The 115343-nt window shown below is 41.9% G+C and carries 112 protein-coding genes and 2 other annotated features (2 of these 114 running past the window's edge); of the genes, 87 read left to right on the forward strand and 25 right to left on the reverse strand.

Annotated elements, in window-relative coordinates; all coding sequences use genetic code 11:
• Both leuS and K1I44_RS02500 read left to right on the forward strand, forming a co-directional pair.
• On the forward strand, positions 1–2108 hold the 3' portion of the coding sequence (gene leuS, locus K1I44_RS02495; RefSeq protein ID WP_219985162.1) for a leucine--tRNA ligase. The gene continues 310 nt to the left of window position 1, outside the view; the window shows 2108 of its 2418 coding nt (coding positions 311–2418); its start codon lies off the left edge, out of view; it ends in the stop codon at positions 2106–2108.
• A 60-nt stretch (positions 2109–2168) separates the two neighbouring features.
• Complete coding sequence (locus K1I44_RS02500; RefSeq protein WP_003398411.1) at positions 2169–2465, forward strand: rhodanese-like domain-containing protein; 297 nt, start codon at positions 2169–2171, stop codon at positions 2463–2465.
• A gap of 32 nt (positions 2466–2497) precedes the next feature.
• On the opposite strand, the gene K1I44_RS02505 is transcribed toward K1I44_RS02500, so the two are convergent.
• The gene (locus K1I44_RS02505) at positions 2498–3763 is read right to left on the reverse strand and encodes a BaiN/RdsA family NAD(P)/FAD-dependent oxidoreductase (RefSeq protein WP_219985163.1); all 1266 of its coding nucleotides are present in this window, start codon (positions 3761–3763) and stop codon (positions 2498–2500) included.
• A 100-nt stretch (positions 3764–3863) separates the two neighbouring features.
• Between K1I44_RS02505 and K1I44_RS02510 the strand changes: the two genes are divergently transcribed.
• Entirely contained in the window at positions 3864–5489 is a 1626-nt protein-coding gene (locus tag K1I44_RS02510; protein WP_219985164.1) for a putative polysaccharide biosynthesis protein, read from the forward strand.
• 14 nt (positions 5490–5503) lie between these two features.
• Here K1I44_RS02510 and K1I44_RS02515 read toward each other — a convergent pair whose 3' ends face one another.
• Positions 5504–5806 carry a hypothetical protein gene (locus K1I44_RS02515; protein WP_219985165.1) on the reverse strand — a complete coding sequence of 101 codons (303 nt, stop codon included), beginning with the start codon at positions 5804–5806 and terminating at the stop codon, positions 5504–5506.
• Positions 5807–5912: 106 nt separating this feature from the next.
• On the opposite strand from K1I44_RS02515, the gene K1I44_RS02520 reads away from it, so the two are divergent.
• Entirely contained in the window at positions 5913–6635 is a 723-nt protein-coding gene (locus tag K1I44_RS02520; RefSeq protein WP_219985166.1) for a pseudouridine synthase, read from the forward strand.
• A gap of 35 nt (positions 6636–6670) precedes the next feature.
• On the opposite strand, the gene K1I44_RS02525 is transcribed toward K1I44_RS02520, so the two are convergent.
• On the reverse strand, positions 6671–6892 hold the full coding sequence (locus K1I44_RS02525) for a DeoR family transcriptional regulator (RefSeq protein ID WP_003398403.1): 222 nt from the start codon (positions 6890–6892) through the stop codon (positions 6671–6673).
• A 173-nt stretch (positions 6893–7065) separates the two neighbouring features.
• Here K1I44_RS02525 and pepV point away from each other — a divergent pair, with 173 nt between their 5' ends.
• The 8 genes from pepV to K1I44_RS02565 all read left to right on the forward strand — a co-directional run bounded on the left by pepV (position 7066) and on the right by K1I44_RS02565 (position 15519).
• Complete coding sequence (gene pepV, locus K1I44_RS02530; RefSeq protein ID WP_219985167.1) at positions 7066–8466, forward strand: dipeptidase PepV; 1401 nt, start codon at positions 7066–7068, stop codon at positions 8464–8466.
• A gap of 84 nt (positions 8467–8550) precedes the next feature.
• Positions 8551–9702, forward strand: coding sequence for an MFS transporter (locus K1I44_RS02535; protein WP_370627950.1), 1152 nt, complete (start codon positions 8551–8553; stop codon positions 9700–9702).
• A 33-nt stretch (positions 9703–9735) separates the two neighbouring features.
• Entirely contained in the window at positions 9736–10269 is a 534-nt protein-coding gene (gene thpR, locus K1I44_RS02540; protein WP_042894815.1) for an RNA 2',3'-cyclic phosphodiesterase, read from the forward strand.
• Positions 10270–10287: 18 nt separating this feature from the next.
• On the forward strand, positions 10288–10668 hold the full coding sequence (locus tag K1I44_RS02545; RefSeq protein WP_219985169.1) for a CidA/LrgA family protein: 381 nt from the start codon (positions 10288–10290) through the stop codon (positions 10666–10668).
• On the forward strand, positions 10665–11336 hold the full coding sequence (locus K1I44_RS02550; protein WP_219985170.1) for an LrgB family protein: 672 nt from the start codon (positions 10665–10667) through the stop codon (positions 11334–11336). The genes K1I44_RS02545 and K1I44_RS02550 overlap by 4 nt, the downstream gene beginning before the upstream one ends.
• 35 nt (positions 11337–11371) lie before the next feature.
• On the forward strand, positions 11372–12316 hold the full coding sequence (locus K1I44_RS02555; protein WP_219985171.1) for an NERD domain-containing protein: 945 nt from the start codon (positions 11372–11374) through the stop codon (positions 12314–12316).
• 221 nt (positions 12317–12537) lie between these two features.
• Entirely contained in the window at positions 12538–14661 is a 2124-nt protein-coding gene (gene pulA, locus K1I44_RS02560; protein ID WP_219985172.1) for a type I pullulanase, read from the forward strand.
• 81 nt (positions 14662–14742) lie between these two features.
• Positions 14743–15519 carry a phosphotransferase family protein gene (locus K1I44_RS02565; RefSeq protein WP_003398391.1) on the forward strand — a complete coding sequence of 259 codons (777 nt, stop codon included), beginning with the start codon at positions 14743–14745 and terminating at the stop codon, positions 15517–15519.
• Here K1I44_RS02565 and K1I44_RS02570 read toward each other — a convergent pair.
• Complete coding sequence (locus K1I44_RS02570) at positions 15511–15780, reverse strand: YtzH-like family protein (RefSeq protein ID WP_219985173.1); 270 nt, start codon at positions 15778–15780, stop codon at positions 15511–15513. The two genes, K1I44_RS02565 and K1I44_RS02570, sit on opposite strands and share 9 nt — an antisense overlap.
• A 72-nt stretch (positions 15781–15852) precedes the next feature.
• Here K1I44_RS02570 and trmB point away from each other — a divergent pair, with 72 nt between their 5' ends.
• On the forward strand, positions 15853–16503 hold the full coding sequence (gene trmB / locus K1I44_RS02575; RefSeq protein ID WP_219985174.1) for a tRNA (guanosine(46)-N7)-methyltransferase TrmB: 651 nt from the start codon (positions 15853–15855) through the stop codon (positions 16501–16503).
• Positions 16504–16583: 80 nt separating this feature from the next.
• Positions 16584–17423, forward strand: a complete 840-nt coding sequence (locus tag K1I44_RS02580) for a YtnP family quorum-quenching lactonase (RefSeq protein ID WP_219985175.1) — start codon at positions 16584–16586, stop codon at positions 17421–17423.
• A 24-nt stretch (positions 17424–17447) separates the two neighbouring features.
• Here the strand turns inward: K1I44_RS02580 and K1I44_RS02585 are convergent, their stop codons facing one another.
• On the reverse strand, positions 17448–17747 hold the full coding sequence (locus K1I44_RS02585; protein WP_241762337.1) for a PepSY domain-containing protein: 300 nt from the start codon (positions 17745–17747) through the stop codon (positions 17448–17450).
• Between the two features lie 100 nt (positions 17748–17847).
• On the opposite strand from K1I44_RS02585, the gene K1I44_RS02590 reads away from it, so the two are divergent.
• From K1I44_RS02590 to murC, 8 genes are all read left to right on the forward strand, one after another.
• A complete protein-coding gene (locus K1I44_RS02590; RefSeq protein ID WP_483297867.1) occupies positions 17848–18918 on the forward strand; it encodes a M42 family metallopeptidase in 1071 nt (356 codons plus the stop codon).
• 12 nt (positions 18919–18930) lie between these two features.
• Complete coding sequence (locus tag K1I44_RS02595; protein WP_003398384.1) at positions 18931–19455, forward strand: DUF84 family protein; 525 nt, start codon at positions 18931–18933, stop codon at positions 19453–19455.
• Entirely contained in the window at positions 19452–19781 is a 330-nt protein-coding gene (locus K1I44_RS02600; protein ID WP_003398383.1) for a thioredoxin family protein, read from the forward strand. The genes K1I44_RS02595 and K1I44_RS02600 overlap by 4 nt, the downstream gene beginning before the upstream one ends.
• Positions 19774–20580 carry a DUF1444 domain-containing protein gene (locus K1I44_RS02605; protein ID WP_003398382.1) on the forward strand — a complete coding sequence of 269 codons (807 nt, stop codon included), beginning with the start codon at positions 19774–19776 and terminating at the stop codon, positions 20578–20580. The genes K1I44_RS02600 and K1I44_RS02605 overlap by 8 nt, the downstream gene beginning before the upstream one ends.
• Positions 20577–21182 (forward strand): YtpR family tRNA-binding protein, encoded by a 606-nt coding sequence (gene ytpR / locus K1I44_RS02610; RefSeq protein WP_219985176.1) that lies wholly within the window; start codon positions 20577–20579, stop codon positions 21180–21182. Before K1I44_RS02605 ends, ytpR begins: the two co-directional genes overlap by 4 nt.
• A 71-nt stretch (positions 21183–21253) precedes the next feature.
• Entirely contained in the window at positions 21254–23323 is a 2070-nt protein-coding gene (locus K1I44_RS02615; RefSeq protein ID WP_219985177.1) for a DNA translocase FtsK, read from the forward strand.
• A 71-nt stretch (positions 23324–23394) separates the two neighbouring features.
• Positions 23395–24504, forward strand: a complete 1110-nt coding sequence (locus K1I44_RS02620) for a nicotinate phosphoribosyltransferase (protein ID WP_003398378.1) — start codon at positions 23395–23397, stop codon at positions 24502–24504.
• A gap of 161 nt (positions 24505–24665) precedes the next feature.
• Positions 24666–25967: a UDP-N-acetylmuramate--L-alanine ligase gene (murC, locus tag K1I44_RS02625; RefSeq protein ID WP_003398377.1), complete on the forward strand. Its 1302-nt coding sequence runs from the start codon at positions 24666–24668 to the stop codon at positions 25965–25967.
• Between the two features lie 12 nt (positions 25968–25979).
• Here murC and ytxJ read toward each other — a convergent pair whose 3' ends face one another.
• The 3 genes from ytxJ to K1I44_RS02640 are packed head-to-tail and all read right to left on the reverse strand — an operon-like array spanning position 25980 to position 27036.
• Positions 25980–26309 (reverse strand): bacillithiol system redox-active protein YtxJ, encoded by a 330-nt coding sequence (ytxJ, locus tag K1I44_RS02630; RefSeq protein WP_003398376.1) that lies wholly within the window; start codon positions 26307–26309, stop codon positions 25980–25982.
• Positions 26296–26631, reverse strand: a complete 336-nt coding sequence (locus tag K1I44_RS02635) for a YtxH domain-containing protein (RefSeq protein WP_219985178.1) — start codon at positions 26629–26631, stop codon at positions 26296–26298. Before K1I44_RS02635 ends, ytxJ begins: the two co-directional genes overlap by 14 nt.
• 12 nt (positions 26632–26643) lie before the next feature.
• Entirely contained in the window at positions 26644–27036 is a 393-nt protein-coding gene (locus tag K1I44_RS02640; RefSeq protein ID WP_003398374.1) for a DUF948 domain-containing protein, read from the reverse strand.
• 131 nt (positions 27037–27167) lie between these two features.
• Between K1I44_RS02640 and K1I44_RS02645 the strand changes: the two genes are divergently transcribed.
• Positions 27168–28283, forward strand: a complete 1116-nt coding sequence (locus tag K1I44_RS02645; protein WP_003398373.1) for an aminopeptidase — start codon at positions 27168–27170, stop codon at positions 28281–28283.
• Positions 28284–28332: 49 nt separating this feature from the next.
• On the opposite strand, the gene K1I44_RS02650 is transcribed toward K1I44_RS02645, so the two are convergent.
• The gene (locus K1I44_RS02650; protein ID WP_219985179.1) at positions 28333–30483 is read right to left on the reverse strand and encodes a cell division protein FtsA; all 2151 of its coding nucleotides are present in this window, start codon (positions 30481–30483) and stop codon (positions 28333–28335) included.
• A gap of 150 nt (positions 30484–30633) precedes the next feature.
• Here K1I44_RS02650 and K1I44_RS02655 point away from each other — a divergent pair, with 150 nt between their 5' ends.
• Both K1I44_RS02655 and ccpA read left to right on the forward strand, forming a co-directional pair.
• On the forward strand, positions 30634–31716 hold the full coding sequence (locus K1I44_RS02655; RefSeq protein ID WP_003398371.1) for a bifunctional 3-deoxy-7-phosphoheptulonate synthase/chorismate mutase: 1083 nt from the start codon (positions 30634–30636) through the stop codon (positions 31714–31716).
• A 156-nt stretch (positions 31717–31872) separates the two neighbouring features.
• Positions 31873–32871 (forward strand): catabolite control protein A, encoded by a 999-nt coding sequence (gene ccpA, locus K1I44_RS02660; protein ID WP_003398369.1) that lies wholly within the window; start codon positions 31873–31875, stop codon positions 32869–32871.
• A gap of 72 nt (positions 32872–32943) precedes the next feature.
• Here the strand turns inward: ccpA and K1I44_RS02665 are convergent, their stop codons facing one another.
• The 3 genes from K1I44_RS02665 to K1I44_RS02675 are packed head-to-tail and all read right to left on the reverse strand — an operon-like array spanning position 32944 to position 35409.
• On the reverse strand, positions 32944–34116 hold the full coding sequence (locus K1I44_RS02665) for an acetoin utilization protein AcuC (RefSeq protein WP_219985180.1): 1173 nt from the start codon (positions 34114–34116) through the stop codon (positions 32944–32946).
• Positions 34113–34757 carry an acetoin utilization AcuB family protein gene (locus tag K1I44_RS02670; protein ID WP_003398367.1) on the reverse strand — a complete coding sequence of 215 codons (645 nt, stop codon included), beginning with the start codon at positions 34755–34757 and terminating at the stop codon, positions 34113–34115. The genes K1I44_RS02665 and K1I44_RS02670 overlap by 4 nt, the downstream gene beginning before the upstream one ends.
• 19 nt (positions 34758–34776) lie before the next feature.
• On the reverse strand, positions 34777–35409 hold the full coding sequence (locus K1I44_RS02675; RefSeq protein WP_219985181.1) for a GNAT family N-acetyltransferase: 633 nt from the start codon (positions 35407–35409) through the stop codon (positions 34777–34779).
• A 167-nt stretch (positions 35410–35576) separates the two neighbouring features.
• Here K1I44_RS02675 and acsA point away from each other — a divergent pair, with 167 nt between their 5' ends.
• Complete coding sequence (gene acsA / locus K1I44_RS02680; RefSeq protein ID WP_035045327.1) at positions 35577–37295, forward strand: acetate--CoA ligase; 1719 nt, start codon at positions 35577–35579, stop codon at positions 37293–37295.
• Positions 37296–37324: 29 nt separating this feature from the next.
• On the opposite strand, the gene K1I44_RS02685 is transcribed toward acsA, so the two are convergent.
• A complete protein-coding gene (locus K1I44_RS02685) occupies positions 37325–40111 on the reverse strand; it encodes a transglycosylase domain-containing protein (RefSeq protein ID WP_219985182.1) in 2787 nt (928 codons plus the stop codon).
• Between the two features lie 138 nt (positions 40112–40249).
• Positions 40250–40474: a binding site (T-box leader), on the forward strand.
• Positions 40475–40526: 52 nt separating this feature from the next.
• On the opposite strand from K1I44_RS02685, the gene tyrS reads away from it, so the two are divergent.
• Entirely contained in the window at positions 40527–41786 is a 1260-nt protein-coding gene (gene tyrS / locus K1I44_RS02690) for a tyrosine--tRNA ligase (RefSeq protein WP_003398031.1), read from the forward strand.
• 35 nt (positions 41787–41821) lie between these two features.
• Here tyrS and rpsD read toward each other — a convergent pair whose 3' ends face one another.
• Positions 41822–42424 (reverse strand): 30S ribosomal protein S4, encoded by a 603-nt coding sequence (gene rpsD / locus K1I44_RS02695; RefSeq protein WP_003398030.1) that lies wholly within the window; start codon positions 42422–42424, stop codon positions 41822–41824.
• Positions 42425–42805: 381 nt separating this feature from the next.
• On the opposite strand from rpsD, the gene K1I44_RS02700 reads away from it, so the two are divergent.
• Positions 42806–44650, forward strand: a complete 1845-nt coding sequence (locus tag K1I44_RS02700) for a sensor domain-containing diguanylate cyclase (protein WP_255573174.1) — start codon at positions 42806–42808, stop codon at positions 44648–44650.
• Between the two features lie 30 nt (positions 44651–44680).
• Here K1I44_RS02700 and K1I44_RS02705 read toward each other — a convergent pair whose 3' ends face one another.
• Together K1I44_RS02705 and hisJ are read right to left on the reverse strand one after the other, a co-directional pair.
• On the reverse strand, positions 44681–45166 hold the full coding sequence (locus K1I44_RS02705) for a GAF domain-containing protein (protein ID WP_003398026.1): 486 nt from the start codon (positions 45164–45166) through the stop codon (positions 44681–44683).
• A gap of 5 nt (positions 45167–45171) precedes the next feature.
• Positions 45172–45969 carry a histidinol-phosphatase HisJ gene (gene hisJ / locus K1I44_RS02710; RefSeq protein WP_219985184.1) on the reverse strand — a complete coding sequence of 266 codons (798 nt, stop codon included), beginning with the start codon at positions 45967–45969 and terminating at the stop codon, positions 45172–45174.
• A gap of 165 nt (positions 45970–46134) precedes the next feature.
• Between hisJ and ezrA the strand changes: the two genes are divergently transcribed.
• Positions 46135–47826 (forward strand): septation ring formation regulator EzrA, encoded by a 1692-nt coding sequence (ezrA, locus tag K1I44_RS02715; RefSeq protein WP_219985185.1) that lies wholly within the window; start codon positions 46135–46137, stop codon positions 47824–47826.
• 23 nt (positions 47827–47849) lie between these two features.
• On the opposite strand, the gene brnQ is transcribed toward ezrA, so the two are convergent.
• The gene (brnQ, locus tag K1I44_RS02720; RefSeq protein WP_219985186.1) at positions 47850–49178 is read right to left on the reverse strand and encodes a branched-chain amino acid transport system II carrier protein; all 1329 of its coding nucleotides are present in this window, start codon (positions 49176–49178) and stop codon (positions 47850–47852) included.
• Between the two features lie 177 nt (positions 49179–49355).
• Here brnQ and K1I44_RS02725 point away from each other — a divergent pair, with 177 nt between their 5' ends.
• The 11 genes from K1I44_RS02725 (at position 49356) to K1I44_RS02775 (ending at position 61772) form a co-directional block, all read left to right on the forward strand.
• Positions 49356–50507: a cysteine desulfurase family protein gene (locus tag K1I44_RS02725; RefSeq protein WP_219985187.1), complete on the forward strand. Its 1152-nt coding sequence runs from the start codon at positions 49356–49358 to the stop codon at positions 50505–50507.
• Positions 50504–51697, forward strand: a complete 1194-nt coding sequence (thiI, locus tag K1I44_RS02730; RefSeq protein WP_003398021.1) for a tRNA uracil 4-sulfurtransferase ThiI — start codon at positions 50504–50506, stop codon at positions 51695–51697. The genes K1I44_RS02725 and thiI overlap by 4 nt, the downstream gene beginning before the upstream one ends.
• A 61-nt stretch (positions 51698–51758) precedes the next feature.
• The gene (locus K1I44_RS02735; protein ID WP_003398020.1) at positions 51759–51950 is read left to right on the forward strand and encodes an alpha/beta-type small acid-soluble spore protein; all 192 of its coding nucleotides are present in this window, start codon (positions 51759–51761) and stop codon (positions 51948–51950) included.
• A gap of 134 nt (positions 51951–52084) precedes the next feature.
• The gene (gene mbcS, locus K1I44_RS02740) at positions 52085–53659 is read left to right on the forward strand and encodes an acyl-CoA synthetase MbcS (protein ID WP_219985188.1); all 1575 of its coding nucleotides are present in this window, start codon (positions 52085–52087) and stop codon (positions 53657–53659) included.
• Between the two features lie 223 nt (positions 53660–53882).
• Positions 53883–54653 (forward strand): ABC transporter ATP-binding protein, encoded by a 771-nt coding sequence (locus tag K1I44_RS02745; protein WP_003398018.1) that lies wholly within the window; start codon positions 53883–53885, stop codon positions 54651–54653.
• Positions 54654–54665: 12 nt separating this feature from the next.
• A complete protein-coding gene (locus tag K1I44_RS02750; protein WP_003398016.1) occupies positions 54666–56576 on the forward strand; it encodes an AMP-binding protein in 1911 nt (636 codons plus the stop codon).
• Entirely contained in the window at positions 56577–57461 is an 885-nt protein-coding gene (locus K1I44_RS02755) for a branched-chain amino acid ABC transporter permease (RefSeq protein ID WP_003398014.1), read from the forward strand.
• Positions 57462–57467: 6 nt separating this feature from the next.
• Complete coding sequence (locus K1I44_RS02760) at positions 57468–58535, forward strand: branched-chain amino acid ABC transporter permease (RefSeq protein ID WP_003398013.1); 1068 nt, start codon at positions 57468–57470, stop codon at positions 58533–58535.
• 57 nt (positions 58536–58592) lie between these two features.
• Positions 58593–59792 (forward strand): ABC transporter substrate-binding protein, encoded by a 1200-nt coding sequence (locus K1I44_RS02765; RefSeq protein ID WP_003398012.1) that lies wholly within the window; start codon positions 58593–58595, stop codon positions 59790–59792.
• A gap of 61 nt (positions 59793–59853) precedes the next feature.
• Complete coding sequence (locus K1I44_RS02770) at positions 59854–60642, forward strand: ABC transporter ATP-binding protein (protein ID WP_003398011.1); 789 nt, start codon at positions 59854–59856, stop codon at positions 60640–60642.
• Complete coding sequence (locus K1I44_RS02775) at positions 60642–61772, forward strand: phenylacetate--CoA ligase family protein (protein WP_219985189.1); 1131 nt, start codon at positions 60642–60644, stop codon at positions 61770–61772. The genes K1I44_RS02770 and K1I44_RS02775 overlap by 1 nt, the downstream gene beginning before the upstream one ends.
• A 24-nt stretch (positions 61773–61796) precedes the next feature.
• Here K1I44_RS02775 and K1I44_RS02780 read toward each other — a convergent pair whose 3' ends face one another.
• Positions 61797–62600 (reverse strand): NAD kinase, encoded by an 804-nt coding sequence (locus tag K1I44_RS02780; protein WP_003398008.1) that lies wholly within the window; start codon positions 62598–62600, stop codon positions 61797–61799.
• Positions 62601–62725: 125 nt separating this feature from the next.
• On the opposite strand from K1I44_RS02780, the gene K1I44_RS02785 reads away from it, so the two are divergent.
• The 5 genes from K1I44_RS02785 to K1I44_RS02805 all read left to right on the forward strand — a co-directional run bounded on the left by K1I44_RS02785 (position 62726) and on the right by K1I44_RS02805 (position 66799).
• Positions 62726–63337, forward strand: a complete 612-nt coding sequence (locus K1I44_RS02785) for a DUF2953 domain-containing protein (RefSeq protein WP_219985190.1) — start codon at positions 62726–62728, stop codon at positions 63335–63337.
• Between the two features lie 38 nt (positions 63338–63375).
• On the forward strand, positions 63376–63804 hold the full coding sequence (ytfJ, locus tag K1I44_RS02790; RefSeq protein ID WP_003398006.1) for a GerW family sporulation protein: 429 nt from the start codon (positions 63376–63378) through the stop codon (positions 63802–63804).
• 77 nt (positions 63805–63881) lie between these two features.
• Positions 63882–64388: a thiol peroxidase gene (gene tpx / locus K1I44_RS02795; protein WP_003398004.1), complete on the forward strand. Its 507-nt coding sequence runs from the start codon at positions 63882–63884 to the stop codon at positions 64386–64388.
• A gap of 85 nt (positions 64389–64473) precedes the next feature.
• On the forward strand, positions 64474–65448 hold the full coding sequence (locus K1I44_RS02800) for a class I SAM-dependent methyltransferase (protein ID WP_370627954.1): 975 nt from the start codon (positions 64474–64476) through the stop codon (positions 65446–65448).
• Between the two features lie 157 nt (positions 65449–65605).
• Positions 65606–66799 (forward strand): acetate kinase, encoded by a 1194-nt coding sequence (locus tag K1I44_RS02805; protein ID WP_219985192.1) that lies wholly within the window; start codon positions 65606–65608, stop codon positions 66797–66799.
• Between the two features lie 34 nt (positions 66800–66833).
• Here the strand turns inward: K1I44_RS02805 and K1I44_RS02810 are convergent, their stop codons facing one another.
• On the reverse strand, positions 66834–67148 hold the full coding sequence (locus tag K1I44_RS02810) for a hypothetical protein (RefSeq protein WP_003398000.1): 315 nt from the start codon (positions 67146–67148) through the stop codon (positions 66834–66836).
• Between the two features lie 146 nt (positions 67149–67294).
• Here K1I44_RS02810 and K1I44_RS02815 point away from each other — a divergent pair, with 146 nt between their 5' ends.
• The gene (locus K1I44_RS02815) at positions 67295–68503 is read left to right on the forward strand and encodes an argininosuccinate synthase (protein WP_003397999.1); all 1209 of its coding nucleotides are present in this window, start codon (positions 67295–67297) and stop codon (positions 68501–68503) included.
• Positions 68500–69876: an argininosuccinate lyase gene (argH, locus tag K1I44_RS02820; RefSeq protein ID WP_171334777.1), complete on the forward strand. Its 1377-nt coding sequence runs from the start codon at positions 68500–68502 to the stop codon at positions 69874–69876. The genes K1I44_RS02815 and argH overlap by 4 nt, the downstream gene beginning before the upstream one ends.
• A gap of 12 nt (positions 69877–69888) precedes the next feature.
• Here the strand turns inward: argH and K1I44_RS02825 are convergent, their stop codons facing one another.
• A complete protein-coding gene (locus K1I44_RS02825; protein WP_091702377.1) occupies positions 69889–70341 on the reverse strand; it encodes a universal stress protein in 453 nt (150 codons plus the stop codon).
• Between the two features lie 107 nt (positions 70342–70448).
• Between K1I44_RS02825 and K1I44_RS15310 the strand changes: the two genes are divergently transcribed.
• Together K1I44_RS15310 and K1I44_RS02830 are read left to right on the forward strand one after the other, a co-directional pair.
• On the forward strand, positions 70449–70577 hold the full coding sequence (locus K1I44_RS15310) for a hypothetical protein (RefSeq protein WP_255573176.1): 129 nt from the start codon (positions 70449–70451) through the stop codon (positions 70575–70577).
• Positions 70578–70677: 100 nt separating this feature from the next.
• Positions 70678–71439 carry an SDR family oxidoreductase gene (locus K1I44_RS02830; protein WP_003397994.1) on the forward strand — a complete coding sequence of 254 codons (762 nt, stop codon included), beginning with the start codon at positions 70678–70680 and terminating at the stop codon, positions 71437–71439.
• Between the two features lie 17 nt (positions 71440–71456).
• On the opposite strand, the gene K1I44_RS02835 is transcribed toward K1I44_RS02830, so the two are convergent.
• A complete protein-coding gene (locus K1I44_RS02835) occupies positions 71457–72551 on the reverse strand; it encodes a M24 family metallopeptidase (protein WP_219985251.1) in 1095 nt (364 codons plus the stop codon).
• A gap of 105 nt (positions 72552–72656) precedes the next feature.
• Between K1I44_RS02835 and K1I44_RS02840 the strand changes: the two genes are divergently transcribed.
• Positions 72657–73334 carry a metal-dependent hydrolase gene (locus tag K1I44_RS02840; protein ID WP_219985193.1) on the forward strand — a complete coding sequence of 226 codons (678 nt, stop codon included), beginning with the start codon at positions 72657–72659 and terminating at the stop codon, positions 73332–73334.
• Positions 73335–73407: 73 nt separating this feature from the next.
• A complete protein-coding gene (locus tag K1I44_RS02845; protein WP_003397990.1) occupies positions 73408–74718 on the forward strand; it encodes a CBS domain-containing protein in 1311 nt (436 codons plus the stop codon).
• A gap of 15 nt (positions 74719–74733) precedes the next feature.
• Here K1I44_RS02845 and K1I44_RS02850 read toward each other — a convergent pair whose 3' ends face one another.
• A complete protein-coding gene (locus K1I44_RS02850) occupies positions 74734–75033 on the reverse strand; it encodes a YtpI family protein (protein WP_003397988.1) in 300 nt (99 codons plus the stop codon).
• Positions 75034–75132: 99 nt separating this feature from the next.
• On the opposite strand from K1I44_RS02850, the gene K1I44_RS02855 reads away from it, so the two are divergent.
• The gene (locus tag K1I44_RS02855) at positions 75133–76080 is read left to right on the forward strand and encodes a DHH family phosphoesterase (RefSeq protein WP_171334779.1); all 948 of its coding nucleotides are present in this window, start codon (positions 75133–75135) and stop codon (positions 76078–76080) included.
• A gap of 7 nt (positions 76081–76087) precedes the next feature.
• On the opposite strand, the gene ytrI is transcribed toward K1I44_RS02855, so the two are convergent.
• Positions 76088–76588, reverse strand: a complete 501-nt coding sequence (gene ytrI, locus K1I44_RS02860) for a sporulation membrane protein YtrI (protein WP_171334780.1) — start codon at positions 76586–76588, stop codon at positions 76088–76090.
• Positions 76585–76923, reverse strand: a complete 339-nt coding sequence (gene ytrH, locus K1I44_RS02865; protein WP_003397984.1) for a sporulation membrane protein YtrH — start codon at positions 76921–76923, stop codon at positions 76585–76587. Before ytrH ends, ytrI begins: the two co-directional genes overlap by 4 nt.
• A gap of 113 nt (positions 76924–77036) precedes the next feature.
• Between ytrH and dnaE the strand changes: the two genes are divergently transcribed.
• The 8 genes from dnaE (at position 77037) to K1I44_RS02905 (ending at position 87484) form a co-directional block, all read left to right on the forward strand.
• A complete protein-coding gene (dnaE, locus tag K1I44_RS02870) occupies positions 77037–80258 on the forward strand; it encodes a DNA polymerase III subunit alpha (protein ID WP_219985194.1) in 3222 nt (1073 codons plus the stop codon).
• Positions 80259–80348: 90 nt separating this feature from the next.
• The gene (gene ystJ / locus K1I44_RS02875; RefSeq protein ID WP_219985195.1) at positions 80349–81602 is read left to right on the forward strand and encodes an NADP-dependent malic enzyme; all 1254 of its coding nucleotides are present in this window, start codon (positions 80349–80351) and stop codon (positions 81600–81602) included.
• Positions 81589–82191, forward strand: a complete 603-nt coding sequence (locus tag K1I44_RS02880; protein ID WP_219985196.1) for a FadR/GntR family transcriptional regulator — start codon at positions 81589–81591, stop codon at positions 82189–82191. The genes ystJ and K1I44_RS02880 overlap by 14 nt, the downstream gene beginning before the upstream one ends.
• A 69-nt stretch (positions 82192–82260) precedes the next feature.
• Positions 82261–83133: an acetyl-CoA carboxylase, carboxyltransferase subunit beta gene (accD, locus tag K1I44_RS02885; protein ID WP_003397973.1), complete on the forward strand. Its 873-nt coding sequence runs from the start codon at positions 82261–82263 to the stop codon at positions 83131–83133.
• Positions 83118–84095: an acetyl-CoA carboxylase carboxyl transferase subunit alpha gene (accA, locus tag K1I44_RS02890; protein ID WP_003397972.1), complete on the forward strand. Its 978-nt coding sequence runs from the start codon at positions 83118–83120 to the stop codon at positions 84093–84095. Before accD ends, accA begins: the two co-directional genes overlap by 16 nt.
• 181 nt (positions 84096–84276) lie before the next feature.
• Positions 84277–85236 carry a 6-phosphofructokinase gene (gene pfkA, locus K1I44_RS02895; protein WP_003397971.1) on the forward strand — a complete coding sequence of 320 codons (960 nt, stop codon included), beginning with the start codon at positions 84277–84279 and terminating at the stop codon, positions 85234–85236.
• 48 nt (positions 85237–85284) lie between these two features.
• Complete coding sequence (gene pyk / locus K1I44_RS02900) at positions 85285–87045, forward strand: pyruvate kinase (RefSeq protein WP_003397970.1); 1761 nt, start codon at positions 85285–85287, stop codon at positions 87043–87045.
• A 46-nt stretch (positions 87046–87091) separates the two neighbouring features.
• Complete coding sequence (locus K1I44_RS02905; RefSeq protein WP_219985197.1) at positions 87092–87484, forward strand: FxsA family protein; 393 nt, start codon at positions 87092–87094, stop codon at positions 87482–87484.
• A gap of 20 nt (positions 87485–87504) precedes the next feature.
• Here K1I44_RS02905 and ytvI read toward each other — a convergent pair whose 3' ends face one another.
• Positions 87505–88623, reverse strand: a complete 1119-nt coding sequence (gene ytvI / locus K1I44_RS02910) for a sporulation integral membrane protein YtvI (RefSeq protein ID WP_219985198.1) — start codon at positions 88621–88623, stop codon at positions 87505–87507.
• 86 nt (positions 88624–88709) lie between these two features.
• On the opposite strand from ytvI, the gene K1I44_RS02915 reads away from it, so the two are divergent.
• From K1I44_RS02915 to K1I44_RS03045, 27 genes are all read left to right on the forward strand, one after another.
• Positions 88710–89165 (forward strand): DUF441 domain-containing protein, encoded by a 456-nt coding sequence (locus K1I44_RS02915; protein WP_003397860.1) that lies wholly within the window; start codon positions 88710–88712, stop codon positions 89163–89165.
• A gap of 260 nt (positions 89166–89425) precedes the next feature.
• On the forward strand, positions 89426–90544 hold the full coding sequence (gene citZ / locus K1I44_RS02920) for a citrate synthase (RefSeq protein ID WP_219985199.1): 1119 nt from the start codon (positions 89426–89428) through the stop codon (positions 90542–90544).
• Between the two features lie 70 nt (positions 90545–90614).
• A complete protein-coding gene (gene icd, locus K1I44_RS02925) occupies positions 90615–91889 on the forward strand; it encodes an NADP-dependent isocitrate dehydrogenase (protein ID WP_370627951.1) in 1275 nt (424 codons plus the stop codon).
• A gap of 22 nt (positions 91890–91911) precedes the next feature.
• Positions 91912–92850 carry a malate dehydrogenase gene (gene mdh, locus K1I44_RS02930; RefSeq protein WP_219985200.1) on the forward strand — a complete coding sequence of 313 codons (939 nt, stop codon included), beginning with the start codon at positions 91912–91914 and terminating at the stop codon, positions 92848–92850.
• Positions 92851–92909: 59 nt separating this feature from the next.
• A complete protein-coding gene (locus tag K1I44_RS02935) occupies positions 92910–93374 on the forward strand; it encodes a MaoC/PaaZ C-terminal domain-containing protein (protein ID WP_003397856.1) in 465 nt (154 codons plus the stop codon).
• 89 nt (positions 93375–93463) lie between these two features.
• Positions 93464–94180: a response regulator transcription factor gene (locus K1I44_RS02940; RefSeq protein ID WP_003397854.1), complete on the forward strand. Its 717-nt coding sequence runs from the start codon at positions 93464–93466 to the stop codon at positions 94178–94180.
• Positions 94173–95936, forward strand: a complete 1764-nt coding sequence (pnpS, locus tag K1I44_RS02945) for a two-component system histidine kinase PnpS (RefSeq protein ID WP_219985201.1) — start codon at positions 94173–94175, stop codon at positions 95934–95936. Before K1I44_RS02940 ends, pnpS begins: the two co-directional genes overlap by 8 nt.
• 194 nt (positions 95937–96130) lie before the next feature.
• Entirely contained in the window at positions 96131–98758 is a 2628-nt protein-coding gene (polA, locus tag K1I44_RS02950) for a DNA polymerase I (RefSeq protein WP_003397852.1), read from the forward strand.
• A gap of 17 nt (positions 98759–98775) precedes the next feature.
• Positions 98776–99597: a DNA-formamidopyrimidine glycosylase gene (mutM, locus tag K1I44_RS02955; RefSeq protein WP_003397851.1), complete on the forward strand. Its 822-nt coding sequence runs from the start codon at positions 98776–98778 to the stop codon at positions 99595–99597.
• A gap of 67 nt (positions 99598–99664) precedes the next feature.
• Positions 99665–100288: a sporulation membrane protein YtaF gene (gene ytaF, locus K1I44_RS02960; RefSeq protein WP_003397849.1), complete on the forward strand. Its 624-nt coding sequence runs from the start codon at positions 99665–99667 to the stop codon at positions 100286–100288.
• A 12-nt stretch (positions 100289–100300) separates the two neighbouring features.
• Complete coding sequence (gene coaE / locus K1I44_RS02965) at positions 100301–100903, forward strand: dephospho-CoA kinase (RefSeq protein ID WP_003397848.1); 603 nt, start codon at positions 100301–100303, stop codon at positions 100901–100903.
• Positions 100904–101010: 107 nt separating this feature from the next.
• Positions 101011–102039, forward strand: coding sequence for a glyceraldehyde-3-phosphate dehydrogenase (locus tag K1I44_RS02970; protein WP_219985202.1), 1029 nt, complete (start codon positions 101011–101013; stop codon positions 102037–102039).
• A 242-nt stretch (positions 102040–102281) separates the two neighbouring features.
• Positions 102282–102656, forward strand: coding sequence for an adenosylmethionine decarboxylase (gene speD / locus K1I44_RS02975; protein WP_003397846.1), 375 nt, complete (start codon positions 102282–102284; stop codon positions 102654–102656).
• A gap of 74 nt (positions 102657–102730) precedes the next feature.
• Positions 102731–103123 (forward strand): cytosolic protein, encoded by a 393-nt coding sequence (locus tag K1I44_RS02980; RefSeq protein WP_219985203.1) that lies wholly within the window; start codon positions 102731–102733, stop codon positions 103121–103123.
• A gap of 61 nt (positions 103124–103184) precedes the next feature.
• Positions 103185–103655, forward strand: a complete 471-nt coding sequence (nrdR, locus tag K1I44_RS02985; RefSeq protein WP_009361824.1) for a transcriptional regulator NrdR — start codon at positions 103185–103187, stop codon at positions 103653–103655.
• 33 nt (positions 103656–103688) lie between these two features.
• Entirely contained in the window at positions 103689–105086 is a 1398-nt protein-coding gene (locus K1I44_RS02990; RefSeq protein ID WP_219985204.1) for a replication initiation and membrane attachment family protein, read from the forward strand.
• A gap of 10 nt (positions 105087–105096) precedes the next feature.
• Positions 105097–106029 (forward strand): primosomal protein DnaI, encoded by a 933-nt coding sequence (dnaI, locus tag K1I44_RS02995; protein WP_219985205.1) that lies wholly within the window; start codon positions 105097–105099, stop codon positions 106027–106029.
• Positions 106030–106090: 61 nt separating this feature from the next.
• Positions 106091–106945 carry a putative sporulation protein YtxC gene (gene ytxC / locus K1I44_RS03000; RefSeq protein ID WP_219985206.1) on the forward strand — a complete coding sequence of 285 codons (855 nt, stop codon included), beginning with the start codon at positions 106091–106093 and terminating at the stop codon, positions 106943–106945.
• Positions 106946–107239: 294 nt separating this feature from the next.
• Positions 107240–109171, forward strand: a complete 1932-nt coding sequence (thrS, locus tag K1I44_RS03005; protein ID WP_219985207.1) for a threonine--tRNA ligase — start codon at positions 107240–107242, stop codon at positions 109169–109171.
• A 118-nt stretch (positions 109172–109289) separates the two neighbouring features.
• Positions 109290–109413 (forward strand) — a sequence feature (ribosomal protein L20 leader region).
• A gap of 26 nt (positions 109414–109439) precedes the next feature.
• Complete coding sequence (gene infC / locus K1I44_RS03010) at positions 109440–109982, forward strand: translation initiation factor IF-3 (RefSeq protein WP_004889092.1); 543 nt, start codon at positions 109440–109442, stop codon at positions 109980–109982.
• Positions 109983–110001: 19 nt separating this feature from the next.
• On the forward strand, positions 110002–110202 hold the full coding sequence (gene rpmI / locus K1I44_RS03015) for a 50S ribosomal protein L35 (protein WP_003397838.1): 201 nt from the start codon (positions 110002–110004) through the stop codon (positions 110200–110202).
• 18 nt (positions 110203–110220) lie between these two features.
• Positions 110221–110580, forward strand: coding sequence for a 50S ribosomal protein L20 (gene rplT, locus K1I44_RS03020; RefSeq protein WP_219985208.1), 360 nt, complete (start codon positions 110221–110223; stop codon positions 110578–110580).
• Positions 110581–110641: 61 nt separating this feature from the next.
• The gene (locus K1I44_RS03025; RefSeq protein ID WP_219985209.1) at positions 110642–111130 is read left to right on the forward strand and encodes a dUTP diphosphatase; all 489 of its coding nucleotides are present in this window, start codon (positions 110642–110644) and stop codon (positions 111128–111130) included.
• A 55-nt stretch (positions 111131–111185) separates the two neighbouring features.
• Positions 111186–112271 carry a M42 family metallopeptidase gene (locus tag K1I44_RS03030; protein WP_219985210.1) on the forward strand — a complete coding sequence of 362 codons (1086 nt, stop codon included), beginning with the start codon at positions 111186–111188 and terminating at the stop codon, positions 112269–112271.
• A gap of 125 nt (positions 112272–112396) precedes the next feature.
• A complete protein-coding gene (locus tag K1I44_RS03035) occupies positions 112397–113485 on the forward strand; it encodes a GntR family transcriptional regulator (protein WP_041637944.1) in 1089 nt (362 codons plus the stop codon).
• Between the two features lie 96 nt (positions 113486–113581).
• Positions 113582–114268 (forward strand): L-ribulose-5-phosphate 4-epimerase, encoded by a 687-nt coding sequence (gene araD / locus K1I44_RS03040; protein WP_041637946.1) that lies wholly within the window; start codon positions 113582–113584, stop codon positions 114266–114268.
• Between the two features lie 15 nt (positions 114269–114283).
• Positions 114284–115343, forward strand: partial view of a ribulokinase gene (locus K1I44_RS03045; protein WP_219985211.1) — the 5' portion only. The gene runs 635 nt beyond the window's last position; only the first 1060 of its 1695 coding nucleotides appear in the window; the start codon lies at positions 114284–114286; its stop codon lies off the right edge, out of view.

A 115343-nucleotide genomic window follows, 5' to 3' on the forward strand; every position in this document is an offset into this window, starting at 1 on the left:
TTAACAACTTCCGCCGTCAAATTAAATCGCTCGGTTTTTCATATGACTGGGATCGCGAAGTGAACACGACCGATCCGAACTATTACAAATGGACACAATGGATTTTCTTAAAGTTGTATGAAAAAGGATTAGCGTATATGGATGAAGTGCCGGTCAACTGGTGTCCTGCACTAGGGACGGTGCTTGCGAATGAAGAAGTCATTGATGGTAAAAGTGAGCGCGGTGGTCACCCGGTCATTCGTAAGCCGATGAAACAATGGATGCTTCGCATTACGGCATATGCTGATCGCTTGCTTGAAGACTTAGAGGAGCTTGATTGGCCGGAAAGCATTAAAGAAATGCAACGAAACTGGATCGGTCGCTCGGAAGGAGCAAACATTCATTTCCAAGTTGATGGACATGATGAAACGTTTACGGTGTTTACAACACGTCCTGATACGTTATTCGGCGCAACTTATGCGGTGCTCGCCCCTGAACATCCGCTCGTTGAAAAAATTACAACACCGGAACAAAAAGAAGCTGTCGAAGCTTATTTAAAACAAATTCAAAGCAAAAGCGACCTTGAGCGCACAGATTTGGCGAAAGAAAAAACAGGTGTATTTACGGGAGCGTATGCGATCAATCCAGCTAATGGTGAAAAATTGCCAATTTGGATTGCAGATTATGTGTTAATGAGCTACGGCACGGGGGCAATTATGGCGGTGCCAGCGCATGATGAGCGCGATTATGAGTTCGCGAAAAAATTCAATTTGCCGATCAAACAAGTCGTTGCTGGTGGCGATATTTCGAAAGAAGCGTACACAGGTGACGGGGAACACGTGAACTCTGATTTCTTAAACGGGTTAAATAAAGAAGAAGCGACGAAAAAAATGATTGAATGGCTAGAAGCAAACGGAAAAGGTGAGAAAAAAGTATCGTATCGCCTCCGCGATTGGCTGTTTAGCCGCCAACGTTATTGGGGCGAACCGATTCCGATCATCCATTGGGAAGACGGTACGATGACACCAGTGCCAGAAGAAGAATTGCCGCTTGTGTTGCCGAAAACAGATGAAATTAAACCATCAGGAACAGGTGAATCACCGCTCGCGAACATCGAAGAATGGGTGAACGTCGTTGACCCGAAAACAGGCAAGAAAGGTCGTCGCGAAACGAATACGATGCCACAGTGGGCAGGAAGTTGTTGGTATTATTTACGTTACATCGATCCACATAACGATAAGCAATTAGCTGATCCTGAAAAGCTTGAAAAATGGTTGCCGGTCGACATTTACATCGGCGGCGCAGAACATGCGGTGTTGCACTTATTGTATGCACGTTTTTGGCATAAATTTTTATACGATATCGGCGTTGTGCCAACGAAAGAGCCATTCCAAAAGCTATTTAACCAAGGAATGATTCTTGGGGAAAATAATGAAAAAATGAGTAAGTCGAAAGGAAATGTCGTCAACCCAGATGATATCGTTGAAAGTCATGGCGCCGATACGTTGCGTTTATACGAAATGTTTATGGGACCGCTAGAAGCATCGATCGCATGGTCGACAAAAGGACTTGACGGTGCACGTCGCTTCTTAGATCGCGTATGGCGTCTATTTGTTGAAGAAGATGGTCGATTAAATCCGAAAATCGTTGACAATCCAGAAACAGATACGCTTGAACGTGTATATCATCAAACGGTGAAAAAAGTAACAGAAGATTACGAAGCGCTTCGTTTCAATACCGCCATTTCACAATTAATGGTGTTCATTAACGAAGCATATAAAGCGACTGTATTACCTAAAGTATACATGGAAGGATTCGTAAAGCTGTTATCGCCAGTTTGTCCGCACATTGCTGAAGAGTTGTGGGAAAAACTAGGTCATAGCAACACGATTGCTTACGAAGCTTGGCCAGCATACGATGAAGCAAAATTAGTTGAAGATGAAGTCGAAATCGTCATTCAAGTGAATGGAAAAGTACGTACAAAACTACATGTGCCAGCTGATGCAACGAAAGAACAACTGGAGCAATTAGCAATGGAAGACGAAAAAATTAAAGAACAAATTGAAGGAAAAACAGTGCGTAAAGTCATTGCAGTACCAGGTAAACTAGTCAACATCGTTGCCAATTAACGAAGAAAACCCTCCCACACATGCGGTGGGAGGCGTTCTTTAAAAGAAAGGGAGAGATGGATGAAAGAAATGACAGCGGCGCAATTAAAGCAAATGATCGAAGCCGGTGAGCGAATTCAGGTTATTGACGTGCGTGAAGATGAAGAAGTCGCTTTTGGAATGATTCCGTCGGCGATTCATATAAAAATGGGGGATATCCCTCATCGAATGAACGAATTAGATAAAAATGAAACGTATATGATTATTTGCCGTTCAGGTGTTCGGAGTGAACATGTTTGTACGTATTTAGAGGCGCACGGTTACAACGTATGCAACATTGTTGATGGGATGCTCGGCTGGGACGGAGAAGTTGTGTAAAGATAAAACAATAAGATCGCTTCATGGCGATCTTATTGTTTTGCATATATGGCAGCGTGCATTCCAGCGAGTCGTCCGGTGACGAGTGCGGCGGTAATATTGTAGCCGCCTGTATAACCGTGAATGTCTAAAATTTCTCCGCAAAAATAAAGACCTTTCATTAACTTCGATGCCATTTCCTTCGGATGCACTTCTTTCACTGACACTCCACCCCCTGTGACGAACGCTTTTTCAAGCGGCAACGTGCCATGAACGGAAAAAGAAAACGTCTTGCATATCGTGACGAATGCGCGAACTTTGTCGTGCCCTAACGTACTCGCGGTCGTTTGCGGGTCGATCGCTACTCGTTCAAGTAAAAATAATATATATCGCTCAGGAAGAGGGAGAAGTGCCTTTACAATATTTTTTATCGTTTTTTTCGGTTCTTCTTTTATGGCACGTACAATGCGTTGAAATAACGCTTCTTCTTTATCATCTGGCAAGGCATCGATCGTCATTATAACGGACGGTTGCTTTTTTAATTGTTTGACGACAAATTGGCTACAACGTAGTGCTGCTGGTCCTGAAACCCCAAAATGTGTAAAAATCATATCCATACGATGTGTCACGATTCGTTTCCCTTTTGCGTTTAATACGCTTAACGCGACGTCACGCAACGATAGCCCTTGTAACGTTCGCTCTTGAATAAATGGCTCATGAGAAATAATTGGTACTTCGGTTGGGAACAGTTCTGTAATCGTATGTCCAGCTTTTTCGGCCCACGCGTAACCGTCACCTGTGGAACCTGTATGAGGCACAGACTTTCCACCGACGGCAACGACGACAGCCTTTGCGCGAATGATTTCTTCTGTTTCAAGTTTCACCCCGTACACTGCGCCATCTTTATATTCAATGTCCTTCACACGTGTGTGAACGCGAATATGTACACCTAAGCGTTTTAACTCACGAAGAAGAGCTTGTACGACAGATTGAGCGCTATCGCTGATGGGGAACATGCGACCGTGGTCTTCTTCTTTCAACGGAACACCGAGCCGTTCAAAAAAACGGATAATATCCTCATTATTAAATACCGAAAAGGCACGATATAAAAAACGACCGTTTCCTGGGATATGTTGAATGAGTTCATCCACCGGCCGTCGATTTGTGACATTACATCGTCCACCGCCCGAAATGGCTAATTTTCGACCAAGCTTATCCCCTTTATCAAGGAGAAGTACACGTCCCCCTTGTTCGCCGGCGGCAATGGCAGCCATTAACCCTGACGGCCCTCCACCGATCACTACGACATCATATATCATGACTTTCACGTCCTTTCTGTTAAAATTATAATGATTTTATGAAAAAGAAAAAAGTGTGCTAAAATAAGTGAAGCAATGAATCCGTTAAGGAAGGGATAATATGTCGTCATCAAAATTGTTGCGCGGGACGTTTATTTTAACTGGGGGTGTATTTTTATCCCGCATTTTAGGACTTATATACGTCTTCCCATTTTACCAACTCGTTGGTAAACAAGGGGGGGCACTTTATTCATACGGCTACGTTCCATATACGTTGTTTATTAGCATTGCCACAATGGGTGTGCCGCTGGCGGTATCAAAGTTTGTGTCGAAATACAATGCACTTGGGGAATATGCGATCGGGCGAAAATTGTTTCGTTCAGGCGTTACGTTAATGGCGATTACCGGATTTCTCGCTTGGCTCATTTTATATATGAGCGCACCGTTGTTAGCGCCATTTGTCGTCAATGATGATGGACACGGCAACTCCATTGCTGATGTTACTTCCGTGATTCGTGCCGTTAGTTTTGCTTTATTGCTCGTGCCGATGATGAGCTTAATTCGTGGATTTTTTCAAGGGCATGAATCAATGGGGCCAACAGCGTTGTCGCAAGTTGTTGAGCAACTTGTGCGCATCGTCTTTTTGCTTTTAGGGAGCTACATCGTGTTGCGTATTTTCGGGGGCTCGCTAACAACAGCTGTTCAAGTGGCAACGTTTGCAGCATTTGTCGGAGCGGTTGGTGGACTAGCTGTGTTATTGATGTATTGGTTCAAGCGTAAAACATTTTTAGATGAGCTATTAAAACAAGATCGCGGCACCATTGATATGTCATTAAAAGACATGTATAAAGAATTGATTGCTTACGCTGCTCCCTTTGCGTTTGTTGGTCTAGCTATGCCGCTATATCAACTGATTGATCAATTTACGTTTAACAAGGCGATGGCGAGCATTGGGCTTGGAGCCATATCGGAAGATGCATACGGCATTTTCAACGTATGGGCGCAAAAACTCGTCATTATTCCGGTTACGTTAGCTACATCGTTTAGCTTAACGCTTATTCCGACGATTACGAAAGCGTACGTGCAAGGGGAGAAGAAACAGTTACGAAAATATTTAAACGATACGTTTCAAGTCGTCATGTTTATTACGTTGCCTGCTGTTATCGGTATGGCACTTTTGTCTGAATACGTATATGCTGCTTTTTATAGTTATGATCCACTCGGAACAGAAGTGTTGCGCGCATATGCACCGACAGCTATTTTCTTTGCATTATTTTCTGTTACGGCTGCCATTTTACAAGGAATCAATAAACAAAAATTTACCGTTATTAGTTTATGTATTGGGTTGTTGTTCAAATTGCTTTTTAACTATATGTTTATCGTTTCTTTTGAAACGGTGGGAGCTATTTTGGCAACGACGATTGGATACGCTTTATCGGTCGGGATAAATTTATGGATCATTCAACGTTACACAAATTATCGTTATCATTTCGTCGCTAAGCGCATATTGTTTATGGGAATTTTAACAGCGATCATGTGTGCTGTCGTTTGGCCGATTGTAAAACTGATTGATCGTTTCTTTCATTACAACGGCAGCATGGTTCAATCGGTCGCGATCGTTGCGTTCGGTGGATTCATTGGAGCGGCTGTTTATTTTTATTTAAGTGAGCGTTCAAACTTGTTGTATATGTTATTTGGAAACAGGTTTTCATTTTTGCGAAAAAAAGAAAAGAAGGCTGTATCGTAGCCTTCTTCTTTCTATTAGAAATCGCTGCTAAACGGGAATCCAAGCTGACGCTCAACGCGTTGAAGGCGTCGATTTAAATTGTTAATTTGTTGTTGTTGTCGCTCGGTGATGCGTTCAAGACGGTCGACGCGACGCTCAAGAGAGCCGCTTGGAAATCCAGGTGTTCCAGGGAATCCCGGTGTTCCAGGAAATCCAGGTGTTCCAGGGAATCCCGGTGTTCCAGGAAATCCAGGTGTTCCAGGGAATCCCGGTATAAACGGAGTGCCTCCGTAATAAGGCATACCAGGCATTTGCTGTTGTTGTTGGCGTTCATCCATTCGGAAAACTCCTTTCGCTTTGATCGTTACGTAGGCAGTATATGTGACAATTGCCATACGTGTATGGACGGATGCCTAAAAACGAAAAACATTTGGAGGGATTTTAGTGTTACGAATCGATAAACTGTTGGCAAATATGGGATACGGAACGAGAAAGGAAGTGAAAAAGCTATTAAAAGCAGGCGTCGTTAAAGTCGATGGGATGACGGTAAAAGATGCGAAAACGCACGTCGCTCCTAAGGAACAAGTTGTTACCGTATGGGGGGAAGAAGTCGAGTATAAGCCGTTTATTTATCTCATGATGAACAAACCGAAAGGGGTTATTTCAGCAACGGAGGATGCGGTCGAAGAGACAGTTGTTGATTTGCTAGAAGAGGAAGATCGCATATTTGATCCATTTCCTGTTGGACGGTTAGATAAAGATACAGAGGGGCTATTGCTGTTAACAAATGATGGTCAGCTTGCTCATCAACTATTGTCACCGAAAAAACATGTTCCGAAAACGTATGAGGCGATCATTGATGGAGAAGTAACAGAAGAAGATGTTGTTGCCTTCCAGCGCGGTGTCGTGCTCGACGACGGGTATGAAACGAAACCAGCAAAACTTGTTATCGTTCGCTCCGGTTTACGTTCTGACGTGCAAATTACAATTACAGAAGGGAAGTTTCATCAAATTAAACGAATGTTCCAAGCGGTTGGCAAGCGAGTCGTTTACTTAAAGCGGGTTCAAATGGGACCGTTGCCGCTCGATGAAACGTTAGAGCCTGGGGAATATCGTGAGTTGACGGATGAAGAAATCGCTTTATTAAAGGGAGAGAACAAAAAATAGGAACCTGCTAGGAGGTTCCGTCTATATGCATGCTGTTATGATGACATCTTGACTCTTTTTTTAGTTGTTGTCCATTTACCTTTGCTAGGGCTGTGAATTAAGTCGTTGTATGCTAACACGTTTAAATCCCGCTGAATCGTTCGTGGGGTAATGCCGAATTCGTCCACGAGCTCTTGCGTTGTCACTGTTCCTCTCTCGCTAATGAACATGTAGACGGACTTAATACGGGTTAGCATGCGATCGGTAGATGGTTTCAAATGATCACTCCCTATCGTCACATCATTCGCATGGTACAACAAAGATGAAAAACTAGATGTCTCATTATTTATTTTACACGAAAACATAAGAAAAATGCTATAAATTTGCTGAATTTTACACAATATTAACACAATTAGTACCATATTTTTCTGTGGAAAGGATGAATGTAGCAATGAATGTGAACTGGATGGAAGAAGTAAAAAAGCGAGAGTCAGCGCTTTTGAAAGATTTGCAAACATTTTTGCGCATTCCAAGTGTGCGAAATGAACAGACAGCTACACAAGAGGCACCATTAGGAAAAGAGGTGTATGAAGCACTTTGTTACATGCTAAAGCGTGGTGAAGAAGAAGGGTTTGTCACAAAAAACGTTGACGGACTAGCTGGTCATTTGGAAATGGGCAATGGTGAAGAGATTGTAGGGATATTATGTCATGTGGATGTTGTTCCCCCTGGCGACGGTTGGACGTTCGATCCGTTCGGGGGAACGATTGTAGATGGAAAAATTTATGCCCGAGGTGCACTCGATGATAAAGGTCCGACGATCGCTGCCTTTTATGCGATGAAAATTGTCAAAGAGCTCGGTTTACCGTTAGCTAAGCGCGTACGAATGATTATCGGAACAGATGAAGAGAGCGATTGGCAATGTGTTGAACGTTATTTTCAAACGGAGCAAATGCCAACGCTCGGTTTTGCACCTGATGCAGACTTTCCGATTATTTATGCTGAAAAAGGGATCGCCGATTTCGATCTGATTCAACAGCCAACAAACGAGCGAAGTGAATGTATTCTTCTTTCGTTCCATGCCGGGCGCCGATACAATATGGTACCGGATTTCGCTGAAGCGGCTTTGCGGTTAACAGATGGGGGAGCGATGAAAGAACGTTTTCTCGCATTTTTACAAACACATGCTATTGACGGTGAAGCACATAGCGACGGGGAGACGTTCACTTTGCGCGTTCGTGGCGTTTCGGCTCACGGAATGGAACCGAACAATGGTGTAAATGCTGGGTTATGGCTTGTGAAATTTTTGGAAAACGAACAACTTGATCCGCAAGCCAACGCGTTTGTTCGATTTGTTTCCCAATATTTTCATGAAGATACGCGCGGAAGACGATTAGGGGTTGCACATACAAACGAGGAACTTGGTGATTTGACGATAAACGTCGGTGTTCTTTCATATACGAATGAACATGGTGGAAAGATCGGCATCAACTTGCGCTACCCTGTGACGAATGACATCGTGCATACGAAAAAAATGATTGAGCAAGTCGCTGAGCGTCATGCGTTTGCACTGACGGATTTTTCGAATTCTGCACCTCATTATGTAGCAAAAGATCATCCGCTCGTTCAAACGTTGCAACGCGTCTATGAAGAGCAGACGGGTGAACGAGCGTCACTACTTGCCATTGGCGGTGGGACATATGCTCGTTCGTTACAAGCTGGGGTAGCATTCGGCCCGTTATTTCCGAATCGTCCGGATGTGGCGCACCAAAAGGATGAGCATATGTTTATTGACGATTTGTTAAAAGCAACGGCCATTTATGCTCAAGCGATTTATGAGCTAGCAAAATGACAGTTTCCAAAAATATGTTATAATGAAAAGTGCCGTCGATCGTGACGGTACTTTTCGTTATTTTATTTGATATGGGGGATGTTTGTGTATACACGTATTTTTCGAGCATTTTATTTTTTACAGTTTTTTAGTTTTGGTTCGCTCTTTCCGTTGCTATCTGTATATTTAAAAGATGAAGTCGGTTTGTCTGGGACAGAAATTGGGATGATTATGTCCATTAGCCCGATCGTCATGATTTTTACTCAGCCTATTTGGGGGATGGCGAGTGATTATACGCGTAAGCCGGTTCAAGTATTAATGATATCTTTATTAGGGACCGCTTTATTCGGGCTGATGTATTCACTCGCTTACTCTTACGTATCGTTGCTTGTTATTGCTGCGCTGCTTGCAGTTATGCAAAGTGGCATCGTGCCTCTGTCTGATAGTATTACCCTTCATTATGTACAAAAGGCAAATGAGCGATATGGATCGATTCGGCTCTGGGGGGCGCTTGGGTTTGCGTCGGCTGTTCCTGTCGCTGGACAAGTGGCTGAGTGGTTTCACCTCCGTTTTATTTTTTATATTTTCGTGACGTTGCTCATCATTTCAAGTGCATTAGCATGGAAATTACCGAGAGAGCAGGCAAATGCGAAAGTGAATATTCGTGAGGGAATGAAGGAACTTATTCGCATTCCGCCGTTTCTTTTATTTTTATTGACAACGTTTCTCGTTTTTGGACCGATTTATGCGAACAATTTTTATTTCGGTATTTTCATTACAGATTTAGGAGGAACGCTTGCAGGAGTGGGGATTGCATTTTTATTGGCGGCAGGTAGTGAGGCGCCGTTTATGAAATTTGCTGACGGTGTCGTTCGGAAATTCGGGATGATGAACGTGTTATTAGTCGCAACCGCTTTATCTTGTGCTCGTTGGTTATTTTACTTTTTTGAGCCTCCGTTAATGGTCGTTTATGCGACAACGATTGTGCAAGGAGCGTCTGTTGGTTTATTTATTCCAGCAGCGTTGCAATACGTTCGCGATGTGACACCTGAACATGTGCGCACAACGGCTGTATCGCTTTATGCTACAGTTGGAAATGGAATTGGAAGCTGGTTTTGCACGTTTGTAGGAGGATATATTTTAGAGCGTTGGACGATCGAGCATGTATATTTATTTTTTGGGTTGTTGACGTTTGGAGGAATGGTTATTTTCGCCTGGCAGTCAAAAAAGGCGTTGCATAAAGTATCGGAAATTTGATAAAATTTAGAAAATTAAAGGTAGGGGAGATGAATGCATTATTTTTTGGCGATCGCTTTGCCAGATGAAGTGAAGCGGCGGTTACATGCCTTCGTTTCTGAGTGGGAAGTGCCATTTCGTCTGTTCGTTCATGAGGCGGATTATCATATGACGCTCGCGTTTTTAGGGCATGTCACGGAAGTCGAACGAAAACAAATTGCCCAACTAATGCCCGAGGCGGTAAAGAAACATCGAGCTTTTCCATTGCAACTAAGTGAAGTTTATTCATTTGGTTCTCGCGTTTTATGGTATGGGGTGAAAGAGGAACCTCGTTTGTTTTCACTCCGTCAAGACGTGTATGATGTTTGTCAGCGTATTGGCTTTTCGCTAGATAGCCGGCCATTTACGCCTCATATTACACTTGCGAAAAAATGGAGTGGATCACTTCCGCTTTCGCTTGAGCTATATCCACGAAAAATGGATGAGGAGGACATTTCCTTTTTTGTTCGTGATGTTGTATTGTATGAAACGCATATGGATAAAAATCCGAAATATAAGCCGATTATGCGCTTTCCTCTTTCACCATAAATAAGAGGAGGGGAAGAGATGGGGATTACGGTCATTCAAATCGGGGGATTGTATGCATTGTATATCGTCGGTTCATTCATTCAGCGACTGCTTCACGTTCCAATTCCAGGAAGTGTGATAGGAATGTTGCTATTGTTTTTTCTTTTAATGACAGGGATTGTGAGAGAAAAGTGGGTTGCGCGTGGCGCAAATATGCTTTTATCTCACTTAACCCTTTTGTTTATTCCGGCAACAGTTGGTGTCATGGATTATGTTGAGCTTTTTTCTGGAAAGGGGATATGGTCTGTCGTCATCGTTGTCATTAGCACAACTATAGTTATGTTTTTTGTTGGTTTGATTGGACAGTGGGCACAAACACGCGAACAAAAGCGGCAAATGCGTGAGGTGAAGGGAGCATGATTGGAATCAGTTTGCTCGTCTTGACGATTTTTGTCTATATGGCTATGCGCAAATTGTATGCCCGCTTTTATTTTCCATTGCTCGTGCCGATTGCTACAAGTACAGTCGTGATGATCGTTACGTTATCGATTTTTCGTATCTCATATGAGCAATATATGACTGGAGGAAAATGGCTCGTTCATTTGCTCGGTCCTGCAGTCGTCGCTTTAGCTTTGCCGCTCTACCAACATCGCCGTACGTTAAAACAGTTTTTATGGCCGTTGTTATGCAGTACATTTTTTGGCACAATGATCGGGATGGGGAGCGGCCTATTATTGGCTCGCCTTTTTCATTTACCGGAACAGGTTGTTCGTTCGATCATTCCGAAATCAGTTACATCGCCTGTAGCAATGGATATTGCGAAGTTGATTGATGGCATACCAACGCTTGCGGCAGTATATGTAATGATCGCTGGAATTTTTGGCGCGATGTTTGGCCCTAGCCTTTTTCGTATGTTTCGCATAACAACAGCATTAGGTATAGGGAGTGGGCTTGGCGCGGCTTCGCACGGGATTGGTACGGCAAAAGCGCTTGAAATCGGAAAAAAAGAGGCTGCCATTAGTTCTGTTGCGATGACGCTAAGTGCAATTTTCGCCTCTCTTCTTTGCCCGTTGTTGCTTTTGTTGTAGAATGAAAGTAACCATTTGATGCTGGAGGTTCGATTGTGGGACAGCTCATTAAGCTTCAAGATTATATTTCGCGCTACGAGCTAGATATTTACCATTATCCGAGCGAGTTTATTCGCTTGAAAAAAAAGCAATGGGAACGAATGAAACAAGCATGGGAGGCGGGGCAACTCGCTCCGAAAGTACAGTCATCTGAGTCGTGGAAATGGCTTGAGGAAGAACCGTCGCTTTTTGATAAAATGAAACAAATATGGAGAAGGAAGAAAATAGAAGAAGGGGAGAACGATCAGCCGAAGGAAGAAGACGACTTTGCTTTTTCGGTTACGTCAGAGCCCCGGACGATAGAAGAGTTAAAAATATTATTTTTAGAGAAGTTATTTCAACTGCAAATTCGTTGGGCAAGTTCGACATTGACAGAAGAGTCCATTATTCATCCGAAATATTATCATGATGTATATTTAAAATATTTTTTACAACGGTTTCCTGACACATATTTATGTATGTATAAACCTGTATTTTTATTAAAAAAAGCACCGGTTGAGTTAAATACGATTCTCATTAGCCCAACAACGACGTGGTGCATTGCGTTTACAGAGGAACAAAGCAACAACATTATTGTCGGTTCGGCAGATCGGTTTTGGACGGAGATGGTTGGCGGGATAGAACGAAAAATCGTCAATCCAATGACTTCGCTCGATCGAACGGAAAAAGTTGTCCAAACTATTTATAAACGATGTTCCGTTGATATGCCGATTAAGAAAGTGTTAATTAATCGCGAAGGGTATATTGATTATCGTTATGCTCCGAACGATCTAGAAATCATTGATCGCCGCCATTATGACGCATGGTTTATGTCGCTCAGACAGTTGACGATGCCGCTAAAGCATGTACAGCTCAAGGCTGCTCAATCGTTGCTAACATATTGTGATGCGCGCTATTATGATCCGCTTATAGTAGAAGAGATGGAAGAGGCTGACGAGTAAAGTTCAGCCTCTTTTTCAAATATGTCGCCAATTGTTGCAACGAATCATACGAATAACATAAATACTTTTTTGTCCTTTTTGCATAATAAGTAAGTAACCGGATGGTAAAAGTGGAAACGGAACACTACATGATATACATGAATGCATCATTTCTCCCTCCCTGTTTTTTTATTATAATTCATAAAATAGCGGATTGAAAAATCGGAAGTTGGTGACCGGTCATGCTCCCAAAACAACAGTCGTTTGAAGCTTATTTAGATGAATTGACAATGATTACTATTTTATTTCCGTGCCATGTTGATCAAAAACGTGTGCCGATATTTTTTTTATGCGATGATAAAAAAACAGCATATCGCTTAACGATTCGTTCAAGTGAGAAGCATCATTCATTTATAAAATATGAGTGTCTCGTTCCTTTTATCGTTGAATTAGGAAAGCGATATGTCGTTTACACGGAAGAAGGGTGGCAAGCTCCATTGCAAGTAGGAGCTGTGATGCGCACGAAAGCGTTTGATGATTTGTATGCATATGACGGAAATGATCTTGGTGCAACGTACGATCCGGAAAAAACAACGTTTAAAGTATGGGCACCAACGGCGACAGACGTACTATTAAAGCTTATTCATCCAACGACGAAAGAAGAAACGACTTATGTCATGACGCGAGAAAAAAAAGGATTATGGACATATACCGTTTATGATGATGTTGAACGCTTTTTGTACACGTATATGACGTATGTGAACTTTATTTGGCGTGAGGCTGTTGATCCTTATGCAAAGTCCGTTTCCGTGAACGGAGCATATGGCGTTGTTGTGGATCTTACAAAGACAAACATACCGAAACCGTCAATGTCTCCGTTTATTTCGATGACGGATGCAATCATTTATGAAATGCATATACGCGATTTCACAATTCATCATGAAAGCGGAGTGAGACAAAAAGGAAAATATGTTGGGTTAACGGAGCGCGGAACAACAGGCCCAAACGGAACATTGACGGGACTTTCATATATTAAGCAGCTTGGTGTGACGCACGTTCAACTTATGCCTGTGCAAGATTTTGAAGGAGTTGATGAACTTCAGCCGCTTAAGATGTACAATTGGGGATATAATACAGTGCATTACAATGCTCCAGAAGGAAGCTATGCGACTGATCCGGATGATCCGTATGCGCGTATCATCGAGTTAAAACGAGCCATTCGTGCTTTCCAACAGGAAGGCATTCGCGTCATTTTAGATGTTGTATATAACCACGTATACGTTCGCGAAACATCATCGTTTGAACATCTTGTTCCCGGATATTATTTTCGCTATGAACGAAATGGCTATCCATCAAACGGAACGGGAGTAGGAAACGATTTAGCTTCCGAAAGGAAAATGGTCAAAAAGTTCATTATTGACTCGGTAACATATTGGTTAAAAGAATACGGTGTCGACGGATTTCGTTTTGATCTCATGGGCATTTTAGATATAGATACGATGAATGATGTGCGGCGAGCCATTGATGAGATCGATCCAACTGTTATCATTTTAGGGGAAGGATGGGATTTAGCAACACCGTTACCATCCGAAAAAAAGACGACAATCGCTAACGCAAAACATACACCGCGCATCGCATACTTCAACGATCGTTTTCGCGACTACGTCAAGGGAAGCACGTTCGACATTCATGAGCGAGGCTTCGCTTTAGGAGATTGTTCATATAAAGAAGCCGTGATCGGAGCGATTCGTGGAAGCATCCACCTCTTTTTCTCCCCGAGGCAAAGTGTGAATTATGTCGAATGTCATGATAACCATACGTTATGGGACAAAATGGCCGTTGCAAACGCTCATGAAAGTGAATATATTCGACGGAAGCGTCAAAAGCTAGCGACAGCTATCGTTTTATTATCGCAAGGTATTCCGTTTTTGCATAGCGGTCAAGAGTTTTATCGGACGAAAAAAGGGGTGGAAAATAGCTACAACGCCCCTGATGAAGTGAACCAAGTAGATTGGAATGAGAAGAGCAGATGGGAAGAAGATGTGCGAGAAATAATGAAACTCATTGAGCTTCGGAAAAAGCATGGTGCGTTCCGGTTTTTAACCGCTGATCAAGTTCGGCGTCACATGAAATTTTATGACACGCATCCGTCCGTCATTGCTTATCAGCTTGTTGATGTTGGCGTGTATGGCCCATGGAAGCAAATTGTTGTCGTTTATCATAACGAAGAGAAAAAGGCGATGTTACCGCTAGCAGATGGAAAATGGAAAGTAATGTTTAGTTCGGAAAAGGAATGGTTAGGGAATGTTTATGAACGGTTTGTTGAAATAAATGGAATTGGTACGTGGGTATTAATTCAATGTTGACGGAGGAACGATAGGAAAGATAAAATCTAGTAAGATGACAATCGTTATTTTTATTTTGACTAAGTCGAAAGGTGAGCTCACTTGGAACAGTTACTAGGTAAGGAGTGGGAAATCTCCCCCGCAGGCGGTGCGACAGGGGATGCATATATTGCGGAGCATGATGGGAAGAAGCTGTTTTTGAAGCGTAATTCTTCCCCATTTTTGGCTGTTTTGTCAGCAGAAGGAATCGTCCCAAAACTAGTATGGACGAAACGAATGGAAAATGGAGATGTGATTACAGCACAACAGTTTTTACATGCGCGGGAATTAAAACCGCACGATATGACGAGCAAACAAGTTGCTCAATTGCTTCGAAAAATTCATCGTTCAAAAGAACTGTTAGCGATGATGGAGCGACTCGGCAAGAAGCCTTTGTTGCCGAATCGTCTGTTAGAAAAAATAAAGGAAAACAGATGCGATGAGCTGAAAGAACATCCGATCGTAACGGAAGCTATTGCATTTTTAGAGCGTCATGTAGATGATGTGCGCTATGCAGATTATGTCGTTTGTCATTGTGATATGAACCATAACAATTGGCTATTGACAGAAGACAATCAGCTTTATTTGATCGACTGGGATAGCGCGATGATTGCTGATCCTGCAATTGATATTGGCATGTTATTGTACGCTTACATTCCACGAGAGCAATGGGAAAGCTGGTTAGAAGAGTACGGTTTAGCGTTCGATGAACAACTGCAGTTGCGTATGAAATGGTATACGGTTGCTCAAACGATTGCGCTGCTCGTGTGGCATAAGGGGAGAAATAACGAAAAGGAAATGCAACGTTTGCTGCATTTCCTTGAACATTTGTTACGTTAATTGATCCATCCACTCGGCGAGCTGTTGTTCATGCAGGTCGATGTGTGAAGATAGGTCAGTTGCATTTTTTCCGCCTTGACTATATGTGTAAATATGAGACAACGTTTGTTTCATTTCAGAATGAACAGCATTGTTTGCCATGAGTGATTTGGCAAGGCGCTCAATTTGTTCGCATTCCGCTACTGTTCCTGAACGATCAAGCTGGTGTTCGGACAAAATGTCTTTTAGTACGGTTAACTGATGTTCATGATTAATGGCCATGTTCATCCCCCTATTCGCTTATTAATATGGCCATTTTTATCTTTTTGTATGCAAAGAAACGGAGGATGAAACGTGCGTTTACGGAATAAGCCTTGGGCAAAAGAAAAAATTGCTGCATATCCACAATATATCATTCCACAACCTGAACAATATAAAGGTCGGTGGCACGAATTATTTTCAAACGACCGTCCGATTCATATTGAAATTGGGACAGGAAAAGGTCGTTTTATTACGGAAATGGCAAAAATGCATCCACACATTAACTATATCGGTATTGAGCTATATGAGAGCGTCATCGTATGTGCGCTTGATAAACTCATCGATCATGATTTACCGAATTTGCGTTTATTAAATGTGAACGCGAAAGAGTTAACGAACATTTTTGCCAAAGGGGAAGTTGAACGTATTTATTTAAACTTTTCTGATCCGTGGCCAAAAAAGCGACACGAAAAGCGCCGCTTAACTTATCGTACATTTTTAGAGCTATATGAAAACATTTTAGTGGATGAAGGGGAAATTCACTTCAAAACGGATAATCGTGGGCTGTTTGAATATTCCCTTGTTAGTTTTTCGCAATACGGCTTAGTCCTTCAGTACGTCAGCCTCGATCTTCATCGAAGCGGCTTCGAAGGAAATGTGATGACAGAATATGAACAAAAGTTTTCTGAAAAAGGAAATCCTATTTATCGTTGTGAAGCGAAGTATCGAAAACCTATGTCGTAAATCGGGCATAGGTTTTTCTCTTTTCTGAATATTTTTGTAATGTTAAAATGGAGAATGAAAGAGGATAAGGGGGAAAAGTGATGGAGAAATTAACGATCGGTCAAGCAAAGATGACGTGGCTGAATGGGGGAATTACGCATTTAGATGGGGGAGCGATGTTTGGCGTTGTGCCAAAACCGCTTTGGGTAAAAAAATATCCATGTAACGAACATAACCAAATTCCGCTTCGCACCGACCCGATTTTATTACAGGTAGGTGGGAAACATATACTCATCGAGTCAGGGATTGGACGAGGGAAGCTAACGGAAAAGCAAAAGCGTAATTTTGGTGTAACAGAAGAATCTGCTTTAGAGGAACAGTTAGCCCTCCTTTCTTTAAAACCGGAGGATATTGATCTTGTGTTAATGACACATTTGCATTTTGATCATGCGAGCGGCTTAACAAAATGGGAGGGAGACACGCTCGTCCCGATGTTTCCGCGCGCCCGCATCATCACATCAGCAGTAGAATGGGCCGAGATGAAAGAGCCAAATATTCGCTCGCGTAATACGTATTGGAAAGAAAATTGGGAAGCCATTGTTGACCAAGTTGATACGTTCGCAGAACAGTTAGAAGTTGTTCCAGGTGTTACGATGGTTCATACAGGCGGCCACAGCGATGGACATGCGATTATTATCATTACATCTGAAGGAGAGACAGCTATTCATCTCGGCGATTTAATGCCGACACATGCGCATCAAAATCCACTTTGGGTTATGGCATATGATGATTATCCGATGACATCCATTTTCGCTAAACAAAAATGGATAGCTTACGGAGTTGAAAACAGAGCATGGTTTACATTTTATCACGACGCGTACTACCGAGCTGTTCGTTGGAACGATGAGTTTCAAATCGTTGAATCGCTTAAACGTCAGTAAAACCCAAGCTGCTTTGCTTGGGTTTTACAGTTTTTTTGCTTCAATAATCGTTCCGGTTTTTGCATCAATGAGGCATTCATATGCACCAGTAGGACGGGTAATTCCGCCGCGATAAATGTTGTAGCGAAGGCCATTTTTTTCAACTGTCTCAACGGTCGTTTGAATCCATGATCCAGTAATCTCACCTGTTTGTTGAAACGCCTGTTTCGCTTTTTGAAGCGCTTGCTCAGATGAAATCAATCGGTTATGTTGCCACTCATTCCATATGTATGCTGCCGCTGCACCGACAACGATACCAGTTAGAAACGTTTTTATACGCATCATACATTCCTCCATTTTTCTTTTAGTATACCGAATTGTGCGAGTGGAAACTACATGTAAAATTCGCTACAATGACAAATAGCGAGCAAAGAAAGGGGAAAACATGATGGATTTGCAATTGTTTCAAACGTTAACCGAATTGCCAGGAGCGCCGGGAAATGAACATGCGGTGCGCGCTTTCATGCGTGAACAATTACAAAAATATGCTGATGATATTGTGCAAGATCGTCTCGGAAGCATTTTTGGTGTGAAGCGCGGCAAAGGAAATGGACCAGTAGTGATGGTTGCTGGACATATGGATGAAGTTGGTTTTATGGTCACCGCCATCACTGAACAAGGAATGATTCGCTTTCAGCCGCTTGGCGGTTGGTGGAGTCAAGTATTGCTAGCTCAGCGTGTGCACATTATAGCGGATCACGGACCAATTGTTGGTGTGATCGGCTCGATCCCGCTTCATTTGCTTGACGAAGAGCAAAGGAAAAAGCCGATGGATATAAAACATATGCTTATTGATGTTGGAGCGGATGATCGTGCTGATGCGGAGCGCATGGGCATTCGTCCAGGACAACAAATTGTGCCGATTTGTCCGTTTACACCGATGGCGAACGGAAAAAAAGTGATGGCGAAAGCGTGGGACAATCGTTACGGTTGTGGTTTAGCCATTGAGTTATTAAAAGAGTTAAAAGATGAAACGTTGCCGAATGTACTATATTCTGGAGCGACTGTTCAAGAGGAAGTAGGTCTCCGTGGGGCGCAAACGGCAGCAACAATGATCCAACCAGATATTTTCTTCGCACTAGATGCAAGCCCAGCAAACGATATGACAGGGGACGAAAAAGAGTTTGGGCATCTTGGTAAAGGCGCGCTTGTCCGCATTTATGATCGCACGATGATTACACATCGCGGCATGCGAGAGTTTATTTTAGATACAGCGGAAACGCACCGTATCCCTTATCAATATTTCGTTTCACCAGGCGGTGGGACGGATGCAGGAAGAGTGCATATGGCTAATAGCGGCGTCCCTTCAGCTGTCATTGGCGTTTGTGCCCGTTATATTCATACGCACGCTTCCATCGTTCATATAGATGATTACGAAGCGGCCAAACAGCTATTAGTCGCTCTTGTCAAACAATGTGATCGCGCGACAGTAGATGCGATTCGTCACAATGCTTAAGGGGAATGTGAGATGAAAGTTGCCGTTGGAACGAAAAACAGTACGAAAGTGAAGGCGGTACAAGCTGTATTTCACGAGATGCATCATACGATCATCGCGAGTGATGTGCAACCGAGCGTGTCAAAGCAACCTTTCTCCGATGAAGAAACGTTGCAAGGAGCGATCGAGCGTGCGACATTAGCTGTTCGTGAACAACAAGCGCATATCGGGATTGGTTTAGAAGGTGGCGTATTTATTGCACAAGATGAGACGATTTGGTTATGCAACTGGGGCGCGCTCGTTGACCGAGATGGAGTCGTCGTTGTCGCAGGAGGGGCGCGCATTCCGTTGCCTGATGAAATCGGGATTCAATTGAAGCATGGAAAAGAATTGGCTGAAGTTATAGATGAATATGCAAATCGTCGCGATGTCCGTTCTAATGAAGGGGCGATTGGCATTTTGACAAACGGAACGCTCGATCGAACAAATATGTATACACATATTGTTCAAATGTTAAAAGGGCAATATGAGCATAAGAAAGGGTGGATAAATAGATGAAAATGATTGAAAGCATCGAGCAATACAATGAAGTCATTCAGCGTGGAAAAGTGATTATGATGTTTACGGCTGATTGGTGCCCAGATTGTCAAGTAATAAAACCAATTTTACCAGAAATTGAAGCGCAGTTTTCAGACTATACGTTTTATGCTGTTGATCGCGATCAGTTGCTCGATTTGTTTACGGAGCATAACGTATTTGGCATCCCGAGTTTTATTGCATATGAAAATGGGCGAGAACGTGGACGGTTTGTGAGCAAAGATCGGAAAACAAAAGAAGAAATTGTAGCGTTTATTCAACAAAGTTTAGGTGGGCGCAATGAATAGTCGGCAAATAAGCGACCATATTCAACAGCGGCTATCCCATTATCCATGGGATTTTCGATGGGATCGGAAAAAAGATACGCTCCGAATTGAACATCGGGAAACGAAAAAAGGAGTGACGATCTCCTTGCCACCAATTATCGCAAAATGGGAAATTGAGAAAGAGCGTGCCATTGACGAAGTCGTTTATTACGTCGAGCAAACATTAACTGCATTACATGATCATTCGTCGTTACATGGAAAAGAAAAGCATATATATCCAGTCATTCGTTCTACCTCATTCCCGACAAAGACGAACGAAGGAACGATGTTTATTTATGACGAACATACGGCAGAAACGCGCATTTATTACGCTCTCGATTTAGGGACGACGTATCGGCTAATTGATGAACGTTTAGTCGAATCGGAACGATGGGATGTGCAACAATTAAAAGAAGTCGCGCGCTTTAACGTTCGCTCATTGCCGACGACGGTGAAAGAAGATCGTGTCGCCGGCAATACGTTTTACTTTTTGAACACAAACGATGGATATGATGCAAGTCGTATATTAAACGATGCTTTTTTGAAAAAGTTTGCTGAAAAAATAAAAGGAACGATGTTACTCGCTGTTCCTCATCAAGATGTACTCATTATTGCTGACATTGAAAATGAAATCGGCTATGATGTACTTGCGCAGTTGACAATGAGTTTTTTCGCGAGCGGCAGAGTGCCGATCACTGCGCTTTCGTTTTTATACGAAGAGGGACAACTTCAACCCATTTTTATTCTTGGAAAAAATCGTCGAAAGGATGAGAAACAATGAATGTATTTTACAATCGTGAAGGGATTGGCGATACGTTGCTTATTACGTTGAAAGCTGTTGATCCACAAGCACGTGCTTTTGAGAAAAAGGGAGATGTTGTGCGCATTTTTAATGAGCAGACAGGGGAAACGGTCGGCTACAATATTTTTCAAGCATCTACATACGGTGCATTTGAAGGAAATGGCGTCGTTGAATTAACAGAACAAGTGATTGCAACAATTAACGATATATTGAAAAAAAATGGCGTAAATGAACAAGTAACAGCTGATTTATCGCCAAAATTTGTCGTCGGTTATGTAAAAGAAAAAGAGAAACATCCGAATGCTGATAAACTAAGCGTTTGTCAAGTAGATGTTGGAAACGAAACGTTACAAATTGTATGTGGGGCTCCGAACGTAGCCGCAGGACAAAAAGTGGTTGTAGCAAAAGTCGGAGCGGTTATGCCAAGCGGCCTCGTCATTCAAGAAGCGGAATTGCGAGGAGTGAAGTCGTACGGAATGATTTGTTCTGCGCGCGAACTAGACTTACTGAACGCTCCGCAAGAGAAAGGCATCCTCGTTTTAAGTGATGAATATGAAGTAGGGCAACCATTTTTCAGCTGACTTCCGTTGCGGCAGTCAGCTTTTTTTGTGGTAAAATAAAACCGAATGCACAAAGAAAGAGTGAGAATAAAATGGGCTTGTTAAAGGCATTACTTCGCTATTTATTCGGGGGGGATGATGAGACGAAAGAAAACCGTAAACATCCTCCGTTTATGCCGATGAACGAACATAAAGAAATTGAAGCAAAGGTCGTTTACGAATATCCGAAAGGAAAGTTTCGTTTTCCATTAATTCCAGATGAACCAAAGGAAAGCACGTATGAACAAAAACAACCATCGCCACAAATCGTTTCGTTTGAACAAAAAACGTACCGCATAGAACGTACGCGCAACGAATCGCATGCATTTCGCCCAACCGATGTTCCGTCTCCTGTATTTGGTTATAGACGAATAGAACGTGTCGAACGAAAAAACGAAAATGAGGGAGTAGTCGAATTTGAACTTCCAGCTGTTGACGAAGTCGAAAAAGGGGAACGGGTGCATCTACAAGTAAGCGAATGTCCGAAGGAAGAGACGAACGATATGATACGACTAGAAAAACATGTACAGCAAGAGCAAAAACCGGACATACAAGAAGAAATCGAGCATGTTAATGAAAAAGATGAAGAAATGCCAGGGCAACAGCACAAAGAAGAACGGGTACGTCAGCGAAGCGGTGTACCGTATAACGTGATGATGTTGAAACAAGATCGAGAAAAGTGGAAGGAGCGGAAAGAAAAGCAAGCGTACGTATTTCCGTCGCTGTCGTTGTTACAACTTCCACTCATTCGCCACGAAGACGATGAGACATGGCTAAAAGAACAAGCTGAGCGTCTCAATGAAACGTTTAAAAATTTTAATGTTGGAGCAACAGTTGTTCACGTGACGCAAGGTCCGACGGTTACCCGTTTTGAAGTCCAGCCAGAACTTGGTGTAAAAGTGAATAAAGTTACGAATTTAGCGGACGATATTAAATTAAATTTAGCAGCTGTTGACATTCGTATTGAAGCACCTATTCCGGGGAAAAACACGATTGGGATCGAAGTGCCTAATCGCTCTAGCCGTCCGGTTTTCATTCGTGAAGTGTTACAAAGCGAAGCGTTTCAACAGTCAACCTCTCCATTGACGGTTGCGTTAGGATTAGATATTTCAGGTAAACCGATCGTAACCGATTTAAAAAAGATGCCACACGGATTAATTGCCGGTGCAACTGGATCAGGAAAAAGCGTATGTATGAATGCGATGTTAGTCAGCTTGTTGTATAAAGCGACGCCACGTGATGTCAAGCTGCTCCTTATTGACCCGAAAATGGTCGAGCTTGCGCCATACAATCATATTCCACACTTAGTCAGCCCCGTTATTACAGATGCAAAGGCAGCAACAGCAGCGTTAAAATGGGCTGTATGTGAAATGGAGAGAAGATATGAGTTGTTTGCACATACAGGTGTGCGTGACATCGTTCGTTATAATGAGTTAGTGCGAAAAGCACAAAAGTTAGAACAACATTTACCTTATATCGTTATTGTCATTGATGAATTAGCAGATTTAATGATGGTTGCGCCAGCTGATGTCGAGGAGGCAATTTGTCGCATCGCACAAAAAGCGCGAGCGTGTGGTATCCATTTGCTTGTTGCTACACAAAGACCATCTGTTGATGTCATTACCGGACTAATTAAGGCGAATATTCCAACGCGCATCGCCTTTTCCGTATCGTCACAAATTGATTCGCGCACGATTATCGATATGAATGGAGCAGAAAAATTACTCGGTCGCGGCGATATGTTATTTTTAGAAAATGGAACAGCGAAACCGATTCGTTTACAAGGCAATTTTGTGTCTGATGAGGAAATCGAGCGCGTCGTGTCCCATGTGCGTCAGCAAATGGAGCCGTCGTATTTATTTCAACATGATGAGCTGTTGCAACAACATACACAAGCTGATGAAGATGATGAACTGTTTTATGAAGCGTGTGAGTTTGTCGTTCAACAAGGTGGTGCCTCCACATCGAGCTTACAACGTCGTTTTCGTATTGGGTACAACCGAGCGGCTCGTTTAATTGAAATGATGGAGCAGCGCGGAATTGTATCGGCACCAAAAGGAAGCAAGCCGCGCGATGTGTTAATTAATGAACAAGATCTTGAACAACTACAAGACACGATTTAGATAGAGTAGTCGTGGAATAGAAAACATGCTATGCTAAATACGTGAAAACGATGGCTGAAGGGGAAAGCAAAATGAAAGAAATTGAATTGAAATTACAAGGGAAAATTAAACGGCTAACAAATAAAACGTTTAAATTTGATGAGCGTGTGCGAGATGGTTGGTTTTCAGCCGTATATTTTTTGAAGACGCGTGAAATCGTGAAAGAGTTTCGTCCGAATAACATTGTTACGATGCAATTTTTTCAAAAGGAACATGCTGTGTTATGCGGGACAGATGAAGTCATTGCATTGTTACATACGTTTGCTGATGAGCCAGAAAAATTAGAAATTTATTCGTTAAAAGACGGCGATAAAATTAGCCCATTTGAAACGGTATTGACTATTACAGGTCCATATCAAAATTTCGGATATTTAGAAGGAATTATTGATGGTATTTTAGCTCGTCGCACATCTGTGGCAACGAACGTATATAACGTTGTAAAAGCGGCAGCATTATCCGGCGTGCAAAAACCGATCATTTTTATGGGAGATCGTGATGATCACTTTATGATGCAAGCAGGTGATGGGTATGCTGCTTTTATTGGCGGCTCAACTGCCCAAGCGACGCATGCGATGAACGAATGGTGGGGAAAACAAGGAATGGGAACGATGCCGCATGCGCTCATTCAATTGTTTGATGGCGATGTCGTTGCCGCGGCAAAGGCGTACCATGCGAAATATCCAGATGATGATTTAATTGTTCTCGTTGACTATAACAATGACTGTATTACAGACGCGTTAAAAGTGGCTCGCGAATTTGGGGATAAGTTAAAGGCTGTCCGCGTTGATACGTCACGAACGATGATCGATCAATACTTTATTCGCCATCCAGAAGTGCTTGGAACATTTGATCCGCGCGGTGTCAACCCACCACTTATTTTTGCTTTGCGTGAGGCGCTTGATCGTGAAGGATTTGAGCATGTAAAAATTGTTGTAAGCGGTGGATTTAATGAGCAGCGCATTATTGAGTTTGAAAAACAAGGTGTGCCGGTCGATATGTACGGAGTGGGGAGCAGCTTGTTAAAAGTACATATCGGTTTTACTGGCGATAACGTGTTATTAAATGGAAAGCATCAAGCGAAAGCCGGCCGACGCTATCGGCCGAATCCGCGCCTTGAAAAAGTTGAGTATACACCTCAGTAACGCGGAAAAACTGATAGAAGAACGTCTCTTCTATCAGTTTTTCTTATCATCGCAGTGAAACGATGGTATAATGAACGTTGTTACATAAGATGAAAAGAGCAAAACGAAATTTGTGTCATATACTGTTATATAGATCAACGATAGTTGGTGGAGGTTTTTTTATGACTATTTACCATTTTGTCGGCATTAAAGGAACTGGAATGAGTGCACTTGCTCAAGTGTTACACGATATGAAATGTGTCGTACAAGGTTCAGACTACGATAAACGATTTTTTACGCAAGAAGCTTTAGAAAAGAGAGGAATCCCTATCTTCCCGTTCAGCGCCGAAAATATTCAAAAAAATATGATCGTGATTGCAGGTAACGCATTTCCAGATACTCATGAAGAAATTGTGGCGGCGCGCGAGCTCGGTGTACCGGTTGTTCGTTATCATCAGTTTTTAGGTGAGTTTTTGAAAAAATTCACGAGTGTCGCTGTCACAGGTGCTCATGGAAAAACATCAACGACAGGGTTGCTTGCTCATGTTATGCAAGGAGCACAGCCAACGTCATATTTGATCGGAGATGGTTCTGGAAAAGGTCAGGAAGGAAGTAAATATTTTGTGTTTGAAGCGTGTGAATATCGTCGTCACTTTCTAGCTTATTCTCCCGATTATGCCATTATGACGAACATTGATTTTGACCATCCTGATTACTTTGCTAATATTGAAGATGTATTCTCAGCATTTCAACAAATGGCATGGCAAGTAAGAAAAGGGATCATTGCTTGCGGAGATGATGAGTATTTACAAAAAATTCAAGCTAAAGTACCTGTCGTTTTTTATGGTTTCGGAGAAGATAATGATTTTCAAGCGCGCAATATTGTGAAGACGCCGGAAGGAACATCGTTTGACGTGTTTGTACGCCATACATTTTTCGCGTCTTTTCATATTCCGCGATATGGCGATCATAATGTACTCAATGCGCTTGCGGTCATTGCGCTTTGCCATTATGAAGGAATCGATGTTAACATTATTCAAGAACGCTTAACGAATTTCCCTGGTGTGAAACGCCGTTTTAATGAGAAGCTGTTTGGCTCTCAAGTGCTTATTGACGATTATGCTCATCATCCGACAGAAATACGGGCAACAATTGAGGCAGCAAGGCAAAAATATCCGGAGCGCGAAGTTGTTGCGATTTTCCAACCGCATACGTATACGAGAACACAAACATTTTTACAACAGTTTGCGGAAAGTTTATCGCTAGCTGACGCCGTATATTTGTGCGATATTTTCGGATCGGCGCGGGAGCATCAAGGGAAATTATCGATCGAAGATTTGCGTGCAAGAATTGACGGAGCAAAGCTTTTGCATGAAGAACAAGTCGATATGTTGAAAAAACATCATGATGCTGTGCTCATTTTTATGGGAGCGGGCGATATTCAAAAGTTTCAAGAGAAATACGAGCAATCGGTTCACGTATAAGTAAAAAAGCAACTATGATGCGCTCATAGTTGCTTTTTTCATCTCCTCATACGTGACGTTCCAATGTGAAGCGTGCCATTGTGCACCTTGTTCGGTGATCCATAGCACTTGAGGAGATTCGTGTCTCACATGAAACGTTTGTGCAATATGTTGCGACAACGGGCGAGCGTGCTGCACATGTAAGTAATATGCATGAATATGTGGGAAGTCATGTGTAAATTGCTCAAACTCTTTCCATGCCCGATGGCTAATTGGACATGTAAGACTATGTTTCATAAATAAAAATGGTCGCTGTGACAAACAGATTTGTTCAAACTGTTCGATTGTTTCAATTTTCTCCATGTGTATCATTTCCTTTATTCAAACGTTTTTCTACATCATGAACAGCTTGTTCCGTTTCCTTTAACAACTGTTCGACGTCCGATTGCTCGGCATCCGATGACGGGAGTGGAATGGAAATGGATGAGAACGGTTTTTGCTCCTCTTGATCTACGTTGCTTGATTCGTTTTTTATTTCAGATAAATCATGTAATATTTGTTTCCCTCGAACAGCGGATTCATTCAATAGTTGTTTTCCTTTTTCGCTCGACAAAAATAATGCAGTTGCAGCACCAGCAATGCCGCCAACAATAGCACCGAGTAGAAAAGAATGATTTTTTGACATACAAACTCCTCCTTATTTTCGTTTTCCTTTCCATTTCGTCCATAGCTCAATGAGTGTTTGCCCCCATTGAATCGCCTGTGTAATTTTTTTTTCATTTGTTGCTAACGTTTTACATATTGAATCGTTAAATGATTGAACGGTTACACCTACTTGTTTGACCGCATCAAATACACTTTGCAAGCTTTCAGCTTTTTTATGCACATCATCTGCGAGCGCGTTCGTCTTATGTAGTAATTGTGCCGTTTCTTTCCCGATTTCATGCATTTGTTTTTCGACTTCCTCAACGGTTTTTGCCACGTGTTGTAACGTTGTTTGCAAAGTTTTCAATGTTTGAACGACATAAATGACTAAAATAAGAAAGGCGATCGCGATGAGCGCAACGCTACTGTATAAAACGATATCCATTGTAAAGAACTCCTTTCTGTCTATCTTACTTTCCATTCGACAAAAAGAGAAAAAATCCTGCAAAAAACTCCAAATTTTTTGTGGATCGGTTACAATATACATGTACATATGATGGAATGGAGGAATACAAAATGAAAGACCCGCGTATTGAAAAGTTAGCAAAAAATTTAATCCATTACTCGCTCCGTTTACAAAAAGGTGAAAAAGTATTAATTGAAAACTTCGGTTTACAGCGGGAGCTTGTCATCGCTCTTGTGCGCGAGGCGTATGCTGTAGGCGCTTACCCGTTTGTGTCGTTAAAAGACCATCAAGTTGATCGCGCACTTTTGCTCGGTGCACAAGAAGAGCAGTTTAACATGATGGCTGAATTTGAAGCAAATGTTATGAAACAAATGGATGCCTACATCGGTTTACGTGCGGGCGATAACATCAATGAGTTTGCTGATGTGCCAGCTGACAAAATGAAAATTCACGGAAAAACAATTATGCAAAAAGTGCACCGTGACATTCGCGTGCCGAAAACGAAATGGGTCGTGCTCCGTTACCCTAATCCGTCGATGGCGCAGCTTGCGAAAATGAGCACGGAGGCGTTTGAAGATTTTTATTTCAATGTATGTAACTTAGACTACGGAAAAATGGATAGAGCGATGGACGCGCTCGTTGAACTGATGGATAAAACTGACGAAGTGCGCATTACAGGGCCGGGTACAGATTTAACGTTCTCAATCAAAGATATTCCTGCTGTAAAATGTTCGGGTCAGATGAACATTCCAGATGGGGAAGTGTATACTGCTCCTGTACGTGATTCGGTAAATGGTACAATTACATTTAATACACCATCGCCTTACCAAGGATTTACGTTTGAGAACGTGAAATTAACGTTTAAAGATGGGAAAATTATTGAAGCAACCGCTAATGATACAGAGCGCATTAACCAAATTTTCGATACCGATGAAGGAGCGCGCTATATTGGCGAATTCGCGATCGGAGTCAATCCGTACATTCAACATCCGATGCAAGATATTTTGTTCGATGAAAAAATTGATGGAAGTTTTCACTTTACACCAGGTCAATGTTATGATGAAGCATACAACGGCAACCATTCCAACATTCATTGGGATATGGTTATGATTCAACGTCCAGAATATGGTGGCGGTGAAATTTACTTTGACGGCGTACTCATTCGTAAAGACGGTCGATTTGTTATCCCACAATTAGAGCCGTTAAATCCAGAAAACTTAAAATAAAAGAAAAAGCAACTATGGCGCGTTCATAGTTGCTTTTTTTACAATCCGCTTAGTTTTTCTTATCCCAAACAATTTCGAGTTGATCTCCTGGTGCGAGCGGTTCATAAAATGTTGTCGGTTCGCCGTTTTTAAGCAATGTAAACGTTGTTGAAGCCCCGTGAGGAATAGCGACTTCGACATATTGAAATATATCTTGAAAAATGAAAGGTTCCATTTTTTGTTCATAGAATTGAAGTACGTCTCCATGTTGGACCGTATCGTTGTCGCTAAGCTCAACACCGTTACGATAAAACGTGCCGATTTGTTTCGTTAACGTCAATGTTTCCCCATGAAATATAATTGGCATGGAATAATACAGTTTCAGCTGTTTTGCTTCGGCAATTTGAGCAATCGTTCGCTCGCTTTGTTTATGAACAACGATCGTGTCTCCGTCTTCAAATGTGGCATAGCGTTGGCATTCGATTCCATTCCGATATATCGTTCCACCCCATTCAGGAAACGTGATTTTTTTTCCGTTCAATATGAATGTAAACGGTTCGAGTTGTTCGATAAGATGCTCGTTTTTTGTCGCTTGTAAAAGTTGTTCAATCGTTTCAGGCATATGAACGACAATATCATCTCGGTCGCATAAAACGGTATCGAGAGAAACATGTTGTCCATTTCGTAATATAACGGGCTCAATCGTATATCGTTGTCCGTTAATTGTCACTTGTTTTGTCGGCAATGATTCAAGTAAGTCACGAAGGTGAACGGTCGCTTGTTTGCCGTCTCGTCCTTTTTCAACAACGATGTCGTCCCCGTTTGTAATCGGTGTATCAAATGTGGCTCGTTCACCATTTTTCGTTATGAGCGGTGGTTCGCCGTGCGTCCCTGGTATAGTAATCGTTTGCCCGTTTAACGTCACAACGCAAGCGAGGCCGGGTTTTCCATACAGTTTATGTAATTGAATGCCGACTGCTAATAGCGCATCGCCAATCGTCAGTTGTTTCATATCAAATAGGCGAATAGGCTGACCATTTACATGAACTGTTACGTATTGAATAGGCGTTTGCTTTGCAGCAATTGCAATTCCAATCGGAGTGACGAGTTCTGGTCGATGTTTCATCTCCTCACGGTCAATATGTAATTTTTGGATGGCATCAATACCGCGAATAGCGACGCGATTTTCGGGGAGATGAAGCTTTTGAGCGAGCCGTTTTGGCAGTTCAGGCGTTAAGCTTCCTCCTCCAACGAGCATGACTGCTTTTGGTGGTTGATGATTGTTTAACCGCAAAATTTCTTTGCTGATCGCATCAGCGAGGCGATCAATTGCATCTGAAATCGTTGTAATCATTTGTTCTCGTGGTACTTCCGTTTCAAAACCGAGAATGTCTGTAATCGTTATCGTTTCTTTTGTATGCAAGTCACGTTTCGCTTGTTCAGCAAGGGGAAAATCAAGTAAATACGCATCTGAAATGGCTTCTGTAATTTCATCTCCAGCCATCGGTACCATTCCGTAGGCGATGACTGTACCGAGATCGGTAATGGCGATATCAGATGTTCCTGCCCCGATATCGACGAGCGCTATATTTAATCGTCTCATAGTTGGAGGAATAAGTACGTTCAATGCAGCAATCGGTTCAAGTGTTAGCGCCTCCATTTCCAAATGGGCGCGATGTAGCGCGGCAAGAAGCGACTCAACGACAAGTTTCGGTAAAAATGTGGCGATGACTTCAACGCTCGCTTCCTCCCCTTGTTGATCAATTAAGTTGCCGATTTCTTCTCCGTCGATTTCGTATCGTGTGACGGAATAACCGACACAATAATAATGATGACTTTTTTCGATAGATGATTTTTCGGCCAACGTCGTTTGTGCTTGTTGAACAGCAGCAAGTTCTAGGTACGCTACATCCTCGTGTGTTAAAAGAGGCTTTCCTTTTATTGAAATAGTAATTTTTCCTTTTTCTGTTTTTAATGAGCGTCCTGCAGCTGCAACACATACACGGGTAAGAGGTCCGTGTCGTTCCTCTAATATTTTTTTTATATCGATAATGACTTTGGCAACTGCGAGCACATCGTGAATTTGCCCGTCAAGCATTGCCCGTTCTTCATGTTCTTTAATGACCATGTCCTCAACTTGATATTGCCCGTCTGTTTCCTTTAAAATAATGCCAACTACTGAACGCGTGCCAATGTCTAGTGCAAAAATCAAGGTTCTCACCTTCTTTTTCGAAAATTAAAAAATTCTTTATCGCTTAAACGCGTTTTATAAATAAAGGGGTGACAACTTTATCCACTTCGTTTATAATAATCTCTAATTATATAGAAATGTACCACATTTTTTAGCTTATATAAAGAAAGGATGAGATGAATGAGCAACGAACGATTAGATGAGCTGAGAGCGAAGGTTGATGAGCTAAATTTGCAGTTGTTAAAGTTAATTAATGAACGTGGGCGTCTCGTGCAAGAAATTGGGAAAATTAAAGACGCACAAGGGACGTATTTTTATGACCCTGTTCGCGAACGAAAAATGTTAGATTTAATTTTAGAACATAATGATGGGCCATTTGATACAGCGACATTGAAACATATTTTTAAGGAGATTTTTAAAGCCGGTCTTGATTTGCAAGAAGACGATCATAAAAAAGCATTGCTCGTATCGCGAAAGAAGAAGCCAGAAAATACGATTGTCGACGTGAAAGGTGAAAAAATTGGTGATGGCAATCAATATTTTGTTATGGGACCGTGCGCGGTTGAAAGCTACGAACAAGTAGCGGAGGTAGCGCAAGCGATTAAACGACACGGGTTAAAATTGTTGCGCGGTGGAGCGTATAAGCCGCGTACGTCGCCGTACGATTTCCAAGGACTTGGAGTCGAAGGATTAAAAATTTTAAAACGGGTAGCGGACGAGTTCGATTTAGCGGTCATTAGTGAAATCGTCACACCTGCGGATATTGAAAAAGCGCTCGATTACATTGATGTTATTCAAATTGGAGCGCGCAATATGCAAAACTTTGAGTTGTTAAAAGCAGCTGGTCAAGTGAATAAGCCAGTATTGTTAAAACGGGGGTTAGCTGCTACGATCGAAGAGTTTATCCATGCGGCAGAGTACATTATGTCACAAGGAAATGGTCAAATCATTTTATGTGAACGCGGAATTCGCACGTACGAAAAAGCGACGAGAAATACGCTTGATATTTCAGCCGTACCGATTTTGAAAAAGGAAACGCATTTGCCTGTGTTTGTCGATGTGACACATTCAACAGGACGCCGTGATTTGCTTTTACCTTGTGCCAAAGCTGCGCTTGCGATCGGAGCTGATGGAGTGATGGCAGAAGTGCATCCAGATCCAGCCGTTGCCCTATCCGATTCAGCCCAACAAATGGATATTGATCAATTCAATGAGTTTATGGAGGAATTGAAGTCGTTCCAAAAACAATTTGTAAAAGCATAACGAAGAAAAGCTGGTGAAGTGTTCACCGGCTTTTTCTTATGAATTTACTTGTGAAAACGTTGCACTTAGGTAATCATTTATCGTATGATATTTTTACATAAAATTGCGATTCACGACAGTTTTCGATATATAGAGCGTAAAAAAGGAGTGTATGTGATGAATGTAACAATTTATGATGTAGCAAGGGAAGCAAATGTGTCTATGGCGACCGTTTCGCGTGTAGTTAACGGTAACCCGAACGTCAAGCCATCAACGAGAAAAAAAGTGTTAGAAGTCATTGAACGGCTTGGATATCGTCCAAACGCGGTAGCACGTGGATTGGCAAGCAAAAAGACGACGACGGTCGGCGTGATCATTCCTGATATTTCGAGTATTTTCTTTGCAGAAATGGCGCGCGGAATTGAAGATATTGCAACGATGTATAAATATAACATTATTTTGAGCAATTCTGATCAAAACAAGGAAAAAGAGTTGCATTTATTAAATACAATGCTTGCGAAACAAGTTGATGGCATTTTATTTATGGGTGGCGACGTAACGGAAGAGCATGTCGAGCAGTTTAAAAAATCGGATGTGCCGATTGTATTGGCGGCAACAATCGAACAAAATGAGATCATCCCGTCTGTCAACATTGACTACGAACAAGCGGCTTACGATGCTGTTCATATGCTTATTGAAAAAGGACATCAACGAATTGCATACGTGACAGGTCCGTTGAATGATCCGATTAACGGGTTAAAAAAATTAGCTGGTTATCGTCGTGCCTTAGAAGAAGCGAGTATTGCTTATGATGATGCGCTTGTTGTTGAAGGGGATTACACATATGACTCTGGCATCGAAGCGTATGACAAGTTAGCCGAACTTGCAGAGCGTCCAACAGCGATCTTTGTTGGAACAGATGAAATGGCTCTTGGGGTCATTCATGGTGCGCAAGATCGCGGCGTACGCATTCCTGATGAATTGGAAGTTGTTGGTTTTGATAATACACGTTTAGCAACAATGGTTCGTCCAAAGTTGACGACGGTTGTACAGCCGATGTACGATATTGGCGCTGTGGCGATGCGCTTATTAACGAAATATATGAATAAAGAACATGTTGACAATCATATCGTCGTGTTGCCGCATCGCATTGAATATCGCGATTCGACAAAATAGGCGGCGCGGCTAACTGTGCGTACGAACATAGAAAAGGGTGTTCGCTACTTTCGGAACACCCTTTTTATTTTGTTATAAGTTTAACCGTTGTTTATTGCTTCGGATTGGATGGAGTGCTTTCATGACAGTTTGGGCATTTTTTTCTGTAATTTCAGCCTTTCTCGGAATAGGTGGATATAAGTCTTCTGGATCGTCCCACTTGAGCGGTAAAGAAACGGGGGCATGCCGTTGCCAGCGAGCGACCCATTCCTCCGGTAAAGCTCCAGAAATATCGGATTGTTCTGTCATTTCAAGCCATAATAACGCCCATGCGCGTGGAACAACGCGCCAAATGTCATACCCTCCTCCTCCGACCGCAATCCAACGGCCGTTGCAATATTGATGAGCGATTTGATGCGCGATTTTTGGAATTTCACGATAAATGCGCATCGTTGCACACAAATGTGTTAATGGATCATAATAATGTGCGTCCACTCCGTTTTGAGTTAAGATGACGTCCGGACGGAAAAAGTCAGCAATTTCGATTAGCGCTTCTGTATATGCTGCTAACCACGACTCATCTTCTGTAAACGCATCAACGGGAATGTTGAAAGAGTAGCCATATCCTTTTCCTTGTCCTCGTTCATTAACATTTCCTGTACCAGGGAATAAATAACGTCCTGTTTCATGGATTGAAAACGTGCATACATTTGGGTCATCGTAAAACGTCCATTGCACCCCGTCGCCATGGTGGGCATCTGTATCCACATATAAAACACGCACACCGTACTTTTCTTGCATATATTTAATGGCGACAGAGCTATCATTGTAGATGCAAAAACCTGATGCTTTGCCACGAAATCCATGATGGAGCCCTCCCCCTAAACTGAGCGCATGCTCAGCCTTGCCGGAAAGTACGTAATCAACTGCTGTTAATGTTCCGCCAACAAGAAGAGCGCTCGCTTCATGCATATTTGGAAAAATGGGTGTATCTTCTGTACCTAATCCATAATTGAGGGCAACTTCTTCTGACAGTTGTCCTCTTCCTGCTTTTTTTACTGCTTCAATGTAATCGGTATCATGAACAAGTGCTAGCTCTTCGTCTGTTGCTAGACGTGGTGCTACAATTTGTGAATCATGAAGCGCGCCCAGCGTCTGTAATAAGTCGTACGTGAGTTTGACGCGCAGTTGGTTGAACGGATGGCGATCATGGAACTTGTATGTTTGGAATGCATCAGAATAAATAAATACGCTATTTTTACTCATGATGAAACCCCCGGCAAGTTCGGCCATAAAACGTCGTATCCTTGTGCCTTTAAATCATGAATAATCGCCATCGGGTTCATCGTTTGAATACGAAAAACAAGTACTTTATACATTTCATTTTGATCAGGATAGACGAGAACACTTGAAATATTGATGTTACGTTTTTGGAAAACAGAAGCGACTTCGCTTAACATTCCTGCCCGATTCGGCACTTTAATTTCGATTTGCGATCCAGGTTGGTGAGCCCCTGTCAGTTGCACAAGTGTGTACAACAAATCGCTTTCTGTAATGATGCCGACAAGTTTATTTTCTTTGACAATGGGCATGCAGCTAATGCGGTGTTCGTAAAACAAAGCCGCGACCTCTTCGACAAAATCAAGTGGATGTCCTGTAATGACGTTTGTTTTCATAATGGTGCTTAACGGTTTTTGCAAATCTTCGAGATGTTCGTTCGCGTGGAAAATAGACGGGCTTGCATCGCGTAAATCTCGGTCGGTAACGATGCCGATGACATGTTGTTCATCATCGACAATAGGTAAGTGACGAATGTTTTTTTGCTTGACGATATTTAGCGCATCACCAATTGTGTTTGACGGCTTTAATGCGATAACATCCGTTTTCATCATTTGTTCGACAATCATTTCCCCATCCCCTTTGTTTTTAATACATGAAGCGGTTCATAAAGCGTAATTGGTCAAATTTTTGAATAGATTGCTGATCGACGCGTTTTCCGATTCGGGCCATTAAACAATTAGCTGGATGTGAACAAATTTCTGGATCGTCCGTTGCGTACCAGACGAGTCCGCCTGCGTTCATCATTTTCTCCATTACTTTTCGATATTCCCATACGTTTAAACCCGTTCGTTTTAAATCCCAATGCCAATAGTATTCCGTTGTAATAATGATATAATCTTCCATCGCATCATCCATCATGGCAACTTTCAACAAATTTTTTCCGACACCGCAGCCTCGAAAGTCTAGGATAACTTCAATTGCACCAAGTTCGATTAAATTTTCCATCTTCCCTTGCGACCATCTTTCTAGCGGGTCAGGATATAAAAAAGTCACGTAGCCAACGATCGTATGACCGTGGCGAGCGATAATGATTCGTCCTTCTGGAAGGCCAGCAATTTCAATGAGCGCTTGATGTTGTTGATGCGGCTGACGAAATGCTGTTAAATCGTGATGAAATTCATAACTAGCTAGTTTTTCGGGAGAAATCGGCCCCTCAATAATTAACGTTCCTTTCGGTGTTTTTAACTGTTTTGCGTTATATGTTTTTTTATGCTCCATTGCCCCACCGCCTACTGAAATGATCTCATTTCAATTATACATAAAAAAATAAAAATTAAATCGTTTTCATAATAAACATAAATGAAAATTTTTTAAAAATTGAGAAATTGTTTATAGTATAATATAATACGAGTGTAAAGACTTCAAACAAGGGGGAGTTTGGGATGATTAAAGTGGAAACGCTACCAGTCATTCAAGGGGATTTTAATTTGAAAAACTATGAAGAAACGTATCAAACGTTTGACTGGTCAGAGGCAGAGAAAAACTTTTCTTGGTACGAAACAGGAAAAGTGAATATGGCGTATGAAGCAATTGATCGCCATGTAGGAACGTTTCGAAAAAACAAAGTCGCTCTTTACTATCGTGATGCGACAAGAGAAGAAAAGTACACGTTTAAAGAAATGAAAGAATATTCAAACAAAGTAGCTAACGTATTAAAAGAAGTGGCTGATGTTGAAAAAGGCGACCGTGTCTTTATTTTTATGCCTCGTTCACCAGAATTATATTTCTCTGTGCTCGGCGCTATTAAACTTGGTGCGATCGTTGGACCTCTTTTTGAAGCGTTCATGGAAGGGGCGGTACGTGATCGTTTAGAAGATAGTGAAGCGAAAGTGATCATTACAACGCCTGAACTGTTGCCGCGAGTGCCTGTCAATGAACTGCCGGCATTAAAATACGTATTTTTAGTCGGGGATGATGTGAAAGAAGAAGGCCCATTTTTTGATTTGAAAAAACGGATGAATGCCGCAAGCAAACATTTCGATATTGAGTGGGTCGGACGTGAGGACGGTCTCATTTTACATTATACATCTGGTTCAACAGGGAAACCAAAAGGTGTATTGCATGTGCATAACGCTATGATCCAGCATTATCAAACAGCAAAATGGGTGTTAGACTTAAAAGAGGACGATGTATATTGGTGCACAGCTGACCCAGGTTGGGTAACGGGAACATCATATGGTATTTTCGGTCCGTGGCTTTGCGGAGCATCAAACGTCATTGTAGGGGGACGATTTAACCCAGAAGCGTGGTACAAAACGATTGAAGACTATGGTGTGACAGTATGGTATAGTGCACCGACAGCATTCCGTATGTTGATGGGTGCTGGGGACGAGCTTGTGAAAAAATATGATTTGCGTTCACTTCGCCATATTTTAAGTGTTGGTGAACCGCTCAATCCAGAAGTTGTTCGCTGGGGAATGAAAGTGTTCAACCGTCGCATTCATGATACATGGTGGATGACAGAGACGGGAGGCCAGCTCATCTGCAACTATCCGTGTATGGAAATTAAACCGGGATCGATGGGCAAGCCGATTCCAGGGGTAAAAGCTGCGATTGTCGATGATCAAGGGAATGAGTTGCCGCCTTATCGCATGGGGAATTTGGCGATTAAAAAGGGTTGGCCGTCCATGATGCGCGCTATTTGGAACAATCCACAAAAATATGAGTCATATTTCTTGCCAGGTGATTGGTATGTATCTGGTGATTCTGCGTATATGGATGAGGACGGATATTTCTGGTTCCAAGGACGAATTGATGACGTAATTATGACAGCAGGAGAGCGTGTCGGTCCGTTTGAAGTAGAAAGCAAACTCGTTGAACATCCAGCTGTTGCAGAAGCAGGTGTCATCGGAAAACCGGATCCAGTGCGCGGTGAAATTATTAAAGCGTTTGTAGCTTTACGCGAGGGGTACGAGCCGTCAGAAGAATTAAAAGAAGATATTCGTAACTTTGTGAAAAAAGGCTTAGCAGCGCATGCTGCACCGCGTGAAATCGAGTTTCGTGACAAGTTGCCAAAAACGAGAAGTGGAAAAATTATGCGTCGCGTGTTGAAAGCTTGGGAGTTAAACTTGCCGACAGGCGATTTGTCAACAATGGAAGACTAATTAAAAAAATCGGGCTCGGCCCGATTTTTTTAATTAGTCGATGGCTGCTCTTCGGTCGGTATGTCTATCGGTTGTTCATTGGTTGATTGCTCGGGTAGTGTTGCAGGTAACATACGAACGATATTTGACGGATTTGATTCCAATCCAGCGATATCGACAGCAGTAACATAATATATTCCTTGTTTTAACGGTATGCTTTTTTGTTCTCCTGTACGTATTGTTGCGATGACTTGAAACGTAGCTGTTTCGGATGACGCGTAATATACTCGATAACCAATGACGTCTTGTTCGTGATGTTCGCTCCAGACGAGCGTTGCTCCTTTTTGTTGCACTGCAAGTGGATCTGGTTTTTTACCGTTTTCTTGAAGTGTTTTTGCTACAAATACATGTTTCCACTTGTCGTTTCGAGGAAGCAGTTGGCTCATATCTTTTATATGTTGAATTCCCCATTGTTCAAGCAATGAACCGTCAATCATTACGCCTTCTTTTGTAAATTCCCTCGGTGTTGATGGAAGCGCAACGTATCGTTCTCCGTTCAATTCGACGAAAGCCCCGCTCACTAAATACCGATCTTCTTGTTTCGGTACGAAAGCGGTATTGAATAAATCACTTTCTATAAGTCCGAATCGTTTGCACGTTTCTGACGGAAGCAATCCGGAAATGGCACAATATGAACGTTGTACAATGCCACCCGGCATGTGAAATCGCTCTTGTGGCGCAATCAGCTCTGGACGAATGTCGTATGCCCCGTTTATTAATTGCGCCCATAGTAGTAAGTTTCTTTGGGAATACGATAGTCCTTTATAACTTTTTTCGAGCGGCTTTGGTGTATCATATCCCATCCATATACCGAATGTAACATTCGGATTTGTTGCTACGAACCAAGCATCTTTCGTATTTTGGCTCGTTCCGGTTTTTCCTGCCCAGTCAGCTGAAAACTTTAGCTTACCGTTCAAAAAGGCGGCCGTGCCTGAGCGAATGACATCGCGCATCATATCAATTGTTAAGTAAGCTGTCTGCGGCGAAAATACTTCGACTTGTTTTGGTTCATGTTCATATATGACTTTGCCGTTTTTATCGACAATTTTTTCAATTAAATAGGCGTCAACGAACTTTCCGCCGTTTGCGAATGTCGCATATGCATTGACGTTTTCCTCTATCGTTACCCCTTTTGTCAAGCCGCCTAGCGCGAGCGCTAAATGGCTTGCGTCCCCGGTTGTTAAGCTTGTGAATCCCATTTTCTCTAAATATGAAATAGGGCGTTGGTCGATGATGCGTGCATACGTCCGAATAGCAGGGATGTTATATGATTTTTTGAGTGCATGGCGAACAGATGTTAAACCGTGCGTTTGACCATCTGCGTTTTTCGGACGATACGGCCCTTGCGGCGTCGACATTTCTACATCGATATCTGGAATAACAGACCCTGGCTGAACGATCCCCATTTCCATTGCTGGTGCATAAACAAGAAGGGGCTTCATCGTTGATCCGTTTGAGCGATATGCTTGTGTCGCATGATTTAGCTGCTCGCGTTTATAATCTCTTCCTCCAACAAAGCTAATGATGCGTCCCGTTTTGTTTTCGATGAGCATCGCACCGACTTCTACCGGTTGACGTACGGAAACGATTTGTCCTGTTTTTTCGTCTTTTTTTCGTACGAGTGTATCGCTTCCGAAGTAAGGATATTTTTCTACGATTGCTTGCATGCGCTCATATATATCTTTGTCGATCGTTGTGTAAATCGTGTAACCGTTTTGTCGTAATTGTTTTTCAGCCTTTTCTGCATATTCCCTATATAGTTGATCGTTCGAACGCACATCTTGCCGTTCATAGCCATCTTTTTTGGCTAGTAAATCAATAAAAATGTCTTTTGCACGACGCTCAATTTCAAACGTTAACCACGGGTATTTTTCTACTGGAGAAGGTAAGGAAGAAACAAAATCTTTCGTAATGTCATATGCAAGCGCTTCCTCATACTGCTCTTTTGAAATATACCCTGCTTTTTTCATGCGTGCTAACACCGTTTTCATACGATTTAAGGCTGGGGACAAGTCGCTTTTTAACTCCCCTTCACTCGTAAATGGTGTATATCGAAACGGGCTTTGTGGCAATCCTGCTAAAAATGCAGCTTGCGGCAATGTTAATTCTTTTGCATCAACACCGAAAACGCCTTTTGCGGCAGCTTGAACGCCAGCAATATTTCGTCCAGATGCGTTTCTTCCGAAAGGTACGACGTTCATGTATGCCTCTAAAATTTCATCTTTTGAAAAAAATTTCTCAAGCCGTAAAGCAAGTAATACTTCTTTTGCTTTTCGCTCAAATGATACTTCGCTTGTTAAAATTTGGTTTTTAACAAGCTGTTGTGTTAATGTACTCCCACCGCTACGTGTTGAGGAATTTGTTGCTTCTTGAAAAATGGCACGTATAATTGCTTTTGGTACAACCCCTTTATGCTCATAAAAATGTTCATCCTCTGTCGCGATAATCGCTTGAATGAAATAAGGGGACACTTCTGAAAGTTTAATTTCGTCTCGCTCTAAATCGGATCGAAAATAACCAAGATATTGATGATTGGCAAAATAAATATGTGTCGTTTCTTCGTAGTTATAAATATCTTTTTTCATTTCTTTGTAAGGAATCGGTTCGGCATCTTTCACAAGCGAAGCGAAATACCCGGCCCCGACACCAAAGGCAAAACTGAACGCACATAAGCTAGCAATAAATATAATTAAACATACGTTCCAAATGACTTCATATGTAATTGTGAAATGGCGCCATAGCTTTTGCCAAGAAAATCGGACTTGTTTTTCAGACATAGTGACCTCCCATCCGTATTGTATTTTCATTATTATATCATAATTTGTCTTTTCATATCGGTAAATGTCTAAATTTGTTTCAATATCTTGACAACGATGAATGTTTTATGATAAAAGAGGATATACCGACATGTAAATAATTGAGCGATGATCGGAATGAGTAGTGCTTATCTCCCTGCGACCAGAGAGCTAGTGGTTGGTGCGAACTAGCGCATAGATGAGCATGAATTACCTCCGGGAGCATCTTTTGCGAACGGCATGCGCCAAGTAGCAAAAGACGGTGTCGACCGTTATGGCAATGAAGTGAGAGAACATAGGCGTTCTCTAAGTAGGGTGGTACCGCGACATAAACTCGTCCCTTCATGTGAAGGACGAGTTTTTTTGTTGTGACTATAGACTAGAAAGGGTGATTGCAATGGATTTGCTCCAAGATTTACAATTTCGCGGTTTAATTAATCAAATGACGGATGAAGAAGGTCTGAAAGCATTGCTATCAGAAGAGCAAGTAAAAGTATATTGCGGTTTTGATCCGACGGCGGATAGTTTGCACATCGGTCATTTGCTTCCGATCTTAATGTTGCGTCGCTTTCAACAGGCGGGACACCAACCGATTGCGCTCGTCGGTGGAGCGACGGGGCTCATTGGGGATCCGAGTGGGAAAAAAGCGGAGCGAAAATTGAATGAAAAAGAGACAGTCGCTCATTACAGTGAACGAATTAAACAGCAGTTAAGTCGTTTTTTAGATTTTGAAAAAGAAAATAACCGAGCGATTATTGCGAATAACTACGAGTGGATCGGATCGCTCGATGTCATTACCTTTTTGCGTGACGTTGGAAAAAACTTCGGTATTAACTACATGCTTGCGAAAGAGTCTGTTCAATCACGATTGGAAACAGGAATTTCGTTTACAGAATTTAGCTATATGATTTTGCAAGCATACGATTTCTTAAAGTTATATGAAATGTATGGTTGTAAATTGCAAGTTGGTGGAAGTGACCAATGGGGGAATATTACAGCAGGGTTAGAGCTCATCCGAAAAACAGAAGAAGATGCCAAAGTATTTGGATTAACTGTCCCACTCGTAACGAAAGCGGATGGAACGAAGTTTGGGAAAACGGAAGGTGGAGCAGTATGGCTTGATGCTGATAAAACATCCCCATATGAATTTTACCAATTTTGGATTAATACAGATGACCGTGATGTCGTAAAATATTTGAAATACTTCACGTTTTTATCACATGAAGAAATTATCGAATTGGAAAAGCAAACAGCTGAAGCGCCAGAAAAACGGGCAGCGCAAAAAGCGTTAGCTGCTGAGATGACGCGTCTCGTTCACGGAGAAGAAGCGTTGCGACAGGCGATTAATATTTCTGAGGCGCTCTTTAGCGGGGAAGTAGCGAAATTAACAGCGAATGAAATTGAACAAGGGTTTAAAGATGTCCCATCGTATGTATGTCATGAACAGGAAGTGGCGCTTGTTGATTTGCTTGTCGCAAGCGGTATTTGTTCATCGAAGCGCCAAGCGCGTGAAGATGTAACGAATGGAGCCATTTACGTAAATGGTGAACGTGTGCAAGATGTGAATAAAGTCATGACAGACGCAAATCGCATTGAAGGTCGCTTTACAATTATTCGGCGCGGTAAGAAAAAATATTATTTAATTCGTTACGCATAAAAAATCCTCTCTGCTTCGGCAGAGAGGATTTTTTATTAACGAGAGTAGAACTCAACGATTAATGCTTCGTTAATTTCAGCAGGTAATTCAGAACGCTCTGGTAAGCGAGTGTAAGTACCTTCTAATTTGTCTGCATCAAGCGTTAAGTAGTCAGGTACGAAGTTGTTTACTTCAAGCGCTTCTTTAATAATTTGAAGGTTGCGAGATTTTTCGCGAACAGAAATTGTTTGACCTGGTTTCACGCGATAAGATGGGATATCCACACGGTTGCCGTCAACTAAAATGTGACCATGGTTTACTAATTGGCGAGCTTGACGGCGAGTGCGCGCAAAACCTAAACGGTAAACAAGGTTGTCTAAACGAGACTCAAGTAAAATCATGAAGTTTTCACCGTGCTTACCAGCCATTTTTCCTGCTTCTTCGAACGTTTTACGGAATTGACGTTCATTGACACCGTACATATGGCGAAGCTTTTGCTTCTCTTGAAGTTGCATGCCATATTCAGATAATTTTTTACGTTGTCCTGGACCATGTTGACCTGGTGGGTAAGGACGTTTTTGTAATTCTTTACCTGTGCCGCTTAATGAAATGCCAAGGCGGCGAGAAATTTTCCATGTTGGACCTGTATAACGAGCCATAAATGCTCCTCCTTTGTTTTTATTTTTGGTAAAATAAAAACAGTCGTGCCTCACTATTTATCGCCATTTTGTTTTCATGTATCCTCGCCCTAGCAGCTGAGAGTTACACGATACAGCCTCCAGTTAGAGACGAATGTTCTCTACGGGGAACAAAATGGACATACAAATGTGAGCACAAAGGCTGCAATATTTTACACAAAGGCTATTATAATTTTTTTTTACGTCTGAGTCAATCATTTTTGTATAGTCTTTATGGTAAGGATTATGGTATGATATAATCAATAGGTCCTCGGTTTTAGAAATATGACAGAAACTTTCATTTTTTTATTTATATGGTTCATACATATAAAGAGAGGAAGTATGTGCGGGTGAGTGGAGAAAATGAACGTTCAACAACGCGATCAATATGCCATATTTAAACAAAAGTTTTTTGACTGGTTTTTGACTGAAGAAGATTTTACAGATTTACCTCGCATCATTCAAGCGCTCATCACCTTATTGCAAAAAGAGTTTCATTTGTTAGATGTCACCTTTTACGTACTTAACCCGTTTAAACATGCTTTTGAGCCTGAAGTGACGACTGACTGTATGATTAAGCAGCGTCAGGAACATGCCTCGATTCCATTTGATAGTCATCTAAAAGAACAGTTTGATGACGTTATGATTATTGATGACGGAAGCGAGATTAAAACGGTGCAGTTCGGGGTGTATTTTTCAGAAGATTCATGCAGTCTCGTTCGTTTTCGAATACATGAGCGGGATATGTTACCAACATCGTTTATTAAACAAATGAAACACGATTTTTTAAAAGTGTTTGCCCGTATTCGTAAAGTGTCTGAAGTATTGAGTGAGGAAAAAAGATATGAACAGTTGCATCGAGCGGCAACAAAAATTCATGCCTCGATGAATATTGGTGATGTGCTTGAAGAAATTGTGAAAACGTTAAAGGACGTGTATCCGGCGTTTACGTGCCATCTATTTTTATCATACGATAGTACAACAGATCGCGATTTGCCGATCAAACTGCTTACGTTTGAAAACGAAGACGAGCATATGGGGGCGATGCAAGCATATGTTACTGGACATATTCAGCTCCATGATTCGCTCGTTCATAAACGATCCGTCATTTATGCACCCATTAAAGGAGCGCAAGGAATTTACGGGGTAATTGAGATGATCGCCCCAACGGTGATGGAGTTGCCAGAAAGGGAAATCCGCTTCATCTCCTTGCTGGCAAATACGGCCGGTAGCGCATTAGAAAATGCTAAGCTATACGAGCAGTCTAAACGGTTAATTGCCGATTTGCAACTCATTAACGAGACGATCCATCATTTGAATACGAATTTACGATTCCAAGACGCATTAAAGTTTATGATTGAGAAAATCAAAACGTCATTTGATGCGCAGGAAGTCGGTTTTATTCTTTTGCAAGAAAAAGAGCGAAAAGTACTCCCTGGAAGTACGCCGTTTTTCGAATCAAAGGAAGCGAGAATATATGTTGATTTCGTTTTCCGCCGTATTCAAAATGCTCGTGATACTTTATTTTTAGGAGATGTAAAAATTCATAGCGACCATACGAAGCGATTTCGTTCACTTATGGCTGTGCCGATGATGCGCGGCATGATGAAAGGTGTCGCCATTGTATTACATGAAGAGGCGTACCACTTTTCATTTGATATGTTTAAGTTGTTGCAGTCGCTCATTCATCATTCAACATTGGCGTTTACAAACGCGGCGTTGCGTGAAGAGCTAGAGCGTATGGTGATTACGGATCGGCTAACAAACTTATATGCGCGCCATTACTTAGATGAACGTATCCAACGCTCGATGGAAGAGGATGGTCTAGGCACATTTATTTTAATAGACATTGATAATTTCAAAAAAATAAATGATACGTATGGGCATCAAGTAGGCGATGAAATCATCATTCAAGTAGCAAATATTATTAAAGCGAACATCCGTCAAAACGACATCGGTGCTCGGTGGGGAGGGGAAGAACTCGCCATTTATTTGCCGAAGGTGTCGGTTCATGCAGGTTTATCGATTGCGAATCGGCTTGTGCAAAAAGTCCGAGAATTAACCGATCCACCTGTAACTATTTCGTGTGGAGTATCGTACTGGAAGAAAAATCGTGCCGACTCTGTCAAAGAGTTATTTAATCGTGCCGATGAGGCGTTATATACAGCGAAACGGACGGGGAAAAACCGAGTCGTTGTCCAAGAGTAATATAAAAGAGGCCGTGTTTATCGGCCTCTTTTATACGTCAAGATGGTGTACGAGCGTTTCGACAAACCGTTCTAAATACTGTTCGTCCATCTCATCGAAACGGCTTTTTATTGGGCTATCGATATCAAGCACTCCGATGACGCGACCATTTTTGATCATTGGAACAACAATTTCAGATTGAGATGCGGCATCGCATGCGATGTGCCCCGGAAATGCATGAACATCTGCGACGCGCACCGTTCTTTTCTCATTAGCTGCAGTTCCGCACACGCCTTTGCCGAACGGGATACGTACACACGCTGGGAGCCCTTGAAAAGGTCCGAGAACGAGTTCGTTTCCTTCTGCTACATAAAAACCGACCCAGTTGATGTCGTGTAAAAAGTAATTCAATAAAGCTGCAGCATTTGCTAAGTTAGCAATCACATTTTTTTCATCTGAAATTAAAGCTTGTAATTGCTCGATGACAAGCGCGTAATTTTCTTCTTTTGTCCCTGTGTATGCTTGTGTATGAAACATGTTTTTCACTCCTTATACATCAACATATGTTCAATCCCTTGATGAAGTCCAGCGACTGAATGGGCATCCGAGCCGTAAACGAGCGGAACGCCAAGTTCCAATGCTTTTTTGACGACCCAATGGGGTGGATAAGGCTCTAGACAAAGTGGTTTTACTGCTCCGGCCCCGTTATAATCAAGCTCTAATTGGCGGGATTTCATTTCTTTTAAAATGCGTGCGATGATGTTAGATGCATCATATTCACACGGGTATGCCCGATGAAACTTTCGAACGAGCGTGATGTGACCGATCCGTTTTGGTTTGTACGGTCCTAAGTCCGCAACAACGGACGCTAACACAGCGTTATAATATGCGTCGTACACTTGTTCAACGGAACCGAGCGAGGCGACGATTTCACCAAACATCTCCTCGTTGTAATCAACACACATATAGCCGTTGCCGACAGCTAAAAAATGAACAGATAAAATGCTATCGTCTAATCGTGGGCCAACTTCATTTAAAAATGCTGTCGTTTCTCGTTCATAACCGACGATGAAATCAACTTCGAGCCCGATGCGAATACGAATATGTCTTTCGTACTGTTCTTTTAATGACTGTAAAATTGATACGTATGATGCTAGTTGTTCCTTTTTCATCGCGCTATCTTGATAAGGGGTGGGATCAATAAACCCTGTCGGAAGCGGTGCGTGCTCGGTGAACGAAATGTCTGTATAGCCGAGCGAAATAGCCTTTTCAATATATTCATGTAGCGCATCTTTGCTCCCGTGAGGACAGAAAGGTGTATGAATATGTCCATCGCGCACGTTTTTCCCCCCTTTTTGCATGCACAGTTCGACAAAAATCACGTTTTTTAGGAAAAAAATTAAAATTTTTGCTCAAAAAATGTTGCTAACATGGTATCATAAAATCATTGAAAAGAAAATGCCTTCTCCATAAAAAAAGAAAGATTGACAACAAGGAGGCCCATTATGGAATTTGTAGCGATTAGTGCGCTCCTCGTCATCGGAGGACTTACATATACATATGTGCATCGAAAACGTTTATACAAACGAATTGACGAATTAGAACAATGGAAAATTTCCTTGATGAATCGACCTGTGCCAGAGGAATTGTCTAAAATTAAATCGTTAAATATGATGGGGGAAACAGAGCAGCTGTTTGAAAAATGGCGCAATGAGTGGGACGATATTGTTGCTGTTCAGCTGCCAAATATAGAGGAAAAGTTGTTCGACATTGAGGAAGCGGTTGTCAAATACCGATTTATGAAAGCGAAAGATGCGTTGCAACAAACGGAGCAACAACTGAAAGATATTGAAGGAAGCATTCAACGCATTTTACTTGAACTGCAAGAGTTAGTGGGAAGCGAAGAGAAAAATCGAGAAGAAATTGAGCAACTGAAGGAAAAGTATCGTCAAGTAAAAAAAGCGATGCTGACTCAACGTCATGCATTTGGTTGCACAGAAGTTGCGCTTGAGGCGCGATTAAATGCTCTTCAAAACCAATTTCAAACATTTGAACAGTTAACAACAGAAGGGAACTATTTGGCTGCTCGCGAAGTCGTAGTGGTTATTCAAAACGAGCTACATGAATTGAACCGTTTTATTGAACAAATTCCGCTTTTATTAAGCGACGCACAAATTGAAATTCCTGCGCAACTCGACAACATTGTCGAGGGGTATCGTGAACTGTTAGACAAAGGGTATGTGCTTGACCATCTTCCGGTTGATAAAGAAGTTGAAGCGATTCGGGGAAAAGTGTCTCAAGTACTTTCATTATTAGAAGAGCTTGAAGTCGATGAAGCAGAAGCGCTTCTTCGTGAAACACAAGAAGATGTCGATACGTTGTACGACTTATTGGAAAAAGAAGTGTACGCTGAACGGTTCGTTCATGATGAAACAGAAAAGATCGAACAAACGCTTTACGATTTGGAAGAAGAAACGAAAGAAACGCGTGATGAAACGTTATTTGTGCAACAAAGCTATCATTTGTCGCAAAGCGACTTAGATAAATATCGACAAATCGAGAAGCAAGTACAACAACTAATGAAACGTTTTATGCTCATCCAAACGAAAATGGCCGAGGAGCGTTTAGCTTACTCGCTTATTCGTGAAGAGCTTGAAGAAATTTTAGCGCAAATTGCTACAGTAAAAGAGAAGCATGCCCAGTTTCGCGAGCATTTATATGCGTTACGCAAAGACGAATTAGCGGCGCGCGAGAAGCTGTCGGAAATGAAAAAGCAGTTATCGGAAGCGATTCGGCTTGTGAAAAAAAGCAAGCTCCCAGGTTTGCCAGAGTCTTATATGTTACAAGTGAGTGAAGCACGCGAAAGCTTAACACGCGTTTCCCTTACGCTAGATGGAAAACCATTGAATATGGAGGCGGTTCATCAAGCGTTAGACGAGGCGATCGTTTTTGTGCAAAACGTGTATGATCAAACAAAAGAAATGATTGAACAAGCCCAATTAGCAGAAAGGGTTATACAGTATGGTAACCGCTATCGTCGACGTTTTCAGGCGGTAAAAGAAGGATTAGACGAAGCTGAACAACTGTTTCGAAGATACGAATACGAACTGGCATTACAAAAAGCAATCGCTGTGGTCGAACAAGTGGAGGAAGGGGCATTTGAACGTATTCGAGAGTGGCTAAAAGAAAACGAGTGAAAGGATGTCCTTTCACTCGTTTTTTAACTTACTTTTCTCTCGGTACGTGTGACATGATTTGTTTTGTTTAGTAATAAACCGATGACCCCGCCAATGAGTGCCGGCGTAAGCCAGCCGATTCCTTGTTCAAAGAGCGGCAATGTTTTTTCGTATACATGTAAGATGGACGATACATCAAATCCTGCTGCCTTCAGTCCGTCAACGATGCTAACGAGAAACGTACCAGCGAGCGCCCCGATGTAAACGGTTTGTTTTCCCCCGAAATAGTCATGGAGAAACGATAGGGCGACGAGGGTAATGGCTAATGGATAAATAATAATAAGCACTGGAACGGATAACGAAATGAGTTTCGTTAAACCGACATTTGCGATGAATGCGCTAAAGCCGCTCATGACAATGACGAGCATTCGATAGGAAAGCTTTGGCGAAATTTTCGAAAAATAACTTGCGCAAGAAGATAATAAACCAACTGATGTCGTTAAGCACGCAAGCATAATGATGATCGATAAAATGATTGTACCCGCTTGACCGAATAAATAGGTCGCGGCTTGACTAATGATTTCGCCGCCGTTATTGCGATAACCGATAGCTTGTACGCTCGATGCTCCAATAAAAGCGAGCGATACATACACGAGCGTTAATCCAGAAGCAGCAACGAGCCCGGCTTGAATACAAAGCTTCGTTAATTGTTTTTTATTTGTAATTCCTTTTTGTTGAATGGCTTGAATGACGATGATACCAAAAACGAGTGCCGCAATGGCATCCATCGTTAAGTATCCGTCAACAAACCCTTTAAAAAACGGAGCGTTTGCATATGCATCCGTTGGTGATTGAATGTCTCCCATAGGCGTCCATATGCTTTTGACAAAAAATAAAGTAAGACCGATGAGTAAAAGAGGTGTTAACAACTTGCCAATTCGGTCAACTAATTTTGATGGATTTAACGCTAACCAAAGCGATACGACAAAATAAACAACCGTATACATAGCTAGCATTAATGAGCGATCGACAGTTTCAGACAAAAACGGTGTTACCCCAATTTCGAATGATACAGTTCCTGTACGCGGAATGCCAAAAAACGGACCGATGGCTAAATACATAACGACCGTAAAGATGACACCAAATACTGGATGTGCTCGACTAGCTAATTGTTGCAAGTCGTTCCCTGTTCTTGCAATCGCGCTTACTGCTAAAACTGGCAATCCGACACCGGTAATTAAAAAACCTGCGATGGCAAGCCACATGTTTTCCCCTGCTGCTTGCCCGAGAGCTGGAGGGAAAATCATGTTACCAGCGCCAAAAAATAAAGCAAATAACATAAAACCGACAGCCATTAAATCTTTTTTCGACATGCTGATCCTCCTTTGTTGTCTCCGTACCAGCCTATATACTACCATACAAAATAAAAATTTTGTCGTTTTTATCAAAAGTTTCAATCTTTAAAATATTCTTTGATTATTTCTTTTTTGAATAAAGATGTGATAATATAAGAAGGCTGTTTGTATACGAACGTAATGGAGGCAAGGGCGATGATGTACTTGGACAATAGCGCCACAACAAAACCGTTTCCAGAAGTATTACAATCATTTTTGAAGGTAGCCAGCGACCATTTTGGAAATCCTTCGTCGCTACATGGACTAGGCATGCAAGCAGAGAGATTGCTCACGCAAGCAAGAGAACAAGTTGCACGTCTGCTTGGCGTCAAACCAACCGAGATTATTTTTACATCAGGTGGGACGGAAGGAAACAATTTAGCGATTAAAGGGGTGGCTTGGCAACATCAAAAACGTGGTCGTCATATCATTACAACGGCGATTGAACATCCATCTGTAACAGAAGCATGCAAACAGCTTGAACAACTTGGGTTTCAAGTTACATATGTACCTGTTGATGAACGTGGGATTGTCTCGCCGTTGCACATTGAGCAAGCGTTGCGTGACGATACAATTCTCGTTTCTGTTATGCATGTAAATAATGAAGTCGGTTCTATCCAACCAATTAAAGAAATTGGCATGTTGTTAAAAAAATATCCGAAAGTGCTATTTCATGTTGATGGGGTGCAAGGTGCGGCGAAAGTACCACTTCATTTGAAACAGGCAAACGTTGATTTATATACGGCATCGGCGCATAAATTTCACGGTCTAAAAGGAGCAGGCATTTTGTACGTTCGAGAAGGCGTACGTCTTTCACCTCTTTTATCAGGTGGGGCGCAGGAGATGCAACTGCGATCGGGAACAGAAAATGTCGCTGCCATTGTTGCGATGGCGAAAGCATTGCGATTGTCCATTGAAACATATAGCGAAGCGTCTGCACAACTCGAGCAGATGAAGCGAGCCATCATCGAACATTTACAGACGATAGAAGGCATTGTTGTTCATACACCAGTCGATCACTCTGCTCCGCATATTATTCACTTTTCACTGGAAGGAATTAAATCAGAGGCGTTTGTTCATGAATTAGAAAAACAGCACATATATGTATCGACAACATCGGCTTGTTCGTCGCGTAAAAAGGCGCCGAGCAAAACATTGTTAGCGATGGGAGTTGAACAAGCGCGAGCAGAACGCTCGATTCGTATTAGTTTGTCATACGAACAACGGATGGAACATGTTCCGATCATGATCGAAGCAATGAAACGTGCATACGAACGATTAAAAATAGTAGCGAGGGGAACGAAATGACATACGATCATATTGTAGTCCGTTACGGTGAAATGTCGACAAAGGGAAAAAACCGTTTACAATTTGTACGGTGTTTAAAGCGAAATGTAGCGAGAAAGTTAAAAAATTTTCCAAATGTTGAAATTGAAGCATCACGCGATCGAATGTACATTCGCTTACATGAAACGCCACCGCAACCTGTTATTGAAAAATTGCGTGAAGTGTTCGGCATACAATCATTAAGTTTAGCGTTAAAAACAGACAGCGACTTACAGAAGATAAAAGAAGCGACGCTTTTCTTTGTGAAGCAATTCCCACATGAAGGAAAGACGTTTAAAATATCCGCAAGAAGGGCGGATAAACAATTTCCTGTAACAACAAATGAGTTAAACTACGAACTCGGCAGTTATGTGTTGAAAAATACAACAGGTTTAACAGTCGACGTCCATCATCCAGACATTGATGTTCGTGTCGAAGTGCGAAAAGAAGGAACATACATTACTGCATACGATGTGCAAGGAGCAGGTGGTTTACCAGTTGGTACGAGCGGAAAAGCGATGTTGATGCTCTCTGGTGGAATCGATAGCCCGGTAGCTGGATATTTAGCGATGAAGCGCGGGTTACAAATTGAGGCTGTCCACTTCTTTAGTCCGCCATTTACGAGCGAACGAGCGAAACAAAAAGTCATTGATTTAGCGCAACGTTTGACGGAGTTTGGAGGAACGATTCGCCTTCATATCGTGCCGTTTACAGAGCTACAGCAAGCTATTTATAAACAAGTTCCCGAAAACTATTCGCTCATTTCGACGCGGCGTGCTATGTTGCGCATTACAGATGAAATTCGCAAAAAGGAAAATGGATTGGCTATTGTGACAGGGGAGAGCTTAGGGCAAGTGGCTAGTCAAACGCTTGAAAGCATGGTTGTTGTCAACGACGTCACAACAACCCCAATTCTCCGTCCGCTCATTTCAATGGACAAAACGGAAATTATTTCGCTTGCTGAACGAATTGGGACGCATCATATTTCCATTCGGCCGTATGAAGATTGTTGTACAATTTTTACTCCAAAAGCACCGAAAACAAAGCCGAAAAAAGAAAAAGTTATTCATTATGAACAATTTTTACCACTAGATGAGATGATTGCAGAGACCGTTGCCCGCGTTGAAACGATAACGTTGAGACCTGATCAACAGCTGGACGAGCTCTTTTAGGAGACCATGTATAAAGCCCATTTGTTTTGCACAACCTATCGTTGCGAGGGGGTGAAAACAGATGGCAAATCGAAATCGATTGCTCGTCCCTGGTGTAGAACAAGCGCTTGATCACATGAAGTACGAAATTGCTCAAGAATTCGGTGTGCAGTTAGGTCCAGATACAACTGCGCGAGCAAACGGTTCTGTTGGTGGCGAGATGACAAAACGTCTCGTGAAAATGGCGGAACAACAATTGAGCAGTCAAAAATAAATATAGATCGAAAACTCGGTAGGGCTTATTCTACCGAGTTTTTTATTTTTTAAAAATTTTTAGAAAAGTTATACAAAACTGCGCCATTTTTTTGTATAATTTTTTTTGTAATGATATGGTAGGGGGAGAGGAAAATGAATTTAATTGCACCAGAAATGTATAATTTAACAGATGAATTCGAGAAGTATGCGAGCGATTCCAAAAGGATTGCTTTGAAATGGGAGAGTGAGGCGGGGGAAACGACAGAGATTACATATGTTCAGCTAATGAAACAGGCGAACAAAATTGCAAACGCTTTCGTTAGTCGTGGATTACAAAGAGGAGATAAAGTGCTCGTTATGCTTCCGCGTTTGTTAGAGGCGTATGCGGTATATATTGGAGCGTTGAAGGCTGGCCTTGTCGTCATTCCGAGTTCTGAAATGTTGCGCACGAAAGATTTACAATACCGAATTTCACATGGGGAAGTCAAAGGAATTGTAGCTTATTATCCATATATTGAACAATTTGTTCCAATTGAAGGAATGGAAAACATCATCACGTTTTCTGTCGGGGGCTCGACTGAGCGGTGGCTCGATTTACATGACGAAATGGCAAAGCAAGACGATATGTTTGTTACTGTGCAAACATCCCGAGATGATATGGCGTTTTTATCATATACATCGGGAACGACGGGGAATCCGAAAGGGGTTGTGCATACGCACGGTTGGGCATATGCTCATTTGAGAACAGCAGCGAAAAATTGGCTCTGTATTGAAGAAGGGGATCTTGTTTGGGCAACAGCGAGCCCTGGATGGCAAAAGTGGGTATGGAGCCCGTTTTTATCAACGCTTGGATGCGGGGCGACAGGTTTTGTGTATCATGGTCGCTTTGAGCCGGAAAAATATTTGCATCTGCTAGAGAAGTACCGTATCAATGTACTTTGTTGTACACCAACCGAATATCGTCTTATGGCGAAGGTGCCGACGATTTCTCAATATAAGCTGCCGCACTTGCATAGCGCTGTATCTGCCGGGGAGCCGTTAAACCGGGAAGTGATTGATACGTTTGAGCGGTATTTTGGTGTTCAAGTTCGCGATGGATATGGACAAACTGAAAACACGTTGCTTGTTGGGGTTATGAAAGGGATGGAAATTAAGCCAGGATCTATGGGGAAACCGACACCGGGGAATCGTGTTGAAATCATTAATGAATTCGGAGAACCTTGTGCGGTTGGTGAGGTAGGAGACATTGCTGTTCATATCGATACACCTGCACTATTTAAGTGCTACTATAAAGATCCGGAACGAACAGCGATGCAATTTCGTGGTGAATATTATATTACGGGAGATAAAGCAAAAAAAGATGAGGATGGCTACTTTTGGTTCGAAGGTCGTGGTGATGATATTATTATTAGTTCAGGTTATACGATCGGGCCATTTGAGGTAGAAGATGCGCTAGTGAAACATCCGTTTGTAAAAGAATGTGCAGTTGTCGCTAGTCCAGATGAAATTCGTGGTCATGTAGTTAAAGCGTTTATCGTTCTGCGAGAAGGGGTCGATAAAAACGATCCGGACTTAATTCCGCAACTTCAAGAACATGTAAAGCAGTTGACAGCGCCTTATAAATACCCACGCAAAATTGAGTTCGTGGACGATTTGCCAAAAACGACTTCGGGCAAAATTCGCCGCGTTGAATTGCGCGAACGTGAAAGGAAAGCTGTACAAAAATAAAACGTTCCGCTCCGAGTCAATCGGAGCGGAAAAAAAGCTTGACGAATAAAAAAATTTTTTGTACCATTCTTTTAGAATTTTCTTAAAATTAAGAAATGTTTCTGCAACCCTCTTTTTGATAACGCTTACATTTTTGAAATTTGCCTCTGTAAAGTCATAAAGATATAAAAATGTCCATAAAGTGTTATCGAAAGAGGGAAATAAACAAAAAGGGGGGAATGAAGTGGGCATATTGAAAGTTCAACATGTGTCCATTCGTTTTGGCGGTGTATTGGCACTTGACTCTGTGTCTTTTGAAGTGAAAGAAGGTGAAATTTTTTCGTTGATCGGTCCGAATGGTGCAGGAAAGACGAGTATGTTGAACTGCATTAGCGGTTTGTATAAACCGACGGAAGGAGACATTTTTTTTAAAGGAGAACGAATCACGCATGTTAAGCCTCATAAACGAGCAGCGTTAGGCATTGCGCGAGCGTTTCAAAATATTGAATTGTTTCCACATTTATCTGTATTGGACAATCTTATGCTCGGGAGACATGTGCGCATGAAAACAGGAGTGCTTGCAGGAGGATTGTACTGGGGGAAAGCTCAAAAAGAAGAGGTAGAGCATCGGTATAAAGTCGAAGAAGTGATTGATTTTTTGGAGCTTGAACATGTGCGCAACGTCCCGGTCGGAACGTTATCTTACGGTTTACAAAAGCGTGTGGAAGTCGGGCGAGCATTAGCTATGGAGCCGGATTTATTATTGCTTGATGAACCGATGGCGGGCATGAATAATGAAGAAAAAGAGGATATGGCGCGCTATATTATTGATATTCATGAAGAAAAAAAGACAACGATCATTTTAATTGAACATGATATGGGAGTAGTCATGGATTTATCCAATCATATTGCTGTACTAGACTTTGGGAAGCTAATCGCGTACGGAACGCCAAGAGAAGTACAAACAAATCCGCGCGTGATTGAGGCGTATTTAGGTGAGGAACATGCGGTATAAAGGGGGAGTTTTATGGAACAAATGACGTTTCCGCAGCTATTAGCAGCTCGCGCGCGACAAAAAAAGAATCAAGTTGCATTGCGCGAAAAAGATTATGGGATTTGGAACGAATATACGTATGGAGATTACTATGAACAAGTGAAAGCGCTCGCATTAGGACTTGCTTCGCTCGGATTTCAGCGTGGTGATAAACTAGCAATCATTGGTGATAATCGACCTGAGTGGGTATTTAGTCAACTGGCAGCTCAAAGCTTAGGTGGGATTTCCGTTGGCATTTATCAAGAGTCGTTGCCAAGCGAACTAGCATACATTATCGACGATTGTGACGCGAAGTTTATCGTTGTCGAAGATCAAGAACAAGTTGATAAAGTGCTAGAAGTTGAGCCGCAACTTTCAAAAGTGCAACATATCATTTACTATGATCCGCGTGGTATGCGGGATTATAAACAAGATAAGCTGTTATATTTTCAAGAGGTACAAACGCTCGGGCGCCAATTTGAACAAACGCATTCAACATATTTCGAGGATGAAGTGCAAAAAGGTTGTTACGATGATATTGCTATTTTATCATACACATCTGGAACGACCGGCAATCCAAAAGGAACGGAACTTTCTTATCGCAACTTATTCGAAATGGCAAAGAACCTCGCAAAAATCGATCCACTTGACGAACAAGACGAATACCTTTCATTTTTACCGCTCGCTTGGATAGGCGAACAAATGATGACCATTTCAATGGCATTCCACTGCAACATTGTTGTGAACTTTCCAGAAGAACCTTCAACGGTGTTTGAAAATTTACGGGAAATTGGACCGCATGTTATGTTTTCACCACCGCGTATATATGAAGACATGGTTTCAAAGTTTCAAGTGCGCATTCAAGATGCGAGTTGGCTGAAGCGCAAAGTGTATGAGTGGTGTAAGCCGATTGGCGAAAAAGTAGCAGAAGCTCATTTTACTAAAGGTGATGTATCGCTATGGACGAAATGTTTATATAAGTTGGCTGACTATTTCGTTTTTAGTGCTATTCGTGACCATTTTGGTTTGTTGCGCTTAAAGCGCGCGTATACGGGTGGCGCGCCATTAGGTCCAGATGTGTTTCGCTTTTTCCACAGCATTGGCGTCAATGTCAAAAGCATTTATGGACAGACAGAAGTATCGGGGATTGCTATCGTTCATCGCGATGGGGATATTAAAGTAGATAGCGTTGGCATACCGATTCCAGAAACAGAAGTAAAAATTTCTGAACAAGGCGAAATTTTGTTAAGAAGCCCAAGTGTATGTCGCGGTTATTATAAAAACGAGAAAGCGACAAAAGAAACAATTGAAGACGGATGGCTCCATACGGGTGATGCTGGATATTTGGATGAAGAAGGGCATTTGTACGTTATTGATCGTTTAAAAGACGTTATTCGCTTGCAAACAGGGGAAATGTTTTCGCCGCAATTTATTGAAAATAAGCTGAAGTTTAGCCCGTACATTCAAGAAGCTGTCGCCATCGGACGCGATCGGCCATACGTGGTAGCTATTATTAATATCGATATGGCCAACGTCGGTCGTTGGGCGGAAAAAAATCAGCTTGTTTATACGACGTATTCTGATCTTTCTGCCAAACAAGAAGTAATTGAGCTCATTCAAGAACAAGTGAATGAAATTAATCAATCGCTCCCAGAAAAAGCGCGCGTGAAGAAGTTTGTGCTGCTTTATAAAGAGCTAGATGCCGATGATGAAGAATTAACTAGAACGAAAAAAGTTCGCCGTCAATTTATTGCAAAAAAATACGCATCGCTCATTGAAGGGATGTACTCAGAAACGGATCACATTGCCGTAGAAGGAACAATTAAATATCGTGATGGCAAAGAACAAGTCATTAAAACGACGTTAAAAGTCGTCTCGATTGATGAAGGGGAGGGAGCAGCGTAAATGGCTTTTTTCTTACAAATGCTTGTAACGGGTATCGTTGTCGGAAGCGTGTATGCGCTCGTTGCGCTCGGATTTGTGCTCATTTACAAATCGAGCGACGCCATTAATTTTGCCCAAGGCGAATTTTTACTCATCGGGACGTACGTTTGTTTAACGCTTGTTGCTAGCTATAACGTGCCGTTTATCGCAGCATTGCTGCTTGCTTTAGCGTTTAGTGCGTTGCTTGGCTGGAGCGTAGAAAAAGTTGTGTTGCGTCCTTTTATTGGAAAACCAGTTATTTCAATGATTATGGCGACGATTGGATTGTCGAGTGTGCTCGCAGGGATTGTTCATATTATTTGGGGGCATGAAACGCGCGTATATCCACCAGTTTTTTCGGAAAAACCTTTGCAGTTTGGAGAAGTAATTATCGCTCCTGTATACGCATGGTCATTTGTCATTGTAATGATTTGGCTCATTATTTTTACCTTGTTTTTCAAATATTCGCGGTTTGGGATCGCAATGCGGGCGACAGCAGACGATCAACAAGCAGCCCTCTCTATGGGGATTAGCGTGAAAACGATTTTTGCCATCGCGTGGGCTATTGCAGCCATTGTATCGGCTGTTGGTGGGGTGCTATTAGGAAATATTAACGGGGTTAACTCCTCGCTCTCGCTTATCGGACTGAAAGTGCTACCTGTCGCCATTTTAGGTGGGCTAGACAGCATTCCAGGAGCTATTATTGGTGGGATTTTGATCGGGATTATTGAAAGTATGACGGGAGGATATTTAGATCCGCTTGTCGGCGGCGGATTGAAAGAAGTTATTCCATTTGTTATTCTCGTCATCATTTTAATGGTCAAACCTTATGGATTATTTGGAAAGAAAGAAATTGAAAGGGTGTGAGAAGTTGTGCGAAACCCGTTTGTGATGCAATGTGGTGAGTTTCATGTCGATTATAGGCAAGATATGGCGATTTGGAAAATTGCACGTGTTCGCTGGCGCATCTTGATTATTGTAGCACTGTTTGCACTTTTTCCTATGGTCGCGACAGACTATATAGTCGGTTTGGCGACATTATGCGGTATCGCCGCAATTGGGGCGATCGGATTAAACATTTTAACGGGCTTTACTGGTCAAATTTCGATAGGGGTTGGCGCGTTTTTAGGGGTAGGAGGGTATACATCGGCGATTTTAACGACAAAGTTAGGACTTAGCTTTTGGATTGCTTTTCCCCTCGCTGGATTGATCACTGCGCTTGTTGGCGCATTATTCGGGATTCCATCTTTGCGCTTAAAAGGGTTATATTTAGCGATTGCTACGTTAGCGGCACAAGTGATTATTTTATTTGTCATCTCACGTTGGGATTCATTAACTGGAGGAACGGCTGGGCTCGTATTAAGCCGCCCACAAATTGGTTCGTTTACGTTTATGAGTGAAACGAGTTACTACTATTTAATGTTTGTCGTTTTACTAATCACAATCGTTTTTTCACTCAATTTATTTCGCACCCGTGTCGGGCGAGCGTTCATCGCAGTGCGTGATCGGGACATTGCTGCTGAAGTGATGGGCATTGACTTGTTTAAATATAAAGTGCTCGCCTTTTTCGTTAGTTCGTTTTTTGTTGGTATTGCTGGGGCGCTTCTTGGACATTACACGATGATTGTAAGCCCTGAACTTTATAGCATTTCTGTGTCTATTGAATATTTAGCAATGATTTTAGTTGGCGGTTTAGGAAGCGTGTTTGGCTCATTGTACGGGGCTGTGTTCATTACGCTTATGCCAGTTGTTTTGCGGAGCATTGTTGACGTATTAAGCGGCACGTTTCCTGGACTGGAAGGTGTGCTCGTTGGAATGCGGGAAGTTGTCTTTGGGGTTGTGATCATTTTATTTCTCGTATACGAACCAGATGGATTAAATAAAATTTGGTCAAATATAAAAAATTATTTCCGACTTTGGCCATTTTCTTATACGAAGTAGTGTAAAGCGGTACATCCGCTTTATATATAAATGAAAAAACATAAGGGGGATGAATGAATGAAGAAAAAAGGAGCATTATTCGCTACGTTACTTCTCGGCGCAAGTATGTTGTTCGGGTGTTCAGGGGGTGACAAAACGACGACAGAGCCGGCGAAAGAAACAGAAAAAGAGCAAGGAACAATTAAAATTGGGGCATTGTTTGATATTACAGGTGCGACCGGCGATGTTGGAACACCGTATGCAGAAGGAGAAAAAGCGTATATTGAATACATCAACTCAAAAGGGGGAGTGAATGGCTATAAAATTGAGCTTGTAGGACAAGATTACGCGTATAAAATTCCTGAAGCGCAAAAGCTATACCAAAAATATAAGTCGAGTGATAAAGTAGCGGCCGTTTTAGGTTGGGGGACAGCTGATACAGAGGCGTTGCGTCAACAAGTAGCAGCAGATAAACTACCGTTTTTCTCCGCTTCTTATTCTGAAAATTTAAAAAATATAAAAGAAAGCCCATACAACTTCTTAACAGCAGCATCTTATTCTGATCAGGCTCGGTCGGTGCTTCGTTGGATTAAGGAAAATCATACAGGAGGTACACCGAAAGTCGCTCTCATTTACAACGATACAGCGTTTGGAAAATCACCGATTCAAGATGCGAAAGACTTCGCGAAAGAGATCGGAGTAGAAATTGTTGACGAACAAATTGTCGACTTGAAAGCGCTTGACGCGACATCACAACTGTTGAACATGAAGAAGAAGGCACCGGATTACGCAATTGTTCAACAAACATGGGGTGCGACGGCGACTATTTTAAAAGATGCGAAGAAATTAGGCATTGAAACGCAATTTATCGGCTTAAACTGGACGACGGGTGAAGGATTGCTTCCGATTGCAGGCGATGCCGCGGAAGGATTTATCGGTGTTGTGACGCATGCGTTTCCGTATGAAGATTTACCAGGGATGGCGGAAGTGAAAGAGTATTTAGCAAGCAAAGGCGAAAAATTAGAGGATAAAAACCAAAAGTTTATTCAAGGATGGGTTACAGCGAAAATTCTTGTCGAAGGAATAAAGCAAGCGGACGATCCGACGACTGGTGAAGGCATTCGACAAGGATTAGAAAAATTGAAAGATCTTGATTTAGGAGGCTTAGCTGCCCCGGTTACATTTACTGCCGACAACCATGCAGGAACGAACCAAATTCGTTTAGCAAAAGTAGAAAACGGTCAATTTAAAGTGTTCACAGATTATTTCGGATATTAAAGTGAATGAAAGGGTGTTTTCGACGGGAAGCACCCTTTCGCTTTCAAAAGGGGGAAAAAACATGCTGACATTAAACAATGTGGAAGTGATGTATAATCGCGTGATTCTCGTATTGAAAGGGATGTCCATGGTTATTCCAGAAGGGAAAATAGTCGCTTTACTTGGCAGTAATGGGGCAGGAAAAACAACGACGTTAAAAGCTATTTCAGGGTTGTTAAGAAGTGAAGATGGGGAAGTGACAGATGGCTATATTGAACTGTACGGTGAGAGAATCGAAGGAAAAGATGCAGAAGAAATTGTGAAAAAAGGTATTTTTCAATGCATGGAAGGGAGAAGAGTGTTTGAACATTTGACGGTAGAAGAAAACTTAATTGTCGGTGCTCATACGCGAAAAGATCGACAAAACATTAAAGAAGATTTACAAAAAGTGTATCACTATTTCCCTAAGCTTCATATGTTGCGTCATCGGCAAGCCGGATATTTATCTGGTGGAGAACAGCAAATGCTAGCGATCGGCCGTGGCATGATGGCGAAGCCAAAAATTTTATTGCTTGATGAACCGTCGTTAGGTATCGCTCCGCTGCTTGTCAAAGAAATTTTTTCGATTATTAAACGAATTAATGAAGAAGAAGGAACGACTATTCTCGTTGTCGAGCAAAATGCGAACATTGCTTTATCAATTGCGCATTACGGATACATTATGGAAAATGGACGAATTGTTATGGACGGACCGGTAGAAAGATTACTTGAAAATGAAGATGTAAAAGAGTTTTATCTTGGTATGAGTGAAAAGGGGCGGAAAAATTATCGTCAAGTGAAATCATATAAACGGAGAAAGCGGTGGTTGTAATGGAAAGATGGAAATCATTTTTAATTGATGCATACGAGCAGTCACCTGCATTGCGCGAGCGGTTAGACGTCGAACATATTAATCCATATGAGTTGGAAACGATTGAACAGCTTAGTCGTCTTCCTGTATTGAAAAAAGAACAATTGCCCTTTTTGCAAAAACATCAGTTACCGTTCGGAAATATAGTGACAAGACGTCCTAATGAATTAGCGCGCATATTTATGTCTCCAGGACCGATTTACGATCCACAAGGAGAAGATCAAGATGAATGGGGATTTTCAGAAGCGCTTCAAGCAGCAGGTTTTACGAAAGAGGATATCGTCCAAAATACGTTTTCTTATCATTTATCACCTGCAGGTTTTATGTTTGATACCGCGCTTCGACGCATTGGTGCAACAGTTGTTCCAGCAGGGCCGGGAAATCGAGAATTACAAGTACAATTGATGAGCGATTTGCAAGTAACAGGATATGTTGGTACGCCAAGCTTTTTACTTACTTTGTTGCAATATGCGGAAGAAAAAGGAATTTCGTTAGCGGTGAAAAAAGCATTTTTTACAGCGGAAAAATTGACAGAGCAAATGCGCCTGCAGTTTATGGCGAAAGGGGTTGATGTATACGAAGGATATGGAACAGCAGATTGTGGCTGCATTGCTTTTGAAGATCGTCAAGGTCCGGGATTAAAAGTGAGTTCACGAGCCATTGTACAATTATGTGATCCAATGACTGGCGAGCTACTTCATGAAGAAGGGGAAATTGTTGTCACGATACTAGATCGCACATATCCGCTCATTCGTTTTGGCACAGGAGATGTCTCACGATGGGTGGATGATTACGAAGGAGAACGTATAGTCGGGGTAATCGGTCGAGTTGGTACAAGCGTGAAAGTGAAAGGTATGTTTGTTCATGAACAACAGTTAAAGCAAATTATGAATGAGGTCGGCTGTTCGTCTTTTCAAGCTGTTGTAACGAATGAAAACGGCTACGACCAATTGACGATTTACATTCAAAATGAGATAGATGAACAAGCAAAGCAAAAAGTAAAAAATGTCATTCGTGTGACGCCGACATTCGTTCATGTAGACCAATTGCATAAAGAAGAGCGATATATCGTTGATAAAAGAAAATGGTAAAAAGAGGCGAAGCAACGCCTCTTTTTACAAAAATGTTCGCTTCACTTTTTCCCAAAATGAGTTATCTTTTAACTTCACCGTCTTAATGACTTTTCCACTCAGCTTAATGTCAATTTTTTCGACATGTTGAATGCTTAGCGCTTCATTATCCATTCCGATGATTGGATAGTCGTTTCCGTCTTGCACAACTTTTAATGTCAACTTGCGATTTCCGCTTAAAATAAATGAAGAACCGAGGGTGCGATAACGATTGTTGTTCAACGATGCTAGCTCACTAACTTGAAAGCATGGGAGCATCGGATCGACGACAGCTCCACTAACTGATTTATTATAAGCTGTGCTTCCAGTCGGCGTAGCGATAATCATTCCATCCCCGCGGAATGTTTCAAAATGTAAATCGTCAATAAACACGTCCATGACAAACGTTTTAATAATACTTGAGCGAACGGTGCATTCATTTAAACAGTAAAATGATGTACAATCGTTTACGGTCACATGAATAGTCGGATAGCGACGCACTTCAATTTGCTCCGTTGTCATTGCTTCAATCATTTTTTCCGTGTCGTGAATATGGAAATCGCAATACATGCTTAGTGAGCCTAATGTTGAAATACCTGCATATAAGCAATCGTCGCGAAATCCTGTTTTTCGAACAGCTTGTAAAAATGTCCCATCTCCACCTACGCTCACAATAATGTTTGCATATTTTGCATCATCCACGACTTCAAATTCGTACTGTTTAGCGAGTTGAATAAGAGGTTGAACTTGCTTTGTCGTTTCTTCATCATGCTTATGAAAGAAGTACATGCGATTACGGCGTCCAGTCATCGTTTTCCCTCCGTTAAAATGTCCTCACGTTTATTTTATCATTTATTTTCCATTCATAGCGAATTTATTCGTTTAATTTTGCTCATTTTTGTCGAAAATGTCATCGGGGAGGAAGTGAAAAGCCGATGATTTTCGTTATTGCCATCATCTTAATTGCCTTTTTAACGCTCATTCCTTTTTTATATGTACATATTACGATTCAATTTCAACATGCACAAGATGACGATCAATTAATGATAGATGTTCGTCTCCTTCGCTTTGTTCGTTATCGTTTTACTATTCCGCTCATTGAAATCTCGAAAAGCGAAGTGGGAATCGTTACAGAAGAAAAAACGAATACAGGAAGAGATGAAAAAACAACGTTTACTGTGAACGATGCTCGTGAACGTTTATCACAAGTAAGACAGTTGTTAAATAAAATCATTCATTTGCATACGATTATAAAAAAGTTTCTACAAAACGTTTATGTTTTACAGTTTCAATGGCATACACAAATTGGTGTCGGTGATGCGGCAAAAACCGCCGTGCTGGTCGGGGCTGGATGGTCGGTAAAATATTATGTGGTGGCAATGATAAGTAAATATATGAACGTTTGTATCACTCCTTCCATTTCTATCGTTCCTTTTTTCCAAGGAGCTGTATCGCGTACGTCATTTACATGTATGATCCGATTTCGAATTGGTTACGCTATATTAGCAGGACTGAAGGTCGTTAAACATTGGAAAAAAGACATGTGAGTCACAAATGATGTGGACAGTTGTTAGGAGGAATGAAAATGAATGGACATCCAATTGAAGGATTAATGACGACGGCGATGGAAAATTTAAAAGAAATGATCGATGTCAATACGATTATTGGTGATCCTGTCGAAACACCTGATGGAAGTGTCATTTTAACTGTTTCAAAAGTCGGGTTTGGCTTCGCTGCAGGCGGTAGTGAGTTTATATTAAACAATGGAAACGAACAACAAAAAGAAGCACATCCGTTCGGTGGGGGAAGTGGTGGTGGAGTATCGATCACACCGATTGCTTTTTTAATTGTTAACAGTTCTGGTGTGAAATTGTTGCATGTGGACGAAAGCACGCACTTATACGAGAAAATTTTAGACTTAGCTCCACAAGCGATTGAAAAAATTCAGCATATGTTTGAGAAAAAGGAAAAGCCGAAGCAACAACATAACGGAGCGCCAGACTTTGATATTTAGTATCAATCGAAATAATTGAATTTTTCATCTAATTACGTTATGATGAGCCTGTATCTTATATAAAGAGGAGGCTTACTATGGCGAAGGTTACATTTAAAGGAAATCCTGTCACATTAGTTGGCAATGAAGTGAAAGTCGGTGATGCAGCTCCTAATTTCACGGTGCTTGCAAACGACTTATCGCCGGTGACATTAGACGATACAAAAGGATTTGTTCGGTTAATTAGCGTTGTACCATCAATCGATACGGGAGTTTGTGATGCGCAAACGCGTCGTTTCAATGAGGAAGCAGGTAGCATTGAAGGAGTGAAAGTATTAACGATTAGCGTTGATTTACCATTTGCACAAAAACGTTGGTGCGCCGCAAACGGGTTAGAAAACGTTGTCACACTGTCTGATCATCGCGACGTATCGTTTGGCCAAGCATATGGCGTGCTTATTCAAGAATTGCGTCTACTTGCTCGCGCTGTATTTGTCGTTGATCGTAACGATCGTGTGACATATGTCGAGTACGTATCCGAAGCGACAAACCATCCGAACTACGAAGCGGCAATCGAGGCGGCAAAACAAGCGGCGCAACAATAATTGTTTGAGGCTATCTCAAAAAGGGATAGCCTTTTTCGTTTACATTTTCTAAAATAGAATGTCGGACAGAAAGGAGTGAGGGATGTTGGAAAAATTGTTTACCATCATTGATGAAACGGCGACATGGCTTCAAGAAGAATTAAAATGTTCATATTTAGAAGCAGTTGCTGAAACTGGAGAAAATTTATTTCACGGGGATGTATTGCAAGAAGAAGTAAACGAGCTATTAAAAAAACGTTTAAAAAAGGCGTATGAAGCTGTGCATGTACACGAGTGGAAAAATGAACATATTCGCAAAGCGCTGCAATTAGCGATATTAAAAGGAATGAAACAATATGTACAACCACATCATCAAATGACACCAGATGCCGTATCGCTATTTATCGGTTATTTAGTAGATGAATTTACGAAAACATATTTTTCGCTATCGCTTCTTGATCCGGCCATTGGGACAGGAAATTTAATGACAGCGGTATTAAATCAATTAACAAATAAAAAAGTGCGGAGTTACGGTGTAGATGCAGACGATTTATTGTTAAAGCTTGCTTATGTGAATGCGAATTTACAACGACATGAAATCCAATTGTTTCATCAAGATAGTTTGAAGCCGTTGTTTATTGAACCGGTTGATGTTGTCGTTTGCGATTTACCAATCGGATATTATCCAGATGATGAAAACGCTAAATCGTTCCACTTACATGCGAAAAGTGGCCATTCATACGCTCACTATTTGTTCATTGAACAAAGTATTCGTTATACGAAAGAAGGAGGGTATTTATTTTTCTTAATTCCAAATACGCTGTTTACGTCAGATGAATCGAAAGAGTTGCATGCGTTGATTAAGGAAGAGACGTTTATTCAAAGTTTGTTGCAACTTCCGCTTTCCATGTTTAAAAATGAAGCAGCAGCGAAAAGTATTTTTATTTTGCAAAAAAAAGGGGCGCATGCAAAAGCGCCAAAACAAGCGTTGCTCGCCCAGCTTCCTAGCTTTTCGAATAAGCAGGCGATGCAAGCTATAGTGCTAAAATTCGAACAATGGCTAAAAGAAAATCGTTCATAACCTTCTGAATATAACAAATATGTGAAGAAAACGTTTTCGTAACGTTTGTATACTTGAAAAGAGCGATGAACGACCCGTAAAATGAGAAACGTACCGATGAAATTCGCATAGTTGCATACAATAATTGTGAACGATGTTAAAGGAGCTGTTTAGTCAAATGCCAAAAGTTATTGCTATTAACGCGGGAAGTTCGTCGTTAAAGTTTCAATTGTTCAACATGCCGAGCGAGGAAGTGTTAACAAAAGGTGTTGTTGAGCGAATTGGTTTTGAAGATGCGATTTTTAATATGACAGTAAATGGTGAAAAAATAAAAGAAGTAACTTCTATTCCAGATCACGCAGTTGCGGTGAAAATGTTGCTCGATAAATTACTTGAGCTTGGTGTCATTCAATCGTTCGATGAAATCGAAGGAATTGGTCATCGCGTTGTGCATGGTGGTGAGAAATTTAGCGACTCTGTTTTAATTACAGACGACACGTTAAAAGAAATTGAAGATTTATCTGATTTAGCTCCGTTGCACAACCCAGCGAACGTGATCGGCATTAAAGCGTTTCGTGAAGTTTTGCCAAACGTGCCAGCTGTTGCTGTATTCGATACAGCGTTCCATCAAACGATGCCAGAACAATCGTTTTTATACAGCTTGCCATATGAGTATTATGAAAAGTTTGGTATTCGTAAATACGGATTCCATGGCACGTCCCATAAATATGTAACGCAACGGGCAGCGGAGTTGTTAGGGCGACCAATTGAACAACTTCGTCTCATTTCTTGTCATTTAGGAAATGGAGCGAGTATTGCGGCGGTTGAGGGCGGTAAATCGATCGATACGTCCATGGGATTCACGCCGCTTGCCGGTGTAGCGATGGGAACGCGTTCCGGTAACATTGACCCAGCGTTAATTCCATATATTATGGAAAAAACAGGTAAAACAACAGAAGAAGTTATTGATATTTTAAATAAAAAGAGCGGAATGCTCGGCTTAACTGGTTTCTCGAGCGATTTGCGTGATATTGAAGATGCGGCTTCAAAAGGCGATCGACGTGCAGAGTTGGCGCTCGAAGTGTTTGCTGGACGAATCCATAAATACATCGGTTCGTATGCGGCGCGCATGTGCGGAGTTGATGCCATTATTTTCACAGCAGGCATTGGTGAAAACAGCGATGTCGTACGCGCGAAAGTGTTGCGCGGACTTGAATTTATGGGTGTCTACTGGGATCCAGCATTAAATAAAGTGCGCGGCAAAGAAGCGTTTATTAGCTATCCGCATTCTCCAGTAAAAGTATTAGTCATTCCGACAAATGAAGAAGTAATGATTGCACGAGATGTGATGAGATTAGCGAACTTAGTGTAAAAAAGGTGTCCGTACGGGCACCTTTTTTACATTTTTATTGATGTATGCGATTTGTAACCGTCTGATTCATCCGATACCAAATCCATAAATCGTTAATCATTGAAGCGAGCGAGGCGATTTCGGAATTGAGCATACATGAGCGAGCAAAATCATTTTCTTCTCCGAGTTGCCTTTGTTTTTCATTAATTTGTTGCTCAATCTCAATAATTCGGTCAGGAATTTTCCCGCGAATCGTTTCCCATTCTAACAAAATGGCCGCTTGTTCCTCTTTCGTGTACATTTCCCATTCCTTCTCTAAATGTGGCAGACGGATGCCTAGCCGCTTGTCATATACAAAATATGCGCTCATTTCATTCTCCCATCCTTTTTGCTTACTAATTTTTATTTTAATCAAAATAGTTATTGAAAAAAAGAAAAATAGCTGTTACATTATTAATATGCAAAATGAATAAATATTAAATTGTTAGTATTTTTATTCTTTAGGGAGGAACGATCATGGCAAATCCAAAAGTAGTGCTCGCTTATTCTGGGGGATTAGATACGTCGGTAGCTATTAAATGGCTACAAGAACAAGGATATGATGTAGTTGCTTGTTGTTTAGACGTAGGAGAAGGAAAAGATTTGGAGTTTGTGAAAGAAAAAGCGTTAAAGGTTGGAGCTGTTCAATCATACATGATTGATGCGAAAGAAGAATTTGCGAATGAATATGCGCTTATCGCTTTGCAGGCTCATGCCCTTTACGAAGGAAAATATCCGCTCGTCTCTGCGTTGTCCCGTCCGTTAATTTCAAAGAAGCTCGTTGAAATCGCTGAACTAGAAGGTGCTGTTGCTGTTGCGCACGGTTGTACCGGAAAAGGAAATGACCAAGTGCGCTTTGAAGTATCGATTCAAGCATTAAATCCGAATTTAAAAGTTATTGCACCTGTTCGTGAATGGAAATGGTCGCGCGAAGAAGAAATTGAATATGCGAAAAAACATAACATTCCGATTCCGATTGACTTAGATAGCCCGTTCTCGATCGATCAAAACTTATGGGGAAGAAGTAACGAGTGCGGCATTTTAGAAGATCCATGGGCAGCACCGCCAGAAGAGGCGTATGAATTGACAGCTTCACTTGAACATACACCGAATGAACCGGATATTATCGAAATTGGTTTCGAGCAAGGAGTACCAAAAACGATTAATGGAAAGGCGTACTCGCTTGCAGCGCTTATTCTTGAGCTTAATGCGTTAGCTGGAAAACATGGCGTCGGCCGCATCGACCATGTGGAAAATCGACTTGTGGGCATTAAATCGCGTGAAGTATATGAATGTCCAGGAGCGATAACGCTCATAAAAGCACATAAAGAGCTAGAAGACTTAACGCTTGTGAAAGAAGTCGCTCATTTTAAACCAGTCATTGAACAAAAAATAGCGGAAGTCATTTACAACGGCCTTTGGTTTTCACCATTAAAAGATGCGCTCGTCGCTTTCTTAAAAGAGACACAAAAAAATGTAACAGGTGTTGTACGTGTGAAGTTATTTAAAGGTCATGCAATTGTAGAAGGACGGAAATCGCCGTTTTCGTTATACGATGAAAAACTAGCAACATATACGTCAGAGGACCAATTTGACCATCAAGCGGCAGTCGGATTTATTTCTTTATTTGGCTTGCCTACGAAAGTATATAGCATCGTCAATAGCCAAAAGAAGGTGAACGTGTGAAAAAGTTATGGGGTGGACGGTTTACAAAAACAGCCGCACAATGGGTCGATGACTTCGGAGCATCGATCCATTTTGATCAACAGCTCGTTGAAGAAGATATAGAAGGAAGCATCGCCCACGTGACGATGCTCGGCGAGTGTGGTATTTTACCGAAAGAAGATGTCGAAACGATTAAAAAAGGGTTAACAAAGTTATTAGAGAAAGCGAAAAGCGGAGAACTTTCCTTTTCTGTTGCCTATGAAGATATCCATTTAAACATTGAAAAAATGTTAATCGATGAAATCGGTCCAGTTGGAGGAAAGCTTCATACTGGAAGAAGTCGAAACGACCAAGTCGCGACAGATATGCATTTATATTTGCGAAAACGGGTTATCGAGATTATCGAACTTATTCGGCAATTGCAACGTGTGCTTGTTGAAAAAGCAGAGCGACATGTGGAGACGCTTATTCCAGGCTACACGCATTTGCAGAGAGCACAGCCAATTTCATTTGCCCATCACCTTCTTGCTTACGTATGGATGTTTGAACGCGACCGTGAACGGTTTACAGAGTCGTTAAAGCGCATTAATAAATCGCCACTCGGTGCTGGAGCGCTCGCAGGGACGACGTTCCCGATTGATCGCCACTTGACCGCCAAGCTTCTTAGTTTTGACAGCATCTATGAAAATAGCTTAGATGCGGTGAGCGACCGGGACTTTATTATTGAATTTTTAAGTCATAGTTCTATGTTGATGATGCATTTATCCCGTTTTTGTGAAGAACTTATTCTTTGGTCGAGTGAAGAGTTCAAGTTTATTGAAATAGATGATACGTTTGCGACAGGAAGCAGCATTATGCCGCAAAAGAAAAATCCAGATATGGCTGAACTTATTCGTGGGAAAACGGGGCGGGTGTATGGTCACCTTATGGCGTTGTTGACCGTCATGAAAGGGTTGCCGCTCGCTTACAATAAAGATATGCAAGAAGATAAAGAAGGGATGTTTGATACCGTTCAGACGGTGATCGGTAGTTTAAAAATTTTTGCGGGTATGATTGAAACGATGACCGTTCGTGTAGACGTGATGGAAAAAGCGACGAAACAAGATTTTTCAAATGCGACAGAACTAGCAGACTATTTAGCAAAAAAGGGCGTGCCGTTTCGCGAGGCGCACGAAATCGTTGGGAAGCTTGTGCTTACATGTTTAGAGCGAGGAATATTTTTAATGGATTTGCCGCTTGATGTGTATCGCCAAGCTTCGCCTTTATTTGAAGAAGATATTTATGAAGCGCTTGATCCGCACACTGCAGTGAATCGCCGCACGAGCGCGGGGGGCACAGGATTTACAGAAGTGAAAAAAGCAATTGAAAAAGTAAAACAAATGTTAGAGGCATAAAAGCAAACGCTTTTATGCCTCTGTTTGTTCAGGTGTGCGTACGACAAGCACGTCGCATTTAGCATATCGTGTAATATGTTCAGAAACGCTTCCAATGAAAAATCGTTCAACTGCGCTCATTCCTGTTGCGCCGCAAACGATTAAATCAACTTCATACTTTGGAGCAACTTCTTTGGAAATTTTCACTTTTGGGGAACCGTATTCGATGTCTGTGACGACTTCTTTCACTCCTGCATCGATCGCCTGTTTTTCGTATGATTGCAATAATTCTTTCGCAAACTTTTCTGCTCGCTCGGCAACCGTACGATCGTATGCTTCGATCGTTGCAAACGAACGAACGTCGATAATGTGCGAAAGAACAAGTGAAGCATCGTTTCGTTTGGCGATTTCAATCGCTTTTTTAAACGCCCATTCCGCTTCTTTTGAGCCATCGACGGCGACCAAAATCTTTTTGTACTTGTACATAGCCATTCCCCCAATAAAAAATTTTCCTTCCAATTCAAGTATATCATTTTTTGTAAAACAAACACTACGTATTGTCGAAAAATTTATGACAAAAGGAGTGAATATTGATGAGAGAAAAAGAGCAAAAAGAACAGCTCTATTATGATGAAGAAGGGATCGCGCAAGTGACTGAACAAATTACAGACGCATACATTAGCGGCGTCATTGAACAGGACGATGAACAAAAGAGGCGATAATGCCTCTTTTGTTTATCGCTATGATCGAGCATAAAATGTGTTTTCCTCCGTCAGTTTGTAGTACGATAAACGTAGCAAAGCATGGATGGAGGGATAATTAGTGAGGCATGCGATTGTAACGGCAGGAACGAAAGGGCTCGGAAAAAAAGTGACGGAACGTTTTTTGGAAAAAGGATGCGCTGTTACCGTCCATTATCGAAGCGACATCCAGGCTGTTGAATCGTTAAAAGAAACATATCGCCATTGTGAAGACCGACTTCATTTCGTGCAAGGAGATGTGACGAAAAAAGAAGATTTAGTTCGCCTTGTGAATGAAGCGTTTGCGAAGTTTGGCCGCATCGATTATTTAATTCATAATGCGGGTCCTTACATATTTGAGCGGAAAAAGTTGGCGGATTATACGGATAACGAATGGTATGAGATGATTGAAGGGAATTTAAGTGCGATGTTTCATTTGTTTAAACAAGTTGTTCCGATTATGCGCGCTCAACATTTTGGTCGCATCGTAACATACGGTTTTCAAGGGGCGGACCATGCGCCAGGGTGGATGTATCGCTCAGCGTTTAGTGCAGCCAAAGTTGGACTTGTATCATTAACAAAAACGATCGCTTTTGAGGAAGCAGAGCATGGCATTACAGCGAATATGGTTTGTCCGGGAAATATTATTGGAGAAATGAAAGAAGCAACGATTGCGTATGCTCGTCAACAGAAAGATGAGATGACCCCTATTGGTCGCCCGGGTACAGGGGAAGATATTGCACGAGTTGTTGAGTTTTTATGTGATGATTTTTCAGATATGATTACAGGAGCTGTGATTGAAGTAACGGGGGGGCTTGATGTCATTCATCGGTATCGGAAATAGGCTGCCAACATGACAGCCTATACAATTTGTAGTTCTTTCGGATATATTGTTAATGTGAGCGGTCCTTTTTCAGTCATATACATGTCATCTTCAATGCGTACGCCACCGACAGATGGGACGTAAATGCCAGGTTCAATAGTAAATACCATCCCAGCTTGAAGAGGGGTCGTGTTTGATTCGTTCATCGAAGGGTATTCATGAACATCGATGCCGAGTCCATGTCCGATGCGATGAGGAAAATACTCTCCATACCCTTCTCGTTCAATTCGCGAACGGGCAGCTTTGTCGATGCTTCCAATTGGTGTACCGATTTGGCAAGCGTCAATGGCAGCTCGTTGTGCTTGCAACACCGTATTGTATATACGTCTTTGCTCTTCTGTTGGCTGTCCAAATACGACGGTGCGCGTAATGTCGGAACAATAGCCATCAAGAACGACACCGAGATCAAATAAGACAAAATCGCCCGTTTGGATGCGATTCGTTCCTGGAACACCGTGAGGATGCGCGCTATTTGTTCCAGTAAGCACCATCGTGTCAAAAGCCATCGTTCGCACCCCTTTTCTTTTCAACTCATATTCAATTGTTGCGATGATTTCTAGCTCTGTTTTTCCTTCTTTTAGGGCACGGACGCCAACATCGACACCAAAATCAGCTAGCTCAGCTGCTTGACGGAGCGTTTGCAGCTCCTTTTCATCTTTTGTCATTCGTAATTCATGTAGCGTATCGGTCAAATCGAAAAACGATGCATGTAAAAAACATGTTTGAAGTCGTTCGAGGCGATTGACTGTTAAATGACTGTTTTCGATACCGATACGCTCATTTTGTACATTTCGTTTACTTAACTCGTTGCTTAACATATGCCACGGATCGTGAACGTCATCATAACTAACAATTCCATACGCCCACCCTGCCTGTTTTGCTTGATTTGCATCCATTTCGGGACAAATAAGAAACGGTTCTTCATCTGGAAAAATGACAATGGCTAGCAGTCGTTCATGTGGGTTGCTGTAAAAGCCACTAAAATAAAAAACGTTTGCCGTTGATGTAATGAATGCCCACGATCCATTCGTTTCTTTCAACTTTTGTTGAAGCTTACTTATTCGTTCCATGATGTTCACATCCTTTCTTTTTCAGCTTATCATGAACAAAAAAAGAAGGAAATAGTGAACAAATGAAGAAACAAAATCATGTCAAAAACAAAGAAAGGAGCACGAAACATGAAAGTCACTTATCACGGACATTCTGTTGTTAAAATTGAGACGAGCGGAAAAACAATTTTCATTGATCCGTTTATTACAGGCAATCCGACGACGGATTTAAAAGCGGAGGATGTTTATGTTGACGTTATTTTATTGACACACGGACATAATGATCACGTGGGCGATACGGTTGCATTAGCGAAAAAACACGATGCTCTCGTCATTGCTCCTTATGAATTAGCCACGTATTTAGGATGGAAAGGTGTTCGCGTTCACCCGATGCACATCGGTGGATCGTTTTCTTTTGAGTTTGGAAAAGTAAAACTGACGCAAGCGTTTCATGGCTCAAGCTATGTAGAAGAAAACGAAACGATCGTTTATACAGGAATGCCAAGCGGTATTTTGTTTAGCGCGGAAGGAAAGACGATTTACCATGCGGGGGATACAGCGTTATTTTCTGATATGAAGCTCATCGGGGAAATGAATGATATTGATGTTGCCTTTTTACCAATTGGTGATAATTTTACGATGGGACCAGAGGATGCGGCAGTTGCGGCGAGATGGTTAAAAGCGAAAATAGCTGTGCCGATTCATTACAATACATTCCCGGTCATTCAACAAGATCCGCAACGATTTGTGAAGATGATCGAGGGTGTGGGGCGCATATTGCATGTTGGCGAAAGTATTGAGCTGTGAAAACGCTCATTGAATGCGGTCAAGCACACCCTTATAATAAAAGTAACAAACTGTCGAAAAAGGGTGGGGCAACTTGACGATTACGAAGCACGAACAAATTTTACAATATATCGAAACGTTACCAGTTGGGGAAAAAATATCTGTTCGCCAAATTGCGAAAGAAATGGGAGTAAGCGAAGGAACAGCATATCGTGCTATAAAAGACGCCGAAACAAAAGGATACGTCAGTACGATTGAGCGCGTCGGAACGATTCGAATTGAACAAAAAAAGAAAGAAAATATCGAAAAGCTAACGTATGCGGAAGTTGTCAATATTGTTGACGGACAAGTGCTCGGGGGAAAAGAAGGATTACATAAAACGTTAAATAAATTTGTGATCGGTGCGATGAAGCTTGAAGCAATGATGCGATATACAGGCGCGGGGAATTTATTGATCGTTGGCAATCGGACGAAAGCGCACGAACTAGCGATTGAAGCGGGCGCAGGCGTTTTGATTACAGGTGGTTTTGATACGGAAGAGCATGTGAAAAAATTAGCGGATGAGCGGCAATTGCCAATTATTTCAACAAGTTATGATACGTTTACAGTTGCGACGATGATTAACCGAGCCATTTATGATCAGCTCATTAAAAAGGAAATTGTTCTCGTCGAAGATATTTTGACGCCATTTGAAAAAACAGCATATTTGTATGTAACAGATCAAGTAGAACGGTGGTACGAGCTAAATCGAGAAACGAAGCATAGTCGCTTTCCTGTAATTGATCAACAATTAAAAGTGCAAGGTATTGTGACGGCAAAAGATATTATGGGTTACGAGCGTGATGTGCCGATTGAAAAAGTAATGACGAAACATCCGATTACAGTAAGCGGAAAAACGTCTGTCGCTTCCGCTTCGCATATGATGGTGTGGGAAGGAATTGAAGTATTGCCCGTTGTTGATGAATACAATCGGCTACAAGGAATCATTAGCCGACAAGATGTATTAAAAGCATTGCAACTCGCACAACGCCAGCCACAAGTCGGTGAGACGATCGATGATATTGTCACCACCCAGTTTTTAACCGAAACGGTTGACGGTGTTTTTCGCTGCAACATTACTCCGCAAATGACAAACCATTTAGGGACGTTATCGTACGGGGTGTTTACAACCATTGTGACCGAGGCGGCTACGAGGGCTCTTCGCCTACATAAGCGTGGAGACCTTGTTGTCGAAAACATTACAATTTATTTTATTAAACCTGTACAAATTGATACGGTCATCGATATTAAGCCAAAATTATTAGAAATCGGTCGTAAGTTTGGAAAGGTGGACGTCGAAGTATTTAATGAAGGAACGCTTGTCGGAAAGGCGTTAATGATGTGTCAATTACTTGAACGACAATAGGCTGCATGTAGCAGCCTATTTTGTTTCTTCCGCCTCTTTTACCGCAAGCGGAAAATAGTAGCGATGAGCGCGATAGCCTGACCATATGCTTCCCGCACCAACGAGGAGAAAAACAATGCCGACAATGAGCGAGACAGTTGAGCGATGAATGAGAAATTGGTTAATTGCAAAGAAAAATACAAACGAGCCGAGCGCTATGCTTGATTTAGCACTAATCCATTTCCGCTCCATCGGCTTTTTACTGCGAACATATTTGATTTTGTAATACAAATAAAACGACAACGAAAAAACGATAAGTATAACAAATATTGGCATATCTAGCCCTCCGACATAAAAAGTTGTTGCGTGATTATTTTACATCTTTTCGAATCATAATAAAATATGTTTTAATGGAGAAAAAAAGGGAGAAGCGCCATGGAACAAAAAGTTTTGGAAATTATTGATCATATTGAACAGTTTGACACAATTATTATTCACCGTCACGTTCGACCAGATCCTGATGCGTACGGCTCGCAAGGAGGATTAGCAGAACTAATTCAAGCGTCATTTCCAGAAAAACGAGTATATACGGTTGGAAAAGACGAACCATCGCTCGAATTTTTGCGTAAAATGGATGTCATCCCAGATGAAATGTATCATGATGCTCTTGTGATCGTTTGCGATACGGCGAATGAAGAGCGCGTATGCGATCAACGCTATAAGCTCGGAAAGAAAATTATTAAAATCGATCATCATCCAAATGAAGATCCGTACGGTGACATATTATGGGTAGATACGAGTGCCAGCTCGGTTAGTGAGATGATTTATGAGCTATATTTAATGGGAAAAGAGCGCGGCCTTGTTTTAACGAAAGAGGCAGCTCGCTTAATTTATGCTGGCATTGTTGGCGATACAGGTCGTTTCCTTTTCCCTAGCACGAATCCGAAAACATTTAAGTATGCGAGCGAGCTAATCGAGTACGGCTTTTCTTTTGTTGATTTGTACGAACAACTATACCGAACAAAATTATCGATTGCTCATTTAAGTGGGTATGTGTTGCAACATTTCGAGCTGTCTGAACACGGCGTTGCCCACATTATATTAACAAAGGAACTATTGAGCCAGTACGATGCGACGCCAACAGAAGCTTCACAACTCGTTAGCGTGCTTGGAAATATTGAAGGAATAAAGGCGTGGGTATTTTTCGTGGAGGAAGATGATCAAATTCGCGTTCGTCTTCGCTCAAGAGGTCCGATCGTCAATGAAGTAGCTAAAAAATATCGCGGTGGAGGTCATCCGCTAGCAGCAGGAGCGTCCATCTATTCGTGGGAAGAAGTAAAACACGTATTGGCTGACTTAAATGAAGTATGTAAGCAACAGTAGAACATATCTACTGTTGCTTTAATTTTATTTCAATCGATACGTTAGTGAAAAATAAAATCGTTTCGATATCGAGACGGTACGTTCGATTGTCAATGACGTATGTTTTATTTTCAATTGCTTTTTTTAATAGCTCTTTGCTTTTATATACTGTTTCAATATCTTTCGCTGTAATATGTTGAATGTCTTTTTTTATATTTTCTTCAATGCGAAATGTTGTGTACGTATCGATGCCGTAAGATTGGGCGTTAATTACTTTCACATCAATCGATTGAATCATCAGTCGCTTTTTATTTTCTTCATTCAGCTGAACATAATCTTGTTGCCAAATGTTTAAATCATGCTTTAGCTGCGCAATGATTTCTTGCTGAGTTTTTAATTGGCGTACTTGTTTCTCTTGCAAAATGCCAAAAATTTGTGCGAAAACGATCCAACTAACGATTGCACCAATCATGGCTCCAGCGAAAAATCGTTGCCAGCCCGGATCACGTGCATATGGTGGAACTCTCATGCGCTATTCTCCTGTGTAAACCAGCGAATGAACGTCATACCTGTTTGGGCGCCTCCAGTCGCTGATAAAATCAGCAAAAACTGTTTAATGACATCGCGTGTTTCCCCTTGAAAAAAGCCGCGTTCCACGCTATAAAACGTATCGAACGTCCCACCAATCGCCGCAATTAGCGCCCAAATTTTTAAACTGCTTGCGAATCGGTACATCATTGTTAGCGGTGGTTCACCAGATAAAAAAGCCCCAAATCCGCCAATGAATGCTCCTCCTACTAACACACCTAAAGCGATGAAATAGCTTTGAATAAAAGCAGGCAAAAACGCTGTTTTCATCTCCATCTCGCTCACTCCTTCTGTATACTATGTATATGGGACAAATAAGAAAGGTATGTTTTGCTTTTCTGCTTTCGTGGCGACTATAATAGAAAAAAATAGAAAAGGTGGGGGACACATTGTCGTTTATCCATCTACAAGTGCGAAGTGGTTATAGTTTATTAAGTAGTACAGTGAAAATGGAAGAGCTTGTCACACGCTCATGCGAGCTTCAATTTTCCGCTATTGCGTTAACAGATGAAAACGTATTGTATGGCGCCGTTCCGTTTTATAAAGCGTGCCAAGCACATGGAATAAAGCCGATCATCGGTATGATTGCAACGATAGTTGATGAACACGGACACGAAGACGAGCTTGTGTTGTTAGCGAAAAACAATTACGGGTATCGCCAGCTTGTACATATTGCGACGACGATTCAAATGAATGATGGAAAAGGCATTCCTTTATCTCATTTTTCTCGTCACACGAGTGAATTAATTGGTATAACAAGCGGCGTACGTGGGCGAATAGAACAACATTTGTTAAACGGAGAAATCGCTCAGGCGGAAGCGCTCGTTCAAACGTATACAACCATTTTTCAGCCAGGTGATTTTTATATCAATATTCAACAACACGGGCTACAAGAGCAAGAGAAATTGTTCCCGCTACTTCTCGAATATAGTAGACGTTGGAACGTTCCACTCGTTGCGACAAACGATGTGCGTTACATATATCAAGAAGATGCGCTTGCTTATGAATGTTTGCTTGCGATGAAGCACGGGAAGAAAATGACCGATTCGAGCCGACCTCGTTTGGCAGCAAATGAATATTATTTGAAAAGTGCAGATGATATGACTGCCTCATTTTCTATATGTCATGAGGCGGTGGAAGAAACGGTGCGCATTGCAGAGCGATGCGATGTAACGTTTGAGCATGAGCAATGGTTTATGCCGCGCTATCCTGTCCCCTCAGGGACAACAGCTGATGAGCATTTGCAATCATGGTGTTGGGAGCAATTGACGAAACGTTTTCCAAATCGTCCGCAACCGTACGTTGATCGATTACAATACGAACTACAAATCATTCAACAGATGAACTTTAGCGACTATTTTTTAATTGTTGCCGACTTTGTTCGCTTTGCCCGCGAGCAAGGCATATTCGTCGGGCCAGGGCGCGGGTCAGCGGCAGGTTCTCTCGTTGCCTACATACTCGGCATTACACAAATCGATCCGTTGCAATATGGACTTTTGTTCGAACGCTTTTTAAATCCAGCTCGTTTATCACTTCCCGATATAGATATCGATTTTCCTGATGATCGTCGCGAAGAAGTGATTCGCTACATTGAACAAAAATATGGAAAAGATTACGTTGCACAAATTATTACGTTTGGGACGTTCGGAACGCGCTCAGCGATTCGCGAAGTTGGTCGTGTGTTTGATGTAGATGAACACGACGTGCAACAAACGTTACATACCGGGCGGCTCGACCATACACGGCCATGGCATCGCGTGGTGCAACGTATTGAAGGATTGCCAAAGCATACGTCGATTCATGCTGCCGGCATTGTCATTAGCCCATGCCCATTAACGGACATCGTTCCTCTTCAAAGTGGGCAAACGACAACATATGTGACGCAATATGCGATGGATGCGCTTGAACAAATAGGACTATTAAAATTTGATTTGCTTGCATTGAAAAATTTAACGACGATCGAGCAAATGATAGATAGTATTGAAAAACGGACAGGACGTCGTTTACGTTTTGACAACGTGCCGCTTGATGACGAACAAACGTATGCTCTTTTCAGCCAAGGAGATACATTTGGCGTATTTCAGCTTGAGTCAGAAGGAATGAAGCGGGTATTGCGCGAATTAAAACCGACAACGTTCGAAGATATTGTTGCAGTAAACGCTCTATTTCGTCCAGGTCCGATGGAGCAAATCCCAACATACATTTCTCGCAAACATCGTCGTGAATCGATCGTTTACATGCATGATGATTTAAAGTCGATTTTGCAGTCAACATATGGCGTCATCATTTATCAAGAACAAATTATGAAAATTGTTGAGAAAATGGCAAACTTTTCGTTAACCCAAGCTGATTTATTACGTCGAGCAATAAGTAAAAAAGACGTCGCGCAAATGGAAAAAGAGAAAAGGCGCTTCATTGAAGGATGTATGCAAAATGGATACGCTGCTCATGTCGCAAACGAATTGTACGAGCTCATCGTTCGATTTGCTGGGTATGGATTTAATCGAAGTCATGCGGTCGCGTATAGTTACATTTCGTATATGATGGCGTATATTAAAGCGCATTATCCGCTCGATTTTTATGCCGCATTATTAACAAACGTAAGCGGTCAAAAAGAAAAAATGATGCAATGTGTGTACGAACTTCGGAAAAAACGAATACGATTACTTCCTCCTTCGATCGGACGAAGTGAAGAGCACTTTACCGTTGATGAAAACAGTATTCGTTTTGGGTTTTTAGCGATTAAACAAGTTAACTCTGCCTTTATCAAACAAGTTATTCGGGAGCGCCGAAAGCGACCGTTTTCCGATTTTTTTGATTTTGTTTCCCGACTACGCCTCGAACCTTCACAAAGAAAAATGGTTGAAGCGTTCATTTTTTCTGGTTGCTTTGATGAATTTCGTATTGAGCGTGCTACTCTTTATGCAAGTATAGATGTGGCGTTTGAGCATGCACAGTTTTTCACATCGCTTCCTCATATACGACCAAAGTACGTTCATGCTGAGCCGTTATCGCTTATCGATCAGCTCAAGTATGAAAAACAATGGCTCAACGTATACGTATCTCCACATCCTGTTGAGTCATTTTCGCATTTTTATTCAATATGGGGAGCAAAACGAATGTATGAGTGGGAAAAGGAAGAGTCAAATTACGGTAAAGTGATCGCATACGTTGAGGAGGTGACGAAAAAGCGGACAAAAAAGGGAGAAGAGATGGCGTTTCTTACAATTTGTGACGATAGCGATGAGTGGCATGCTATTGTATTTCCAGCAAGCTACCGGCGTTTTCATTCCATATTGCAACAAGGAACGGTGTTGTATATGGAAGGGAAAATAGAGAAAAGGATGAATGGTTGGCACCTAATTGTACAACAACTGAGGAAGCCAGAGTGTGTATACGTGAAAATTGACGAACAACATGCATCACCGATCGTGTTGCAACAGTTAAAAAACGTGTTAACGACTTATCGTGGGCATGTACCTGTTGTTTTGTATTATGAGGCGGAGGGGAAAAAAGTACAGCTTTCCCACGAATATGCCGTTTCTCCGCAAGATGAATGCATGAAGCAGTTGACGGCATTGCTTGGGGACGGAAACGTTGTCGTAAAATAAAAAGCTTTACTATTTTTCATTTTTATTATATTTTTATAGAAGTTAAGTGGTCAGACCAGTTGTTGACGACTTTTTAGGGAGGAAGATGTCGTGTCGTTGTTTGAAGAAGCGCTTCGTATGCATGAACGTTATCAAGGGAAGCTAGAAGTAAAAGCGAAAGTGCCATTAAGGAACGCCTATGATTTAAGTTTGGCGTATTCTCCTGGTGTGGCCGAACCGTGCAAAGCTATTTCTCACGATCCAATCAAAATATACGATTATACATTAAAAGCGAACACGGTAGCTGTTGTATCGAATGGAAGTGCGGTATTAGGACTTGGAAACATTGGGGCGGAAGCAGCATTGCCGGTTATGGAAGGAAAAGCTGTGCTTTTTAAAAGTTTTGCCGGAGTTGATGCCTTTCCGATTTGTTTAAATACATCAGATGTGGAACAAATCATTCAAACAGTTAAACTGCTTGAACCGACGTTTGGTGGCATCAACTTAGAAGATATTGCTGCTCCGCATTGTTTTATTATTGAAGAGCGATTAAAGGAAGAAATGAACATTCCTGTCTTTCACGACGACCAGCACGGAACAGCGATTGTGACTGTTGCGGGTCTAGTCAACGCGTTAAAGTTAGTAAACAAAAAGATGGAAGATATTCAAGTCGTGATTAACGGAGCAGGTGCGGCAGGCATTGCGATCATGAAGTTGCTCCGTTGTTACGGAGTCAAACATATGATTATGTGCGATTCAAAAGGGGCCATTTATGAGGGGCGTCCGTACGGAATGAATGACATCAAACATGAAATTGCGCAATGGACAAACGTGGAGAAAAAATCAGGGACGTTACAAGAAGTGATTGTTGGTGCGGATGTATTTATTGGTGTGTCTGTTGCAGGAGCATTGACAGCTGGCATGGTTGAAACGATGAATCGGGATGCGATCATTTTTGCGATGGCAAACCCGATGCCAGAAATTATGCCTGAAGAGGCGCTACAAGCAGGGGCGACGGTTGTCGGAACAGGACGCTCTGACTATCCGAATCAAGTAAATAACGTTTTGGCGTTTCCAGGTATGTTTAGAGGGGCGCTTGATGTGCGCGCAAAACAAATTAATGAACAAATGAAAATAGCGGCCGTTGAAGCGATTGCTAACTTAATTACAGAAGATGAATTGCGCGCCGATTATGTCATTCCAGCTCCGTTTGATCCTCGTGTTGCTCCAGCGGTCGCCGCTGCTGTGGCGAAAGCAGCAATCGAAACAGGGGTCGCACGCACGATGATCGATCCAAAAGAGGTAGAAAAACGAACACGACAATTAGTAGCCATTGCAGGTGAGCACAACGATGACGACTTCTAAAGTGTACATTGAAACGTTTTGGCAAATTCATCGTATGATTGAGGAAGCAGGTCTCCAACCTGGAGATCGACTTCCTTCCGAACGAGAATTAGCTGAAAGATTACAAGTTGGACGTTCTTCTGTTCGCGAAGCACTAAGGGCGTTAGAACTGCTCGGACTCATTGAAACGCGTCGCGGAGAAGGGACGTTTATGAAGCCGTTCGGTGAACATCAGCTCATTCAACTCCTCGGTTCGTTTATTTTACAAGGAAATCGGGAAAAACGAGATTTAGTTGAAACAAAATTGTTAATCGAGCGAACGTGCCTACAGCTTGCTTGCGAACGAATGACAGAGGAGAAGTTCGAGCACATCGCACAAGCAGAGCACACGTACCATTTGTTTTTTCGACGAATTGTGGAAGCGACGGATAATTATTTATTGCTACGCATTTGGCTTGTATTAAACGACTTTTTTGAGCACGTATATACAATAGATGTCCCTTCCAAGTTTTATGACGAAATGTCGCAGGCGCTACAAAAAAAATGTTGCGTAGAAACAATGGCTGTTTATGAGCGATATGTCATGCAAAATATGTCGAAAGACAAATGACACAATATGACAAACAAAGTTGTCTTTATCCGGTAAAGTAGAAATGGACTAAGTAGGGGAGGGAAACATGTGCTAAAAGATTTGTTCTCTAAAAAGAAGAAATATGCGACCATTCCGTCTGAACAAGCAAAGCAAGACGTACCGGAAGGCATTATGACGAAATGTCCGAAATGCAAAAAGATTATGTATACGAAAGAGCTAGTGAAAAATTTACGCGTTTGTATATCGTGCGGCTATCATCATCCGATGTCTGCTCCTGAACGTATTGCGTGCTTATTAGATGAAGGAACGTTTTGTGAATATGACCGTCACCTTCTTTCTAAAAACCCGCTCGACTTTCCGCAATATATGGAAAAGATTGAGGAAGATCGTGAGAAAACGAAGCTAAATGAGGCGGTTGTGACAGGAGAAGGAACGATCAACGGCTTTCCTGTCGTTGTTGCCGTGATGGATTCACGATTTCGTATGGGAAGCATGGGATCGGTCGTTGGAGAAAAAATTGCTCGCGCCATTGAACGAGCGATGGAGAAATCCGTTCCTTTCATTATTTTTACCGCTTCGGGTGGGGCGCGTATGCAAGAAGGTGTGTTAAGTTTAATGCAAATGGCAAAAACAAGTGCAGCATTAAAACTGTTTAGCGAACAAGGTGGGTTAATTATTTCCGTCATGACTCATCCGACGACCGGGGGGGTGTCGGCGAGTTTCGCTTCGCTCGGAGATTATAATTTCGCTGAACCAGGAGCGCTTATCGGTTTTGCAGGGCGGCGAGTCATTGAACAAACGGTTCGCGAAGAACTGCCAGATGATTTTCAAACGGCTGAATTTTTATTAAAACACGGACAATTAGACGCTGTCATTCCGCGTCATGAATTAAAAGATACATTAACGAATGTATTAGACATTCACCAAGCGCGAGGTGAGGACGAATGGCGTACGAGTTAGAATTCGAAAAGCCGCTTGTAGAGTTAAGGAAAAAAATTAGTGAGTTAAAAGAGTTTACGAAACATCGCGATGTCGATTTTTCAGATGAAATTAATAAACTAGAAGCGCGTCTTGAAAAGCTTGAACATGACATTTATGCCAACTTAAGCCCATGGGATCGCGTACAAATTGCACGTCATCCAAATCGGCCAACAACGCTTGATTATATTGAGCGGTTGTTTACAAATTTTTTCGAATGTCACGGAGACCGTTGCTTCGCGGATGATGAAGCGATTGTAGGAGGAATTGCTAAATATCGCGGATTACCTGTGACGGTAATCGGCCATCAGCGCGGGAAAGATACAAAAGAAAATATTCGCCGTAATTTTGGTATGCCGCATCCCGAAGGATATCGAAAAGCGCTCCGTTTAATGAAACAAGCGGAGAAATTTGGGCGCCCCATTATTTGTTTCATTGATACGAAAGGAGCATATCCGGGGAAAGCAGCAGAAGAACGAGGACAAAGTGAAGCGATTGCTCGCAACTTATTTGAAATGGCAGGATTAACTGTTCCTGTCGTATGCATTGTGATCGGTGAAGGAGGAAGCGGTGGTGCGCTTGCTCTTGGTGTCGGCAACTATGTTCATATGCTTGAAAATTCGACGTATTCCGTCATCTCACCGGAAGGAGCGGCCGCAATTTTATGGAAAGATGCTTCCCTTGCAAAAAAAGCTGCTGAAACGATGAAAATTACAGCAAAAGATTTAAAACAGCTCGGCGTCATTGATGAGATCGTTCCAGAAGTGCGTGGAGGGGCACACCGAAATGTCGATGAGCAAGCGAAATACATTGACGATGTGCTACAACGTTCATTGCGTCAATTGCTTCCATTAAGCGCTGAACAGCTGATTGCGCAACGATACGAAAAATATAAACAGATTGGCGATTTTATTGAATCTCAACAACACGTATCGGTTATGTAAAAAGGTCATCATCGGATGGCCTTTTTACATGAAATAAATGATTTTGGGCAAACTTGTTGTAGTGAAAAAAATCAACGTTTTGTGAAACATTTCATTATGTATTGTGTTCCATATACCTTCATGTTATCTTAAAGTAAGAGGTCATACTTCTTATTTTATTTTTTTAAAGAGGTGAAGAGCGATGAAAAGAATTGGTGTGCTTACGAGCGGTGGCGATTCGCCAGGAATGAATGCCGCTATTCGTGCGGTTGTTCGGAAAGCGATTTACCACGGCTTAGAAGTGTACGGCATTTATCACGGATATGCTGGATTGATTGCCGGGAATATAAAGAAGCTTGAGATTGGCGATGTTGGCGACATTATTCATCGCGGCGGAACGATGTTATATACTGCCCGCTGTCCAGAATTCAAAACGTTGGAAGGACAGTTAAAAGGAATTGAGCAGTTGAAAAAACACGGTATTGAGGGGCTTGTTGTCATTGGTGGCGACGGTTCATACCAAGGGGCGAAAAAATTAACAGAGCACGGCTATCCTTGTGTTGGTGTGCCGGGAACGATTGATAATGACATTCCTGGAACAGATTTTACGATCGGATTTGACACAGCATTGAATACAGTGATTGACGCGATTGATAAAATTCGTGATACAGCGACATCTCATGAACGTACATACGTTATCGAAGTCATGGGGCGTCACGCTGGTGATATTGCTCTTTGGGCAGGACTTGCTGGCGGTGCGGAAAGCATTTTAATTCCAGAAGCTGATTATGATATGGATGAAATTGTTGCTCGTCTGAAACGCGGACATGAGCGCGGTAAAAAACATAGTATTATCATCGTTGCAGAAGGGGTTGGCAGCGGTGTTGATTTTGGTAAACGCATTGAAGAAGCAACAGGATTTGAAACGCGTGTAACTGTGCTAGGGCACGTACAGCGCGGTGGATCACCGACAGCGTTTGACCGTGTGCTTGCTAGCCGTTTAGGTGCGCGCGCAGTGGAATTGTTACTCGAAGGAAAAGGTGGACGTTGCGTTGGCATTCAAAACAATCATCTCGTCGACCACGACATCATTGAAGCGTTAGCACAAAAACATACAGTTGACCAAAAAATGTATCAACTATCAAAAGAACTTTCAATTTAGTGGTTATTTATGGTATCGTTTCCATATGCAAAGTGTAGGAGGGTATTTATGCGCAAAACGAAAATTGTTTGTACGATCGGTCCAGCGAGCGAAAGTGTAGAAAAGCTTGTGCAACTCATTGAGGCAGGTATGAATGTTGCCCGCCTCAACTTTTCGCACGGAAGTCATGAAGAACATGCAGCGCGCATTCGCAACATTCGCGAAGCATCGAGAATGACTGGAAAAACGGTTGCGATTTTATTGGATACGAAAGGTCCAGAAATTCGTACACATGACATGGAAAATGGTGCGATTGAATTGAAAGCGGGCGCTGAAGTCACTATTTCGATGACGGAAGTGCTCGGTACGCCAGAAAAATTTTCGATTACGTATGAAGGGCTAATTGACGATGTGCATGTCGGCTCAACGATTTTGTTAGACGATGGTTTAATTGGTTTAGAAGTATTGGCTGTTGATAAAGAAGCGAAAGAAATAAAAACAAAAGTATTAAACGGTGGCGTATTAAAAAATAAAAAAGGTGTAAACGTTCCGGGCGTCAAAGTAAAATTGCCAGGTATTACAGAAAAAGATGCTGCTGACATTCGTTTCGGTATCGAGCAAGGTATTGATTTTATTGCTGCATCATTTGTTCGTCGCGCTTCAGATGTGCTTGAAATTCGGGAATTGCTTGAGGCACATGACGCGTTACACATTCAAATCATCCCGAAAATTGAGAACCAAGAAGGCGTAGACAATATTGATGAAATTTTAGAAGTGGCAGACGGTTTAATGGTTGCTCGCGGTGACTTAGGCGTCGAAATTCCAGCGGAAGAAGTGCCTCTCGTCCAAAAAGAGCTAATTAAAAAATGCAATGCTCTTGGAAAACCTGTTATTACAGCGACACAAATGCTTGATTCCATGCAACGAAATCCACGTCCAACTCGCGCTGAGGCGAGCGATGTAGCAAACGCCATTTTTGACGGAACAGATGCGATTATGCTTTCTGGCGAAACGGCAGCAGGCGCTTATCCAGTCGAGGCGGTACAAACGATGCATCGCATCGCTTTACGTACAGAACAAGCGTTGCAATATCGCGACTTATTATCAAAACGCAGCAAACAAAGCGGCACAACGATTACAGATGCGATTGGACAATCGGTTGCCCATACAGCGTTAAATTTAGATGTCGCAGCGATTGTGACGCCGACAGTGAGCGGTCATACAGCGCGTATGATTTCGAAATATCGCCCAAAAGCGCCAATTATTGCGGTGACATCTGATGAAGCAGTGTCTCGGAAATTAGCGCTCGTTTGGGGCGTTTATCCACGCGTTGCCCAACATGCAACGTCGACAGACGAAATGCTCGATATTGCTGTTGAGGCCGCTCTTGGCACAGGCATCGTCAAACATGGTGATCTCGTTGTCATTACTGCGGGAGTACCAGTTGGGGAAACGGGATCAACGAACTTAATGAAAGTTCATATGATCGGTGATATGATTGCAAAAGGCCAAGGCATCGGTCGTAAATCAGCATTTGGAAAAGCGGTTGTAGCAAAAACTGCTCAAGAAGCGCTTGAAAAAATGGTTGAAGGTGGCATTTTAGTGGCACCCGCAACAGATGCGGACATGATGAAAGCACTAGAAAAAGCTGTCGCGATTATTACGGAAGAAGGCGGTCTAACAAGCCACGCTGCAGTCGTCGGTTTGAGCCTAGGCATTCCAGTCATTGTTGGAGTAAACAATGCTACATCCATTTTAAAAGATGGACAAGATATTACAGTAGATGCGAGCTTCGGTGCGATTTATCGCGGCCATGCAAGCGTGCTATAATAAAGAAGGGGACAACCCCTTCTTTTCTTATTTTGGAGGGAGAGCAATGCGCCATATCTTTTCACTTCTTTTTATCGTTATTCCAGCATTAGAAATTGTCGTTCTCGTTTTATCGGGACAGGCGATCGGGGTTTGGCCGACATTTACGCTTATTGTCGCCACGGGCATCATCGGTGCATTTTTGGCGAAGCGACAAGGCATATATACGCTTCAACGTGTAAAAGATGAGCTGATGAGGGGACATATACCTAGTGATGCACTGTTAGACGGCATTTGTATTTTAGTCGGGGGGACGTTATTATTAACGCCAGGATTTATTACGGATACAGTAGGGTTTATGCTCCTTCTCCCATTGGCGCGAAAAAAAATAAAACCATGGCTCGTGCGCCTGTTTAAATGGATGTTTTACACAAAAACATGGATGTACATTCGGAAATGAGAAAAGCATAAGCTCGTCGCTTATGCTTCTTTTTTTCCAACTATGAAGTTCCAGATGTCTTGAAATACGCCGGCATGATGCAGCGTTCGCCCGATGACAAGCAACACCGGTCCGACGATTAAACCGAGAAAACCGATTAACTTGAAGCCGACGAATAAAGCGATTAATGTCGCTAACGGATCGAGTCCGATATTCGAAGAAAGAAGTTTCGGCTCCATCACCTGCCGTTGTACGAGAACGACAATATACAGCACGCCAAGTCCGATCGCAAAATGAGTTTCACCACTTATTGCGGCATAAATGATCCACGGAACGAATACTAATCCCGTTCCTAAATAAGGTAAAACATCTACAATGCCAATAATAAGGGCGATAGTAATCGCATATTCTACGCGCAAAATAAGCAATCCGACTAATACGATGAGCGTCGTAATGGAAATGAGCGTAGCTTGCGCTTTAATAAAGCCGAATAGAGCTTTTTTTAATTCTGCAAAAACTTTTGTTCCGCTCGTCTGCACTTTGCTTGGCAATAATTTTTGAAACAACGCTTTTAGCCGATACCAGTCTTTGCTTATAAAAAACGTAGCTAGCAATGAAAAAATAAAAATTGTTGCAAAATTAGGCAACCATCCAATGATGGAAGGAATGTTTTGTAATATATTTTGGATAAACTGCCCCACTGTCGTCGCAATTTTCGTCCCAACCGATTGGATATTTGTCATAATTGTATCTTGTTGGGTTGTGTCTAAATTTTTAAAAAGGGTAGCGAGTTGATTATATAATGGAATGAGCTGGCTGGCGACAAACTGTTCCATATAAACGACGAGCTTTTGAAAATGGTTAGGCACAACTGTTGCTAAATATTGTGTTCCTGTTACAATTTCCGCAACGAGAAGAGTAACGAGACCGGCAACGAGTGCGAGTAAAAAAAGTAAAACAACGATGACCGCCAAAGCTCTTGGCATCCTCACTTTTTTCTCTAATACATCGACAATAGGATTAATAAGAAAAGCGATCGCTAACGCAATTAAAAACGGATACGTTAACGTTGATATATAATATAAGCTCGCTAATCCTGCGATGATGACGAAAATGACAAATACAAATCGAAGGGAGCGATACAAATAATGAACTGGCATTCCTTCACCTCCCGCCTTTTGGTATTTATGACTATTATAATATACAATGCAAAAGAAGAAAAAGTTTCAAGAAAGGGGGATGCTACGTGCAGCCGTTTATTTTTTTATTTATTTTGCTCGTGATCGGGATGATTGCGAAAAATCATTCTCTTATTGTTGCTGTACTTTTTTTACTTGTTGTAAAGAGCATCGGATTAAGTTCAAAAGTGTTTCCTTATTTCCAACAGAAAGGGATCAATCTCGGTGTGACAATCATTACAATTGCCGTATTAGTTCCGATCGCATCCGGAAAAATAGGTTTGAAAGAACTGACGGAATCCGTTCGCTCGATTTATGCATGGATTGCGTTGTTATCAGGAATTGCCGTTGCTTTGTTAGCAAAAGGAGGCGTGACGCTGCTTGCGAAAGATCCGCACATGACGACTGCGCTTGTCATTGGTACGATTTTAGCTGTATCTTTATTCAAAGGCGTCGCTGTTGGTCCATTAATTGGTGCTGGCATTGCATATACGATCATGAAAATAGTCGATGTGTTTTCATGATTTATTACTTTTTCATAATAATATTTTTGAATTATGATTTCTTTTAGTTCACAAAAGTCTGATAATTGTTTATAATAGTAGTGGAGCATGTACGAAACGATCGTATATATTCCCCTGCTCGCTTCGTTAAGCGGATAGGTGAATATATAACAAAATGTAAGCCGTTTCTTTGCATTTTTATTCAGATGTTTTGAGCAAGCGCTCACCGACGTGCATCAACATGGGAAAAGGGGAATAAAAGAGAAAAGGAGAGATGTAACATGACAGTAACTCGCGGTCTCGAAGGGGTTGTTGCAACCACTTCCACCATTAGTTCAATCATCGATGATACGCTCACATATGTTGGGTATAATATCGATGATTTAGCGGAACACGCTACGTTTGAAGAGGTTGTTTATTTACTTTGGCATCGCAAATTACCGAACAAAGAAGAAGTGGAAACGCTAACAAAGCAGTTAGCAGAAAATGCTGATATTCCGCAACAAGTTATTGATCATTTTAAAATGTACCCGCTTGATCAAGTGCATCCGATGGCTGCGCTTCGTACAGCCATTTCATTCCTTGGATTGTACGATGAAGAGGCGGAAGCGATGAATCCGGAAGCGAACTATCGAAAAGCGATTCGCTTGCAGGCGAAAGTATCGGCGATCGTTGCTGCGTTTTCGCGCATTCGCAAAGGATTAGAGCCTGTTCAGCCGCGCAAAGATTTAAGTTTCGCAGCAAACTTTTTATACATGCTGACAGGAAAAGAGCCAGATCCAATTGCTGTTGAAGCGTTTAATAAGGCGCTCGTCCTTCATGCTGACCATGAATTGAATGCGTCAACGTTTACAGCGCGCGTCTGTGTTGCTACTTTGTCTGATGTATATTCAGGCATTACAGCGGCGATTGGAGCGTTGAAAGGGCCGCTTCACGGTGGAGCGAACGAAGCGGTAATGAAAATGTTGACGGAAATCGGCACGCTTGAAAACGTAGAAACGTACATTCATAACAAATTAAACAACAAAGAAAAAATTATGGGCTTCGGCCATCGCGTGTATCGTCACGGAGATCCGCGTGCGAAACACTTAAAGAAAATGTCTGAAAAATTGACGAAGTTGACAGGCGAACCACATTGGTACGACATGTCGGTGAAAATCGAGGAGATCGTCACATCGACAAAAGGATTGCCGCCAAATGTTGACTTCTACTCAGCTTCTGTTTACCATAGTTTAGGAATTGATCATGATTTATTCACACCAATTTTCGCTATTAGCCGCATGTCAGGCTGGCTCGCGCACATTTTAGAGCAGTACGAAAACAATCGTCTCATTCGTCCGCGTGCAGAATATACAGGACCGACGAGACAAGTGTACGTACCGCTTGAAGAACGCGCATAATGAAGGTTTTACAAGGTGGGAAACTCGCCTTTCTCACCTTTTTACACTACATGATTTGGAGGTCGTTATTGTGATGCAAGGAGAAAAAATTACGGTTACAAACGGGGTATTAAACGTTCCAAACTATCCAATTATTCCATTCATTGAAGGGGACGGGACAGGTCCGGACATTTGGGCGGCCGCTTCTCGCGTATTAGAAGCAGCTGTTGAAAAAGCTTATAAAGGTGAGCGAAAAATCGTTTGGAAAGAAGTACTTGCTGGTGAAAAGGCGTTTAAATTGACAGGTGAATGGTTGCCGCAAGAAACGCTCGACACGATTCGTGAATACATAATTGCGATTAAAGGGCCGTTGACAACTCCGGTAGGAGGCGGAATTCGTTCGTTGAACGTTGCGCTTCGTCAAGAGCTCGATTTGTTTGTATGTCTTCGTCCGGTTCGCTATTTTAACGGAGTTCCTTCGCCAGTCAAGCGTCCTGAAGATACGGACATGGTTATTTTCCGTGAAAATACGGAAGATATTTACGCTGGAATTGAATACGCAAAAGGGACACCGGAAGTGAAGAAGGTTATCGATTTCTTACAAAACGAAATGGGCGTGCGCAAAATTCGCTTCCCTGAAACGTCAGGCATCGGCATTAAGCCAATTTCGGAAGAAGGAACGAAACGATTAGTACGAGCAGCAATTAAATATGCGATTGAACACGGTCGCAAATCGGTGACGCTCGTTCATAAAGGAAACATTATGAAATATACAGAAGGTGCGTTTAAAAACTGGGGTTACGAATTAGCTGAGCAAGAATTTGGCGATCAAGTGTTTACATGGGCGGAGTATGACCGCATCGTTGAAACCGATGGAAAAGAAGCTGCAAACAAGGCGCAGGCGGAAGCAGAAGCAGCAGGAAAAATCATTATTAAGGATGCGATTGCAGATATTTTCTTGCAACAAATTTTAACTCGTCCACGCGAGTTTGATGTCGTTGCAACGATGAACTTAAATGGCGACTACATTTCTGATGCGCTTGCAGCACAAGTAGGCGGCATCGGTATCGCTCCAGGTGCAAACATTAACTATGAAACGGGTCATGCCATTTTTGAAGCAACGCATGGCACAGCACCAAAATATGCAGGATTAGATAAAGTGAACCCGTCGTCTGTCATTTTATCTGGTGTCATGATGTTTGAACATCTCGGTTGGAACGAGGCAGCAAAACTCATTATTGACTCTATGGAAAAAACAATTGCATCTAAAGTGGTCACATATGATTTTGCGCGCTTAATGGAAGGTGCAACAGAAGTGAAATGCTCTGAATTTGCGGATGCTCTCATTCGAAATATGGGCGAATAAACGAAAAAGGGGATGGAAGAACGTGGGTATGAAACGTAAAAAAATCTCAATTATCGGTGCTGGATTTACGGGAGCGACAACAGCGTTTATTTTAGCGCAAAAAGAGCTAGGAGATATCGTTCTTGTCGACATTCCACAATTGGAAAATCCGACAAAAGGCAAGGCGCTCGATATGCTTGAGTCAAGCCCAGTTCTTGGTTTTGACGCCAACATTATTGGTACGTCGGATTATGCGGATACAGCTGATTCGGACATCGTTGTCATCACTGCGGGGATTGCACGCAAACCAGGGATGAGTCGTGACGACTTAGTAACGACAAATCAAAACATTATGAAAGCTGTAACGAAAGAAGTCGTTAAATACTCACCGAACTGCTTTATTATCGTATTAACCAATCCGGTCGATGCGATGACATATACAGTATTTAAAGAATCCGGCTTTCCGAAAAATCGTGTCATCGGTCAATCTGGTGTGTTAGATACCGCACGTTTCCGTACATTTGTTGCACAAGAATTGAATTTGTCTGTCAAAGACATTACGGGATTTGTTTTAGGCGGTCATGGCGACGATATGGTGCCGCTTGTCCGTTACTCATACGCAGGTGGCATTCCGCTTGAAACGCTAATTCCGAAAGAACGTTTAGACGCCATCGTCGAACGGACACGTAAAGGCGGCGGTGAAATTGTCAACTTGCTTGGCAATGGTAGCGCGTATTATGCGCCAGCTGCGTCCCTCGCGGAAATGATTGAGGCGATCGTAAAAGACCAGCGCCGAGTTCTTCCAGCCATCGCTTATTTAGAAGGCGAATATGGATATGAAGGTATTTATTTAGGTGTGCCAACGATTTTAGGTGGCAACGGAATCGAAAAAGTTATTGAGCTCGAGTTAACAGAGGAAGAAAAAGCGGCATTAGCAAAATCTGTTGAGTCGGTGAAAAATGTAATGAACGTATTACAATAACAAAAATTCGGGGGTTCCCCCGAATTTTTGTATATGGTCAAACAAAGGGGGAAAGAAGGATGTTAGGGAAAAAGCGTAAAATTGGAAGGTTAATTTCGGACATATCCGTTGGTGAGAAACTTATGTTAACGGAGGCGATCGAAGATAAAGACTTGTTGTTATACTTAGGGCTTACGAACGATGCGAATCCGCTTTATATTCAACACGACTACGCATCACAAACGCCATTGAAGCGTCCAATCGTACCGGCGATCATGTTAACAGGATTGATTACATCAGCGATTTCAAAATATTTGCCGGGACCAGGAAGCCATATTGTTTCCAAAACGATTGAATTTAAACGGCCGGTGTATCATTACGAACATGTTGAATTTTTATTTGAAGTAACTCACGTTGATGAAGAAAATAATGAAATTCATGTTTCAGTTCAAGCTGTTAGAGATGGAGAAGAAGTATTAGTTGGAACGTTGCGTGTCGTTCCACCATATCCGTTTATTGAAGAGAAAGCATTAGATAATTTTTAAAAAGGGGCGCTGCCTCTTTTTTATTTTTATCTTTTAAAATAACTCGTTATAATAAAAATGTAACAAATTTACGTTGTTGGAGGATGGCTATGTCAAAACGTGTGTTAGTTGTCGACGATGAGCAGTCGATCGTCACGTTGTTAGAGTACAATTTAAAACAAGCGGGATTTATCGTATTGACAGCTTATGATGGGGAAGAGGGACTCAATAAAGCATTAGACGAGCGTCCGGATTTTATCATTCTCGATCTAATGTTACCGAAATTAGACGGCATTGAAGTGTGTAAACAACTACGTCAACAAAAGGTATTGACCCCGATTTTAATGTTGACGGCAAAAGATGATGAATTCGATAAAGTGCTCGGACTTGAATTAGGTGCTGACGATTATATGACAAAACCGTTTAGTCCACGTGAAGTCGTTGCGCGTGTAAAAGCGATTTTGCGGCGAACAGCGATCCATGGCCAAGAGGAAAAGCAAGAACATAGTGACGATTCGCTCGTTGTCGGACAACTAAAAATATTCCCTGATCGCTATGAAGCGTATTTTGCAGAACAGAGATTAGAACTTACTCCAAAGGAATTTGAATTGTTGGCATATTTAGCGAAATATAAAGGGCGCGTGTTGACGCGTGATCAGTTATTAAGTGCAGTGTGGAACTATGATTTTGCCGGAGATACGCGCATTGTTGATGTGCATATTAGCCATTTGCGTGAGAAAATCGAACAGGATACGCGCAAGCCACTATACATTAAAACGATACGTGGGTTAGGGTACAAACTAGAGGAGCCGAAAGCGGATGAATAAGTTTCGCTCCCGGCTATTGCTCGGGCTTATTTCGGTCATTTTATCCGTTTTATTTGGGCTCGGGTTGCTGTTAGGACAACTTTTCCAAAAGTTTTACTTAGATACTGTACATGATCGAATGGAGAAAGAGGCTAAGCTTTTAGCGTTATATATGGGGAACGAATCCCTTCACTCCTCGACGTTTGAACAACGATTGCGCGCCATTAGCGATATGTTGTCTGCTCGCGTAACGATTGTCGATCATGATGGAACGGTGCTGCTCGATACAGACAACTACGTATCGATTGACGAAAAACGTCATAAAAAAATGATTCAAACGGTGTTGAAGCAAGAGAAACGATCAGTTGTTTTTGAAGAAGAACAAGATTTATATTATTACGCTGTTCCGTTTTGGCAAAAAAATAAGCAAATTGGATATATTGTTATCAGCTTGCCTATGTATGCGATCGAGCGTGTCAATGAACAAATTTGGCTATTGCTTACATTCAGTTTGAGCATCGCTTTTTTCATTATTCTTTTATTGGGAATTAAAATTACAAATCAATATACAAGACCGATTGAAGCTGCAACAAAAGTGGCGATGGAGCTTGCGCGCGGCAATTATAAAGCGCGAACGTACGAAAGTCGGGAAGATGAGACAGGGATGCTTAGTCAGTCGTTAAACATTTTGGCGCGCAATTTGCAGGAGATGGTACGGATGCAAGAAATGCAACAAGACCGCTTGCGTGCCCTCATCGAAAATATGGGGAGCGGCTTAATTTTAATCGATCAGCGAGGCTACATTTCTCTCATGAATCGCGCGTATAAAGAAATGTTTCATGTTGATCCGTCTGACTACGTCCATCGCTTATATTATGAGGCGTTTCCGCATAAAGAAATCATTGAGCTTGTAGAAGAAATATTTATGATGGAAATCAATGTCCGCAAACAATTGCTTCTTCCTGTTGATATTGAGCGAAAACATTTTGAAGTATACGGAACGCCCATTATTGGAACGAATGATGAATGGAAAGGAATTATTGTTGTATTCCATGATATTACTGAGTTGAAAAAGCTTGAACAAATGAGGAAAGATTTCGTAGCAAACGTTTCGCACGAGTTAAAAACTCCAATTACGTCTATCAAAGGTTTTGCTGAAACGTTGTTAGATGGAGCGATGCATGATGCTCAAACGCTCGAATATTTTTTAACAATTATTTTGAAAGAAAGCGAGCGGTTGCAACATTTAATTCAAGACTTGCTAGATTTGTCGAAAATCGAACAACAAGGGTTCACGTTAAATGTATCTGTCGTTGATTTACATGAAGTATTAAAAGAAGTTATTGTTATGCTAGAGGGGAAAGCGACCGATAAACAAATCGCGTTGGAATGGTCCTCGAATGCTCAACATTGTTACATGTACGGCGATTTGGACCGATTAAAACAAATTTTTATTAATTTAATTAACAACGCGATTGCTTATACCCCAACTGGTGGACGTGTTACAGTTCGTGTTGAGAAAGAGGACAAGCAGCTACATGTTCATGTGAGCGATACAGGGATAGGCATTGAACAAAAGGAAATTCCGCGCATTTTTGAGCGATTTTATCGTGTAGATAAAGCAAGAAGTCGCAATTCAGGGGGAACAGGTCTTGGTTTAGCTATCGTTAAACATTTAGTAGAAGCGCATCATGGAACAATTTCTGTAAAAAGTGAAGTTGGGGTAGGGACGACGTTTACCGTTCATTTTCGCGTCGATGCGTGTGTAGATGAATGATTTTTAACGATATATTTACAAACGGTTTACTATATATTAAAAAAATGTTGATAACATAAGATGTGAAAACCCCTTCATCCAAGAAGCCGATTGTCTTGGAATAGGCGAGGACAACGAATGTTCTCGTCTTTTTTCTTTTTTGGCAATGATCGTGGTAAAATAAGCATAAGTGAATAAAGAGGGGGGTTTTCGGTTTGGCAAACAAACTAGTGCTTATTGACGGCAACAGCATCGCTTATCGTGCTTTTTTTGCGTTGCCGCTCTTACATAACGACAAAGGCATTCATACAAATGCGATTTACGGTTTTACAATGATGTTAATGAAACTCATTGAAGAAGAAAAGCCAACGCATATGCTCGTTGCGTTTGACGCAGGGAAAACGACATTTCGTCATGAAGTATATACGGAATATAAAGGCGGGAGACAAAAAACGCCTCCGGAACTATCGGAACAGTTTCCGTTTTTGCGTGAACTGCTCGCTGCATATAACATTCGCACGTATGAGCTTGAAAATTACGAAGCGGACGATATTATCGGAACGTTAGCTACGCGAGCGGAAAAAGAAGGTTTTGACGTCATCATTATTTCAGGGGATCGCGATTTAACGCAATTAGTATCTGAGCGTATTCATGTGCACGTGACGAAAAAAGGAATGACGGATTTAGAGCGATATACGCCACAATACGTGTTCGAGAAATACGGATTAAAGCCAGCGCAAATTGTTGATTTAAAAGGACTAATGGGAGATGCGTCGGATAATATTCCGGGAGTCCCTGGGGTTGGGGAAAAGACGGCGTTAAAATTATTAAAGGAGTACGGAACAGTTGAACATGTACTTGCATCGCTTGAACATATTTCAGGAAAAAAGCTAAAGGAGAATTTGCAAACATATCGTGAACAGGCGTTGTTAAGCAAACAGTTAGCAACGATTCATCGCGACGTTCCGTTAACGTTGTCGCTCGATGAACTAGCATGGCAATCATATGATGTGGAGCGCGTTGCTTCGTTATTTCAGGAGCTCGGCTTTACATCGCTTATGGATAAAATTGGTCAACGTGCGCATGAAAAAACGAACTTATCGGACGTCTCTTTTGTGACAGTTCAAGCGATTGAGGAGCATATGTTGACGAAGGAAAGCGCCCTTGTCGTCGAGGTGATGGATGCGAATTATCATCGTGCCCCTATTCTCGGTTTTGCGCTTGCCAATGAGCGCGGATACTTTTTTATTCCGACAGATGTGGCGTTCGCTTCAACTGCATTTCGAACATGGCTTGAAGATGAGCAATGTAAAAAAAGTGTATTCGATGCGAAACGTGCCATTGTAGCGTTGAAATGGCACGGTATTGAGCTAAAAGGCGTTGATTTCGATTTATTGTTAGCCGCCTATTTGCTTAATCCGACGGATGCGAATGGGGATGTGGCGGCCATTGCAAAAACAAAGCAATATACAGATGTACAAAGCGACGAAGAAGTATATGGGAAAGGGGCGAAACAAGCTGTTCCATCGGTAAATGTATTAGCTGAACATCTTGTAAGAAAGGCAAAAGCGATCCTTTCTTTAAAGGAAACGTATATTCATGAATTAAAGCAAAATGAACAATTTGAGCTACTTACTAACTTAGAATTGCCACTTACATTCATTTTAGGTGAAATGGAATTTCGTGGGGTGAAAGTGGACGTTGAACGTTTACAGCATATGGGGAAAGAGTTCGCCGCTCAACTTCACCAAATTGAGCAACGCATTTATGAACTAGCAGGGACAACATTTAACATCAATTCTCCGAAACAGCTCGGAACAATTTTATTTGAAAAATTGCAGTTACCAGTCGTGAAAAAAACAAAAACAGGGTATTCGACATCTGCTGATGTGTTAGAAAAGTTAGCACCACACCATGAAATTATTGAACAAATTTTACATTATCGCCAGCTCGGAAAATTACAATCGACGTACGTAGAAGGGTTAATGAAAGTGGTACGTCAAGATACAGGAAAAGTGCATACTATTTTTCAACAAGCGTTAACTCAAACAGGGCGTTTAAGTTCAACGGAACCGAATTTACAAAACATTCCGATTCGCATTGAAGAAGGGAGAAAAATTCGCCAAGCGTTCGTTCCATCTTTTGATGATTGGGTCATTTTTGCTGCTGATTACTCACAAATTGAGTTGCGTGTTCTAGCCCACATAGCTAATGATGACAATTTAATTGCAGCGTTTCATCAAGATTTGGACATTCATACGAAAACGGCGATGGACATTTTTCATGTGGCAGAAGATGAAGTGACTGCCCATATGCGCCGTCAAGCGAAAGCGGTTAATTTCGGTATCGTTTATGGAATTAGCGACTATGGATTGTCACAAAATTTAGGTATTACACGTAAAGAAGCGGCTGAATTTATCGAACGCTATTTCCACAGTTATCCGGGTGTGAAAAAGTATATGGAAGAAATCGTGCAAGATGCGAAGCAAAAAGGGTATGTGACGACGTTGCTTCACCGACGTCGTTATTTGCCGGATATTACTAGCAGCAATTTCAACGTCCGCAGTTTTGCCGAGCGGACAGCTATGAACACGCCAATTCAAGGTAGCGCTGCAGATATTATAAAGAAAGCAATGATTGATTTAGCCGAGCGGTTGCGGGAAGAACGAATGCAAGCGCGCTTACTGTTGCAAGTGCATGACGAACTCATTTTGGAAGCGCCAAAAGAAGAAATTGAACGGTTGAAAAACATTGTTCCGGATGTGATGGAACATGCCGTATCATTACGTGTTCCGTTAAAAGTCGATTATCATTTTGGACCGACATGGTATGATGCGAAGTAACGAAAGGGTGGGCGAGCATGCCAGAATTACCTGAAGTGGAAACAGTACGACGTACGCTTTTGCCGCTCGTTGTAGGCAAGACGATTGAACAGGTGAAAGTGCATTGGAAAAAGATCGTTCAATATCCCGATGTAGAGACGTTTTGTGAGCGTCTGCAAGGACAGACGATTCACGACATTCACCGCCGCGGCAAATTCCTAATATTTCAGCTGGATGACGTCGTGCTCGTTTCGCATTTGCGTATGGAAGGACGTTACATATATGAAGATGAACATGCGCCATTTGATCGACATACGCACATTTTTTTCACGTTTACTGATCGAACGGAACTTCGTTATCGCGATGTGCGCAAATTTGGCACGATGCATTTATTCGATAAAGGGGACGAATGTCATGTCCCCCCTTTGTCCAACATCGGTCGTGAGCCGTTAGACGAACAATTTACAGCATCGTGGCTTACTGATCAGCTAAAGCGGACAAAACGAACGGTGAAGGCGACATTGCTTGATCAAACGGTGGTCGCAGGATTAGGAAACATTTACGTGGACGAGGTGTTATTTCGTTCATCTATTCACCCTGAACGTGTAGCTGCGACGTTAACTGTACAAGAAATTGAAGCATTGCATAAAGCGATGATTGAGACGATGCGGGAAGCGATTGAAAAGGGGGGAAGTACAGTTCGGACGTATGTGAATACACAAGGAAAGTCGGGAACATTTCAAAATGAATTATATGTTTACGGTCGCGCCAATATGCCGTGCCGCCGATGTGGCAACTTAATTATAAAAACGGTCGTCGCCAATCGCGGTACACATTATTGTGAAACGTGTCAAAAATAGAAGAAGAACATTGCATAGGCTCCTTCCATATACTATGGTAGCTGTTTAAAGGAAGGGGCGAGCGCATATGGTTACATGGTCGTTATTTTTGCTTGCTTTAGCTGTGAGCATCGACGGTTTGACTGTCGGCATTACGTATGGCATGCGGGGTGTACATATTCCGCTTCGTTCATTGCTCATTATTTCGCTTTGTTCATGTATGACTTTTTTAGTTGCGATGGGCATTGGGCGCATCATGTATGTGTTCTTTTCACCAACTGCTGCAAACGCCATTGGTGGAAGTATATTAATTTTATTAGGACTATGGATGATTATTCAATTTATGCTCAAACGAGATGAGAACGAAGAAAAGTTTATTATGAATGTAGAAATTCGTTCGCTCGGTATCGTCATTCAAATTTTACGAAAACCGACGATGGCCGATTTTGACCGATCAGGTACGATTACAGGGATGGAAGCGGTATTTTTAGGTGTAGCGTTATCACTTGATGCGTTTGGCGCAGGGGTGAGCGCGGCGCTTTTAAACTATTCATTGACGTTTACTACGTTTCTCGTTTGTTTGCTTAGCTTCTGCTTTTTATTTAGTGGTTTGAAAATTGGAAAGTCGTTTGGAACATCTGGCTGGATGCAAAAATATTCGTTTTTACCTGGGATTATGCTCATTGTGCTCGGTATTTTTAAAATGAGATAAGAGGTGACAGTCGTGTTAACGATTGGATTAACTGGGGGCATCGCGAGCGGAAAAAGTACAGTCGCAGCGATGTTCCGCGACTTACATATTCCTGTCATCGATGCAGATGAAATCGCCCACCGTGTTACAGCGGTTGACGGTGAGGCATATGGGCCGATTGTCGAAACGTTTGGGCGCGACATTTTAGATGCAAACGGGGCGATTGATCGGCGTAAGCTTGGGGCGATCGTATTTTCTGATGAACAAAAACGGAATGAGTTGAATGCGATCGTTCATCCGCTCGTTCGGAAACATATGCTACAACAAAAAGAGCAATATGCAAAACAAGCGAAAAAAGCGGTCGTTCTTGATATCCCGCTTTTATTCGAAAGTAAATTAGAGCATCTCGTTGATCGCATTCTTGTCGTATATGTAGACGAACAAACGCAGCTGCGGCGTCTTTGTGGGCGTAACGGTTTTTCCGTTGAAGAAGCATGGGTGCGCATGAAAGCACAAATGCCACTTGAAGAAAAAAGAAAGAAAGCCGATGCAGTTATTGATAATAACGGAACGATTGAAGAAACGAAACGACAATTGCATGCATGTTTAATGCGTTGGGGTGTCCTAAAAAAATAGGATGCCCTTTTTTTATTTTTTTATAGCATAAACACCTTAAAAATGTTATACTATTTTTGTGAATAACGGATAAATAGTATAACACATATATTGAAAGGGGCTATATAATGAAAGCGAGAGTAGCGATTAACGGATTCGGACGCATTGGGCGCATGGTATTCCGAAAAGCTATAATGGAACATGACATTGAGATTGTAGCGATTAATGCGAGCTATCCGCCTGAAACGTTAGCTCATTTAATAAAATATGATTCGAATCATGGCAAATTTGACGGAGAAGTCGTTCCGGTTGAAGATGGTCTCATTGTAAAGGGGAAAAAAGTAAAGTTACTCAATTCACGTGATCCGCGGTTATTGCCGTGGGGAGAGCTTCAAATCGATATCGTCATTGAAGCGACAGGAAAATTTAATGCGAAAGAAAAAGCGATGATGCATGTGGAAGCAGGAGCGAAGCGTGTGATTTTAACAGCACCAGGTAAAGATGAAGATGTGACAATTGTGATGGGAGTAAACGAACATATGCTTTCTAAAGAGCACATCATCATTTCCAACGCTTCGTGTACGACGAATTGCTTAGCACCTGTTGTGAAAGTGCTTGATGAAGCTTTTGGCATTGAAAACGGATTGATGACAACGGTTCATGCATATACAAATGACCAAAAAAATATTGACAATCCGCATAAAGATTTACGTCGTGCTCGCTCATGCGCTCAATCGATCATTCCGACAACGACAGGGGCTGCGAAAGCATTAGCCCTCGTCTTGCCTCACTTGAAAGGGAAAATGCATGGTATGGCGTTGCGCGTTCCAACACCAAATGTGTCGCTCGTTGATGTCGTTGTCGACGTGAAAAAAGATGTGACCTTCGATGAAGTAAACGAAGCGTTTATGGAAGCAGCGCGCGGGTCGCTAACAGGCATTTTAGACGTGACGATGGAACCGCTTGTGTCTATTGATTTTAATACAAATCCACACTCTGCGATTGTCGACGGATTATCAACAATGGTGATCGAAAATCGGAAAGTGAAAGTACTCGCATGGTACGATAACGAATGGGGCTATTCTTGTCGCGTTGTTGATTTAACAAAACTTGTCGCCAAACACTTGCTGAAAAATGAAGCGGTCGCGAATGTATAACGCTGGGTATTCCAGCGTTATTTTTTATGCCCATTTTACAAAAAAATAAAAAACAATATTGAAAAAAAGATATAAACAAAGTATACTATTTTTCGTGAACTTCTTGAACGCGTGGTAATGTGACTACTTAAAGGGTTAGGACCTCTTTGGACTAACTTTCCCCCGTGGTAGTTATACATTCCAGAAAGCAAAAGAAATTCATCGTTTATTTTTTTCAAAATTTATTAAAGGGGGATACGATCATGGATACAATGGGTCGTCACGTTATCTCAGAACTTTGGGGATGCGATTTTGATAAGTTGAATGACATCGAATTTATTGAAAAAACATTTGTTGATGCAGCGTTAAAATCTGGCGCTGAAATTCGTGAAGTTGCGTTTCATAAGTTTGCACCACAAGGCGTTAGCGGTGTTGTAATCATTTCTGAATCACATTTAACTATCCATAGTTTTCCTGAACATGGCTATGCTAGCATTGATGTGTACACATGTGGTCATTTAGATCCAACAATTGCGGCGGATTACATCGCTGAAGCGTTAGGTGCGCAAACACGCGAAACAATCGAATTGCCGCGCGGTATGGGTCCGATTGAAATTAAACAAGCAAAAGCTTTATAATAAAGAGGAAGAGAAAAGAGGTGTAGATGATGCACCTCTTTTTTTATCATTTGCGAAAAGTGAGGGGACGAAAGGTGAAAATAAAATATATATTTACAAATCATAATGAAACATCTGAACGTCATCCTGATGAACAGTTAAAAAGTCGCTACTATAAAACGACGCAAACGGCTGCGTTAAAAGCCGTCAAAGAAATGTTTGAACAGATGGAAGGGTGTCGCGTTGTAGCGATATCAGAAGAACGAGGAGAAATGAGCGTATCGCTAACGAAAGGAAAAAAAGCGTTTATCGTCGTGACGGTTATTTCTGTTCGACCGTTTGAAACAGCAATTGACTTTTCAGTGACAACGGAAACAACATGGCTTCCTGTTGATTTCGGATTTAGTCGCCAGCTCATCATCCGCTTGTATGACGAATTAGCGAAACGATTAACATACATCGGGTCGGGAATATATAGTGAGAAGTAGTTGTGTATGCGCCTTTTTTTGTCTACTATAAGGGTAAGATCACTGTCAGGAGTTGATACATATGAAATGCCCATCGTGTCACCATCACGGGACGCGTGTACTTGATTCGCGTCCAGTTGATGAAGGGCGTTCCATTCGACGTCGGCGCGAATGTGAACGTTGCCATTTTCGTTTTACAACGTTTGAGAAAGTCGAAGAAACACCGTTAATTGTCGTGAAAAAAGAAGGAACGAGAGAAGAATTTAGTCGTGAAAAAATATTGCGTGGGTTGATTAAAGCATGTGAGAAGCGGCCGGTTGCCCTTGAACAATTAGAGCAAGTGACGCAGCAAATTGAGCGAGAATTGCGCAATAGCGGCATAAATGAAGTAAAAAGTGAAACGATCGGCGAAATGGTGATGGAAAGATTGTCAAAAATTGATGAAGTCGCTTACGTTCGTTTTGCTTCTGTATATCGACAGTTTAAAGATTTAAACGTCTTTATTGAAGAATTAAAAGAGCTCATTAAAAAAGAACAAGGAGAAAGGGCATAATGTGCTCTTTTTCATATGAAGAAGGTCGATAAGATGGAATATAGTTGGAAAGAGTTAATTGCGGTCGACCGATATATTGTACATGCGAACGGAGTTTTAAGCGAATTAGACCGAAAAGTATTGACGCTTTTATATCAACCTTTAATTGGTGCTCAAGCGTATAGCTTATATATGACGTTATGGAGCGAACTTGAGCAGGTGCGTTTATGGAGCGAGGAGACGACGCATCATAGTTTAATGGCAATTATGCAATGTAGTTTGCCAACGATATATGCCGAGCGTTTAAAACTGGAAGGAATCGGGTTGTTAAATACGTACATGAAACGAACGAATGAAGACGATGAACGGGTATTTATTTATGAGCTGCTTCTTCCGCTTACACCAGAACAATTTTTCAACGATGGAGTTTTAAATGTATTTTTGTATGATCGTGTCGGAAAAACAAAATTTCAAAAGCTGAAAAAGTTTTTTTCCGATCGTGCCATTGATCGTACGTCATTTACACCGATCACCCGCTCATTTCACGATGTCTTTTCATCCATCCAACCCGAAAAAATGATTCATAAATTAAGTGATGAAGCGAAACAAGAAGTGATGCTTCAAGATGGACAGCAGTATATGAGAAAAGAACGGGCAGCGTATACGATGCAAGACGATATATTTGATTTTGATGCCTTTTACGCTGGACTGTCTCATCACCTTGTGCCGCGGCGCGCCATTACTGAAAAAGTGAAAGAGGCGATTAAAAAGCTCGCCTTTTTATATGGTATTGGTCCGCTTGATATGCAAAAAATTGTGATGGGTGTCATTGATCCGGCTGAACAAATTGACATCGAAGCGTTAAGAAAGGCGGCTCAAGAATGGTATCAATTTGAACGAGGGGAAGCGCTCCCGCGTTTATATGATCGGGTGCAGCCGTTAGCAGAACGAACGATGGCGCATGCCGAGCCGAAAAACGAAGAAGAATATTTAATGAAACAACTTGAAACCGTCTCGCCACGACAACTGCTTATGGACTTTTCTGGTGGTGTTGAACCTGCATTAGCAGATTTGCAGCTCATTGAAGAGATTATGTTTAAACAAAAATTACCCCCAGGCGTCATGAACGTTTTAATTTATTACGTTATGCTGCGCACGGATATGAAGTTGCCGAAAAAATACGTTGAAAAAATTGCGAGTTCATGGGCGCGAAAAAAGGTACGTACGGTGAAACAAGCGATGGAATTGGCGAAAAAAGAGGCGCGGGAATATGAGACATTTATGAAAGAAAAAGAGCAAAAAGGCTCTAAAAAACCGATTCGTACCGAACTGTTGCCAGATTGGCTGCAGACGGACTATTCACAATTTGAACGAAAACAAGTGAAATCAGAAGAAGAGTTAGAACAAAAACGGCGCGAGTTGGAAGAACGGTTGAAAAAACCGAAAAGTTAGGGGATAAACGATGAAACCAATTCGGGAAACAATTCACCATTTGATGAATCGTCACGATTTTAAAGAACGATATGAGGCGATGAAGCGCGACATTTTACGTGATCCTCATGTTCAAGCCTTTTTGCGCGATCATCATGTGACGGATGCGACGCTCAATCGCCATCTTGGCAAGTTGTATGAATTTGTACAACAAAGTAAGCATTGTGAACGTTGTCAAAGCTTAGAACAATGCCCGAACTTGCTGAAAGGGTATACTCCTCACTTAATTTGGCAAGGGAAAAACATTGACGTACAGTATGAGCGGTGTGCTCGTAAAGTGCAAGATGATGAACGAAAAAAACAACAGTCACTCATTCGGAGTTTATTTATCTCACGCGATATGTTGCAAGCATCGTTTGACAAGCTAGAAACGGACGATCTTGGGAGAATTGAAGCGATCGAGCTTGCGAACACGTTTGCATCGACATACGAAATAGGCAAACGAATGAAAGGACTATATTTATACGGATCGTTTGGCGTCGGAAAAACGTATTTGTTAGCAGCGATGGCAAATGAGTTAGCACAAAGACACATCGCTTCATTTCTCGTGTACGTACCAGAATTTGTTCGCTCGTTGAAATCATCGCTTCAAACCGATGCATTTCAAGATACGATTGAATATGCAAAACAAGTACCTGTCCTTATGCTCGATGATTTAGGAGCAGAATTAATGTCAAGTTGGTGGCGCGATGAAGTGCTCGGTCCGATTTTACAATATCGTATGCTTGAGCATTTACCAACATGTTTTACATCCAATTTTGACTTAAAACGTCTGACGCATCACCTTGCTCACTCACAGCGAGGCGAGGAAGAACAAGTAAAAGCGGCACGAATTATCGAACGAATTGTTTATTTAGCTACTCCGATCGAAATGACAGGAAAAAATCGCCGAATCGACAAGTGATAAACAAACGGTGTTCCCCATATATATAAAACAAGCATGTTTCGGAAAAGGGGGGGCACCGTTGATTTATATCGTATTTCAAAATGGACAAGATGCACAACGACTATTTTATGAATTAAGTAAAGAGCCACAGCCGTATGGAAAATTGCTTTACGATGACAAGACGATTACTGTTTTCTTTCATGAACAGAATGTTGCGCATATGCGCGCACTGTTTATTCCGATTTTTACTTCATGTATCATTCGAGCTTTTGAAGCACGCTGGATTTTATCGATCATTTCACGCACATTTTTTTACGAAAACGAAGAAGAACAACAACAAATTTTACAGCTCGCCTATTCGTTTATTGAAGGGGAAAGGTACGATTATCGTCTCGGGAAAAAAATAAATGTACCGCGTGAGCAACTGATTGCTCAATCGTTGCATGAATGTTTGCAGGAAGGGGTGTTTTCATTCGAGTCGCTTATCACTTTTCGCTTAAAGCCGTATTATGATCGGTTGATGCATTATGTGGAATTAGCGATTGACGAATATAAATTAGAACAAGAATACCAAACTTTTGTTCAACTGTTGCGCGAAATTGTGGCGTCGCGTCAGCCGAAAATGAGCACCCTTCATTTAGTGTACGAAAACGAAACGTTTCAATTTTTCGATGACCATTTTTTTTACTTGTCACCTCATCAACTAAAGCAGTTTATCGACCGTCGATTGATGGTGAGTCAGCCGATCTATATTGATACATCTGTATTAGCGCCGCTCGTTTCTATTGCGCCAGAAAAAATATGGATATATACCGATGCGACAGATGTTGGGATGATTCAAACGATTCAAAACGTATTTCAAGAGCGAATTGAGCTACGAACACCTCTTGATTTTCCAAAAAAATATGCTTATAATGACATACATAGTGAATAAAGCCAAAAGTGATGATGAGGACACGGGTGTATTTTTACGGTTCACAGAGAGGGAAGGCATTGGCTGAAACCTTCCTAACACGAAAAATGCACTTACCACCTCTAAACTTCAGCAGTGAACAATGGGACGATTGCCCGTTCAGTAATTGCTGACGGTTTGCGCCGTTATCGAAATGAAGCCGTTTATACGCTCGTTTTGTATTTGTATAGACGGAAAGAAGGGTGGAACCACGAAGCCAACTCGTCCCTCGTTTTTGGGACGAGTTTTTTATTTTTAAAAAAGGAGTGAGTTATTTTGGCAGATGTAGTAAAAATTACATTTCCAGATGGAGCAGTAAAGGAGTTTCCGAAAGGAGTAACAACGGAGGATATTGCAGCATCTATTAGCCCAGGCTTGAAGAAAAAGGCGATTGCCGGCAAGTTAAACGACCGTTTCGTCGACTTACGTACACCAATTGAGGAAGACGGTACGATTTCGATCATCACACAAGATATGCCAGAAGCGCTTGATATTTTGCGTCATAGTACAGCTCACTTAATGGCACAAGCGATTAAACGATTGTACAAAGATGTGAAGCTTGGCGTTGGCCCTGTTATTGAAAATGGCTTTTACTACGACATCGATGTTGATGTGCCAATTACAGCGGAAGATTTACCGAAAATCGAGCAAGAAATGAAAAAAATTGTAAAAGAAAACATTGACATCATTCGAAAAGAAGTGAGCCGTGAAGAAGCGATTCGCCGTTATGAAGAGATTGGCGATCATTTAAAAATTGAACTTATTCACGACATTCCAGAAGGAGAAATCGTCTCTATTTACGAACAAGGCGAATTTTTTGATCTTTGCCGCGGAGTGCACGTCCCATCAACAGGAAAAATTAAAGAGTTTAAACTGTTAAGCGTGGCAGGTGCATACTGGCGTGGCGACAGCAAAAATAAAATGTTACAACGCATTTACGGGACAGCGTTTTTCAAAAAAGAAGATTTAGATGAATATTTACGCCTTTTACAAGAGGCGAAAGAACGCGATCATCGCAAGCTTGGAAAAGAGCTTGACTTATTTATGACATCACAAAAAGTCGGGCAAGGTTTGCCGCTTTGGCTACCAAAAGGGGCGACGATTCGCCGAACAATTGAACGTTATATCGTCGATAAAGAGCTATCCCTCGGTTATCAGCACGTATATACACCGGTGCTAGGTAGCGTAGAGTTATATAAAACGTCTGGACATTGGGATCATTATAAAGATGGCATGTTTCCACCAATGGAAATGGATAATGAACAGCTCGTCTTACGGCCGATGAACTGCCCGCATCATATGATGGTGTATAAACATAAAATTCATAGTTATCGCGAGTTGCCAATTCGTATTGCCGAGCTCGGCACGATGCATCGTTACGAAATGTCTGGTGCGCTTACAGGATTGCAACGCGTGCGTGGTATGACGCTAAACGATGCGCATATTTTCGTTCGCCCGGATCAAATTAAAGACGAGTTTAAGCGAGTCGTTAATTTAATTTTAGATGTATATAAAGATTTCGGTTTAACAGATTATTCGTTCCGCCTGTCGTATCGCGATCCACAAGATAAAGAAAAATATTATGATGACGATGCGATGTGGGAAAAAGCACAAAGCATGTTAAAAGAAGCGATGGACGAGCTCGGACTTGACTATTACGAGGCAGAAGGAGAAGCTGCGTTTTACGGACCAAAACTAGATGTCCAAGTACGAACAGCGCTTGGAAAAGATGAAACGTTATCTACTGTTCAACTTGACTTCTTGTTACCAGAACGTTTTGACTTAACATATATCGGTGAAGACGGAAAACCGCATCGTCCGGTTGTCATACATCGCGGTGTCGTATCGACGATGGAGCGTTTCGTTGCCTTTTTAATCGAGGAGTATAAAGGAGCGTTCCCGACTTGGTTAGCGCCAGTGCAAGTACAAGTCATTCCGGTCGCTCCATCTGTTCATAGCGATTACGCATATGAAGTGAAGCATGCACTACAAGCAGCTGGCATCCGTGTTGAAGTCGATGAGCGTGAAGAAAAAATCGGCTATAAAATTCGTGAAGCACAAATGCAAAAAATTCCGTACATGCTCGTTGTTGGGGATAACGAAGTAAACGAACGGGCAGTAAACGTGCGAAAATATGGGGAACAAAAGAGCGAAACGATGCCGCTTGATGCGTTTGTTGATTCCATCGTAAAAGAAGTGCGTAAATAAATAGTTGCATTTTCGCTCCATGTTTGTTATAGTTTTATTTGTTGTGATCAATTGACATCGGTTGACAATGTGTTTTGGTATATGGTATATATGTTAAAGTAAAAGTAAATACTTGTTTGAACATAAGCAGAAGCACCCGCTTCTCACCTGATCGACGCTATATGGCTGTTAGCAGGTTTCATGACAAAGAAATGTTGTGAGCGAGACGTGTGGGTGTATTATGCCCACACGTTTTTTTGTCGTGTGCGTTCTGCTTTAACAAACAAGCTTGAAAAAACCGTGGAGGTGGCTAGTTATTAGCAAAGATTTTATTATTAATGAAAACATTCGGGCACGTGAAGTTCGTTTAGTCGATCCAAATGGAGAACAGCTTGGGATTAAGACGAAGCAAGAAGCGTTAGAAATTGCAGCGCGTTTAAATTTAGATTTAGTGATGGTTGCACCAAATGCGAAACCGCCAGTGTGCCGCATTATGGACTATGGTAAGTTCCGCTTCGAGCAACAAAAGAAAGAAAAGGAAGCGCGCAAAAAGCAAAAAGTGATTAACGTAAAAGAAGTTCGTTTAAGCCCAACGATCGAAGAACATGACTTCAACACGAAATTGCGCAACGCGCGGAAGTTCCTTGAAAAAGGAGATAAAGTGAAAGCGACGATTCGCTTTAAAGGACGTGCGATTACGCATAAGGAAATTGGTCAGCGCGTGCTTGATCGATTTGCTGAGGCGTGCGCGGATATTGGTACGGTTGAGACGGCTCCGAAAATGGACGGCCGTAGCATGTTTTTAGTGCTAGCACCGAAAAACGACAAATAACAAAAGGGAGGAACACCTTATGCCAAAAATGAAAACTCACAAAGGCTCAGCGAAGCGTTTCAAAAAGACAGGAACAGGTCAATTAAAACGTTCACACGCATTCACTAGCCACTTATTTGCAAACAAAACACAAAAACAAAAGCGTAAACTTCGCAAAGCAACGCTTGTATCAAAAGGCGATTTCAAACGCATTCGTCAATTGTTAGATAACGTAAAATAATTTTAGGAGGGAAATGTTATGCCACGTGTAAAAGGCGGTACAGTCACACGCAGACGTCGTAAAAAAATTCTTAAACTAGCAAAAGGATACTTCGGTTCGAAACATCGTTTATATAAAGTTGCAAACCAACAAGTGATGAAATCATTAATGTACGCGTATCGCGATCGTCGCCAACGTAAACGCGACTTCCGCAAACTTTGGATTACGCGCATTAACGCTGCGGCGCGCATGAACGGTCTTTCTTACAGCCGTTTAATGCACGGACTAAAGCTTGCAGGTATCGAAGTAAACCGCAAAATGCTTGCTGACTTAGCAGTAAACGATGTAGCAGCATTCACACAACTTGCAAACATCGCAAAAGAAAACTTAAACAAGTAATAAAGGAAATGACCATTCTCCCTTGAGGGGATGGTCATTTTTTATAAGAGGGGGAGAAAAAATGGATATAAGAAAATTATTTGCTATGCAGCGGCAATTGGACGAACGAATTGAGACGGAGCGCGGATTGCGCGGTGAACGTTTAGTTGAACGGAAATTGTTAGCTCTTCTTGTTGAAATTGGGGAACTTGCGAATGAAACGCGTTGCTTCAAGTTTTGGAGCTCGAAGCCGAAAGCGGCAGAAGAAACGATTTTAGAAGAATATGTTGACGGTCTTCACTTTATTTTATCGCTCGGGCTTGATCTTTCGCTTCATGAGCATGTGAAATGGCCGCATGTGCAAGAAAGTCATCCTCTCGTTGAACAGTTTTTACGCGTATTCGAAGCAGTTCAGACGTTTCGCGAAAAGATGGACGAACAAGCATACGATCAATTATTGTATGCGTATGCACAGCTTGGTCATGCGCTTGAATTCAATGCTGAACAAATTGAGCGAGCGTATGTCGCAAAAAACGAAGTGAACCATGAGCGACAAAGTCACAATTATTAACAACTGTCGAAATGTTTAGTATAATGAATGTTGTACATAGAGAGGAGTGACAGATGTGAAAAAGCTAGATGAAACGTTAACGATGTTGAGAGCGTTAACGGATGCAAAAGGCGTTCCAGGGAATGAACGGGAAGTACGTGAAGTGATGAGATCGTATATTGCTCCGTATGCGGATGAAGTGACGACGGACCGCCTCGGTAGCTTAATTGCGAAGAAAGTAGGAAAAGAGAACGGGCCAAAAGTGATGATTGCAGGTCACTTGGATGAAGTTGGCTTTATGGTGACGCAAATTGATGAAAAAGGCTTTATTCGTTTCCAACCGCTTGGCGGCTGGTGGGGCCAAGTCATGCTCGCTCAACGCGTGACGATCGTAACAAAACAAGGTGATATTACAGGCGTCATCGGCTCAAAGCCGCCACACATTTTACCTGCTGAAGCAAGAAGAAAACCGGTGGAGATAAAAGATATGTTTATTGATATCGGAGCTTCTAGCCGTGACGAGGCGATTGCTTGGGGTGTGCGTCCTGGCGATGCGATTGTGCCATATTTTGAATTCACGGTGATGAACAATGAAAAAATGTTGCTTGCGAAAGCATGGGATAATCGTATCGGTTGCGCTGTTGCGATTGATGTACTAAAACAATTAAAAGACGTCGAGCATCCAAACGTCGTATATGGCGTTGGTACAGTGCAAGAAGAAGTCGGCTTGCGCGGGGCGCGAACATCCGCCTTTGCGATTGAACCAGATATTGCATTTGCGGTTGATGTTGGTATTGCTGGTGATACACCAGGTGTGTCAGAAAAAGATGCGATGGGAAAACTCGGAGGTGGACCACATATCGTTTTATACGATGCAACGCTCGTTTCTCACAAAGGATTGCGAGAATTTGTCGTTAATGTTGCGGAGGAAATGAACATCCCGTACCGCTTTGACGCGATGCCAGGCGGTGGAACAGATGCAGGTGCGATCCATATGACGATGCGCGGCGTTCCAGCGCTCACCATTTCCATCCCAACGCGCTACATTCACTCTCACGCTGCCCTTCTTCACCGCGATGACTACGAACAAACAGTAAAACTACTAGTCGAAGTCATTAAGCGTCTTGATGAAGAAAAAGTGAAAGAAATTACGTTTGATTAACGGGAGCCGACTCGAACAGAGTCGGTTTTTTTATCAAATATATACGTACAAATAAAAATTGATATAATGGGTGTAGGCTATTTAATATGTTCAGGTAGCGTCAATATGTTAACGAGGTGAGCGTTATGAAAGAAAAAAGTATGCCAAAATATTTGCAATTAAAACAAGAAATTTTAGCTTGGATTCAATCAGGGAAGCTAAGCCCTAATGAAAAAATACCGACAGAACATGAAATTGCGAACCAGTTTCAACTAAGCCGACACACGGTTAGACAAGCATTAGGTGAATTAGAAAATGAAGGATGGTTATATAAAATTCAAGGGAGTGGGACGTTCGTTTCTAAGCCCAATTCAATAGGAAAACAAGAAGTGAAAACAGTGGCGATTTTAACGACATACATTTCTGATTATATTTTTCCACATATTGTTCGTGGGGCGGAAGAGACGTTGCGTGAAAAAGGATATCGATTATTGTTAGCTAGTACCAATAATGATAAAGAGAAAGAGAGGAGCCATTTGGAGACGATGATTCAGCAACCGTTAAGTGGGCTTATCATCGAGCCAACTAAAAGTGCCCAAGGAAATCCTAATCTTTCTTACTATCTAGCACTAAATAATTTACATATTCCATACGTCATGATTAACGAACGTTACTTAGAGATGAGTTGTCCTGTCATTAAAATGGATGATGAAAAGGGTGGCTATTTGCTTACTGAGCATTTAATACAGCTTGGTCATAGAAGAATTGCAGGTTTTTTCAAAACGGATGATTTACAAGGGACTAATAGGCTAAAAGGATTTATTCGTGCCCATCAGGAGTATAATTTACCTCTATCCTCTGAACATTTAATTGTTTATACAACTGAAGAAAAGGAAACGAAACCTTTAGAAATAGCTCGCTCTTTTTTGCGACAAGGTAGAGGGGAAAGAGTGACGGCGATTGTATGTTACAATGATGAGTTAGCAATTAAGATATTGGAAGTGATTCGCCAATTGGGACTACATGTGCCCGATGATATTTCTATCGTTGGATTTGATGATTCAACGTTCGCAACAGCAACTGAAGTAAAGTTGACGACTATTCGTCATCCGAAAGTAGATATGGGGATAAAAGCAGCGGAAACACTTATTCAGATGCTTGAGAAAAACGGAGAAGTACAAGATATTGTTTATCAACCAGAATTGATTGTTAGGGATTCGGCGAAAAATATATAAAAATGTTCTAACAATTTTTAAAAAAACCATAGAAAAAATGTACGTACAAAATTATAATGGAGGTGATAAGATTTTTTTGATTAGGGAGTGGAGGAGATGCTTGACGAGTTAAAACGGCAAGTACTAGATGCAAATTTACAACTGCCTCGCTATCGGTTAGTGACATTTACATGGGGAAATGTGAGTGGCATTGATCGGGAAAGAGGTCTTGTTGTTATTAAGCCGAGTGGAGTAGCGTATGACCAAATGACAACGGATGATTTGGTTGTTGTAGATCTAGAGGGTAGGGTTGTAGAAGGGAAACGAAAACCATCGTCGGATACGTTAACCCATTTAGTATTGTATAGTTCTTTTCCTTCGATTGGTGGGATTGTCCATACTCACTCCCCTTGGGCAACAATTTGGGCACAGGCTGGAAGAGGGATTCCAGCGCTAGGGACGACGCATGCTGACTATTTTTATGGCGAAATTCCATGCACCCGGCCGATGACCAGCGAGGAAATTCAAGGGGCGTATGAACTTGAAACCGGCAAAGTAATCACCGAAACGTTCCGGTTTCTCGACCCGCTACAAGTACCGGGCATTTTGGTGCATGGACATGGACCGTTTGCTTGGGGCAAAGATCCGGCCGATGCCGTCCACAATGCTGTCGTTTTGGAAGAAGTGGCGAAAATGGCGGCAAGAACGTACATGCTCAATCCAAATGCACAGCCGATCAGCCAGTCGCTACTTGACCGCCATTATTTACGCAAGCATGGCGTAAACGCTTACTATGGCCAATAAGGGAGGAAAACTGAGATGGGGAAAAAGTATGTCATTGGTATCGACTATGGGACGAAATCGGGACGCGCCGTTCTCGTTGATCTGGAAGGGAACGAAATTGCGGACCACGTCACCCCGTATCCTCACGGAGTCATTGATGAAGTGTTACCGGAATCGAACGTACAACTAGAACCAGACTGGGCACTGCAGCACCCGGGCGATTATATCGAAGTGTTGGCGACCGCTGTTCCAGCTGTATTGCAAAAGTCAGGGGTTAACCCGGCGGATGTGATCGGGGTCGGAATTGATTTTACAGCTTGTACGATGCTGCCGATCGCTGGCTCCGGCGAGCCGCTTTGCTTGAAGCCCGAATTCAAGCATCGTCCACACAGCTGGGTGAAATTGTGGAAGCATCATGCTGCCCAGGATGAAGCGAACTTGCTCAATGAAATGGCGGCGAAAAGAGGGGAAGCGTTTTTACCGCGCTACGGTGGAAAAATTTCATCGGAATGGATGATTGCGAAAATTTGGCAGATTCTGAATGAAGATCCGGATATTTATGACCAAACCGATCTCTTTTTAGAGGCAACCGACTGGGTGATCTTCAAAATGACCGGTCAACTTGTGCGCAACAGCTGCACGGCCGGTTATAAGTCGATTTGGCATAAACAAGACGGCTATCCGAGTAAGGAGTTTTTCCGAGCGCTTGATCCGCGGCTGGAACACTTAACAGAAACGAAACTTCGCGGTTCGATCGTTCCGCTCGGCACAAGGGCAGGAGTACTGACGAAGGAAATGGCGGCCATGATGGGCCTTCTTCCGGGAACAGCCGTTGCAGTCGGAAATGTCGATGCTCATGCGGCCGTACCGGGTGTCGGGGTCGTTGAACCGGGCAAAATGGTGATGGCGATGGGAACATCGATATGCCATATGTTACTTGGTACGGAAGAAAAGTATGTGGAAGGAATGTGCGGGGTTGTCGAGGATGGCATCATTCCGGGATATTTCGGCTATGAAGCCGGGCAGTCAGCGGTGGGCGACATTTTCGCTTGGTATGTTGAACAAAGTGTTCCGGCCTATGTGAAAGAAGCAGCGG

Source organism: Anoxybacillus sp. ST4 (assembly GCF_019448545.1).
Lineage (GTDB): Bacteria > Bacillota > Bacilli > Bacillales > Anoxybacillaceae > Anoxybacillus > Anoxybacillus pushchinoensis.

Coding starts and splice junctions, on each gene's coding strand:
- K1I44_RS02655 (WP_003398371.1), top strand. CDS start 30,634: ATGAGCAACGAACGATTAGATGAGCTGAGAGCGAAGGTTGATGAGCTA.
- K1I44_RS02810 (WP_003398000.1), bottom strand. CDS start 67,148: ATGAGCGCATATTTTGTATATGACAAGCGGCTAGGCATCCGTCTGCCA.
- speD (WP_003397846.1), top strand. CDS start 102,282: ATGGATACAATGGGTCGTCACGTTATCTCAGAACTTTGGGGATGCGAT.
- rplT (WP_219985208.1), top strand. CDS start 110,221: ATGCCACGTGTAAAAGGCGGTACAGTCACACGCAGACGTCGTAAAAAA.
- K1I44_RS02500 (WP_003398411.1), top strand. CDS start 2,169: ATGAAAGAAATGACAGCGGCGCAATTAAAGCAAATGATCGAAGCCGGT.
- K1I44_RS15310 (WP_255573176.1), top strand. CDS start 70,449: ATGAGAGAAAAAGAGCAAAAAGAACAGCTCTATTATGATGAAGAAGGG.
- pepV (WP_219985167.1), top strand. CDS start 7,066: ATGAATGTGAACTGGATGGAAGAAGTAAAAAAGCGAGAGTCAGCGCTT.
- K1I44_RS02670 (WP_003398367.1), bottom strand. CDS start 34,757: ATGATTGTCGAACAAATGATGAAAACGGATGTTATCGCATTAAAGCCG.
- K1I44_RS02545 (WP_219985169.1), top strand. CDS start 10,288: ATGGGGATTACGGTCATTCAAATCGGGGGATTGTATGCATTGTATATC.
- K1I44_RS02775 (WP_219985189.1), top strand. CDS start 60,642: ATGGAAAGATGGAAATCATTTTTAATTGATGCATACGAGCAGTCACCT.
- nrdR (WP_009361824.1), top strand. CDS start 103,185: ATGAAATGCCCATCGTGTCACCATCACGGGACGCGTGTACTTGATTCG.
- pnpS (WP_219985201.1), top strand. CDS start 94,173: ATGAATAAGTTTCGCTCCCGGCTATTGCTCGGGCTTATTTCGGTCATT.
- araD (WP_041637946.1), top strand. CDS start 113,582: ATGCTTGACGAGTTAAAACGGCAAGTACTAGATGCAAATTTACAACTG.
- K1I44_RS02825 (WP_091702377.1), bottom strand. CDS start 70,341: ATGTACAAGTACAAAAAGATTTTGGTCGCCGTCGATGGCTCAAAAGAA.
- K1I44_RS02685 (WP_219985182.1), bottom strand. CDS start 40,111: ATGTCTGAAAAACAAGTCCGATTTTCTTGGCAAAAGCTATGGCGCCAT.
- K1I44_RS02585 (WP_241762337.1), bottom strand. CDS start 17,747: ATGATGCGTATAAAAACGTTTCTAACTGGTATCGTTGTCGGTGCAGCG.
- K1I44_RS02755 (WP_003398014.1), top strand. CDS start 56,577: ATGGCTTTTTTCTTACAAATGCTTGTAACGGGTATCGTTGTCGGAAGC.
- rpmI (WP_003397838.1), top strand. CDS start 110,002: ATGCCAAAAATGAAAACTCACAAAGGCTCAGCGAAGCGTTTCAAAAAG.
- thpR (WP_042894815.1), top strand. CDS start 9,736: ATGCATTATTTTTTGGCGATCGCTTTGCCAGATGAAGTGAAGCGGCGG.
- K1I44_RS02990 (WP_219985204.1), top strand. CDS start 103,689: ATGGAATATAGTTGGAAAGAGTTAATTGCGGTCGACCGATATATTGTA.
- K1I44_RS02645 (WP_003398373.1), top strand. CDS start 27,168: ATGAAAGACCCGCGTATTGAAAAGTTAGCAAAAAATTTAATCCATTAC.
- K1I44_RS02780 (WP_003398008.1), bottom strand. CDS start 62,600: ATGACTGGACGCCGTAATCGCATGTACTTCTTTCATAAGCATGATGAA.
- K1I44_RS02805 (WP_219985192.1), top strand. CDS start 65,606: ATGCCAAAAGTTATTGCTATTAACGCGGGAAGTTCGTCGTTAAAGTTT.
- ytfJ (WP_003398006.1), top strand. CDS start 63,376: ATGAATGGACATCCAATTGAAGGATTAATGACGACGGCGATGGAAAAT.
- K1I44_RS02590 (WP_483297867.1), top strand. CDS start 17,848: ATGATGGATTTGCAATTGTTTCAAACGTTAACCGAATTGCCAGGAGCG.
- K1I44_RS02605 (WP_003398382.1), top strand. CDS start 19,774: ATGAATAGTCGGCAAATAAGCGACCATATTCAACAGCGGCTATCCCAT.
- K1I44_RS02580 (WP_219985175.1), top strand. CDS start 16,584: ATGGAGAAATTAACGATCGGTCAAGCAAAGATGACGTGGCTGAATGGG.
- K1I44_RS02700 (WP_255573174.1), top strand. CDS start 42,806: ATGAACGTTCAACAACGCGATCAATATGCCATATTTAAACAAAAGTTT.
- ccpA (WP_003398369.1), top strand. CDS start 31,873: ATGAATGTAACAATTTATGATGTAGCAAGGGAAGCAAATGTGTCTATG.
- pfkA (WP_003397971.1), top strand. CDS start 84,277: ATGAAAAGAATTGGTGTGCTTACGAGCGGTGGCGATTCGCCAGGAATG.
- K1I44_RS02635 (WP_219985178.1), bottom strand. CDS start 26,631: ATGTCAAAAAATCATTCTTTTCTACTCGGTGCTATTGTTGGCGGCATT.
- mbcS (WP_219985188.1), top strand. CDS start 52,085: ATGAATTTAATTGCACCAGAAATGTATAATTTAACAGATGAATTCGAG.
- K1I44_RS02600 (WP_003398383.1), top strand. CDS start 19,452: ATGAAAATGATTGAAAGCATCGAGCAATACAATGAAGTCATTCAGCGT.
- K1I44_RS02880 (WP_219985196.1), top strand. CDS start 81,589: ATGACGACTTCTAAAGTGTACATTGAAACGTTTTGGCAAATTCATCGT.
- ytrI (WP_171334780.1), bottom strand. CDS start 76,588: ATGAGAGTTCCACCATATGCACGTGATCCGGGCTGGCAACGATTTTTC.
- K1I44_RS02765 (WP_003398012.1), top strand. CDS start 58,593: ATGAAGAAAAAAGGAGCATTATTCGCTACGTTACTTCTCGGCGCAAGT.
- K1I44_RS02750 (WP_003398016.1), top strand. CDS start 54,666: ATGGAACAAATGACGTTTCCGCAGCTATTAGCAGCTCGCGCGCGACAA.
- K1I44_RS02665 (WP_219985180.1), bottom strand. CDS start 34,116: ATGAGTAAAAATAGCGTATTTATTTATTCTGATGCATTCCAAACATAC.
- ezrA (WP_219985185.1), top strand. CDS start 46,135: ATGGAATTTGTAGCGATTAGTGCGCTCCTCGTCATCGGAGGACTTACA.
- accA (WP_003397972.1), top strand. CDS start 83,118: ATGGCGTACGAGTTAGAATTCGAAAAGCCGCTTGTAGAGTTAAGGAAA.
- ytaF (WP_003397849.1), top strand. CDS start 99,665: ATGGTTACATGGTCGTTATTTTTGCTTGCTTTAGCTGTGAGCATCGAC.
- K1I44_RS02850 (WP_003397988.1), bottom strand. CDS start 75,033: ATGCCAATATTTGTTATACTTATCGTTTTTTCGTTGTCGTTTTATTTG.
- K1I44_RS02735 (WP_003398020.1), top strand. CDS start 51,759: ATGGCAAATCGAAATCGATTGCTCGTCCCTGGTGTAGAACAAGCGCTT.
- pulA (WP_219985172.1), top strand. CDS start 12,538: ATGCTCCCAAAACAACAGTCGTTTGAAGCTTATTTAGATGAATTGACA.
- K1I44_RS02570 (WP_219985173.1), bottom strand. CDS start 15,780: ATGGCCATTAATCATGAACATCAGTTAACCGTACTAAAAGACATTTTG.
- K1I44_RS02505 (WP_219985163.1), bottom strand. CDS start 3,763: ATGATATATGATGTCGTAGTGATCGGTGGAGGGCCGTCAGGGTTAATG.
- K1I44_RS02640 (WP_003398374.1), bottom strand. CDS start 27,036: ATGGATATCGTTTTATACAGTAGCGTTGCGCTCATCGCGATCGCCTTT.
- K1I44_RS02785 (WP_219985190.1), top strand. CDS start 62,726: ATGATTTTCGTTATTGCCATCATCTTAATTGCCTTTTTAACGCTCATT.
- K1I44_RS02840 (WP_219985193.1), top strand. CDS start 72,657: ATGAAAGTCACTTATCACGGACATTCTGTTGTTAAAATTGAGACGAGC.
- K1I44_RS03025 (WP_219985209.1), top strand. CDS start 110,642: ATGGATATAAGAAAATTATTTGCTATGCAGCGGCAATTGGACGAACGA.
- K1I44_RS03035 (WP_041637944.1), top strand. CDS start 112,397: ATGAAAGAAAAAAGTATGCCAAAATATTTGCAATTAAAACAAGAAATT.
- mutM (WP_003397851.1), top strand. CDS start 98,776: ATGCCAGAATTACCTGAAGTGGAAACAGTACGACGTACGCTTTTGCCG.
- tpx (WP_003398004.1), top strand. CDS start 63,882: ATGGCGAAGGTTACATTTAAAGGAAATCCTGTCACATTAGTTGGCAAT.
- K1I44_RS02970 (WP_219985202.1), top strand. CDS start 101,011: ATGAAAGCGAGAGTAGCGATTAACGGATTCGGACGCATTGGGCGCATG.
- rpsD (WP_003398030.1), bottom strand. CDS start 42,424: ATGGCTCGTTATACAGGTCCAACATGGAAAATTTCTCGCCGCCTTGGC.
- dnaI (WP_219985205.1), top strand. CDS start 105,097: ATGAAACCAATTCGGGAAACAATTCACCATTTGATGAATCGTCACGAT.
- K1I44_RS02550 (WP_219985170.1), top strand. CDS start 10,665: ATGATTGGAATCAGTTTGCTCGTCTTGACGATTTTTGTCTATATGGCT.
- K1I44_RS02510 (WP_219985164.1), top strand. CDS start 3,864: ATGTCGTCATCAAAATTGTTGCGCGGGACGTTTATTTTAACTGGGGGT.
- ytpR (WP_219985176.1), top strand. CDS start 20,577: ATGAATGTATTTTACAATCGTGAAGGGATTGGCGATACGTTGCTTATT.
- K1I44_RS02855 (WP_171334779.1), top strand. CDS start 75,133: ATGGAACAAAAAGTTTTGGAAATTATTGATCATATTGAACAGTTTGAC.
- K1I44_RS02770 (WP_003398011.1), top strand. CDS start 59,854: ATGCTGACATTAAACAATGTGGAAGTGATGTATAATCGCGTGATTCTC.
- ytvI (WP_219985198.1), bottom strand. CDS start 88,623: ATGCCAGTTCATTATTTGTATCGCTCCCTTCGATTTGTATTTGTCATT.
- thiI (WP_003398021.1), top strand. CDS start 50,504: ATGACATACGATCATATTGTAGTCCGTTACGGTGAAATGTCGACAAAG.
- K1I44_RS02725 (WP_219985187.1), top strand. CDS start 49,356: ATGATGTACTTGGACAATAGCGCCACAACAAAACCGTTTCCAGAAGTA.
- ytxJ (WP_003398376.1), bottom strand. CDS start 26,309: ATGGAGAAAATTGAAACAATCGAACAGTTTGAACAAATCTGTTTGTCA.
- K1I44_RS02595 (WP_003398384.1), top strand. CDS start 18,931: ATGAAAGTTGCCGTTGGAACGAAAAACAGTACGAAAGTGAAGGCGGTA.
- citZ (WP_219985199.1), top strand. CDS start 89,426: ATGACAGTAACTCGCGGTCTCGAAGGGGTTGTTGCAACCACTTCCACC.
- K1I44_RS02815 (WP_003397999.1), top strand. CDS start 67,295: ATGGCAAATCCAAAAGTAGTGCTCGCTTATTCTGGGGGATTAGATACG.
- ytrH (WP_003397984.1), bottom strand. CDS start 76,923: ATGGAGATGAAAACAGCGTTTTTGCCTGCTTTTATTCAAAGCTATTTC.
- murC (WP_003398377.1), top strand. CDS start 24,666: ATGACTATTTACCATTTTGTCGGCATTAAAGGAACTGGAATGAGTGCA.
- pyk (WP_003397970.1), top strand. CDS start 85,285: ATGCGCAAAACGAAAATTGTTTGTACGATCGGTCCAGCGAGCGAAAGT.
- K1I44_RS02620 (WP_003398378.1), top strand. CDS start 23,395: ATGAAAGAAATTGAATTGAAATTACAAGGGAAAATTAAACGGCTAACA.
- K1I44_RS02940 (WP_003397854.1), top strand. CDS start 93,464: ATGTCAAAACGTGTGTTAGTTGTCGACGATGAGCAGTCGATCGTCACG.
- K1I44_RS02675 (WP_219985181.1), bottom strand. CDS start 35,409: ATGGAGCATAAAAAAACATATAACGCAAAACAGTTAAAAACACCGAAA.
- K1I44_RS02515 (WP_219985165.1), bottom strand. CDS start 5,806: ATGGATGAACGCCAACAACAACAGCAAATGCCTGGTATGCCTTATTAC.
- K1I44_RS02905 (WP_219985197.1), top strand. CDS start 87,092: ATGCGCCATATCTTTTCACTTCTTTTTATCGTTATTCCAGCATTAGAA.
- K1I44_RS02705 (WP_003398026.1), bottom strand. CDS start 45,166: ATGTTTCATACACAAGCATACACAGGGACAAAAGAAGAAAATTACGCG.
- brnQ (WP_219985186.1), bottom strand. CDS start 49,178: ATGTCGAAAAAAGATTTAATGGCTGTCGGTTTTATGTTATTTGCTTTA.
- K1I44_RS02615 (WP_219985177.1), top strand. CDS start 21,254: ATGGGCTTGTTAAAGGCATTACTTCGCTATTTATTCGGGGGGGATGAT.
- K1I44_RS02935 (WP_003397856.1), top strand. CDS start 92,910: ATGTTAGGGAAAAAGCGTAAAATTGGAAGGTTAATTTCGGACATATCC.
- tyrS (WP_003398031.1), top strand. CDS start 40,527: ATGGATTTGCTCCAAGATTTACAATTTCGCGGTTTAATTAATCAAATG.